Origin of the sequence: Desulfamplus magnetovallimortis (assembly GCF_900170035.1) — a bacterium.
GTDB lineage: Bacteria > Desulfobacterota > Desulfobacteria > Desulfobacterales > Desulfobacteraceae > Desulfamplus > Desulfamplus magnetovallimortis.
Map to the genome: position 1 here is coordinate 76329 of NZ_LT828545.1, position 107822 is coordinate 184150.

The following is a 107822-nucleotide window of genomic DNA, read 5'->3' on the forward strand; positions in this document are numbered from 1 at the left end:
CTTTTATATTGATTCTCTGAGCTGTTGTTTAATGACTGAAGCTTATGGTGAGGGGACACGACAATGGCATTCAGAAGGGAGTCACGCAAAAGTGTTGCCCGGATAGCAGATTCTGGAGTCAACCATTTCATGATGTCGTAGGCGTCAGCATGTTCCTGGCGGTTCAAATCAATGAAAAACTCTTTTTCCTCGTTCATTGAGTTCCTTTTCAATTTATTGTGGTAGATTGTGAAAATCAGGATGGACTCCATTATCAGTTTGATTGTTAATATGCAAGAAAATATGGCACATTGGATTCTTATTTGTGTGTTTTTGTCATAAATGAAGCGTTATGGTGACTATTTGAGACAATAAGATTTGCTCTTATGCTCATTAATATAAAATATTAATGAGCTTTGGTTAATAATGCCTGAATTTTTTCATAAATGTTATTCAGCTAATAATTATCCCTTGACAAGGGCATCCATATTAAATTACTTATTGTGCTGTCTTTATCATCTCACATTGATACAAATCTGCAAAAGATGGATGCCAATTTTGTTTATGCGTTTTTTGTAATCTGTTGCAATATCAATACTTAATTTTTGGGTAATGTGTTTGTATTTTAAATATTTTCAATAGATTATAAAATGATATTCCTTGAATTTCAGACTATACGAAGCACTTTCTGTCTGACGTTTCATTTATGATTAACTGCATCCTCTCCATTTAAGGCAGTCACGAGTAAAAACTTTTGATAAATATTGTTTTTTTGGATTGCCCGACAGGCTGTTACGGAATGCCGAATGGTCTTTATTTACCACAATATAATGATTAATAAAAAATCGTTGAGCGTATATATTGTGTTTATCCATAATCATTTTTGAGTTCCGTAACAGCCTGCCGAGATTTTCAATATTTATCAATTATGTTTCACTCAACTATAATATAATTTGCGAAAAAAAATATATATATTAACCCTACCACTTTTTCGGAGGTGTACCTATGCAGTTTAGAAAAGGCTTTGAAGCAGATGAGTTTGCCTGTCTGGTTCAGATTGAGCCGCCTAAGGGGACTGATGTTTCGTTAATGGTTAAACATGCCGTGAATGTCAAGGGGGTTGCCCACGGCTTCATTGTATCGGAAATGGGAAATGCTGTTATGCGTATGAGTTCGCTTGGAGCATCTCTTGTTCTCCGTGAAAATGGACTGGATGCGGTGCTTCAGGTCAGTTGTCGGGATAGAAACCGTCTGGCTCTTCAGGGTGATATTCTTGCAGCATCTGCCTGCGGAATTAATGCCGTGATGGTTGTGGCAGGCGAGGATCCAAGTTTTGGGGATCACCACACTGCAAAGGCTGTGCATGATGTCACCCTTGATGAGTTGCTCAAAGGCTTGGCTAAAATGGAAAGTGGCAAGGATATGGCCGGAATTGAACTGTCAGGTTCACCTGATTTTCTCAAGGGCACAACTCTTAATACATGTTTGCGCGGAGCTGACCGTGAAAATGAACTGGATAAGATGAAGAGGATGATTGATGCCGGTGTCTCTTTTTTCGTCACCCAGCCTCTATTTGAATTTTCTATGACCCAGCCTTTTCTTAAAACCGCAGAAAAAAACGGTGTTAAAATCATTCCCACTGTATTGCTTTTAAAATCTTTGGGTATGGCACGCTATATGTCCCGGAATGTGAATAGTGTTAATATGCCTTCTGCCATTGTTGACAAGATTGTGTCTGCATCTGATAAGGTACGGGAGTGCATGAAGATCGCCAGACAGTTGATTCTCGATGTGAAATCAGAAGGATATGGCGGGGTCAATGTATCAACCCTTGGATGGGAAGACAGACTTCCGGAAATTCTTGGAGTTATGGAAGGGTTGAAAGGTTAGAAATTTATCCGGATCAGGATTTAGGAGGAAGGATTTCAATGAGTGAAAGTACATCTTTAAATGATAAAACTGCCGGATCTGTTATGGTTTTAGGTGGTGGTATTGCCGGCATGCAATCCGCCATTGATCTTGCCAATTCCGGTTATTATGTCTATCTGGTTGAAAAGTCCTATGCCATTGGCGGCATGATGGCCCAACTTGACAAGACCTTTCCCACCAATGACTGTACCATGTGAGTCATCTCACCCAAACTGGTCGAGGTCGGCCGGCATCTTAACATTGAGCTTTTAACAAATACCGAACTTGTTGCACTTGACGGACAACAGGGAAACTTCACCGCAAGGATCAGGCAAAAACCACGATACGTTGATATTGCAAAATGTACAAGCTGCGGGGAGTGCGCCAAGGTTTGTCCTGTGGATTTCCCAAGTGAACACAATCAGGGTCTTGCAATGCGCAAGGCCATATTCAAGCAGTATGAGCAGGCTATTCCCGGAGCGTTTGGAATCTCCAAGCGAAGCACAGCACCATGCAAGGCTACCTGTCCTGCCCATGTCAGTATTCAGGGTTTTATCGCCCTGATGAATCAGGGAAAATACAGGGAAGCTTTGAAACTCTTCAAGGAAGAGCATCCCTTTCCAGGGGCATGCGGTCGTGTCTGTCATCATCCTTGTGAGGCTAAGTGTACCCGTGGGGATGTAGAGGAGCCTCTGGCAATCCAGCATCTTCACAGATTCCTTTCTGATACAGATTTTGCATCTGATGAACCTTATGTCCCTGAAATTGCTGAAAAACGGGATGAAAAGGTTGCCATTGTAGGTTCAGGCCCTGCAGGCTTGACTGCTGCATACTATATGGCACGTAAGGGTTACGGGGTGACAGTATTTGAGAAACTTCCGGTAAAAGGCGGAATGATGGCAGTTGGAATTCCGGAATATCGCCTTCCCCATGACGAACTTATGCGCGAAATTGAGGTTATTGAAAAACTTGGTGTCGAGATAAAAACCAACGTAGAATTTGGTAAAGATGTCACCCTTGATAGCCTTAAATCAGATGGTTACAGCACCCTTTTTATGGCAACAGGGCTACATGGAAGTCGTGGACTTGGCATTGAAGGCGAAAATCTTGACGGAATCCTTAAGGGTGTAAATTTCTTAAGGGAATCTGCCATAAACAATTGCGAAAAAAACAACAATAACTGCGAAGCCCTTTTGGGCAAGGTTGTTGTTATAGGCGGCGGTAACGTGGCTGTGGATGTTGCACTTACTGCCCGTCGTCTTGGTTCAAAGGATGTCACAATGGCATGCCTTGAGGACAGAATCGAGATGCCGGCCTGGGATTATGAGGTTGAAGAGGCCCTTGAAGAGAAGGTGACTATAAGAAACAGCCTTGGGCCTGCCCGTTTTATTGAGAAGGATGGAGCTGTATGCGGCGTTGAGTTTAAGCGCTGTACCGCAGTATTTGATGAGCAAGGGCGATTTAACCCCCAGTATGATGAAACAGATCTTACAACAATTGAAGCCGATTATGTCATTGTGGCCATAGGTCAGATGGCAGAGCTTGAATTTGCAAAGAGTCAGGATATATCTGTCACACCAAGGGGAGGACTTGAGGCTGACCCCGTAACCCTTCAGACCCCCATACCCTGGGTGTTTGCAGGTGGAGATGTGTTTTACGGCCCGAAATCCGTGGTGGATGCCATTGCCTGCGGCAAGGAGGCTGCTGAAAGTATGCATCGTTTTATACATGGAGAGGATCTTGCAGCAGACAGAGAAAAGAGCTTTGAGTTTGAAAAGCCTGATATTTCAAATGAGGCAAAAAGAGCCCGTGTCCATCCTGCCAAAGTGTGCGTTGAAGAGCGCGAGGGAAATTTCTGTGAAGTGACCTGCGGGCTTTCCGAAGAGGATATCCGCAGGGAATCAGACAGATGTCTCTCCTGCGGTATCTGCTCAGAGTGTTATCAATGTGTTGATGCCTGTCTTGCAGGTGCCATTGATCATTGTCAGCAGGTTGAATACAAGGAGCTGCCTGTGGGCTCTGTTATCATGGCGTCAGGAAGCCGTCCCTTTGATCCTTCCGGACTTGGAGATATCTATCTTTACAAGCGTTCGCCAAATGTTATGACAAGCCTTGAGTTTGAGAGGATTTTAAGTGCAGGCGGACCCACAATGGGACATCTTGAGCGACCGTCAGATGGCAAGGAGCCGGAGAAGATAGCATGGCTTCAGTGCATAGGCTCAAGGGATAGCAACAAATGCGGTAATGGCTACTGCTCATCTGTATGCTGCATGTATGCAGTAAAGGATGCCATGATCGCAAAGGAGCACTCCCACCACGAACTTGACTGCGTTATCTTTAACATGGATATGCGTACATTTGGCAAGGACTATGAAAAATATTATATAAGAGCCCGGGATGAGGAGAAAGTCCGGTTTGTGAAATCAAGGATTCATTCGGTTGATGAGGTTCGGGAAACCGGTAACCTTATGCTGACATACGTTGATGAGGCCGGAAATATCTGCAAAGAGGAGTTTGATATGGTTATCCTGTCCGTGGGATTGACCATAACTGAAGAGAATCGTCAGCTTGCTGCCACAATTGGTGTTGAGCTGGATAAGTATGGATTTGCAAAAACTTCGCCTTTCAACCCTCTTGAATCATCACGTCCCGGTGTCTTTGTTTCAGGTGTATTTCAGGGTCCCAAGGATATCCCATCCTCTGTTACCGAGGCAAGCGGTGCTGCCTGTGCAGCAGGAGTTCGCCTGATTGAGGCCAGAAACTCCTGTACAAAGAGTGTGGAGGTTGTGGAGGAGCGGGACATTTCAGATGAAGAGCCGAGAGTCGGCGTATTTGTCTGCAAGTGCGGTATCAATATTGCCGGAATCGTGGATGTTGATGCTGTCTCAAAGTATGCTGAAACCCTTCCGGATGTTGTCTATGTAGGAGAAAATCTTTTTACCTGCTCCCAGGATGCCCAGGATAATATGAAAAATATTATTGTTGAAAACCGCCTCAACAGGGTGGTTGTAGCCTCCTGTACCCCCAAAACCCATGAAGGCATTTTCATGGATACCCTGGAAAAGAGCGGTCTTAACAAGTACCTCTTTGAGATGGCCAATATCCGAAACCAGAACTCCTGGATGCATTTCCATGAGCCTGAAAAGGCAACAAAAAAGGCCAAGGATCTTGTGCGAATGGCAGTAGCAAGGGCAGCCACCCTTCATCCACTTCATGAAAAACGTATCTCTGTAACTGTAAGAGCACTTGTAATAGGTGGCGGTATAGCTGGTATGACAGCAGCAAAAGGCCTTGCAGATCAGGGTTTTGATGTTGTTCTGGTGGAGAAGGAGGCACGTCTTGGTGGCCTTGGAAATCAGCTTTACACCACAATTGAAGGGGCAAATATCCGCGAGTTTGTAAAAAAACTTGCAAGTGAAGTTGAAGCCCATGAAAAGATTCAGGTATTGAAACAGTCCCTGATTGTTGATTTTACAGGTTACAAAGGCAATTTCACCACAGAGGTTCTGGTTGGACCCGGTATGTATGAGCGCAAGATTGAGCATGGTGTCATGATCATTGCCACAGGTGCAAATGAGTACTCCCCTGAGGAGTATCTCTACAAGGAGAGCGACAGGGTTGTAACCCAGCTTGAACTTGGCCATCGACTGGAAGAGCAGGGTGCAGATGATCTTGAACAGGTAGTAATGATTCAATGCGTAGGCTCAAGAAATGAGAAAAATGTTAACTGTTCAAGGGTCTGCTGTCAGGGGGCTGTGAAAAATGCCCTTCACATCAAGGAGCTCAACCCTGATGCTGATGTCTTTATTCTTTACAGGGATATGAGAATGTACGCCATGCTGGAGGATTACTACACGGAAGCAAGAAACAAAGGTGTTCTTTTCTTTCGCTATGATCCTGAAGATCCGCCGGTTGTGGAGAAAAATGTGGAAAAGGCAGAAGATGGTTCACTAAAAGAGAGCCTGACAGTTACTTTTACAGATCATGTTATTGGCAGAAAACTTGCTGTGGATGCAGATCTTGTGACCTTGAGCGCTGGTGTTGAGGCAGCCGATACCGAGGAGCTTGCAACCATTCTCAAGACCAACAGGAACCAGGAAGGGTTCTTTATTGAGGCCCATGTTAAACTGCGACCTGTGGATGCAGCCACAGAAGGTATTTTTATTTGCGGTACTGCCCACGGTCCAAAGTTGATTACAGAGACCATTGCGCAGGCAATGGCAGCGGCATCAAGGGCAACAACCTTCCTCTCCCAGGATGAATTGACCCTGTCTGCTGTTACGGCTGAGGTAAATCCTGAAAATTGCGCTTCCTGTTTGATCTGTGTAAGATCCTGTCCATACGGGGTTCCAATAATCAATGAAGATGGCGTCAGTTATATAGATGCTGCCCTTTGTCATGGATGTGGAGTCTGTGCTTCGGAGTGTCCTGCAAAAACCATCAAACTCAACTGGTATGAAGATAATCAGTTGCTCAGCAAGGTTGAATCCCTGCTGGAGGGGGTAATTTAACATGTCAAAAGATTTTGAACCGGTCATTCTGGCCTTCTGCTGTAATTACTGAGGGTATTCTGCTGCGGACCTGGCAGGTTCCATGAGATTGAAATGCCCTGCAAACTTCAGAATCATCAGGTTGCCCTGCACCGGCAAGATTGATGTGATTCATATCCTCAGAGCCTTTGAAAAAGGGGCTGATGGCGTTTATGTGGTGGGATGCATGGAAGGAGATTGTCATTTCAAGACAGGCAATTTCCGTGCAAGAAAAAGGGTGGCACAGGCTGCCGCAATTCTTGATAAGATTGGTGTGGGAGGAGATCGAGTAAAAATGTATAATCTCTCTTCCGGAGAAGGCCCGCTTTTTGCTCAATACTCCATTGAGATGGACGAAAAGATAAGGGCACTTGGACCAAGTCCTATCAAGGTTGCCCTTCAGGCCAAAAAAGAGGCTGCGTAAAAATTTTTATGGAATAATTCCAATATCCAATATGAGGTTTATAGATGATAATAGCAGATAAAAAGCCCATTGAAGAGATTATCCAGGAAGTTAAGGATTACGACAGGCTTCTGGTTCTGGGATGTAATGAATGTGTCACTGTTTGCGAAGCCGGTGGAAAAAAGGAGGTAGAGGTTCTTGCATCTGCCTTAAGAATGCACTTCATCAAGGAGGGTAAAGAGAAAAAAATTGATGAGAGAACCCTGGAGCGTCAGTGTGACCATGAATATCTTGAAGAGATTCGTGATGTCATTGATCAGTATGATGCAGTTCTATCCCTTGCATGTGGTGTAGGGGTTCAGTTTACAGCGGAAAAATATCACTCAACCCCGCTGATTCCAGGTGTCAATACCTGTTTTCTCGGAGCAAATGAGCAGCGTGGCATGTGGACTGAGCGCTGTCAGGCCTGTGGAGCGTGTATTTTGGCCAGAACCGGTGGTATATGCCCCATTTCGAGATGTGCCAAGAGGGTCATGAATGGCCCCTGCGGCGGTTCAAGTGCGGGCAAATGCGAAATCAACAAAGATCTGGATTGTGCATGGCAGTTGATCATCGACAGGCTCAGGGATCTGGGCAGGCTTGATGATTATGAAATTGTAGCACCCATAAAGGACTGGTCAACCGAAAGATCCGGTGGCCCAAGAACAGTTGTCAGGGAGGATGTGCAGGTATGAATCTGAAAACTTCAAGCAAGCTGGAAAAGGTATTGAAATCGGGACATATCGCTGTTACCTCCGAGTGTGGTCCGCCAAGGGGAAGTGATCCAAAAGCTGTTACGGAAAAGGGCAAGCTGATAAAAGATCATGTGGACGTTGTCAATATAACAGACAACCAGACTGCCATGACCCGCATGTGCTCCCTTGCTGCCTGTATCCATCTCAAACAGATGGGTATAGAGCCTATGCTTCAGATGGTAACACGGGATAGAAACCGTATTGCCCTGCAAAGCGATATTCTGGGCGCGGCCTCCTTTGACATTCATAATATGCTCTGTCTTTCCGGTGACCACCAGAGTTTTGGAGACTGTGCCCAGGGCCAGAATGTCCATGACATTGACTCAATGCAGCTTCTGCAGACAGTCCGTCACATGAGAGATAATGGAAAGTTCCTTGGCGGAGATGACATAAAGCGGCCACCAGATATATTTGTGGGTGCTGCTGCCAATCCATTTGCAGATCCCTTTGAGGTCAGGGTTCCAAGGCTTGCCAAAAAAGTGGCTTGCGGAGCCGAGTTCATCCAGACCCAGTGTATCTATAACCTTGACAAGTTTGAGGAGTGGATGCGCAGGGTAAGGGAGAGGGGACTCCATGAAAAGGTTTTTATCCTTGCCGGCATGACACCCATGAAATCCGCAGGAATGGCACGTTACATGAAAAACCGTGTGCCTGGAATGGATGTGCCTGACGAGGTGATAAGCCGCATGGCAGGGGTTCCCAAGGAGAGGCAGCCACAGGAGGGAATTGATATTTGCGTGGAGGCCATTCAAAGGCTAAAAGAGGTGGAAGGAGTTGCAGGGTTCCATATCATGGCCATTGAATGGGAGGAGAAAGTTCCCGAGATAGTTGAAAGAAGCGGGCTTTATCCAAGGCCCCAGGTTTGATGAATATTTAAAAAATACCTTCGCCAAATTCAAAATACTTTGAAAAAATGGGCATCCTTCATTTACCAGTTGACACTTTTCGGATTAGCATCCCGGTTTTCAGAAGATTTCCCACAAAAAAGTGTCAACTACTTTTGGCGATGTATGAAGGATGCCAAAAAATGCATCTATTTCCGGCATCCTTCATTTGCCAGTTTACACTTTTTGGAGCCACATTCCCATTTTTAGGGAATTATCTCAAAAAAAGTGTCAACTACTTTTGATGGATTCTGAAGGATGCCCTATTTCCACGGTAAAACAGAATTGGCGAAGGTTACTACAGTTCATACACCCCCTACATCACGGGATAGTTGCTACTGCTGCAAATTCAGGCTCGTGGAGTGGCAGAAGGATATCGGCCATATCCCGGATTTGCAGCATTATATCATAGGCTTCGCAGGAATTGACAAGGGTTCCCGGTGGAATAACTTCCATCTCCATGGCTTTTATTTCCAGTGGGGGATAAAAGTTTTCCTTAATTACACAAAACCCTGTGATAATGGCTTTCCCTTCTTTTGTATTAATGATGACACTCATCCCACCATCGGTGTGAACAGGCGTGTGCATGCATGTGATTCCCGGAAGAATCTGGGTATCTTCACTGAGAACCTGTAATTGGCCGTTCTCCTCAACATCCTCAATATAATCTTCAAGGTAACGGAAATCCAGTGGATGGGGATCATGGATACGCTTCAATTCCTTTTCATGGACATAAATGACAGCATTGGTGCATTTATAGTCATTTTCGCAGTGGTCATTGTGAAGATGGGTGTGTATTATGATATCAATCCCTTCCGGAGTTAATCCCCAATTGGCAAGTCCTTCTTCAAAGGTATAAATTTTACCGCCAATGGCATCTTCCCGATCTTTGGACTGAATGGGACTCATTTCACCTGTGTCCACAAGTATGGTCTTGTCACCGCCTTCAATGTACCAGCAGTATATTGGAATGGTGTAACTCTCTCCCGCTCCGTGCTGGTAGGTCATCATGCTCTTGTCAAACACCTTGGTTCCCATCACAATTGGGTGTATTTTATAGTTATTCATCTGCATTCATCCTTCCATATCATTTTCAAGTGTTTTTTGCCACCAGTACTGGTATTGACGATTTCATGATGACACCGCTTGCTGTGCTGCCGATCATGATCTCTTCAAGGTTGCCATGTCCGTGGGTTCCCATGATGATCAAGTCAAACCCCTTGCTTGCAGCGGTTTTTACAATTTCATCAACCGGGTTACCGGCAATAACAATAATTCGCTCCTCGGAGAGCGGACAATGGGGCATGTCATTGAGTACCTGAAGTGAGGTCATTTTCATCCGCTCCCGAATGGTCTGTTTCGCAGAGTCAATATTTTTTTGGTTGAGCGCTTCTTTTTTCTTTTTATCGACATGGGTGGTAAGGTCAATGCCGGTTCCCGTTGAGTACTCTTCAAGTAGATCCGGAACGACATGCATGGCGTGGACTTCGGCATTGTACTTGTTCCCGATGTTGCAGGCATATTTAACTGCGTGGCGTGCTGTTTCTGAAAAATCAGTTGCAAAGAGAATTTTTTTAATATCCATAGTCATGGGAGAGAGGTTTTCTTTTAAATCTTCTTTTGCTGTTGCTTCGGTCTTTTTCGAGATAATTTCATCCCCTTCAACATCTGCTGGGCCAAAGATTTTGTCTGTGAATTTGACATACCAGGCAGCAGATTGCACCTGAATAATATAGGCGATGGCAACAACAAGGGCAGCACTTGCCCCCTCTTTGCCAAAGGCGTTGATGGCAATGGCCAGTGCAATGGAGAGATTTCTCATAACAGAGCCATACACCAAGGCAATGGCGTCGCCTCTGGATAAAAACAGTTTTCCGACAATGCTGCTTAAGGTGAAATTAAAGGCGTAAATAATAACAAGGGGTATGAGAATATATAAAAGCATCTGTGGAGAGGCTGCAATGCCCTTTGCCTTAAGTGCCATGGCAATAAACACAATTCCAATTACACCCAGGGTTGAAATGGGAGGAAATTTGGGGCCGACATTCTGTTTGAATCCCTTTAGACCATATTTTTTCACCAGACGCTGACGTGTAAAAAAGCCGGCTATCATTGGAACAAACACAATGATGACGATTTGCTGCACGACCTTGAAAAAATCAATTTCAATGGTTGCCCCCATGAGAAATTTCACATAAAAGGGGGTGGCAATGGAGCCTACTGTAAGCCCTATTACCGTCATTTTTACCGCTGCTTCAAGGTTTCCTTTGGCAAATCCTGTCCAGGAGATGGTCATACCGCTTGTGGGGACAAGGCCCGTTAAAAGAAGCCCTAATGCCATATAGGGGCTATCCTTGAAAAAGAGTAAGCCTATCCCGAATGCAAGAAAGGGAACAATTCCAAAGTTAATGATCTGGGTTAATACCTGAGCCTTTAAATCACCGCCTTCAAATACTTTTTTGATGTTAAGATTGACCATCATGGGATAGACCATAAGGAACGTAAAGGGGATGATGAGATTTTTCAAAAAGCCCGAATCCACAATCATTCCAAATATAAATCCGGCAACCATCATAACAGGGATGGCGATGATAAGGTTTTTTGTTATTTTACCAAGAAATGATGACATAACTTACTCCTTTCAGATCAATTTATATGAAAACTTTTGCAAGTGGCTGTTTTAAGACCGAATTTGTGATTACTCAAAGTCGAAATCTATGATCTTTTGATTTTTGTTAATACTGTCTGAATCACAGGATAACCAGGATAAGGCAGGATTATCTATCCTGAACATCCTATCCATTCAAAATCGACACCTATGATCTTATAAGCCTTGTCAACACTGTCTGAATCAGGATTCCCAAGATTAACAAGATAAGGCAAGATTATATATCCTGAGCATCCTATCCATCCTGGTTATCCTGGTTCAGACAACTGCAATAACTTCGGAAAAAGCAATAAGATGTCGATTTTGAGTATCCATCCTGGTTATCCTGATTCAGACAAATGCAATAACTGCTAAAAAAGAAATAAATTGCCAATTTTGATGCTTATAAGCCCTTTTTAACCTTTCCTTTGTAACTCTGACAGGTAAACGCAAAAAATATACCACTTTCCCCAAAACGCTTTGTATGGAGTTGAAAGTTATCAGGATTATGCTGGGAAGCCTCTAAATTGAAGGAAAGAATAATTAGAAATTACAAAATCATTCTTAGTGAAGGATGGTGTCAATGCGTTACCAGGTGGCAGGATTACGAGACATAGCGCACCATTAACGTTACCATGATTAGTTTTATGTGGACTTTGCGTTAATGTCTGTAATCTGGAGTGTATCAGGATGGCAGGATTTGCTGGAAAAATGGGTAGTGTCATAAAAGTGTTGATATCTTTTTGTGAAAGCCCTGCGGAATCAAGGTTTGTGAAGAGCTCATCAACATATTTGGGACACCACCGAAAAATGGACATCATTCATTTTTTTTGAGACACCATGTTCATTTATCGGGATTCTCCATCAAATAAGTGTAATTTACTTTAAACGTATATGAAGTATGTCATTATAATCAAGGATTTTTATGATCATATAAACTGTTGACAGTTTAACTGATATATTATATGGTGGCTATTATGAATATAGATGAATTAAAAAAATACAAAAATCGTAATGACATCAGAATGGATGAGCTTCTGAGCATCGCAAATTATTTTATTGATATGATTGTGCCGGATCAACCATCGGAAAGGGTTTCAAGAAAACTAACTGACCGGAATATCCGCTATTATATCCAACAGAAGCTTGTGGATCGTCCTGTGGGAAAAGATGGCCTTGCCGCACTTTATGGATACAGACACCTGCTGCAACTGATAGCAGTTAAACGGTTGCAGACATCCTATCTGCCTGTTAAAAAAATTGCAGAGCTGATTAAGGGTAAAACGGATGCTGAGTTATTGAATATTGCAGTGTCCTCAGAGTTTGTAAATAAAAACAGACCTGAAAATCCGGCACTCTCTTTTCTTGATTCCATAGCAACATCAAAAAATAGTGATCAGGAGCAGTTAAAAGAGAAGGTCAGCAGTTTTAGTGTATCGTCAAAGGATTTGCCTGAGAAAAAAGATGTTTTGAGTTGCCCCGGCAACCCTTTTCGGCCACGCACTTCATCATGGGATCGCTATGAACTTGAGGATGGAATTGAAATTCATATTCGCAGGGACAAGAAGAAAAAATTGATAAAAACAACATTTGCAAGAAGCCTGAATGACTTTCTGCAATCGCTTTGAGTATCTCTAATAAACCTCCATGTTTGCTGACGCATTACAACGAAATATGAAGGTCGTTATATATCAGTTTGTTATGGAGAATTTCTAATAACGCCCATGGCAAACCCATCTTGCCACAACGAAGCATGAAAGCCCTGAAAAAAACCTTAAAATACGGGGACTTTCTTATAAAAAGGAGAAACAAAACAATGGCTACACAAGATAAGCCTCTAATAGAAATAGTGCCTCTTAAAACAAAAGTTTTGGCCGGCAAATCATCAAAAATGGATTTTCTTGTTCGAATTACGGCACCTGAAGCAGAAATTGAAACAGATCGTCCGCCATTAAATATAGGTCTTGTGCTGGATAGATCAGGCTCAATGAGCGGAAAAAAAATTAAAAAGGCAAAGGATGCAGCCTGTTATTGCATGGAGCAGATGCTTGAAACCGATCTCTTCAGCCTCACTGTTTTTGATGATGAAGTAGATGTGGTTGTCCCATCTGTTCATCCGAAAAATCGATCCAGAATAAAAAATGCCATCAGCCAGATAAACGCTGGCAACACAACAGCTCTTCATGAAGGCTGGGTTAAGGGAGGCAAACAGGTTGCAGAGAGGATGAATCCGGCAATGCTCAACAGGGTAATCCTTATAACAGACGGCCTTGCAAATGTAGGCGAAGTCAACACCGATGTGATTGTAAGCCAGGCCAGAGGGCTGAGTGAACACGGTATTTCAACAACAACAATAGGTGTTGGCAATGATTTTAATGAAGATCTGCTTGTGCCAATGGCACAGGCTTCCGGCGGCAACAACTGGTTTGTTGAGTCGGCAAATGATTTCCAGAAGATCTTTGAAACTGAAATGGAGGGACTAGTTCGTGAGAGGTTCACCTCGGTTTTTTTAAGCATTACTCCTGTGGATGGTGTTGAAATTTTAGATGTTATGAATGATTTTGAAAAAGACTTTGAGGATAACTATATTTTGCCCAATCTTGTGAATGGGCAGCCTCTGGAGATTATCATCCGTACCCAACTTTCGGCAAGAGAGAATGGAATATGTGACGTGTTTAAAATGGAGCTTGCCTGGCAACAACTTGACCATGAAGGGCAGCAGCTCCTTACAGAAAAAGCTTTGATCGAATATGCAGATGAAAAAACGGCAGGGGACGCAAAGCCCAACTTTCAGGTTCAGAAAGTTACCAAATTGTTAGAGGTTGCCAGGGTAAAAAGAGAGGCAATAGAGTACATGGATCAGGGGGATTACTCTGCATCTTCAGAAGCTTTGGCCTTAATGGCACCTGTTATGCATGATATGGCTGAAGAGCATGATGATGAAGAGCTTGCAACAGAAGCAAGTCATCTTGAAGAGCTTTCCACAATGGTGAAGGAAGAAAATGATATACAGTATTCCAGAAAATCCATGAGATACTCCAGCATCAACATGCAAAGAGGTAAAAAGGTCAGGTAGCTTTGGGGCGTTAGGAAGAGTATCTGCTTTTTTTATTCTTTCCTGAAGATATCGACCTTTGTTTCCAGACACTTCCGTAAACTTAAGTCATTGACTCCGATTTCGTACCAACTGTCGGGCTTTTGGTAGAAATCAAGTCCACGGCCAATTTTTATGACCCAGCCGTTATCAATTCTGATCTCACGGTCATGCAACTGGGGATTGATCTCAATGTTAAGCTCGATGTCCATCTCAAGAAGACTCTGCTGGAGTTCTCCAAGTTTGTCCTGAAGTTCCACGAGGGGCGTAAATTCATCATAACTTGTGATAAGGTTGATCTTTCTGATGGTGGGGGATTTAATAACCGCTTCGCAGAACCTTACAAAATTATGAATCTGATGATTACTTCGGATATAAGGATCTTCTATGGTGATCTCTTTTCCATTTTCGAGGTAGGCAGAGATGATGGATTCATATGAATGTCCGGTGTCTCCATACAAAATGGACAGATGCTGTTCAACAGGTTCGGTTTTTTCTTCTGCTATCTTTTTTGTAATTTTTCCAGGGTTGTTTATTGTCGTCTTTTCAACTACTCCTTTGATTGAGCTTTCCGTTCCTTCTTCAATGGACTCTTCAACGACCTCTTCAACAACCCTTTCAACAAACCCTTCAACCGGGTTTTCTATTGTGCTTTTTTTGTTTTTCAGGCCATTTTTACTAAAAGCTTCCTGATCCACTGACTCCAGCTCACTTCTAACGGGGTTCTGGGTAGCCTGGGCTGATTTTGACTCGGGACAATAGACCACAACCTCGTTTCCATCCTCAGCAAAATAGGATAGATCTATTTTGGCAAATTCATCATCCGGTTTTCTTTTGTTCATCTGCTCTTTAATTCTGCGGCGATTTTCAATGGCATAGGCCACATAGGCTTCAAAATCCCTGTCTGAAGGTGAATCTTCAGGATGTAATATTTTTAAAAATGCACAAACTGTCTTTTTGATCCCCTTTTCATCACGTCCTTCAACGCTATTGCCCAGTTTGATACGGCAACTGACCTCTTCAAAGCGGTTTGAGTGCTTCAGTTGATAATGAAAGGCTTCGGCCAGATAATCCGTTATAAATCCATAATTACCGGTGAGGTAGGCACTGCTGGTTTTTGGCATCTCCCAGCCGGGAATATAACTTGCGAACCGATCCATCACGGCCAGATCAAATTGCGGGGGAAGGGGTTGAAAGAGATCATATTCAGAGGAGTTTACAATCTGCTTCACCGACTGGTCAATGTTGCCCACAAAGGCAAGGCTTGCATCGGCAATCACTTCAACACCCCGTGAAAAACGTCCATTGGCCATGAAATCCTTCATAATCTGAATGGTATCAGGATCTTTGATTTTGATTCCGCCAACTTCATCAAATGCAACGGTATCCCAGAAACCCACAAGTCCTATTTTTTTTCGGTTGTTGTTATAAAACAGGGTTGCCTTGGTTGCCTGGCCACCGCTGATCAATGTGGAATAGGGGGAAAACTCGCTGAAAAAATAGGATTTCCCGGTGCCCCGTGGGCCAAGTTCTATGAAGTTGTAATTGGCTTCAACCAGAGGTGCCAGTCTGTTAATAAAATGAAATTTCTGGCGGTGATTCAATTTACCGGGTTCAAGGCCCACAGATCGCAAAATGAGATCCAGCCATTCATCCCTTGAAAACGCTTTCCGGCCCTGGCCATATTTTTTAAAATCAAATCGACTGAGCTGGATGGGCCGTAAATCTTCAACGTAAAAGGCATATTTATCCTCTTCAATGTCGTTGTATGCCAGGGTCACTTCAGCCCAGATTCCTCCTTCAAGCAGGCGATCATTGTCTTTATAAAATTTTTGTCCAATGGCGATTCGCTGGGAATTAAAGTTCTCCAGGGATGCCCAATGCCTCTTTTCCTTTTCAACATACCGGACATGCACCTTGTCAATAAACCTGTGGCTTCCCTTTGTGGCCACCTTTGACTGTGCCGTGTTGGCTTCGTTTGGCCGTACATAATTGTCCTGAAGGGTTTCAAGGACTGCCTCCATTCCCTCCTGGATTTCATCGGGTTCATCACTTGCACAATAGCGGGCCAGTAGAAATTCAAGTACAAAGGTGGGAACATTGGTGCCTTTTTTGATGCGATGGAGCAGGTCTTTTCGTACCACTTTACCGTCAAAGAGTTCTGTTATTTTTTTATCCAAGTTGTCCATTGATTAAAACCTATCATCCCGGGTTCATTGCATTCAGATTACTTGTAATTATGCCACTTCTAATTTGAGGCTTTTTCCTAAAGCTTGAGCATAATTTACAAGGGTAGATAAACGAATATCCTCTGCATGATTTTCGATTCTTGAAATTGCAGATTTGCCGGTTTTTAACTTGTTTGCCACCTGTTCCTGGGTAAGCCCTGCTTCAAGCCGAGCTTCCTTGAGTAGAGCACCAATTTTAAACTGCTCATAACCCTTCTCATAGTTCTGAGCAAATTTCGGACTCTTGCTTTTTCTTTTTTCAATATATTTATCAAGGTCATCCATAATTATCTCCTGCTCAAATAGTCTTTCTTTCTTTTTTCCGCTAATTTTATCTCTTTTTGGGGAGTTTTCCGGGTTTTCTTTTGAAAGGAGTTTGTCAAAATGATCAATTCACGCTCGTGAATAAAACCAAGAAGACGAAAAATATTCTTTCCAACACTTACCCTTACTTCCCAGATATCATCTGTGTTGACCAGTTTTTTAAAGTATTTAGTTGAGATGTTTCGAGTCTCTCGTATTAACTTCAAAACCCAAGTAATTTTAGTAACTTGAGAATCAGAAAGAGAATCCAGGTGTTCTTCTACAGGGCATTTCCCTGTTACGGTCTTGTAAAATGATATCAATTTCATGGAGATAAAGTATACATATATGTGAACAGTGTCAAGAAACTTAAAAAGGAGCAATTGAAAGGAAACAATTATTCACACCATATAATCCGTCTCAAGGTTAATGCTGTTATACGCTGCCATGGTAACAGGATTCAATGCCTTGACTGTAAATTTACCCTCAAAATTCATCTGCATTTTCAAGGTCAGGCGAATCTGCTCACCCCTTTTGATGAACACGGTTCCTGTGGTTGGATTGACAACACCACCAGCCTTTGCCTCTCCCACCACATTGCCCTTTTTGTCATGGGCCTCCACCAGAATCTCAAGGTCAGAACCGGCCGAGAAGAGATCTCCTGCCACCATGATATCAATAACAGGAAAACGGACGCTGATCTTTTTTGCCCCATTCTTGTAGGAGATGACAACGGATTGGGGTTCATTATCAGCATCATTTTTATTTTCCCCGTTCAAAGAGAGGGTAAGCACCGGAACAATGGCTTCCTGCAATGATGCACCCCCATGAAAATAGATAAGCCCATCACGGTACGGAGCCATGCTTTTGGGGCCTGCAATACTTGAATAATCACCACGAATACCAAGCTTTTCTGCTGGAATCAAAAAATTATAGAAATCTTCAGACCCTTTACCCATCATGCAGCGATCATGGACATTGAGCCAGTCACCCTGGGGTTTACTGCAAACATCCCCTGCTTCGGAATAGGTGTTGAGGAAAAAACCATGATCTGTGGCAATCACCACATCCTGAAATCCCATTTTTTCCAGCTTATGAATGGCCACACGAATGCGTTTTAAGGTATCATGAATCAACCCAATGGTAGTTTCCGGATTGGATTCCATGTGGTTGTCAATATCCACACTGCGAAGCACCAGAAGCTCCACACTTTCAGGGATTGTTTTTTTGGAATTGATAAAATCAGCAAGCTTCATCTCATTGAACCGCTGGCCAAATCGTTTTTTGAACACCTCCATCCGCTTGCTCACGTTGGGTATCTCAACATCCTCAAACATGGGGATAATGCCCTTATCCCCTTTTTTAAGACTCAAAGCCGTGCCAGCACCAGGCAGAAGGCTTGCCATGCCAACAGGCGTGATGGTGGGAAATGCGGCACATGCAGCTTTAAGATCAACCTGGCCATTTTCTGAAAGCTGCTTTTCCAGCTCAACCCCAAGCTCGTACCGAAGGGCATCAATGAGCAGATAGGCAACCCGGTGTCCGCTGACCATTAATTTAGGGGCAATCAACTTGTCAAAAACATCCATGTTATGCAGCATGGCACCCGGGGGCCACCCCTCTTTTTCTAAGTGTCTGATAAAGATGGTCTGAACCTTGTCCACTAGACCACGGTATCGTAACCGTGCATGATCAATCACACCCGCCATTATGTCGGTGTTATCAATGTAATCGGAAACAGACTGCTCAAACTCACGCTGGAGGCGATCTGCTTCACGCAAGCCGGTTAAATAAAAATCAATTATAGCTCCCATATTTGCAGAGTGTCTGCCAAGTGCCCGCAGAAGATCATCGCAGGATGTAACAAGTTGAAGGGCAGAAGAGACAAGCCCCCATTGGGCCTGACTTTCACCCTTTCCCACCCATACGGTTTTGGAGTGCCTCTCAATTATCAGACGGGTTTTGTCCCTGTTGTTCTTGATGATTGAATCAATGCCCTGTTTTAAGAAAGTACGCTCTTCAAAGGGGAATGTGTCTCTGTCACCCAGATCCTTGATATCAGAGCAGAGCAAGGGCAGATCCAGAGCCTTTTCAATGGTCTCAGCCCTGTCAATATAGGTTGTCTGGGTGCGAAGATCGTTTCTGAGTCCATCGCACAGGTCAAAAACCAGTGACTTTGCCTCCTTGGGGGCACAGGGCACATCTGATAACCCTTGTGGTAAATCACCTGGAAAATCAAATGCAAATTCACTGAAGAGCAGAAACCGCCACAACTCGTCAGCAATGGCAGCCCATGATTTTATATCTGTTTTCAGTTTCAAGCCAAGGCAAACCATGACAAGGTCTGATGCTTCACTGAGCCATGATTTCTGTCTTTTCAGTTTTGCCATCTCGCCCCCATCAGGAGAGAGCAGAACCAACAAGATGTCCCGTGCAGATTCCTTATTTAGAAGTGCCCTGAGATTGGGCCATTTTTTTCCGCTGCCAACGGCATCAATTACAGCAAAACCCGGATTTGGATCATTATCAAATATTTTCCGAATCTCTGTGGCGTGGTCAGGTTTGGCTTTGATACAAAGATCCATATATCCGTCACCGTCACCTTCCGGAAATATGGTGCCGCAGGCCGTATAGATGGAGAAGGGGTCGTGCTGTCTCTCTTCATCTGTCATGGGTTTCTTTACGGGAATATAGACGACCATCCCCTTTACCTGGGGGTTATTTTCTCCAAGCTGTTTGAATGTGGAAAGTGCAGCTTCACGGCTCTCGATACTGCTTTGTGATGCGTCAACCACCTTTATATGCTCATCAGCAAGTTCCAGGCAGACATCCCGATATCTGCCATCGGGATCATAGACCGTCAGAACCCCTTTTTTCTGGAGACGTGGGAGCAGAGTCTGTGTTTGAATAAATTGTGCAATACTCATGGGTCAGGAGTCCTTTTGTTTTGCCTTTTTACGCCTTTTTTTCTTTGGCTTTTCAGGTGGTTCTTCATACAGATCTTCAAGATCATGGGCAATGGCAAGGGATTTGTCTGTTCTGCATTTTTCCGTTACCCGTTCCGGCCATATGCTGTAGGCAAGGTGTGCCCAGTCATAATCGCCTTTTTCCAGCTTTTCCCAGGTCTCCTTTAACTTTTTCTGCCAGGTTTTGTGCTGGAAGAGTTTCCATAATGGGGATGCTGTGATTTGTACGCCGTCGTTCAGGTTGGGTTTCCAGAACTTGGCGATGCGGAGGAGTTCGTCCCTGAAATCTTTCAGTTCCGCTTCCAGATCGGTGAACTTGGTCAACTCTTTTTCCTCGCTGGTGGTGCGGTCGGACTTACTACGAAGATCTTTCAGATCGTTAGATACATTTTTGAGATTGGGTTCTACAAAATCGTTGACGCAGGTGTAGAGAGTTTCACCAGAAATTTTCGGATAATAAACCCAAAGAGTATAACCTTCTGAAATCGTAGATAATGGCCAATAGATGGGAGCACTTCGACGGCTCTTGCTGTAGGTTTTCAGATGCTGACTAAAGCAGTCTCTTTGCAGCCAACGTTGTATGTCAGTCGAGACCTCTACTTTTACATGGGATAAGACTTTCTCAACAAGGTGAGCAAGATCGTTGGGATGGTTCACATCTTCCGGCAGAATTCCACAATGTTTTAAAAATGGGTCATCGTTTTCGGGAAGCATTCCCGGGCTGATGGATGGTAATGGATCAAAGGGTTCCGGTTCTGCCGGCATTGACCGTTCCCCGGTGGCAAGTCGAATATCAAAACGGCCAAAAATTACACCTAAGCTCCAACTCAAAATAGAGTCTATTTGATCCTTATCCAATGGAGCAACAGTCTCCCCGTCCCCATCTTCCAGGTCATTTTTCTCATGTTCATCTGTTTTCTGACCTTGCAAGGCGGCTAAACGGTCTTTTTCTGAAAAGCCATACAGATCAAAGGCAATCTCATCAATCTCTTTTTGAATAGCCGCCAACTTGCGTTCAATCTCTGAAGGAACAAAATGACTTTGTCGGGTCAGCAACGCTTCCGGCAAAAAAAAGGCATGGGAGGTTTCTTCCGTAGTATCCAAAGATCGCTTAACAGACCATGCACGACGTGCCAAGTCAGCAAGTTGTTTTTCCTGATCGGATGTTAAAATAGGAAGCGGTGTTTTCTTAATGACCCCAACTTCATATGAACGTGCCGCCGCATCGGCAGCAGCTAATTGAAGTGACACAAGTAATCCGAATGCTTTATTATTCATTAAACTCAGTAATGCTAACAAGGCATTGCTTGCGTTATCCTCTACAAATGCAGCCGGACCTTTATGACCAAAAATGCAATTTCGAGGCATAGCCCGTAAACCAAATCCACTCGTTGTACGCAATGGCCAAGTGAGTCCGGGTCGGAGGTATAAAGCAGTATTCTGAGGGCGCGAAAGTAATTTTCCCGATCTTTTATCGAATAAATTTCGAATTTCTTTTCCTTCATATTTCCAATTTACCGTCAAATACACATCCGAGTAAAATGGCGAATATGCTCCACCTTTGGCAAAATCTTTCCAGCCTTTTCCAGACTGCTCCCACCAGGTTCGCACAAATCGAAAATCCTCTGCGGTTGCAAGACCTTGACTGGCGGTTCGTTTTTCTGATTCAAATGCTGGAAATTTTTCAAACACAGCTCTTACGGAATCACTGACCCAATAGGCGAAGGGTGCTCCCGGAACCGCGAGGAAGGAATCCGATGCGACCTGGAAAACTCGGTTGCCATCCTTCCCATACCGGAAAGCATCACAGGAAGCGGGCAAGTTCTCCGCTTTGTCTTTGTTGGCGAGCAGGCGGAGAAATGAGGTTTTGACGGATGTTTTGACAGGGGGCTGGTCATCGGTTTTGGCCGCAGTTTTATCTGATTGTTTGACCAGCACATAGGCGGCAGCTTCCACCATGGCATCATCCATTACGCCATAGCCCAGATCGGCCATGACCTCTGGTTTGCCTGTCCCCAACACCACCTGTTCACGCCATTTTTGGAAACTGGAAAGAAAAAAGCAGGTGCGGGATGTAATCGCCCCAATACGTCCGCCGGAGCGGAGAAGAGCCAGGCCACGCTCAACAAAGATAGCGAGTAAATCATTTTTGCTGCACGGATATGCTTTGGAAAGGGGTTGCTTGCTGTTTGCCGCCAAAGCTCCGAAGGGCGGATTCATCAAGACCACATCAAATTTTTCATTACAAAGATCAATCAGTCGCAACCCCTGCAAGGCATCTTCTGCATACAAATGACCTTGATAAGAGGAAAGCCCTGCCGTTGAAAAAGTGCGGAGTGCCTTACGCAAACGCTTTTCTGCGGATTCCCATTGCTGAATATCTTCTTGTTTGAACAGGCCGCCATGTTCACCGAATATTTTTTTTATTAGGCGAGGAAGCTCGGTCTCCGCTTTTAAAATGATGCCTTGTTCTGGCATTCTGTCAAGAAGTGTCAATGTTTGATCAAACAGTTCTGCATCGAGATCATCCAGGTTATTTATAAATTGATCCCGCAATTCAGACTCCCTGGGAGGTGCAACTGCCGGAACCACATTCCCCTGACCAATGAGCGGTCGGTTTTGAGCTTTAACATCAGCGTCATGCCAGGCTCGCTGTGCACGCAGCCAAAGTGCCAATGAAGCGATCTGAGCGGCACGGGGATCAATGTCCACACCGTAAATATTGTGCTCAATAATGAGTTTTGGCACATCCAGCAGATAGTCATGGCGGTTGGCATAGGTTTTACAGAGTGGTTTTAGCCCTTGATCCGATGAAGTGGAAATGTTCAATGAACCTGCACCGTGCTCCTGTTCCCATTCCCATGCTTCGTGGTAAATGTCCAGAAACAAATCAAAGGCATATAAACCAAAGTGCATTGAGCCGCAGGCCGGGTCTAACAATCTTAATGTTCGCGGATCTCTTGGATTGCCTGAGCCTTCCAGATTTTCATCGTGTTTAACCATCAGATAGCGACAACGGTGTCTCAAAGATGTTTTATCACCAAGGGCATCCACCCATAGTCGCCCAAGGGTGTTGTCTGTCAAAAACTCCACCACATAACGAGGGGTAAAAAACTGATTCCTGACAGCAAGTTCCCTGCTGTTGCGGGGTGCCTGGGAAGCATCCCGCATCTTTTTTCGCTCTTCTTTGGAGTTGAAATATTGATAAATCCACCCGATGGTCTCATCTTCAGCCCAAAGCTTTTCAATATCTGGATGGTTTATAAGATCAAGCAGTTCCAGTAATTTGGACTCCTTGGGAAAGAGTCGCCCCTGTGGTGAAAACCTGTCAAACAGCACCTTTAAATCCAGGGAAAACTCATCAAAAATACTGAAGATATAATGCCTGTAAGCATCCCCTGACTCACCCAGAGCTGATCCCGCCATATAGGAGTAAAGCTGAAATCCCTGGGACTGATACCCCTTGCCAATGGATTCCATTAAAATACCACGGGCTTCAGCCATGCGGAGAGCTGCCATGCGGTTGAGGATTGTAAACGCCTGCTCACGGACAATTCGGGAGAGTACCTCTTTTTTTCCTGAACCTGGGGTTGTGGCAAGATAGTGCTCCATGGTTTCCCGCAGGATTCCTGCGGTTTCCCTTCCGGCATCGTCAAGGAAATTGAGATTGGAAAGCTTGGAAACCTCTCCTGTCTCCGGGTTCAAACCGAACTCATTTTGAAGCTGCCTTGTAAATTCGTCACTTAATAGAGTTCTTGCATCAGTTACAAAACGCTGGAGCCTGTTGCGGGTGGTCTGATCAAATGCCATATGATTTTAATCCTGAATGTTATTCTGTTTTGTTATCTTCAGAAATATTCCTGCATAATAATGTAGGGGAAACCGTTCACTTTGAATTTACATACTCTTGAAGAATATTATTAATTTCAGTTTGCCAACCTTTACCACGGGCCTTGAAAAAATCTACAATTTCACTATTCAGTCGAATAGTGAGCTGTTTTTTGGGATTGGTTTTTGGTATGCGTCCACGCTTTGGTAATGCATCCAATAGCTCTTTGGGTAAGACTTCGGATACCGGACGCATGTTCTTGAAATCTTCGGAAGTCAACTCCCTGACTTCACCGTCATTATCGATCAATGGTTGCCTGCTCATATCTTTTTACCTCCCGTGAATTGGCTTTCCTGAAGCTGATGACCCTGATTCCGCCATGAACAGGCGTAAAACAGAGAATGTGCAATCTCTTATGAAGATAGATTGTGGCGACAAACCGTGTCTCTGGGTAATCCTTTCGTACATCTTCAATAATCTGTGCTGTACTCCAATCCAGGTCTGCTGCCTGTTCAAAAGAGAGGTTGCGATTATCAATATTCCATTTGTTTTTGTCTGAATCATATTCAATCTTCATAAGTATATTTATTGTAGGGAGAACAAATCAGAGCGTCAAGGATAAACCAAATAGACAGGGTAGCCACAGGAAGCTGCCCCTAAATAGTGCTAATGCTGATTTCAATATCCTGATAACATGCTGCTTCCTCTTTAAGATCTTGGAAACTTTGTATCAGGTCATCCACTTGACTGGGTTCAGACAGTGTTGAAGGGATAGAAATGGTTCTGGACAGCTTTGTTCTCTCCTCACCCTCTTTTTTCTTTTTCCCCTTTTCCAGACGCCTTTTTTTACGCTCCCTGCCATCCTTTACAATCTTCTCTTTCAGCTCATTGATGTGTGAATTGATATCAAAATCCTGATGAATGAGCTGGTACAGCCCCTTTAGATCAGGCTCTACCTCTTTAATCAGATCATCCAGACCGGAAAGCACATTGTTCTGCTCCTCCTGGGTAAACTCAACCCATTGGGGTATCTGCAACAGAGCCTTTTCCGCATTTTTTATAATCTGCTTCTGGGCTTCCATCATCTCCTGGGCAGCCTTTTTTGCCTGGCTTTGCAGGGAGGTCAAAATGGTGTTCAGGTCGGCGGCATGTTTATAGAAATCATCCTTGTTTAAGTGATCTCCCAGTTTTGTCAACTCACTTTCCAACTCTTTTTTAAGTGCTCCAGGCACACCTGAATTGGGAAGTTTTTCAATATCTTTGCGGTGTTCCAGCAGCTCTTTCAAGGTTTTCTCAAGGCCGCTTTCAAGGGCTTTTTTAATCTCATCAGCCCTTCTCAGGTTTTCATACAAAAGAGAATCTTCTCCGCCAAGCCTCTGGGGTGCATCTGAACCATCGGTCAGAAGCACATCTGTGATCTCCTGGTTCATCTGAAGTATCTGGTCTCTTCCCGGAAGAGCATATGTGGCCATTTTCTCTGCAAGGGAGCCAAATTTGTGCTGAATTTCAGGAAACGATTTTGTTGTGGCTTTGCTGATAACATCTTCCAGGGGGATGATGTTGTCTCCTAAAAGGATTGTCAGCCTTTGAGCAGCACGGGCAAGGATCTCCATGGAGGGACGCTCATCACGGAGGGATACGCCAATGGGTTTAAAGGCGTTGTTTGTCTTCAGGGCATCAATTGCCTTTTGACCGTTGACAGTAACTTCATGCCCTGACACCTTTAGTTTTATCTCACCTGCCACAAGAAGAGATGCGATAAGATAGCGAAGTGTATCCTGTGACCAGCCAAATGGTGCCTCTGTAAAATGTTCCATGAGCCGTTTGCCATCCACAGTACCGTTTTTATCTATGTAATCCCGAATGCTTAAAAGTGCTTTATGATCGAATTTTATACTGGGGGTTCCCCCATTCATCTGAACAAGCCCCAATGGGTCAATCTTGTCTGTTATGGCGGACAGATTACCGATCTTGAGAAATTTTTCCGCCAGAGCGGTTTCTGCACGAACAGATGCCTCCTTGTTCCTGTCAAAGATTTGTGCCGCAACTTTTGCAAGATGTTTTTTGGCTGCCTCCAGAACATCCGGATTCAAGCTCTCAACTGCGGTTGACTGGCCCTTGAAGATAAAGGAGCCCTGGCTTAAACTCCGCTTGATAAGATGTTGCAGTTCACTGATTAACTTGTTGGATCTGTCCACCTGACTTGTGCAGTACTCTTTGACAGACTGATCTGGATCGTTTCTGTGACGACGGGCTATCTCCTGGCACTTGAAAATCTCCTTTACCTTGTTATCAATATCAGAGTGGGTTCGCCCCAGAAGGTAGATGATGTATTGGGAAGATCTATGCCTTGAGTCATCAATGAAGCGTGTTCTGACGGTGTCATAATCCGAAGGTTCCACAAATTCTACTATGGTTTGAATGGTATCCTTATCCCCTGTGATGGTTGATATCATAGACCCGCTTTGCACCTTTAATCCGGTTCTGACAGAGAGGGATTCGTTTAAACGGGTTGAGGGAAGGGGGCTGAAAGCTGATTTTAACGCCTCATTGAAAATTCGACGGGTATCTGCTGTACGCAGGGGTATCTGGGAGCGTTCCTGCTCAATATCATTGAGTTTTTCACTGAAAAAACAGAGGTTGTTGTCCTGTTCTCCAAAGGGTACAAGGGGATCGTTTATCAGCTCCTGCACTGCTTTTTCCACCTGATCCTTTTTAGAATCGGCATCCACAGACGGGTGCATTAAACTTGCCACATTTTGAACGGTAACAGGCAGGTTGCCAAGGATCTGGAGAACGGCAACGGCCTTTGCAATATCCTTATGCAGCTCTGAATCGGGAAACCGGATCAACACCTTTTCCACAGCCTGGTGAATATGTGAAAATGCCCTTTGAATGTCCTTTTCAAGGGTCTCATAGAGGGTAACCGTAGTGGCAAGCCACCCCACCTCTTGATCGACAACCGAGCGTCTGCCCTGGCTGCCCTCTAACAATATATCCTGAATCACCTTTATGGCGGAACGAAGGCCGATACCACCGGTTGATTTGGCCAAAGCTCCAAGAAGGTGGAGGAGAATATCAAAATGGGCAGGAAGAAAGGGGTAGAGGTTTATGAAGGTCTTTTTATCAAAATCAACACCATAATATTTTGCATCCTCAAGCTTTGTATTGTGGCGTAACGCCTGACCATGTTTATCAAAAATTGCCCCCAGTTCAGCCTCTCCGGTGGAGGATTTACCAAGAAGCCTTTTATAGCAGATCTCTTTAATGTCACTGGATTCAAGGTCGATCTGAATGGGAAACCTATCTTTGAGTTTATAGAGATCAGGAGAGTTCAAGGCAGCGTGGGCATTATCTTCTGTGAGTGTCTGCTGGGCAGTGCCGATGAACCACACCTTGCCGTCACCGATCTGCTTGAGATTTTTGGCAAGGCCATCCAGATTGAGGATAAGGTTTTTACGGGACCCCACATACTGCCCCACTTCATCCACAATAAAGATGATATACTGTTTATCCGAGGTTTCCCGGATAATATCGATCATCTCCTGGACACGCTCGTTTTCAAAGCGGATAATGGTGCTTGTCTCTGTTGAAAATGAGGTCTCATCCTTGAAAATATTGGGATACATCCGGTGGGCTATCTCCGGAATAATGCTGTCCACCACCAGTTCATCATTTTGATAGTCCCCCCACTCCACATCATACTCTTTTCTGACAATATCAAGGAACTCCTGATAGCGACCCTCTTTTTTTATTTTGCGTTCTAGGGTGGCAACCTTTAAGTTTCGGGAATAACCGGCCCACTGCAATACCTTGTAATAGAGGACAGTGGATACCTCTTCCATGGTTGCTCCGACAAGCTGCTCACTTGCAAGATCAAGGAGCAGCACAGATGCAGGGAACCGTTTGGTGATGGTGGAGAGCAGTGCCCGGCTTGCAGGCCTGTTCAGACGATCCTGCAGATGTTTCATAAAAGGGGTGCCATCCAGTTCAACGGCGTTATCAAAAGATAATCCCAGGTATTTTGTAAATGAACTTTTACCTGAACCGTAAAAACCTGAGACCCAGACACCAACTTCATTTTCTCCTCCCACATCCATACCCACCTGCATCTTTTCCAGCAGTTTTTCAAACTGCTCTTCAATGCTGTCTGTGACAACATATTCTGAAATTTCCGATTTCAGGCGATGTGACTGGGATGCACTGTAGGTGATCACCTTTTCAATGGTTCGGTGTATATCTTTGTTGGGATCAAATAAACTGTTTATGTTCATTCCAATAGATTCCTTTTAATATGTACACTCAAAGGCGACACCTTCATTTCTTTCCCAGCAGTTATTGAATTTGTCTGAATCAGGATAACCAGGATGAAAAAGATGTTCAGGATATATAATCCTGCCTTATCCTGTTAATCCTGGGTATCCTGATTCAGACAGTATTAACAATGCTCAAAAGTTCATAGGTGTCGATTTTTAATATGTATAGCTAACCACCCACATGAACAGAACGATAGTTTCCATCCTCTGGATAGAAGCCCAAAAATTTAAGTTGCGTCTTGCCCGTTCTCTTTCCAGGGTAGAGAAAGACCGTGGGAACCTGGAATTTACCCTGCAACTGCCCCTCAATGGAGCCGATTCTCATGTAGGGATGCAACGCCTCAAGATCGGTCACAAGCACAATGGCATTTTTTTTATCACTGACAGATTCAAGCAAATCTTCGAGTCTTTTCTGAAGCTCGCCTTTTCCAAGTGCATTGGCAAGGGACTGATTTGTTTTTTTCCATTCATGGGGGGCTTTTTTATCCCCTGCAATCCAGATTTTACGCAATCGGGCATTTTTGAAAATATCGGCAATGGTGTCGGAAATCGAGAAAAGATGGACATCCCACCCCTCATTGGAAAGTTTTGACTTCCATGCGGTGGTTTGCCGTTTCACCTCAAGCATTTTGTCCGGATCAAATATGAGATAAAAGATGGGTTCAAAGCTGGCATAACTAAGTTCTCTGCCACGGCGTATTCGTTCCATGAGTTCATTAAAATCTGCCTTGAGCGATGACATCCAGAACCTCCTCCATATGTTTAAATTTCCATCCTATTCGGGTGACATCCCCTGCTGACTGGATCATCAGGTAATTTTTCAGGGATAATCGTTTCAGTTCGCTTCGTACATCTTCGGGTTCAAGGCCAAAAATTCCCCAATCTTTATGGGAGATAGCAGCGTTGTCCCCCAGACCTGAAAAATGAAGATCATGAATGAGTATGGCGGCAACCTTTAATTCCAGATGAACAGGGAGAAGTTTTCGCTCGGATTTGCGGATTTTTTCCAGGAAACCGAAATCAGAACAACAACCGGTCAGATATGAGGAGACTTTTTTGATGGTACTCTCCGACCAGGTTTTCTTTGTCTTTCCCTCTTCAACTGCCCTTGCCACAAACTCTTTTGCATCGTCATTGGTGAGGGTCTCATAGCCGCTGGAGTATTGTACCCAATAGACCTGGCGTATAAAATCTGCAAGGATGGCGTTTGCCCTGCATGTATAAAGGCAGAGAAGCTGGTTGAACTCATTTGATGAGAACAAGCTCTGGTGGTGTTTCAATAGGGTTGCAGGAAGGGCATCATCTGCAAGGTATCGGGGGGCAAAGCACTCAAGCACAATATTCTTTAACCGCCTTGCTGAAACAGTGGCAAACTCACCTGAGTTCAAAGCGGCTTGAAATAGTGAAGAGGAATCCAGGGCGGAATCCCAGAGGTTTAATAAAATTTTTGTTTCATTTATTAAGCCCAGACCGGCACTTAGTTGTGTTGTGTAGTGTTTTCGTTCTTCTGTCACTTGTTGTCCTTACAATTTACTGTCCTTCAGAATCTATTGTCTTTCAGAATTTACTGGTATCTTTCATTTATCGGTTTACACTTTTTGAGGCTTATTCTTTTGTCTGAATCACGGATTAAACGGATTAAAAGATTACACTGATTGAAAAAAATCTGTGTAATTTGCGTAATCTGTGGCAATCCGTGATTCAGACAATTAAAGGAAAGTGTAAACTACTTTTAAGCTGATATGAAGGATGTCAATTTACTGTCCTAAAATATGGGATGACCTGAACCTTGTTTAAAAATGCACAGTGATATAGATTGGCTATATCGTGTAAGGAATCTTGGTCGGATTTTTGGCCGGATTCTTCCATGAAAAAATCATCAATGGTGCCCATAAGGACTGGCCCTTCCTTGATCTGTGAACATCCCTGGATCTGTGAAGAAGAGGCAATGAAATCAGACAGAGCATGTTCAGCACTCTCTTTATCAACAATTGCCTCCTTTATCTCTGAAACAAACGCCCCATCATGAAGCAGTTGAAACAACGACAGTTCAATATTTTCAGGCAGCCTGAACAGATGATAAACCTCACCCACACCGATATGCTCATCATGCACCCGTGCGGCAGCCTCTTTTACCCCCTGATATTGTGCAATAAATGAGGTTTTTCCAAAAACCGGATTTAAAAATGATGAGCTTGTGGGGCTGAAAAATGAACTTGACCACCAGTTTGCTTGACCCTTTTCCCCAAGATAACCTGTCAGGATTCTTAATGTTGCTATGGATTTTATTTTATTGGTACTCATCTATTGTCTCAACCTTGTGCATTGGAATTGTAATAATGATTGTAGTGAAAAAGCTTGTCCGTGAACTTAAATACTCAAAACCGGCCAATTATTTCTTTTTCAGCAGATATTGCATTTGTCTGAATCAGGATAAGCAGGATGGACAGGATGTTCAGGATATACAATCCTGATTTATCCTGTTAATCTTGGGTATCCTGATTCAGACATTATTGACAAAGCTCAAAAGATCATAGTTGTCGTGTTTGAGTAAACACTCGTGGCAGTAGAGACAAGGCATGCCTTGTCTCTACTACTTCCACCCCGGATATGAAAATTTGTATCCATTTTCACGGTAAATACTTCACACCATTATTAAATCGAACTTATAAGAACATAAGTTTGTTTAAAATGGTCATTATTGCCATAGCAGTAAATTATAATCAAGGATTTTTATGATCATATAAACTGTTGTCAGTTTGACTGGCATAATATATGGTGGGTATTATGAATATAGATGAATTAAAAAAATGCAAGAGTCGTAATGACATAAGAATGGATGAACTTTTGAGCATCGCAAATTTTTTTATTGATATGATTGTGCCGGAGCAAGCATCGGAAAGGGTTTCAAAAAAACTAAAGTGAAGGGAAAAAAATGATATGCTCTATTCCAGGAAAGCCATGAGATACGCCATCATCAAAAGCCCCCTCTTACAGAGTTTTGAGGGGGAGAATAGTTCAAAAAGGGTACTCTCAATAAAGGATTCACACGTTGTCTTGATCTACTGAATTATCACCGTATAAGGTTTTCAAACTCTTTTATACTTTTTGCACTGCCCATAACTACAACAGTGTCTCCACTTTTAAATTTTGTATTTGCTTCAGGATTAAATATCATTTTTCCTTCTTTATCCTGTATGGCAATAACAATCAAATTCATTTTCTGGCGGATTCCAGAGTCCACAAGGCTGACATTATCAAGTTTTGACCCCTGCCTGACATGAACTTCTTCAAACTGAAATTCGGTTGAATCATCATTGAATGCAGTTTCAAGGAATTTAATGACCGTTGGCCGTAAAATCGCATGGGCTATGCGCCGGGCACCGATATCATAGGGAGATATTACTTTGTTGGCGCCTGCTTCCTCCAGCATTTTTCTGGATGAATCCCTGGATGCACGGGCTACAATAAAAATATCAGGATTCAACTTCCTTGCCAACTGTACAAGCAGAACATTCTCTTCATCTTTTCCCACGCCTGCAATGATACCGGAAGCCTTTTTTATCCCTGCCCTGATCAACATATTGTCATCAGCCGCTTCTCCGATCAGGTAAAGAACGCCATCTTCATCAAGTTTATCTTCATGATTAGACTCTTTTTCTACGACCACAACGTCAATGTACTTCTGGACTAAATACTGTGTCAGCAACCGGCCGATTCTGCCATAGCCGCATACGATATAATGAGCATCAAGTTTTTTAATTTGATTGTCCAATTACAGCCTCCTGGTAAACGAAAAATAATGTCAAATTTCACCTGCTTTTTTTATTTCAATATTTGCAACTCATTTTTAAAAAAATCCTGGCTGGGTTTGTTCTTTAAAACATTTTTATTTTCAGGACCTTCCTTTATAGGATAAATTGTCTTTTACATGATTCCAGCCGGAATGCTTTTAAGCGGAAGGATAACAGTGAATGTAGTGCCTCTGTCAACCTCACTCTCAACATTTATATATCCTTTCATGGCATCCACAATGCCCTTTACGATGGGAAGTCCCAGACCTGTTCCGTTTATAAAGCGGGTTCTGTCGTTTTTCACTCTGTAGAAACGGTCAAATATTTTGTCCATGTATTTTGCATCAATACCAAATCCGTTATCCTTTACACTTACCCTTATGTTGTTTCCTGCCACATCTGATCTGACTTCAATGGTGCCGCCTTCCTGGGTATAGTTGATGGCGTTGGCGATAAGATTGCCGAACACGCTCTCAAGTGCCATGGGGTCTGCTGTAAGGGGAGGTATTGTTGTTTCTGGAGGGATAACAGTAAGTGTCTGGTTTTTGGCCTTTGCTCTGTCATTGAGAAAATCTCCAATGTTTTTGAGGAGTTCGTCAATCTGCACCTTTTCTGTCTTTTTTGCCTGGGTTCCAGCCTCAATGCGCGACAGATCCAGAAGATCTCCAATTGTGGAGATAAGTGTTCTTGTTTTTTCCCTTGCCCGTGAAAGCATGTACTGATCCTGTTCATCTGCCTTGTCAGCAATGCTGTCAATGACCATGTTGAGCTGTTCGTGTATTGTTGATAAAGGGGAGCGCAGCTCATGGGTCACCTTGGCCACAAATTCCGACTTGAGCTGGTCAAGGGCCTTCATGGTGGTGATATCCACAAAGTTTACAACAGCACCGATACATTCGTTTCTTTCGCCCATAACAGGGCTGCATCGTACCATAAGGCAATTTTTGTTCTCTGTTTCTATTTCGTGTGGGGGGATATCGCTGTAGTCAATGTAGCGGCCCCTTGAGAGGTCAATCACAAGATCGCACAGTTCCCTGTTTTCAATGAAATTGTCAATGGCAAGCCCTGGGCCTTTATCTTCTGAAATGCCTAAGTATTGATAACATGCCGGATTTATGAGCACAACTTTGCCCATGCTGTTGGTAACAATGACACCATTGGGAAGAGATTCAATGATTGTGCGGGTTCTGCTCTGTTCGTTGTGCAGATCTTCAAGGGTGCGTTTTTTCTCCCTTTGCAGCCTCTCTTTTTCAATTGTAAGCTCTATCTTTTCCCTTGCTCTGCTAACAGAGATCCTAAGTTGATCAGGCTGGTATGGTTTGGGAATAAAGTTGTAGGCTCCCCGTTGCATGGCTTCAATGGCTGTTTCAACTGTTGCATATCCCGTAATTACAATTACAAGTATTCCCCTTTCCATGGCCATTATTCTCTTCAGTACCTCCATGCCGTCCATACCGGGCATTTTCATATCCAGAAGAACAATGGCAATGGGTTCTTGTTGAAGTATTTCAAGCCCCTCCTCACCCCTTGGAGCAAGAAAGACCTCAAAGTCCATCTTGGAAAGAATTCTTTTGGCGCCTTCCCTGAGACTTGGTTCATCATCAATTACAAGAATTTTGCCGGGGTCCAGGTGCTCCATTTTTGATATCTCCTTATTTTTGCATTTTTGCAGATGTTATTCAGGTGGGGCTTCTGTGGTTTTAACAAAGACAACCCTTTGTAGTTTCCCTTTATCAATGATTTTCAGAAATTGGAATTTTTCTTACTCAATGGCCTTCAGAAACTCGGATGGTTCAACGTCAACCCTTGTCCACAAAAGCATTGTACGCCTTGCAGCATGGGCAAGTGGCCGAAGACCATCTATGAATGGAACCTTAAGCTCCTTTGCTTTTTTTTCCCAGATATTGTTTTTTCTCCCATAGTTTAGATCAAGGATGAGTTCGCAATCCTTGAATTTTTGTTCTTGGAGAAAACGGGTAAATTCGGGAGAGTCATCCGGCGATGATACAGGGGTTGTATTGATTACTATATTTGCAGAAGAAGGTGTTTGGGCGATGGAGTCAAGTGTGGTGGCTTTGCCTCCGATCTTATTGACGATATTTTCCACACGACGGGCTGTCCTGCCTGAAATTTCAATGGATTCTGAGCGAAGCCAGTTAAGAATAAAAACCACAGCTCTTGCTCCTCCTCCTGATCCAAAAATAAGGGCCTTTTTGTTGGTGACATCAAATCCCTGTTCCTCCAGAGTGTCCATGAAGCCTATGGCGTTGGTGTTGTATCCTTTTAATTCATTGCCGTTTCTTATAATGGTGTTGACAGCTCCAATTATGTTGGCACCTTCAGAAAGAATATTCATATAGGGTATTACTGAAGATTTGTGGGGTATTGTGATATTGGCTCCATCAAAATTCAATGTTCTTAAACTCTGCATGGCTTCTCCTATCTGGTCGGGAAAAACCTTGAGAGGGACATATGATGCAGTTATTCCAATACGCTTGAAAACAGCGGTAAACATTGCCGGGGACTTGGTACGGAAGGCTCTTTCATCACCTATAATACAGAAAATTTTCATGATGCCTTTCATTTCCAAAAAATGATAAGATGTTGAACAGGAAGTATGGTGTTAAATCAAAAGAACTTTTGACTGACAAGTATGTGGATAAAACAAAATAAAAATTGTGACTGACGAGTTGCTTGGGGATGTCATCAAGTTGCTGATGGTCGGGCAGTAATAATTGCGGTTAGTTATTACTATTTTGCCAGCTTATCTTTTTTTGCTGTCTGAATCAGGATAACCAGGATAAAAAAGATGTTCTGGATACTTAATCCTGCCTTATCCTGTTAATCCAGGGTATCAAGCGGGCCAGAACCATAAAAAGGATATCTGTTATTTTTCGCAGGAGATAAATCAGATCTCTTTTCTGGTTCTGGCTTTATCAGGTCAGGAATGGACATCCTTCGTATCAACTCAAAATTAGTTTACACTTTTCGAAAAATTCTGAACCATGATTAAAGGATTAACACGATTAAAAATCAAGCTAATCCTTTAATCATGAAAATCATGGTTCAAAAAAAGTGTAAACCGACAAATGAAAGATGCCCAGGAATGTCTCCGAAATAACTTTCTTAAACTCCCCCTATCCAGTCATGGATGGGCTGGGGGAGTGATGTAAATGGGCAAGTTATTAAGAAACGATTCCTTAGTTGCTTAGTTATGCCTGTCAGGGCATAGTCATTTTCTGTAATGCTGAAATAGAGTGTCAGGATACAAGAGCTTTGACGCTTTTGGTAATTTCTTCGGCAGATGCAGGTTTTGGCAGATAGTCATCAGCTTCCATGCTCATGCCGTCTGCATGTGAATATCTTGTTGACCCTACGTGGTCTGCAACTGCTGTGAGCATAACAATGGGGATGTCCTGGTATTTTTCATCATGTTTCAGCTCTGCGCATACCTCATATCCATCTTTTTCAGGCATCATAACATCAAGAACTATGGCATCCGGCGGGTTAGCCTTTACCTTTTCAATGGCCTCATTTCCATCATAAGCAACCTCAACCTCAAATCCTTCCTTTCTAAGGTTTGACTGGACAATTGAAGCAAAATCAGGTTCATCGTCAACAACAAGTATTCTTTTTTTATCGCTCATAATGTTTCTCCTAAAATCAGTTAATCTGGAAGAGCCAGGTTCTTTGCTCTTGTGTTTTTTTGAAATAACTAATGATGTGCCAAAAAATAGAATTTCATACTATATGGGGATGCTTTACCTGTCAATACAAAATAGATGTTCCTGAAGGCTGTTTTATCAATGTAGATTGTTTAAGTGAACTGTTAAAGCTCAGCTTTGAATTCAATTTTTCCTTCACCAAATGCAGGTTCAATTATTCTATGAACCCCGTGACCTGGATTTGATTCTTTAAAAACATGTATTAACTGATATTTCGATAAAATTTTAAGATCATTATTTAAACTCACTGGGCTTCTTTGCATATCTGATGCTAATTCAGAAAAAAAGACTTTTCTTTTTGATCTTAAGTATTGAACTATTTTTACTCTTTCAGGCTTCAATATCGCCATCAATTCCGCCGGTTCAACCCAGATAATATTTTTTTTTGTGACTTTTTTACCTTGATCTATTTCTTTTGCTGTCTCTTTGGCAGAAGAAAAGAAATCAGATATTGAGCCAGCTTTGAATTCAATACTCATTTTATAAACTCCTTGATTTCCTTTTCAAAACGTTCAAGCAGATTTTCATAGCACACAAAATCATACACTTCAGATATTTCACCAAAATAGTGCCTGTGATGAAAGCTATGGGTATTGTCGTATCCAATGACTCGACCATTGTCACCAGAGAAAATTTGATGGTTAATATATGCCATACTGTATTTTACAATTTCACTGTTTTCATTTTCCCATGCTTCAATTTTAATAAGTCCGCCACCTCTTTTGGGCTTTACAGGGAATTGTTCTGAAACAACTTTTTTGAATTTGACTCTTGCTCTTTTGTCATTCATGCAGAAATAATATCAGATTAATAATATATTGTAAATCTGATTGGTAAAGTACTCAAAGCCGACACCTATGATCTTTTGAGCCTTGTCAACATTGTCTGAATCAGGATGTCCAAGATTAACAAGATAAGGCAGGATTATTTATCCTGAGCATCCTTTTCATCCTGGTTATCCTGATTCAGACAAATTCAATAACTGCTCAAAAAGCAATAAGATGTCGATTTTGAGTAAAGTATAATAAGTTTGAAAAATGAGCTGTTTTTTTGGGCATCCTTCATTTGCCGGTTTACCCTTTTCCAATGGCAAAATAACCCAACGGTAGAGACGCAATGTATTGCGTCTCTACTCCAGACAAGAAGAGAAGAAGTGTAAAGTACTTTAATCTGATATGAAGGATGCCAATAAAAGGCTGATATGTATAGCTGTGATGTAACCGCTTATCAAACTCACTGTCATGCAGGAGTTGATTTGCATATCAGGAGCAAAAGCAGGTTTTTAGCTCTCTGTTTTCTGTTTGAGGGGAAGCTTTATTGAAAACATGGCACCTCCGTTTTCAAGGTTTTCAACAGAAATCTTACCGTTGTGGCTTTCCACTATTCCATATGCCATACTGAGTCCAAGCCCTGTGCCTTTGCCCTCTTCTTTGGTTGTAAAAAAAGGCTCAAAAATATTTCCAATAATGGGTTCAGGGATACCAGGGCCTGTGTCAGAGATTGTAATCAGAGCCATTTTATTATCCTGGTCAGGAGATGTTCGTAGTCTGAGTGTTCCTGCACCTTCCATGGCATCTGCCGCGTTAAGGATTATATTCATGAAGACATGATTGAGCTGCTGCACATCTGCCGGAATCTCAGGAAGGGATGTATCATACTCCTCTATAATTTTAATATTTTGAAAAATCGCCTGATTTTTAAGCAAAAACAGTGTTCTGCCAATTATTTTATTGATGTTCTGAAGTCGCACTTCGCGTTTTGTCTGGCGAGCAAACTCCAGAAGCTCTTTTACAATGGAGCTGCACCTTTCTGCATCTCTTTGAATTCTTAAAAGATCGCTTTTTACATCTTCGTTGACATCATGCTCTTCAAGTATAAGTTGTGTAAAAAGGGTAATGCCGCCTAATGGGTTGTTGAGCTGATGTGCAACCCCTGCGGCAAGCTTGCCAAGTGATGACATCTTTTCTGCCTGAAGAAGCTGGATCTGCATCTTTTCAAGCTCAGCTTCAAGTCGTTTTGCCTCTGTAAGGTCATGGAAAAAACCTATGCTTGCCACCTCTTTGCCATTCTCATATACAATGGATGCATTAAGGCTTATAGGTGTTGTGGAGCCGTCTTTTCTTATGGCCACCTGCTTGTGTGCCTTTACTACGCCCTTGCCGCCATATTCATTACTTCTCATCTTCTGCATGATTTTGTGGGCATCGCCAGGTGGATATAGATTTCTGATGTTGAGGTTTTCTATGGCATCCTGTTTTGAGTAACCTGATATTTTTGTGGCAGCTTTGTTGAAAATAATAATTTTGCCAGTCATGTCAGCGGCAATTACTCCGTCAGCAGCACTGTGTATGAGATTGCGGAGAAATGCATTGGATGTCGCCCTTTTTTCGTCATAGCGGAAAAGGGATGGCAGGTCAAAGTCAAGAACAACAATGGCATCCTCGTCCATGGTACTGTCAGTTGTCGGCATTGGGTAGGCATAAAGACATGAGGACTTTTCGCTGTTTTCCTCATCCTCTTCATCCTGTTCAATGAGTATCTGCTTAAGTGATGGCCTGCCAGTTTTTTTAACCTCTGTTGCAGGGCAGTTGATACAGGGAATTTCAAGGTTGAACAGGGCTTTATGGCATATCTCTCCTTCACTGCTGTTTCTGTTTAAAAAATAGCTTTTGTTGGGGTTGCAGTTGGATGCAAGTATTCTGTAATCCGGAGAAATGACAACGATCTGCCGCTTGATGGTTTCAATTGCTTTTAAAAGATAGTGATTCTCGACATCATTTCCGTAGATCATGTGCTTCTCCTTTTGGATCTGGCTTTTTCAGGTTCGCTTCGGTATAAAACAGGTTCGGTTTGGTATAAAACAGGTTCGGTTTGGTATAAAACAGGTTCGGTTTGGTATAAAATAGTTTCGGTTTGGTATAAAATTAGGTTCGGTTTGGTACTCAAAATCGGGATCTTATAGCATTTCTATCAGTTGTTGCATTTGTCTGAATCAGGATAGCCAGGATGAAAATGATGTTCAGGATAAATAATCCTGCCTTATCCTGTTAATCCTGGGTATCTTGATTCAGACACTATTGACAAGGTTCAAAAGATCATAGGTGTCGTTTTTGAGTTGGTATATAATAATGATGCTCTGTCCGCTGGTAAGACAGAGCGAGTTGTTTCGCAGGAGATGGCCGCTAACTAATTGTTATTTTGAGTGATTGTTCAGGAACGATGTTATGTAATGACCACAATGTAAAGTATCTATAGGGTATCTTTTCGGGTGTGTCAAGCAACTCTTGAATGAGTTATAAAAAACTATGGTCTATTCATTTGCTAAAAGGGTTTTTTTTCATGATATATCAATATACTTGACATTTGCTCGTTAATCTGGAAATGTGGCATATTTTGTTAGTATCATGGAAAATGAGATCAATTTGTTTGAAATTGGCTGTTTTTTTGATAAAGAATTTCATCCTTAATGAGTGATGATCAGAAGTTAAGAAATTATGATCAAGGGTTGAAAAGTAAATGATAATGAGTTTGCAGATCATTTAATGATTTTCAAATTATTAATTTCCAGATCATTTATTAATTTCAGATTACTGTTCATAGGGGATGAAATGATATTTTTTCTGTATAGCAGGAGGAATCATGATTGTTGCGGAGAGAAAGCCCTTTGATGAGATCAGGAGCATGGTGGCAGGATACAAAAAAGTTCTGACCGTTGGGTGTGGAACATGTGTTGCCGTCTGCCTGGCCGGAGGGTCAAAAGAGGTTGAAACATTGAATGCAGAGTTGAATCTGGCATTTAAGAAAGACGGGATTGAATTTGGAGCAGAAACCCTGGAACGTCAATGTGACATGGAGTTTCTGGCTGAACTGGATACAAGGGTGGATGAGTATGATGCTCTTCTGTCCATGGCATGTGGTGCCGGAATTCAGTTTCTTGCGGAGCGTTTCTCCCATAAACCTGTATTGCCTGCGGTAAATACATCCTTTATAGGAGTCAACTTAGATGTTGGATGGTATGAGGAAAAATGCAGGGCATGTGGCCAATGTGTTCTTGGAATGACAGGTGGAGTCTGCCCTGTTACCATGTGCGCCAAGAGCCTTTTTAACGGCCCATGTGGCGGAACCAACAAGACCAGTTGTGAAATTCATACCGATCAGCCATGTGCATGGTTTAAAATTTATGAAAGACTTGCTGCCCAGGGTCGCCTTGATCAAATAATTGAAATCTCACCTGCCAATGACTGGAGTAATCAAAAACCCAGAACGCTGATTCAGCCAGGGTATGAAGAACGCGTCAAGGCTATGAGATAATGAGTAACAGTTGATGAGCGGTATTTATTTTGACAGAGATTTTAGGAGAGATCAGTTATGAAATCAGGAAGCAGACTTGAACGTGTACTCAAGGCCGGACACTTTGCCTTTACAGGAGAAGTCGGCCCCCCGAGAGGAGCAAATGTTGAGCATCTTCGGGAAAAAATTTCTCATCTTAAAGGCATGGTTGATATGGCAAATATCACCGACAACCAGACAGCCATGGTCAGAATGTCAAGCTGGGCTGCATCGTTGATCTGCCTGCAGGAAGGTCTTGAGCCAAATTACCAGATGGTGTGCAGGGATAGAAACCGCCTTGCCATGCAGGCTGATATTTTAGGGGCATATACACACGGAATCCGTAATATGCTCTGTCTTTCAGGAGATCATCAGATGTTTGGTGATCATCCACAGTCAAAGGGTGTATTTGATCTTGACTCCATGCAGCTTATAATGATGGTTAAAAAGATGCGTGATGAGGGAAAATTTCTTGGTGGTGCAGATATTGATGTAAAGCCCGAGCTGTTCATCGGGGCTGCTGCAAACCCATTTGCAGAGCCATTTGAATGGCGTGTTCACCGTCTTGCCAAGAAAGTTGCAGCAGGAGCTGATTTTGTTCAGACCCAGTGCATCTACAACATGCCCAAAATGAGAGAGTGGGTTCGCCAGGCAAATGAAATGGGACTTACCGAAAAGGTCTATATTCTTGCAGGTGTTACTCCCATGAAGAGCATAGGTATGGCAAAGTACATGCAGAATAAGGTTCCCGGAATGGACGTACCTGATGATATTATCAAGCGCCTTCAGGGTGTGGATAAAAAGAAGGTTGCTGACGAAGGCATCAAGATAGCCTGTGAACAGATTGAAGAGTTCAAGGAGATGAAAGGTGTCGCAGGTGTGCATCTGATGGCCATTGAGTGGGAGCACAAGGTACCTGAAATTGCAGAGAGAGCAAAGGTGCTGCCCAGACCGGAAGTTTAGTCGGATGAGAATCTACAACTCTTGAGATATATAAGGAGTTTTTGACATTGAATAGTAAAACCCCAAAAGTGATGGTGGTGGGAGGTGGTATTGCCGGTCTCACCGCTGCCTGGGAGCTTTCACGGCAGAATATACCGGTGGAGCTGGTGGAGAAGAGCTGTTTTCTTGGCGGTCACAGCATTGGCTTTACCTGCAAGGCAACAGACTCATGCCGACAGTGTGGTGCATGCAGTGTTGAGGAGATGCTTAAAAATGTAGTTGAAGAGCCTCTTATAAATGTTCATCTGAGAACAGAAATCACTTCCTTAGAAAAGGGTGAAGGCTTTAAAGCAACTCTTGTAAAAAGTGATATAGGGCTTGAAGCAGGGCAGGTGGTCAGAGGTTTTTCACAATATAATAAGCCTCTCTATGTTGTTGCAGGAGACGCTGCGCAACTGCCTCCGGAAACCGAAGTTGCTGAAACAGGTAATCTTGACAGCCTTGGTACAGAAGGCGATATTGCTGTTGATGCAGTTATTGTTGCCACAGGATATACCCCGTTTGATCCCAATCTTAAATCGACATATGGATATGGCAAATGGCCGAATCTTATCACCGGTCTTGATCTTGAAAATATCATCAGGGACAGAGGTGCTCTTTTAAGGCCGTCTGACGGTTCTAAACCTTCAAAAGTTGCCTTTATTCAGTGTGTGGGTTCAAGGGATGAACGTCTTGGCAACCTCTGGTGCTCAGAGGTCTGCTGTCCCTATGCCATGCGAATGGCCGGAACCATTAAACATGATAACCCTGATGCTGATATTTCAATGTTCTACATTGATATCCAGAATACCGGAAAGGAGTTTCCTGTATTTTACGAGAAGATCAAAGAAGATATTCGGTTTGTCAGAACTATCCCCGTTGATATCTATCCCCTTGAAAATGATCGTCTTGAGCTTCGGCACATGGTTGAAGATGAGGGCAAACCTTCATCAGAAGAGTATGATCTTGTTGTCCTTTCAGTGGGAATTATGCCTGGAAAAGATACCACAGCCATTTCCGGAATAACAGGTATCCCCGTGAACAACGATGGCTTTCTGGACTCCCCGGCTTCTGATTCCGGCTGTTTTGTAGCAGGAACAGCAGGTGGCCCTGCAAGTATTGCCGCCACAATGGCTGATGCCGGAAAAACTGCCTTTGAGGCCATGAAGTATCTGGGGGTGATGAAATGATGACGGATAAAAGCAATATGGTGGATATTACACTCAACAAGGATGTGCTGGTGGTTGGTGCCGGCAGTGTTGGACTGGAAACTGCATCAAAGATTGCCTCCCAGGGTTACAAGGTCTCTGTGATTGGCCAGAAAACAGCATGTGCACGCCAGTCAGGCTGTACCGATGAGATGCTCAACTCCGGAACCGTCAACATCATGCAGGATGTTGTACTGGAGGATGTGGCAGGTGTTACAGGCGATTTCAGGGTAACCCTTGCCAAGGGCGAAGAGAAGATGAAAGCTGTGTTTGGTGCTGTGGTTGTAGCTCCAAATTACTCATATGCCTCTTTAAATGGCGCATATGGTCTTGCCTTGTCTGACAGGGTTATGAGTCAGAGTCAGTTTGAAGCCTTTATGGACAGTGATGGGCTGAAAAAGGTTGCTGCTGATTCAGGAAGTGATGCGGATGATGTTGAAAATGTTATTGTTGCCTTTTTGACAGGATTTGGTCAGGAAGGAGATCCCGTATCAACAGGCAGAGCACTTAAAAGCGCACTTGCGGTTCAGAAGACAAGCGGATGTAAAGCCTATATTTATACCGGCAATATAAAGGTTGGTGCAAAGGGTCTTGAGCGCATTTTTACTGAAGGCAGACATGCTGGAGTTGTATGCTTCAAACCTTCCGTGATGCCGGAAATAGAGCAGAACAGTGATTCAGTAAAGATTTCTATCACAGATCCTGTAGTGAGAAGCACTATTGAACTGGAACCAGATTATGTTGTAGTGGAAGAGGCCCTTGTTGTTGGGCAGGATAATCTTGATACTGCAACGCTGCTCAGAATCGACACTGATCTTGACGGTCTTCTGCCCAGCAACAATGTTCACAGGTTTCCTGTGCGCTCCAATCGTGACGGTATTTTTGTTGCATCCAATTCAGTGGATGCTGCTAATGTGGCGTTAAGAATCGCAGAGCTCATAGGCGATGGTATAAAAAATGTTTCTGCTGATCAGGCAAAGGTGGATGAAGAGCGCTGTGTAATTTGTCTTACCTGCTATCGCTCATGCCCGCATGGAGCAATTTTCTGGGAAAACGGCGCTGCTGCAATATCTCCTGCTGCATGTCAGGGTTGCGGTATATGTGCAAGTGAGTGTCCAATGGATGCCATTCAGCTTGGTGATTTCACGGATGAATCTTTGAGAAAAAGTGTCAAAGATGCTGTGGTTTCTGTGGAAGGCTCACCTTCAATTGTGGCTTTCTGCTGCAAAAATTCAGCACTTGAAGCAGGTGAAGCTGCCGCACGCTTTGGTCATAATATGCCGGCAGGCTTCAAAATGGTCAAGGTTCCATGTGCCGGAAAGGTTGATGTTGAGTTCATCATGAAGGCATTTGTGGAGGGAGCCGATGGTGTAATGGTGGCTGCGTGTCATGAAGGTAACTGCAAGGCTGAACGCGGTAACACCTATGCAAAATGGCGTGTGAACGAGATTCAAAAACGCCTTGAAAATATGGGGCTTGGCAAGGATTGCCTCTGTTTTACAACAATTGCATCCAATATGGCAGGCGAATTTGCGGCCAAGGTTAATGCATTTGCTGATAAACTTGCATAATAGTTAAAAAAGAAAATTCAGGGCTTTACGCTTTTTCATTACAACCATGTTGTTTTTTTGGAGGTGCTTTACTCCATAGAAAAGTGTAAAGTCCTTTTTTATATAACAACCATGGCAAACCCATCTTGCCACAACGAAGCATGAAAGCCCTGAAAAAAACCTTGAAATACGGGGACTTTCTTATAAAAAGCCTCCCATAATCAATTTAATTATCTGGAATACTAAATACTCAAAATCGACATCTTATTGCTTTTTCAGAAGTTATTGCAGTTGTCTGAACCAGGATAACCAGGATAACCAGGATGCTCAGGATAACCAGAATGCTCAGGATAGATAATCCTGACTTATCTTGGTCAATCTTGGGAATCCTGATTCAGACAGTGTTGACAAGGCTTACAAGATCATAGGTGTTGACAAGGCTTACAAGATTATAGGTGTGGACTTTGAGTATATAATGCTGCTTTATCCTGTGAATAATGGACATCCTGACTCAGACAATTCTTACCATATCCATCCAAAGGAAAAATAGATGCTAAAAAATCAAATGTTTCAATGCATCTCGAAGATGTTGATGCTGATTCTGGGAACTGCTGCATTGTTATTGGGCATTTCAACAGCTTTTGTTGAAGCTGCTGAATTTGCCGAATTTGCTGAAGCTGCTGAAAGTGCTAAAACTGCTGAAACTGCACAAAGCGTAGATGATACAAAAATTATAAAAGCTGCAACTCCTGGCGACTTCCCTCCGGAATACCTTGTTGACAAGGATGGAAAACCCTTTGGCTTTGCCATTGATGTGCTTGACGGGATTGCTGATATTGCCGGTCTCACAATCCAATATGTCGTAAAAGATGATTGGATGTCCGCCCACAATGCCATTAAAGCAGGCGAGGTTGATGTTATACCAAATGTCGGGATTACTGATGATCGTAAAGAGTATGCAGATTTTACATCACCTGTGGAGACTTTTTCCATCTCCATCTTTGTCAGAAGCGATAATAATGACATTGCGGAGTTGTATCATCTTGTTGGCCATAAGGTGATTGTCTTTCCAATGAATGCAGCTTACCCCATAATCAAAGAGATGCAAGGTGTTGAGCTGCTTCTGGCAAGGGATCGTCAAGACATTCTTTTCAGGCTGCTATCGGGTCAGGTAGATGCTGCTGTCTATCCTGAACCTCTTATATGGTTGGATGCCATCACTGCCGGGGTTGCTGATCATATCAAGGTTGTTGGTAAACCTGTGCTTGAAATAAAAAGAAGTATTGCCGTTGCCAAAAATAGGCCTGAGCTTTTTAAGCAACTGGAGAGAGCCACCCTTCAGTTTGTTGGCTCAGATGCCTATAAAAAAATATATTCAAAGTGGTACGGCAAAAAACCATCCATAGTGACATATACACAAATTATTGCAATAATTGGACTCTGCACAGGCTTTTTTATATTATTTTTTCTTTTTTACCGTTACAGGCTGATGCAGAAACTTAACCTGAAAATGGTTGAAACAGTAAAGCTGAAGACCGAGGAGATAAAGGATCAGGGGGAGTGGCACAGGCTTCTTTTTGTTGAATCAGCCGATCCCTATTTTATTATTGAAAATGGTATTTTTACAGACTGTAACGAAGCTGCCCTTTTTATACTCAAGGGAAAACGGGAAGATGTTGTTGGAAAGCATCCTGATGAATTTTCTCCTGAGTATCAGCCAGATGGTTCTCTTTCTGTTGAAGCTGCTGAAAAGCGAATCAGCCAGGCTTTTAATAAAGGAAAAGTACGGTTTGAGTGGCTGCACAACTGCCTTGACGGTACAGAGATCTGTGTTGATGTCTCTTTGTCAGTTATATCACATGTGCACCGTGAGGCTGTTTTATGCGTCTGGCGTGATATTACAGAAAAAAAGAAACTTGATAAACGTTTGCAAGAAGCATTGGCGTTCAATGATACCATTTTGCTTAAATCTCCTTTGCCAATGGGTGTTTACAGACAAGATGGACAGTGTGTACTTGTCAATGATGCCCTTGCGGCAATGGCAGGTAGCACTCGGGAAATGGCTCTTTCACAGAATTTTAACCAGATTGAATCCTGGAAAAAATCTGGATTGCTTGATGCATGCCTGACAGCTCTTAAAGAACACAGGCAGATCAGGCACGAAATACATACAATTTCAACTTTTGGCAAAGAAGTGTGGGCCACAGCCCTTATTCTTTCCACTGTTTTAAACGATATTCCCCACCTTGTCATTCAGCTCTTCGATCAGTCAGAGATTCAAAGGGCCAATCAAAAACTCAGACAGGTCAATCTGGAGCTTAAGGCAGCCAGAAATGCAGCAGAAGATGCAAGTCTTACCAAATCAAGGTTCATGGCCAATATGAGCCATGAGATAAGAACACCCATGAATGCTGTAATTGGACTCTCCCAGCTTCTTCTTGATACTGATTTGACTCCTTTACAGCAGGATTATATGGAGAAAATTCATGATTCATCAAAATCGTTACTTAGGATTATAAATGATATTATGGATTACTCCAAAATTGAGGCAGGGAAGTTCGGCCTTGAATCAATTGAATTTCAACTCTTTGATATTCTTGATAGTTCATCAACTCTTTTCTCCCATAGTGCCGAGATTAAAGATATTGAACTTGTATTTGATATAGAGCCGGATCTTCCGCCGGTTCTGGTGGGAGATTCACTCCGTTTCAGGCAGATTATAAATAATCTTCTGGGTAATGCAGTGAAGTTTACCCAAAAGGGAATTGTTTCCCTTGGAATGAAACGCATTGATAATAAAAGAGATTCTATCACCCTTGAGGTTTGCATAAGCGATACTGGCATAGGCATGACAAAAAGTCAGTTGGATCGTCTCTTTTCTCCATTTGAACAGGCGGATTCATCCACCACAAGAAAGTATGGCGGAACAGGTCTTGGACTTGTTATTTCAAAAAATCTGGTTGAGCTAATGGGGGGCAAAATCAATGTGGAAAGCACCCTTGATATCGGAAGTACTTTTACTTTTTCCCTGAAATTTGGATTGCCTGAATCTCAACTTACTTCTCATTTTGCCACTAATCTCCGGGGTATGAGGACACTTGTTATTGAGGACAATGAGTTTGCCATGCGGGTTCTTACTGCTATTTTGGAGCAGTGGGGTTTCTCTGTCAGAAGTGCTGCTACAGGGGAAGATGGCTTTGAGCTTGTTAAAGAGTCATTACAAACCGGCAACCACTTTGAGCTAATTATAGTTGACTGGAAACTTCCGGGAATTGACGGCATTGAAGTTGCTGACAAAATTCGTGAAGCTGAATCACTAAGTGACAATATAAGACCTTCCCTGATTATACTTGTGACTGGATACAGTTCTCAGCAGGCCCTTGAGGCTATTGGGGATGTCCGGATTGACACTTTGCTTGGCAAGCCTGTAATTCCATCGCAGCTTTTTGATACCATCGCAACTTTACAAGGGTTTGCCCCATCCTGCATGACAAAAACAGAGAACCATTTTATTGACAAGGTATCCAGTCAACTTCAAGCTGTACCTGGTGCAAGGGTGCTTCTTGTTGAGGATAATCCCACCAACAGGCAGGTTGCCCTGGGGCTGTTAATTAAGCTGGGACTGAATGTTGATCTGGCCGTAAATGGTCTTGAAGCTCTTCAGCGAATATCTGAAAAACGTTATGATGCAATTTTCATGGATCTGCAGATGCCGGAGATGGATGGTTTTCAGGCAACAAAAGCCATTCGGGCTTTGCCTGTTGACAATGATATTCCCATAATTGCAATGACTGCTGCTGCAATGCCGGAGGATAAAGCCGCTTGTCTTGCAGCCGGCATGAACGATTTTGTTCCAAAGCCCATTGATCTGGAACTGCTGGCCACAACCCTTAAAAAGTGGCTTTTGTCTGAAAAGAGCCTTCTTATTAAGAGCGGACAAGGTTTGATCTCCTCCTCCACATACTTACCCTCACAAGAGATTGAGAAGAGTCAGGGGGGTGAGGGAAATGGAGAGATTATTTCAGAGCAGCCTCTTAATGGAGATAAGCCCTTTAGTGGAGATAAGCCCTTTAGTGGAGACAATCCCTTTAATGGAGACAATCCCCTTAATGGAGACAAGCCCCTTAATCGAGACAATGCCCTTAATGGAGACAAGAGCCTTCCATTTGATCTGGATGGACTAAATCTTGCTGATGCTGCAATGCGAATGGGCAATGACTGGGGAACTCTGCGCAACGCTATATCAAGTTTCTCTGTCACTTTTTCCGGTATTGTAGAAAGCCTTGAAACTTGCTTGACTGAAGGAGACGTGGAAAAAGCCGCACAAATTATTCATTCCATCAAGGGTGTGGTAAAGCAGATAGGTGCTGACGCACTGTGGGAAATCTGCCTTGGTTTTGAGAAAAAACTCATAGATCCGGATCAGGATTTAACCGAGACAATGGAAGAATTGAAAAGAGAGATGGAAAAGGTGATGGATGCCATAGCTTCCATGCCTGCTGTGTCCGCAGTTACCTTATCTTCTTTATCAACTCCGGAGCGCTTATCAGAACTTGTAAAAATTTTGCAAACAGATATGGCAAACGCAATGTTTATCCAGCCTGAGATACTGGGTGAGTTTTGTACCTTAATGGCTGAAGCCGGATATGGTAAATTATCAGAAAAATTCAGGGATGCCATTGATCGGTTTGACTATGAAAGCGCATCTTTGATATTATTGGAAATCTCTACTCAAAACTGATACCTATGATCTTGTAAGCCTTGTCAACACCGTCTGAATCAGGATTCCCAAGATTAACAAAGATAAGGCAGGATTATCTATCCTGAGCATCCTATCCATCCTGGTTATCCTGATTCAGATAACTGCAATAGCTTCTGAAAAAGCAATAAGATGTCGATTTTGAGTTTGTACGTTTATATGAAAGTCTCAGTAAGTGGCTGTTTTTAAAACGACTTTCATCTCTTCGATTGTGGCGGCTATCCGCCATGTACGTTATATAGAGTTTTTTGCAATAAAACATACCGATGAAAGGATAGATTCTATGCAGCAGCTTCCACTTCACAGCTCAAGTGAAGTAATGGACAGGATTCTTGTTGTGGATGATACTCCCACCAATATAAAAGTGTTGGCAGGTGCTCTGGTCAGCAGATATCAGGTTCAGGTTGCCACAAGCGGTAAGGCAGCATTGAAAATCCTTTCCCAGGAACAAAAGCCCCATCTTGTTCTGCTTGACATCATGATGCCGGAGATGGATGGTTATGAAGTTTGCAAAAGGATGAAGTCAGACTCTGCCACACGGGATATCCCTGTTATATTTGTCAGTGCAAAGACTCAGGTGAGTGATCAGCAGTATGGATTTGATCTCGGGGCTGTTGATTACATAACAAAACCCTTTGAGATCCCACTGGTTCTGGCACGGATTAATGTACATCTTCGTCTGAAGCATAAATCTGATCAGCTTGAGAAGCTGGCCCTTGTGGATGCACTCACAGACATTCCCAACAGACGTGCGCTTGATGACTGCTTAGACAGGGAAATCAGAAGATCTGTGAGGAATGAAAGCCCCATGTCTATTCTGATGCTTGATATTGATCATTTTAAAAACTACAATGATCATTATGGACATGGTGCCGGTGATGTATGTTTGAGAAGTGTTGCCAAAAGCATTGAAAACTGCCTTCGACGCCCAGGCGATCTGGTTGGACGTTATGGAGGAGAGGAGTTTGTCGTGATTCTGCCGGATTGCGATGAGACATGCGCTGCTGCTGTTGCGGAAAAGATAAGAGATCACATTTCCCGACTTAACATTGCACATGCAAAATCATTGGTGTCAGATCATATAACAGTCAGTGTCGGCATAAAAACCACATTCTGTCAATCTCAGAATTCGTGTGATCAGGTACTTAATCAAGTTGATAATGCACTCTATAATGCCAAAAAAAGTGGCCGCAATTGTGTTATGGCAGCCACTTGATTTCCAGTTGTCAATGGCCGTTTATATGAAAGTCTCCGTAACAGCCTGTTTTAAAAACGACTTTCATCCCTTCGATTGTGGCGGTAATCCGCCATGTACGTTATTCATTATATCTGTTGAGGATTTCAAAAGTGAGAGTAGCTCCGATGCCGAAATTTTGCCTGCCGCCTCACTGCCCTCAAGCAGATTTTCTGCAAGTTCCCGCTTTTCATGGTGAAGTTTTACAATTTTTTCCTCTATGGAATCCTTAACCACAAGACGATACACCGTGACAGGCCGGGTTTGTCCAATGCGGTGGGCACGATCCGATGCTTGATCCTCAACCGCAGGGTTCCACCATGGATCCATGTGTATGACATAATCAGCAGCAGTGAGGTTAAGACCTGTTCCACCAGCCTTGAGACTTATCAGAAACAGATCTCCTTCTCCGCTCTGGAATGCCTTGATACGCTTTTCACGATCTTTTTTGGATGTCCCACCATCCAGGTATTGATAATTAATACCTTTTCCATCCAGATATTTACGAATAAGGGTAAGGTGCCCCACAAACTGACTGAATACCAGCACCTTATGATTGTTTTCCAGCAGTTCATCCACCACATCCCCGAAAACCCTGAGTTTTGAGCTCTCAATACCAGAGCCTGCCAGAACAAGTTCGGGGTTGCAGCAGAGCTGCCGCAGGCGTGTCAATTCCGCCAAAATCCGGAAGCGTTTACCAGCAGGATCATCTGCTGCATTCTCAATATTTTCAAGGGCTTTAATACGTTGGGCTTCATAAAGGATTGCCTCATCTTGGCTCATCTCAATTTTAAGGGTTATCTCTGTCTTTTCCGGAAGCTCTCTTAAAACATCTGATTTCAGACGGCGCAGTATAAATGGGCGTATCAGTTTCCTTAAACGACGGGAAGCACCCTTGTCACTATCCCTTTCAACAGGTATGGCGAAATTTTCCCTGAAACGCTGGATTCCCCCAAGAAGTCCGGGATTGAGAAAATTAAAAAGAGTCCATAGCTCCTCCAAATGGTTCTCCACAGGTGTTCCCGTGGTAATAATGCGGAAATCCCCTTTCAGATCCATGGCTGCCCTGGATCGTTTGGTATTTCTGTTTTTTATTGCCTGGGCTTCATCCAAAACCACTGTCTGCCAATGAACACCTGCAAGGTTTTCCCCCTCCACCTGGAGCAGCCCATAACTTGATATAACAAGATCAAAGGGTTGCAATCCTTCCAGAAAAGCCTTCCTGTCACCAGGGCCAAACAAAAGGGGATTGAGGGTCGGTGCAAATCTTGTACACTCATCCTGCCAGTTGGATATAACAGAGAGCGGTGCAACCACAAGGGAAGGCCCCTTAGCCCCATTGAGCAAAATAGCGGCCAGGGCCTGCAATGTTTTGCCAAGCCCCATATCATCAGCGAGGCATGCCCCCATTCCCCAATGGGAAAGCTGTGCCAGCCAATGAAAGCCTTCCACCTGATAATCCCTTAAAGTGGCACGCAAAGTACCTGGCACACTGGTTTTCACCACCTCCTTGAGTCTTTGGCAGTGATCTTTCCACGCTTTATCTGTTTTAATCTGCTCGATCTGATCGGTGAGTTCCCCAATTGCAGGGGCAGCAAGGGGAGTAAACTTAACTCCCTTGCCTGAAACCGTGGAGTATGCCTTCAGCTCCTCAAGGCGATCCATCAGGGATCTTGTCACGGCAAAAAAGGTACCATCATCAAGGGCTACAAAGCGGCCTATGGTTGAAGGCCCTTCAAGCAGGGATATCAACTGTTTGAAATCAAGGGAAGTTTCATCATCTATGGTAAGAGTTCCTGTGGCCTTGAACCAATCCCTCTCCTTTTTTATCCCCATATTTATATCATTAAATGAGACTTCCCTTTTTACCTTGATCTTTTCCCCCTGGGGCCAGGCAAGGATTATACGCTTTTCAGGAGAGTGCTCCTTTTCGTTATCATTCTCTTTTTTCTCATCCTTTTCTTTCTCACCCTTTTCTTTCTCGCCCTTTTCTTTATTGCCCCCTGTTCTGTCAGATTGTGTTTTGTTATCCTTTAAGTGCTTGATTTTATTCTTGATACCCGAACAATTTGTTTTTTCATCCATCTCTTCATTTTCACAAGATTTAAGTTCAAACAAAAGCTCCAAAGCATCCTCGGGATCTCCCACAAGCCACTCATCATCCAAAGGCTCAAGGTTTTTAAGGGTTGGGCAAGCATTTATAACCCACTGCATCTCCCTTAGCTCCAGATCAAGATCCCGTGTAGCCTGCACCTTTTTCCCCCTGATGTTGGCAAATACGTTGGAACCGCCCCGGCCAGGCTTGAAATGGGAACCTGCCACTGTAAATGGGCGAACCAGAAACTGAATTTTAATGCCTTCCTGCCAGGGCATGATATGGATATTGGGCCTTGGATCAGCTTCAATTTCTTCCAATGGTGCTCCGCCCTCCCTGGCTGTGATCTGGATATCCGAGTTTACGTTTATCAGGGAAGATAAGGATGCCATGGTTTTTGCTGCCAAATCCCTGGCTTTTTGTGGAAAGCTGGCTCCTTTTTTGCCAATCAGCTTGGCAATCTTATAATGGTCAGGTAAAAAATGAACCACTTTAAATCGGGAAGGTGTCTCTTTGACCACTTTTACAAGATCATCCTCATCATTGGGAACCGGCGTCATGGTGAGCCTCAGCTCCTCACTTTCATGGCAAAGGTTTATCTCAGGCTCACCCTTGACAAGCTCCACAGGGCTTTGAAGTTGATCTTCAAGAAAAATCAGGGGGTGTCCCACAAGCTCAGTCAATGCGTTATCATCATCAATACTGTAATCTATATTTTGATACCTGTAATACCCACTGGTATAAGAATATTCTGTAATTGTTCTGCACACCCTTTTATCCTGATCTGTCAATCCAGCCATTTTTTGATAATTTTTATACAGATTTTTCAGTGCAACGGGACGTCCCTTTGTCCATTGGCCTGATTTGGATAATGTCTGGAGTTTCGGGGTTATATGGGCAATTGAGTATTTTTCATTATAGCTTAGAAGCCATATCATTCTCTGTTTATGGATTTTATGGATAGCATCGATCTCTTTATTGGAAGAAGCTGCTTGAGTGCCTTCCACAACCTGGATAAGGGAATTTAGAAGTTTTTCCCATTTTGGAGGGGCATTTGAGATATCCGTAAGGGGAGTAGTTTTGCAGCTTTTATGCAGTTTCCCTGCATGAGCCCTGTTTTTTTTAACATCCTTTCCTACATCTGCCAAAACATTTGATGCTTCTGCCTCAATCCATAAAAAACCACATTCACCGGCTTTTTTTCGGATATTTTGCAGCTCTGAAATATTGTTTTTCAGCATTTTTTTATCATAACAGCCCATGGTCAAAAGATAAAAAAACTGAATTATTGCAGGCAAATCCTCAAAAAAATAATTAACTTCATGATCATCAAAAAAAGAGGGGAGCCCCATACGATCTAAAAACAGAGGATCCATGGCCTCGGCGATTTTATAGAATTTATATTGGTCATCATTTTTTATCATAATATCAATATATGACCGTGCTTCCTCATAATTTGATATTTCCCCGCTTTTAAAAAGTGCGAAAAGGAAAAAAACTCCTTCATATCCTTCAAAGAAAATTTTCCCTTTTTTACTGCGTTTTTTAAGAGCATCTAATGATTCTCTGAAAAGTTTTAACGCAGAATCTGTGTCTCCTTTAAGAAGTTCAGACCATGCAATTTGTGCAGTATATTGAGGGGTAACATCAATGGGAGATTTTGATTTTCTACTGGAGGGCAGGGTGGAAATAAAATCCTTAAAAATTTTAAATAATTTGGCGTGGTTTTTCAGATCACCGCAAAAGAGCAGATACTTTGTAATTCGGCATTGAACCTCCAGCCAGTCATCACTGTCAATATCTATTATTTCCCTGATATCCATGGAACCAGAAACTCTGTCGCAACTGTCAGAGGGATGAGAGACCTTAGAGTTTGAATCTACTTTGTCTTTATCCTTTACATTATTCTTTACATTATTCTTTACATTATTCTTTACTTTATCCTTTTTTTTATCTTTTGCTTTATTTTTGTTGCCTCCATCTTCGAGGTTGAATAAATATGACAGATAATAATCAATTAGAGGTTTAACCGGATAAAAACTCTTAGCAGCTTCCCCAAGAAGATATCCAAGCAGCTTCCATCTTACACCCGGAGCCATGCCATCAAACAGCTCCGGCCTGAAAGGATAATAGAACAACTGAATAAAGAGGTTTTCTTCATCAAATGCCATGGGTAAATGATATCTGGCTGCTTTGTAAATCTTGTCAAGATCAAGATCAAAGGCTTCTTGTCCATGAACACTCAAAAGTATCGTTTTGATAACTTCCTTCATTGATTTAAAATGAAAGGCTACATGTGTGGAGTAGCTTATGGGGTTCACTTTGACAACTGCAACAGCTATCTCTTTAAAACGCTTACCCATTACAAGTTCATGGATTAAATCTTTCCATATCATTTCAGAACAGGTAATGCCCGTGGATGTTTTAATGAGTAATTGATCATCTTCAAGAGACTTTAATATTGGCCGAATGGTAGCCATTGTAAATATGCGGCCCTCTTCATTTTTTATGTGTAAAATCTCCATACAGGATAGCAGCTTGTTAAGACGCATGTGGGATACTTCCACTGCAAGTATCCTGAGTATCGTTTTGTTAAGATCAGAAAGTAAATAGTATTGTTCCATCATTTCATTCATATTTTTCTCTTTTCGATTCATTGTAATCCCTATATATTATAAACTGTCATGGCAGACCCATCTGCCACAAACAACGAAGCATGAAAGTCCTTTAGAGCCTTAAAAGACGGGGACTTTCTTATAAACGTACATGGCGGATTACCGCCACAATCGAAGGGATGAAAGTCATTTTCAAAACAGGCTGTTACGGAGACTTTCATATAAAAACAATAAGGAATAACAATGCCACCAATGGAAACAAAATACAAGACCTACAAAAAAGCACTCTCCCAGGAATATACAGTTAAATACGATTTTGAAATGACCAACTACGAATATAAACTTTATTTTTCTGATCCCCATTATGGATATATTGACGATAACGACACATGGGATCTGCTTCAATTTAGATATATGCTCATATATTTACCGTGAAAATGACTATCACTTTTATGGTTGGGGGGGATTGATACACCATCATGACCGTTTACCGTGGAAATGGATATAATTTTCCATATTCAGGGGTGGCTGGATGGCAGCCATGACCGTTTACCTTGTAACTGTAACGTCAATACACAATCAGGCACAAAGCGATATGAATTTTAACAATAAGGAAAACGAAAAAGAGCTGCTGATCATTCAGCGTGACCTTGGAATTGCCCTCTCTTCAACTTCAGATTTTCATAAAGCGCTGAAAATATGTATTGATTCAGTGTTACGGATAGATGGTGTTGATTTTGCCGGAATTTATCTCAACGACTCTTCAGACGGGAGTTTCAAGCTTCACGCCCATTCTGATATTGACCCTGAATTTTTGAAGCTTGCATCATGTTATGAGTTTGATTCTCCCCAGGCAGCTCTGCTTTATAAAAAACAGTCAGTTTTTTCTACATATGAGAAGGTGTTGAATGACCTGAAACTTCCACGGAAGGAAATTAATCAGAAACTCTCCTTTGGGATACATGCCCTTGGCATGATTCCCATGCTCCATGAAGGAAAAATCACGGGATGCCTGAATGTAGCCTCCGGTTCTCTTGATTATTTTGAGGAATACATCTGTTATGCACTGGAGAGCATTGCATCCCAGATGGCTGGAGCACTTGCAAGAATTCAATCCATCAATGATCTGAAAATAAACCAGCAAAACTTTAAAACACTTTTTGATAACCTTGATGATTTTCTTTTTGTACTGGATGAGCAAGGCATGATTGTTGAGTTTAATCCGGTTGTTCCGGAGAGGCTTTGTTATACGGAAAAAGAGCTTTTACGCATGAGTGTTTTAGAGCTTCATCCGCCTGAAAGACGCCTTGAAGCACAGGAAATCATCACTGAAATGCTTGCAGGCAGATTGAGATACTGTCCTATTCCGCTTTTGAAAAAAAATGGAGAGCATATTCCGGTTGAAACAGCAGTTGCCCTTGGTCAATGGAATCGTAAAAAGGCTATTTTTGGTATTTCAAGGGACATCACAAGGCGTCTTGAAAGTGAAAAAGCCCGAAAAGTAAGTGAAAACCGTTTAAGGGTGGCAATTGATGCCATGGACGAAGGCTTTGCACTCTATGATTCTGAAGATCGCCTTGTTCTTTTCAATTCACAATACAAAGAGCTTCATTCTCCTTTCACGGAGATGATTATGACAGGTAAGAAATTTGAGGATATTATCCGCTATGGTGTCCGCAATGGTTACTATAAAGATGCCCTTGGAAAAGAGGAAGAGTGGATACAATGGCGAATCAAAAGACATCATGAGGGGGCAGGAAGTCTTCAGATAAAATCTGAAAATGATCGCTGGATAAAGATTTCGGAATGCCGGACAGAGGATGGCTGCACTGTTGGCTTTCTGGTTGATATTACTGAAATGAAACAGAAGGAATGTTTGATTGAGCAGGCGCTGGCGGAAAAAGAGACACTTTTACGGGAACTTCACCATCGTGTGAAAAACAACATGCAGGTGATTTCAAGTCTCTTGAAACTTCAGGCGTCAAAGCTGGAAAATCACTCCACCATGGTTGCCTTTGAAGAGGCTGAAAGCAGAATACACTCCATGGCTCTTGTGCATGAGACACTCTATCAGTCAGATAACTTTGCCGAGATATCTCTTCAGCTCTACTTTGAGAAGCTTAGCGGTTATATCATGCATATGTTTTCCGATATAATGGAGCTGACTGTTCATGTTGATGCCGAATCTGTGGTTTTGCCTTTGAAACAGAGTATCAACTGTGGATTGATTGCCACCGAACTTTTGACAAACAGTTTAAAACATGCCTTTCCTGAAAACGTTAAGATTCACGATGTTCAGCATTCAAGGTTTGTAAGGATTGAAGTCAAGGAGCGGGATAACTATTTACAGTTTTCAGTTGCAGACAACGGCAAGGGATTCCCAAAAGGGTTCAACTGGAAGGAGAGCCGGACATTGGGACTGCGCCTTGTCAGGGAGCTTGTTGAAAGGGAACTGAGAGGAACCCTTGAACTGGTTGAGACACAAGGAATCTGCTGGATAATCTCCTGGAACAGAAATATTGTTTTTCACTGAAATATAGATATTTTTACTGCTATTGTAACTAAAACGGTAGTGTTTTGATAAGTTGCTTCAATTGACTGAAGTCTGTCTCAAGTTGGGAGATCAGGGAGTTCAGTTTTGCAGAATCACCCATGCAGGCTGCAATCTCAATGTCATGGGCAGTTTGTTGAATGGCAACGGCGGCAACATTGCCAGCAGAACCCTTTATTTTGTGTGCCTGGAAAGCCATTTGGTCATAATCTCCTTTTTTTATTATCTCTTTTATATCTTTAATGCTTTCAGGCATTTTATTAATAAATAGATTCAGAATAATGGCAGCAATTTCCTTGTCATGCATCATACGATTATTAAGAGCATTAAGGTCAAAAACAGAAGATGTGTCAGATAGTCCTTTATAAATATGCTCCCGGGAAGTATCTGAGGGTTCATGAATCCCTTTTTTGGGGTATGCCTTTGGAGAGTAGGAGCTTGTTGATTCAGAGTCATGAAGAGACTCTTTGGGGTCACCTTCAGGAAGCCATTTTTTAAGCTCGTTTATTAGTGCTGTTTTGTCAATGGGCTTTGCAATATAGCCGTTCATGCCGGCATCAATGCATTTTTCCCGATCCCCTGTCATTGCATGGGCAGTCATTGCAATTATTGGAATATTTTGGGGTATAGTAGAATCAGAAGAGGAATTTCTTATTTGGCGTGTGGTTTCCATGCCATCTAACACCGGCATTTGTAAATCCATGAGTATAAGGGCATATGGCTTTTTTGGAAGTGCCTTTAGCACCTCATTGCCGTTGGATACAACATCGGCTTTAAGTCCGATTTTGCCAAGTATTCCCAGAGCAACCTCCTGGTTGATAATATTGTCTTCAGCCAGCAGAATGTTGAACTCCTGGCTGAAATAGAGCATGCCAGAAGATAATTTGCTCTTTTTTCTGGAATCTTGGCCATGTTGACCATGAGGAGAACCATTCTTATCATAAAGAGAACCATTCTTATAATGAACAGGTTGTTGTGACCCCCATGTTGTTTTGGATCTGTTTGTGTCGGCTGGCAATTGTGACGCATTAACTAACCGTGATTCATCATCTAACTGTGAAGCATCACTTAACTGTGAAGCATCACCTAACTGTGACGCATCATCTAACTTTTTAAGTGCAATTGTGAACCAGAACTCAGAACCTTTTCCTTCTTCGCTTTTCACTCCAATTTTGCCACCCATAATTTCAGCAAGTTGTCGGGATATGGCAAGACCTAAGCCGCTTCCTCCAAATTTTCGTGTGGTTGATGTATCTACCTGACTGAATTTTTTGAACAAAAGCCCCATTTTATCTTGTGGTATTCCTATGCCTGTGTCCTTGATTGAAAAATGCAGAATGATCTCTTTATTTTTTTCATTGAAAGCTGTTACCAGAATGGTGACCTTGCCCGATGGTGTAAATTTTATGGCATTGCCTGTAAGGTTGGTTAGAATCTGTCTTATTCTTGCCGGGTCTCCGTTAAGCAGGGCAGGAACTTCAGGCGATATTTTGCAAAACAGCTTAAGCCCCTTGTTTTCTGCCGGAACTGTCATTGCTGATGTAAATGATTCCAAAAGGGATTTTAGATTAAAATCAAGTAGTTCCAGTTCAAGTTTTCCTGCTTCAATTTTGGAGAAATCAAGGATATCGTTGAGAAGCAGAAGAAGGGCGTTGCTGCTTGAGCGAACAGTGTCTGCATAATGGCGCTGGGTTTCGTTGAGATTGGTCTCCAGAAGAAGCTCTGTCATACCTATTATGCCATTCATGGGTGTACGGATTTCGTGACTCATATTGGCCAGAAAATCACTTTTTGCCCTGTTTGCCTTTTCAGCTTCAATGGTCATGCGGTTGGCATAGTTAAGGGCGCTCTCAAGCTCCTTTTGTTTTTGCTTAAGATCCATGGTTGAGCGCCATGCCTTGATAATGGTGCGCACAAGAAGTAAAAATTCCGATACCACAAATGGTTTCCTGACCAGGTATAGGCCATTTTCCACCTGTTTTTCCATCTCTTCCACATCTGCATCAGAGTATGCTGTACAGATTACTATTCCGATATCAGGGTCAATTTCCCTGAGACGTGTGGCAGCCTCAAGGCCGTTCATGCCTGGCATGCGCATGTCAAGGATGCATACAGGAGCTTTATTGTGATGCCTGCATGCCAAAGCATAGTCATCAAGCATTGGCTGTGCATCACTGAAGGTGATACATGTAAAAGTGTTATCTGTGGATTGTGTTGATGTCCCCAGAATATCAAAATCATTGCCGGAAGGTGGCGAGAATATTTTTTTGTAATATTCCAGAATTCCTGGGTCGTCATCAACAACTAAAATGGTATTATCCTGCATTATCTCTACTTTCCTCAATCTCAGTAAATGGTGTTTCCTGCATTGCCTGAAAAATCTTTAGTTTTAACCAATGGTTTTATCCTGAATGGTCTGTAGTTCCCTCAATTTCAATACTCACTGTTGTACCAAGGTTAATTCCATCGCTTTTTATCTTTAAGCGGTTTTTGTTTGCAGAGAGAAATATTGAAAATGAGTGAAGTCCAAAACCGTTTCCATTGGCTTTTGTTGTAAAACCTGCATTTAGAACATTTGAAATGTTTTCAGGTGCAATGCCGCAGCCGTCATCCATGACAGAAATTGACACCTGGCCATTCAGTTCAGTAAGATTTACATTTACATTGCCGGAGTCGTTTATGGCCTCCACAGCATTTTTGATAATATTGTTAAGGCCGTTCAACATCTGAATTTTGTGGGTTTTGATAAAGACATTATGTGCAATTTGGGTTTCAAATTTAATGTCAGGATATTTTTCTTTAAATTCCAACACCATCTCTTCAAGCAGTTCAGAGATGTTGAAGCGGACAGATATTGGCGCCTGTCTTGAATCTTTAAAGGATTGCTGCTGATGGGAGATTGTCTGCTGAATTGTCTCCCTGATCCGGAAGATTTTTTGAATGCCTTCAGAGAGTTTTGGAACAGTCTTTTCCACCAGAACATTTTCAAATCGATCCAGAATGGCAGGGTCAGATTCTTCACGCAGCCGTTTGAAAACTTTTGGATACTGCTCAGTGCTTTTAACTATTTCATCAAGATCCATCAACGTGGAGTTCAGTGCTGTAACCGAATTTCCAACATTGTGCAGATATCCGCTGGCAGCTTCAAACATCCCCTGGGCATAGGCAAGTTCAGCCTCTTTTTCCTGCATTTTGATTTTTACCTGATGTTCAACAAGTTTTCGGTTTCTGTCTTCAAGCTCCATTGTCATTGCATTGAAATTGTCGGTGAGAAGATCAATTTCAGAGATACCGCTGTGGGTAAGAGCCGTTGGGCTGGACTCTTTTTCCATCTCATGGCCTATGTGTGATGTGGCATCAGCAAGGTTTATAATGGGTTTTGCAATGGTATTTGCCATAATACCGGCATTTTTTCTGAGTATAAAAAAGAAGACAAGGTAGAAGATAACCATAACAGCCACAACGCCGTAACCGATATATCTTGCAATATCGGCATTTTTTTTGGCAGAACTGTAAACTGTCTCCTGGTCAACCTGGATAAAAAGGCGCCATCCTGTCTCTGCAATCCTGGATTGAATAAGAAAAACCGGCATGGAACCTATGGTTACAGCATGGATGTTTTCTTGGGAAGAGAAAATTTCTCTGAAGGTTTCAGATATTGCGTTATCCTTACTTTTAAAGAGGTTGAAATCTTCAGGTTTCTGCTGCTCCTTTGATATTGCAGAGCTGTAAACATGGGATTTGAGTTCCTTCAATCCCAGAAGCTCCTCAACCCGAGGTTGCATGGCAAGGATCATTCCCTTGTCATCAGTGACAAATGCAGATGCCTCCCAGGGAAGATCCAGCTTAAGAACGTTTGTTATTATATCACTTGTGGTCACATCAAGCCCCACAACACCTTCAAGGGATTCATTGACATAGACAGGTGCCACACACGAAAGCATCCAGCCATTACCTGCTGGATCAAGATAAACGCCTGTCCATACAGGTTTTCTGTCAGGATTGTGCTCCCTGTCGGCAAGATAGTAAAAGTTGTAGTCCTCCATGTTGAGATCAGACGGGTACTGTTCATAAACCTTGTCAATAAATGGATAGAGCCTGTTCATGTCATCTGGAGTGTTTAAATATGCTGCTGCAACATTGGGGATATCTTTGACCATGTGTATGTAAAGAGGGTTTAAGGCAGCAGTTTTTATGGCTTTTTCAATCTGTTGTGGGGTAAGGTTATCTGCTCTGGTATAAAAGAGGCTGCTTCCTTCAGTAAGATTTGTCTGATATAGAGTATTGTTGGGTGCGGTTTCAAATCGGGGTTGCTCTCCCGGGACAAAATATAGTTCAGGGTGGGCAAGAAGCAGTGCATGTTCAGTTGCAAAATAGTTTGTCTCTGCTGCAATATTTTCAAAATTATCGCTTATCTGGCTTGCCTGCTGCCTTACAAGATGGGGCATTACCGTCTGTACCTCCTGTTCAAGGCTTTGCCTGGTTTTGTGGTTTGTATAAGAGTTAACCGCAAAATAGATGAAGAGCAGCATTATTTCTATTATCAAGATGGGGATAAGAGCGCTCTTTGAATAGTGATTCAGTATCAGTTTGTTGAGTTTGCTTTTTTGCATTTAGTTCACCATAAAAGATGTCAAAAAAGTGTTGAGGGTATTTTTATTGGTTGCAGACAGGTAGTTGATCAGGTTAGAATTAATAGCATTTGGAAAGGTTTGTTTCAAGTCATTATTCATTTTTAATGAAGCGATAAAACTGGACATATTGACATAAAAATGGTGTGTTTTTGAAATATTCAAGATTTGGAATATCTATGGAAACTTCCTTGCCAAAAAAGTATATGACCTTTATTATGAGCTGCGGGTAATTCCTCGTAAATTTGGCATGGTTTATTTGCCTGTTTACACTTTTCCAATGGCAAAATAACCCAACGGTAGAGAGGCAATGCATTGCGTATCTACTCCAGACAAGAAGTGTAAAGTACTTTACTGATACTCAAAGCCGACACCTATGATCTTTTGAGCCTTGTCAACATTGTCTGAATCAGGATGTCCAAGATTAACAAGATAAGGCAGGATTATTTATCCTGAACATCCTTTTCATCCAGGTTATCCTGATTCAGACAAATTCAATAACTGCTCAAAAAGCAATAAGGTGTCGATTTTGAGTAATCTGATATGAAGGATGCCAAAATTTTATGGAAAAGTGTAAACTGGCTGATGAAGTATATTTGATGTTTTGGAATTTATCTTTTTAAGGGTAACGTGCTCGAGTCCTTATTTTTAGTTTTGATAAAGTAAACGGGCATGATTGATTACGTATCAATCACCCCCAAATATAAAAATGATAGTTATTTTCACGGTAATCGCAAAAGGGAGAGTGTACAGGTATGTCTGACCATAGCGATATTTCTGGTATGACCGACCAGAAATACAGTGTTATTTTTCAGCCTCACAACAAAACAATTGAGGTTAATGCAGGTGAAAATCTTATCCGTGCAGCCATGGAGGCAGGAGTTCATATCAATGCATCCTGCGGTGGCGAGGGTGTGTGTGGTAAATGCAGGATTATTCTGGAAAAAGGAGAGCTTGAGGGGGGGACGGACAAGCTCTCAAACGAAGATAGGGAAAAGGGATATTATCTGGCCTGCCTTTCCAAGATAAGATCTGATGTTGTTGTGAGAGTTCCTGTGGAGTCCAATGTGGACTCTTCAGTTCTCAATATTGCAGCATCACCCCGCCATACAGCAAAGATAAAACAGGTCAGGCTTGATACACTGAAAGAGCAGGGAATGCTGATACCACCGGTGGAGAAAAAATATCTTGAACTGCCGGTTCCAACCACCCAGGATAACCTTGCCGATGTTACACGTCTGCTCAACTTTTTGAAGATTACCCATGATGAACATCGACTTGTTGTGGATTTGAATGTCATCCGTGAAATTCCGGATATCCTAAGAAAGGATGATTTTAAGGTTACTGCAACCATTGTGCGTCCGGTCAGGGAAGATGGTAAAAACCAGATTGTCAACCTTGAGCCTGGAGATACAACTGACCGTAATTTTGCCGTTGCCATGGATATCGGAACCACAACAATATATGGTGAAGTGCTTGATTTGAACAGCGGTGAGATTTTATCACAGTACGGTGATTTTAATGGCCAGATAAGTTATGGAGAGGATGTTATCTCAAGGATAATGTTTGCCGAAAAAGAGGGGGGGCTTCTCACCCTTCAAAAAAAGGTTGTGGAGACAATCAACAAGGTGCTGGAAAAGATTATCAAAAGGGCAAACATCAAAAAGGAAGAGATTACAACAATTACCCTGGCCGGCAACTCAACAATGACACAGCTTCTGCTTGCCATAAATCCTGGCTATATCCGTCGTGCTCCATATGTACCAGCATCAATTTTATATCCACCTTTTAGTGCATCAGAGATTGGCATTAATCTGGGGCATCATGCAATTGCTCTTTTGTATCCCGGGGTTTCAAGCTATGTTGGAGGAGATATTGTCGCAGGTGTAATGGGAAGCGGTATGTACCAGACAGAAAAACTTACCCTTTTTATGGATATTGGTACAAATGCAGAAATTGTCATTGGTAACAAGGACTGGATGGCCTGTACAGCCTGTTCAGCAGGACCTGCTTTTGAGGGGGGTGGTATTACATTTGGCATGAGAGCTGCCAAAGGTGCCATTGAAGATTTCTCAATTGATCCTGTAACCTATGAACCAATGATTGTGACAAAGGGAAGTGTCAGACCAAAGGGTATATGCGGGTCAGGGCTTATAACCATTGTTGCGGTGCTTTTTGAAAACGGTCTTATAAATAACAGGGGCAAGTTTAATCAAGACCTTAAAACCGACAGGATCAGGGAAAAGGAAGGTATCTGGGAGTATGTCCTTGTATGGAAAGATGCAACCCAGATAGACAGGGATATCACAATTACCGAACCTGATATTGATAACCTTATACGGGCAAAGGGTGCCATGTACAGCGGAGCCATGACCCTTCTTGAGGAGGTGGGTTTAAGTATCACCGATATTGAACAGATAATTCTGGCAGGAGGTTTTGGAAGTTATGTGGATCTGGCAAAGGCCATGACCATAGGACTTTTGCCTGAGACTCCCCCTGAAAAGGTGATTTATCTTGGTAATGGTTCGCTCCTTGGAGCCAAGATGAGCTCATTTACAAATCTTTTAAGGCGCAATGTGGGTGAGGTGGTTAAGATGATGACCAATTTTGAATTGTCCGAAACTCCATCATACATGGATCACTATGTGAGCGCTCTTTTTCTGCCCCATACCGAGATGAACTATTTTCCAAAACTCCAGGAGCGTATGAATGCAAGAAAGAGTGGATAATATTCTCGAATACATATTGAAATACTTACCTGTTTAGATGCCAGGAGCGTATGAATGTCAGGAAAAATCAATAATTCTCAATCTTATGTCAAATATATTGAAGTGCCTGTTCCGGTTCTTGGTAACAATATCGCAGATGTTGAGCGTCTTAAGGCACCCCTGTTAAAAGAATTAAAAGGTGTTGATAACATTTTTGTTCCCACAGGTCTTGCAGTTAATTTGCCTTCTAAGTTAAGGAAGTGGGGAAATCGCATAAAAGTGGTTCTTTTCAGGGATTCCAGGGGTTGGTTTGTTGTTGATCTTCTTGAGCCTGACCCTGATAAGCCTCTCTTTGGACTTGCTGTTGACCTTGGAACCACACGAATTGTTCTTCGTCTTGTCAATCTTGAAATTTCAACAAACATAAGCTCCGCATCATGCCATGAGACAGCCTTTGACAATCCCCAGGTTAAAGTTGCCCCGGATGTTCTTGCAAGGATACACCATGCAGGAACAGAGAAAGGAAGGTCTGAACTTCAGGATCTTGTCATTGAAGGATTGAGTAATAATATCAATATTTTATGTCGGAAACAGGGGGTAGAGCCAAAGCAGGTTGTACTTTTGACAGTGGCCGGCAACAGTGCCATGACTCATCTTTTTCTGGGAATAGAGTCGTCCTTTTTAATAAGGGAACCATATATCCCGGCTGTTAATGCACCTGAGCCTGTTACTGCTTCAGAGCTTGGCATCGGAATAAATCCCCGAGGCATGGTTTACATGTTTCCCAATATTGGTTCCTATTTTGGAGGTGATCTGATATCAGGAATCCTTTTTGCGGGGCTTAACAAAAAGGAGAACCCATGCATAATGGTGGATGTTGGAACAAATGCCGAGGTTGTTGTTGGCAACAGGGATTGGTTAATTGCATGTGCCGGAGCTGCAGGCCCTGCTCTTGAGGGAGGCGTGAGCGATATGGGAATGACCGCAAAGCCTGGGGTCATTGATACGGTAAAAATTGATCGTGAAACAGGTAAGGTGGATATTCACACCATTGATGAAAAGTCTCCCATAGGTATATGCGGCTCCGGTATGATTGATCTTGCAGCCCAGCTTTTCCTTTCCGGAATGGTTGATATCCGTGGCAAGTTTGTCCCTTCTGTATGTGGCAGCAGATACATTGAAGTTGGTGGAGAGGGAGAAAACAGAGGGGCATTTTGTCTTGTGAAAGCTTCTGAGTCCGGCACAGGCAAAGATATTCTTCTCACACAGATTGACATGAACTCTCTTACAAGCTCAAAGGCCGCAATGTATTCAATCCTTCAGGTTATTGTTGAGAAGACAGCGGGGCTTGAATTTTCGGAGCTTGCAAAATTTTATGTTGCAGGAACATTTGGCTCCTTTATTAAGCCGGTGTCAGCCATATCAATTGGAATGTTGCCTGATATACCCCTTGATAGATTTGAAGTTTTGGGCAACTCATCCCTTGAAGGTGCTTCACGGCTTCTTATGGACCCTAATGCATTTGATGAGATAGAAAAAATTAGGCACGGAATAACCTACATTGAGCTAAATGTAAATCAGGAGTTCATGAATATTTTCAGTGGCTCCAAGTTCTATCCCCATACTGATATAAGCCGTTTTCCTTCTGTTATTTCAAAATGTTAATCCAGGTCAATATTTGTAGATTTTTTATAAGAAAGTCCCCGTCTTTTAAGGATCTATAGGAATTTCATGCTTAGTTGTGGCAGATGGAGCTGCCATGGCCGTTATATGAAAGTCTCAGTAAGTGGCTGTTTTTAAGACGACTTTCATCTCTTCGATTGTGGCGGTCATCAGCCATGTACGTTATCCGAAAAACATCTTGTGTCTGGACGGGTATGGCAAGGGTGCCTTGGTTGTTGACATCATGATAAATTGTCTGATATAGCTCTGATTATGAAAAGGATTCCTATCCCTCCCTTAGATGGTGGCAAACTATGGATACATTAAAACCATTCACCAATGAACCAGCTTTTTTAGGCCGTAGTTACGAGATGGATTTTCTTCAGTCATGGATAGTGGAGAAACCCAAAAATATTCTTTTTCTATATGGTCCAAAATCCAGTGGCAAAACCACCCTTCTTTACAAATTTATTGAACAGAATCTCAATAACATAAAGTATGATATAAAACATTTTAATCTGCGTAGATTATTACTGATTAACTATGAGAGTTTTCTGAGAGCATTCTTTGAGCTTAAAACCAGTGAACAGGTTAAGGAGCAGCGGCAGTACGATCTGAAGGTTTTCAAGCTCAGTGTTGAAACCATAAAAGGATTGGAATTAAAGGATATAGATCCCTTTATTGTAATGGCAAGGGAACTACAAAAACAGGTTAAAAAAGCTAAACGTCCGATCATTATCATTGATGAGCTTCAAGCCCTTGACGAGATATATTTCAACGGAGATCGTGAACTTTTAAAGGAGATGTTCAATTTTTTTGTGGCCATGACAAAGGAGTCTCATCTTTGTCATGTCATAATTGCAAGTTCTGACGGTTATTTTATTGATCGTATCTACAATGACAGTCGCCTTAAAAAGACAAGCGAGTTTCTTGAGGTGGATTACCTTGGTTTTGACGATGTAATGGAGTGGCTGGCTAACCTTGAAAAATACAGTAAAATTGATGAGTTTGTGCTTACAGATTTCCAGAAGCAGGTAATGTGGGATTTTTTTGGAGGTTCTTGCTGGGAGATATCCAATTTTTTAGGTCATCTTCTCATGAAGGTGGAAAATGCCAGGGTATCTGATAAGGATTTTCATGATATTCTTGAGGTCAAAAGAATTGCCTGTCGCTCCATGTTTGCAGAATATGCCACAATTATTCCGAAAAAAAGGGCATTGTTAAAGGAGATTGCAAAGGTTCTTGAGCATAAAAGGGTCTTTACTCCTGATGATATTGTTGCCCTTGTTGAACAGGAGATCTGGCAGCCTGACGATATGATTGACGAGCTAAATCGACTTGTTCAACGTAATTATTTAAGCTATGCACCTCCAAGGGCTGAGTATGCACTTCAGGGCAGGAGCATGGAGATCGGCATTTGTGCTTATGTTGAGATGATCAGTTCTCGGCAAATATGATCTGCTGGAAAAATGATGCTTGTCACCTGAAATTTTACCTTATAGTGTTATGTCGTATCAGCCATAGTGACAGCGTCTGCAACCGTTCCTTATTACGTTGTGTCATATCAGTCATCGTAGATACCATTGCTTCTATCGTGATGCATCCATTTCACCTTCAGTTCTTTGTACAGCAGTATATTTTATGGTCAATGTCTTTGCCTTTTCAGGTATTTTAATCGATGACGGAAAAACGACTATTCCTGTCTGAAGTGTTGAACTTGCAGGTTCTGTTATGGATTCAAGGGGAACCTTTTCTGTATAAAGCGTTGTCAGATTTTCTATACCAGGACTTACACCTGTTACATCTATAAATGCAGGGTCTGGTACTGCACTTTCAATTATAATATTCTCAGCAAGTTTGCCTGACCAGTCAATCTGTACAGGAACCTTTCTGTAGGCAACTCCTCCCATTACAAGCTCGACCTCTCCTGGCTCTGCTTTTTTAAGGTTAACCCCAGGGGGTAGAACAATGCTATCATTGGATATCTTGAAAGTATTTGAGCCAACAGTTGCCCCGCCAAGTTTTAAAAGCACCTTTATGTTTTCAGGCTTCAATGATTTGAGAAGAGGCATGGAGCCACTGAGATGAAGCTCCACGGTGCTGGTTGATGCTTTTATTATGTCAAATCCCTGTTTAATGTCAGTGTACTCAACAGGAACATTGATGGTTTTTAAAGTCTCTTTGCCCCTTGAAAGACCAAACCATAGGCCGGTGATCATGGATAGACAAACAATTCCTGCAATACCAAATTCAATAATCTCCTTCCAGTATTCAATTCCGCGTTTTTTTATCTCTCCTGTGTGATTTGTAAGGATTTCTTGTAATGCCTCTATACTTTTGACATCTTCAAGTCCGGATTTACTGGCAACTGTGACATGGCCTCTCTCCTCTGAAACAGCAATCACAAGGGCATCTGAAACCTCGCACATGCCTGCTGCTGCCCTGTGGCGTGTGCCGTATTTGGACGGCATATCCTCTTTTTTTGACAGAGGAAGAATAACAGAAACTTCGGTCACTTTGTTGCCTTTAATGATTATGGCTCCGTCATGTACAGGATTTTTGTCCCAGAAAATAGTCATTAGCATCTGTTCTGTGATTTTCCCGCCCCACTCTATACCTTTCTGGATATATTCATCAATGTGCTGTTTTCCAGGGAAAACCATAAGAGCGCCAATTCTTTTCGCTGCAAGTTCAAATGTTGAACGTGCAATAATTTCAATGGGTGTAGAAGTCTTTCTTGATGGAAAGCCCCAGAAAAACGAGAGTGGATTTTTTGACTGGAAGATCGATGCAATATCATCTCTGAACACAATGATCAATATGATGGCAGCGGCTGCAATTATTCCCTGTATTGCCCATGTTGTGACCACAAGCCCCATGTAGAGGGCCATGGTCCTCATAATCCACAACAGGGCTGCTGCAGGAACAATTCGAATGAGCCGTGAACCTTTCAGAAGTACATAGAGCCTGAAAATAATATAAGTGTTAAGAAATATATCAATAAAGTCCTGCCATCGCATGGTACTGAGAAAATTTAAAATATTATCCATAATAGCTCGTGAGTTGTAACTTTAGGAATGAGTCCAGAATAAATTACCCTGATTTCCACTCTCAAGTGTGTGAGATTGGCTGGGGGGATGAAGTAAATTGTCAAGTTATTTCAAATTTGTTACTTAGTAATGTGGTTTAATTAACTTACCCAAACTCCCACTCTCCAGTCTGTGAGAGGGGTTTGGAGGGTGAGGTGAATGGGCAAGTTTATATGAAAGTCTCAGTAATTGGCTGTTTTTAAAACGACTTTCATCTTTTCGATTGTGGCTATCATCAGCCAGGTACGTTATATAAAAGTCCCCGCAAATATCTGTTTTTATAAAGACTTTCAACACTTCGATTGTGACGGTGAACCGCCATGTTGGTTATTAAAAATCAATTCTTTAGAGTTCCCATATGTTGTTTTGTGGGTGACAAGTTCGCAGATTTTCAATCTGAAACGCTGAATCTGAGGGTTTTTAGTATTTTATCATTGTCATCAGTGATCTCAACCCGCCATGGTCCTTTGTCAGCCACTCTAAGTTGCATGGTGCTGAATGTTGACCATTGAGGTGATTTGATGTGAAATCTATTTGTGGCAACAAAGCGATCTTTATGAAACCATTTGTGATATATAAATGTATTTTCTGAAATCTCTTCAAAAGCTGTGTAGCAGTGAATTTTGCCAAACGAGATGGGAAAGACCACCGCAGTATTGGCTGGTTCAAAGTCCTTTATATATTCACACATTACAGCTTTGGTGAGTTTAAGTTTTATGTCTGTGGCATTTTTACCGTTAGTTTCTTCTTCCGCATAAAGATTTGATGTCGCGGAGAAAAATAATAAAATCAACAGGAATATGGTAGCATATAAGATATAATCTCTTTTTATCAATAAGCTATTTAAGGAATGAGTCTTAAACAATTTGCCCATTTCAAAACATCCAGCAATTGTAGGCCGTATTCTTGAGAATTCTAATTGAACATCTTTTTTCATGCTCATTCCTAAAAGCCGTTTGGAATGGGTAGTTAGGAAAATTGGAGGTTGCTGACAGCCATGATTTTTTAGATATTTCAGTTGCATGTTGTTCCTGAAGAAAACTTGAATTTGTATTTTAAGTTTGTTAAATTGTCTGAAAGAGGTTAATAATATTCAATGTTTTGATTCTATATTGGTGACAACTTTTTTCAAGGAAAATCTTGCAGGCTTTCAATAAATTTACAGGCAGTAGTTTTTCTCGTCTATAATAACTCATAAAAGAAAGGACTTACAGTGCTGAAAAATATTAATATCTTCAAGAAGCTGACAGGTGGTTTTCTTGTGGTTTCATTTTTGACTCTCTTTGTTGCAGGTATCGGTATTTATGGCTTATATGATATGAAAAACAATCTTCAAAAAATTGTAGAGACAGCTCCACTCATTGATGCTGCAATGGAGATGAAGATTGCTGTGGCAAGGGATATGCAAATGATAATGGAGATACTCTCCCCTGAATCCCAGGATGAGTTTAAAGAAGTCTGGAATAAACACATTGAATTTGCTGATAATTTCAAGATTTTTGCAGATGCCATATTAAATGGTGCTGAAACAGAAGAGGGCACAATTTATGCTTCGGATGATCCAGAACTGAGGGAAGTTGTATCCCGCGCATTGCAGAGTCACGAGAAGGATTTTTTAACATCCATAAAGAATATATATGACATGGTAAAGGTAAAGTTTACCGGCAAGGAGTATTCTGAAGAAATCCTTCAGCAGCTTGATAGCAAGGCTGACAGTAAAGGCGAAGAGCTTATATTGATGATTGGCCAGATTGAAGATATGGCGAGAAGCAAAATAGAAGCAGCAGAGGATATTGCATATACATCTGTTGAATATAAAATAAAGGTGCTTTTTGTTCTTACTTTGGTTGCCTTTGTCTTTTCAGTGGGACTGGGAGTTTTGTTTGCAAGAGCCATTACAAAACCTGTTGCTCTGGCAACAAGTTTTGCTGACAGTATGGCAAAAGGAGATCTTACAAGGCAGATTGATTTGGAGCAGAAAGATGAGGTAGGGCAGATGGTGGCCTCAATGAATGCAATGTCAGGTAATCTGCGGAAAATGTTTCAGGATATTGTTGCAGGTATGGAGATTTTATATAGCTCTTCATCTGAGTTAAGTTCAATATCCAGCCAGATGGCATCCAGTTCAAAGCAAAGCTCTGAAAGGGCAGTTTCGGTGGCTGCTGCATCAGAGGAGATGAGTTCCAACATGGAAAGTGTTGCCGCAGCATCAGAACAGACAGCAACCAATGTACAGATGATTGTTGCAGCAGTTGAACAGATGTCCTCCACCATTTCCGAGATTGCATCCAGAACTGCCGAAGGCAGCACCGTAACAGGTGAAGCTGTTGAACAGGCACAGTCAATATCAAGAAAGGTTGATGAGCTTGGTCAGGCAGCAGTGGATGTGGGCAAGGTTACAGAGACAATTGCTGAAATATCAGAGCAGACAAATCTTCTTGCCCTTAATGCCACCATTGAGGCTGCCCGTGCCGGAGAGGCCGGTAAGGGATTTGCTGTTGTGGCAAGTGAGATAAAAGCCCTTGCAAGGCAGACAGCAGACGCAACACAGGAGATCAATGATCGTATTCATGGAATTCAGGAGAGTACAAAGGCAACTGTCTCTGAGATTGTAAAAATTATTTCTGTTATCAGCAATGTAAATGAAATTGTCACCACAATTGCAAGTGCTGTGGAAGAACAGACAGTAACCACACAGGAGATCACTGGAAATCTTTCCCAGGCATCGGCAGGCATAGAAGAGGTGAATAGCAATGTAAGCCAGACTTCGATGGTATCAGGGGAGATAGCAAGGGATATCGGTACAGTGAGTCAGGCATCACAGGATATGACCCGTGGTAGTAATCAGGTTCTCAAAAGTTCAGGTGAACTTGCAAAAATTGCAGAAGAGATAAAGGAGATGCTTGCAAGGTTTAAAGTGTAAGTTATTGGCGTTTGTTATCCTAAAAATGGTCGGATTCTCGGCATCCTTCATATCAGCTTAAAAGTAGTTTACACTTTTCTTTAATTATCTGAATCACGGATTGCCACAGATTACTCTGATTACACAGATTTTTTCAATCAGTGTAATCTTTTAATCCGTTTAATCCGTGATTCAGACAAAAGAATAAGCCTCAAAAACTGTAAACCGATAAATGAAGGATGCCGGATTCTCCTGAAGATTTTTGAAACATTATCAGGAGAATCCCGCTTTACTATAAAATGAGATTTATGATTTCAGTTATATCCAATATACTTACTGTACCATCCTGATTTATATCTGCAATTTCAATAAGTTCAGGATCACCTGTGCCATTGAGAACAATATCCACACACAGCATAACATCCAGTATATCAACAACCTCGTCTCCATTGAGATCTCCCTCAATATTGCCCTGGGAGGATGAATCTGTTTCATCAGCACCAATATCTGTGCCTGATCCGGCAGGTCTGGACTCTCCATCAATATCATCAGTTACTTCAGAAAGATTTATTCCCTGATCAATTACATAATTATTGATATCCGGCAGATCTGTCAGATGCAGATCTCCTGACTCCACATCCATGAACCATGAATATGGTGCGTCAGTCACATTGTTTTCCAGTGAAGCGCTTCCCCCGTCCCTCTGCTTTATAATACCGCTTGTCAGATTATTAATGATGGATACGCCGGTGGTCCCGCTGAATCGGTATTCGATTGAGTTTGGATAGCTATCCGAATAAACGGTATTGTTGTATATTATGGTACCGCTTGCGGTTTCAAGGCCGATTCCAACATCCCTTGTGGTATATACCATATTGTTGATAATTCTGCCTCCGGTGTGCCCGCTGCTTCCGAGACCAAAGCCTATTCCCCGGTCACAATCAACAATTACATTTTTTTCCACAACTGTACCTTCAGAATTTGTCCAGAAATGGATGGCATGTTCAGATAGGCTGCTTTCCGGACTTACAATGTGTTTGAAAGTGTTATTTCTGACAATCCACTCTTTTCCAAAGTGGACATCAATTCCGCCAATATAATACCTTGGGCCTATTCCTGCTGTATATTCAAAAAGGCAATCTTCCACAATACCGTTTTCAGAGGGGCTTGCAACCTGTGAGCTGTAGGGCACTTTCAAAATTTGCTCTCCAGCATCCCTTAAAATACAGTTTTTCACATGGAGATTATCCACATCGGGGTTAGTCTGGATACAGTGGTTTCTTACATTTTCAATTGTCAAATCAGCTATGGTGACGTTGTTTGCATCTATCCAGAAACCATGATGGCCATTGGCGTACATACCCATCCCTTTAATAATTACAGATTCTCTGTTGCCGGAATTGCTTCTGATGGTGATGTTATCTGTTCGTATCTGGATGGCCCAGGTACCTGAAATCTGGTATGTTCCATCTTCAAGAAGTATGGTATCCCCTGAAGAAGCACTCTCGACAGCAGATATCAGCTCATCAAAGGTTTGGACTGTAATGGTATTAACACTTATAGTTCTGCTTCCCTGTGTTGCCCCAGTTTGGGCATGGAGGGTTGTCAATTCAGTTGACATTAGTGTTGCTGAAATTCCAGTGAGAAAGATAAGTCCAATGTAGTAAAGTGCTAATGTTGATTTTAATAGCCCGTTTGGGGAATTTTTTTTATTCATCTCATTTTTCTCCTTAATTTTTTCAAAATGTTTTTTATGCTCAAAATAGATATCTTATTGTTTTTTAAGCAATTATTATATTTGTCTGAATCAGGATAACCAGGATAAAAATGATTTTCAGGATGGATAATCCTGCCTTATCCTTTTAATCCCGGGTATCCTTATTCAGACAGTATTGAAAAGCCTTAAAAGATCATAGATTTTTCCTTTGAGAATTATTGCATGACTTTATTCGTAAGGGCTTTGGGATTGAAAAGATAAGTTCAGAAGGGAAATAAAGCAAAAAATGTTCCATGGCAGCAGATAGAAAAATTATACTATATTTGCTCAAAATCGACACCTTATTGTTTTTTCAGCGATTATTGGATTTGTCTGAATCAGGATAACCAGGATGAAAAGGATGTACAGGATAGATAATCCTGCCTTATCTTGTTAATCTTGGGCATCCTGATTCAGATACTATTAACAAGGCTTAAAATGTTATATGTGTCGATTTTGAGTATTTATAGTATAAGGCCATTTAAAAATGATAGCCATTTTTATGGTAAAAGACAGTTTTTTGTGGTTGTTTGACAATATCGTTGACAAATATGTTAACCAGATTGTCGAATGTCGAAATGTTCGGATTTTTTTCTGTCTTCTTGATTGTGTTCCAGAAGTACTTGACACTTTTTGGAGAGAGGTTTCCCAACAGTAGATATGCTTTAAATGAACGTTAAAATCTGCAAATGCAGAATTGCAAAATATCCGCTATTGCTGTGGCCGTTTTTTTGCAGTATCAATTCATATCTATGGATATCGTTGGCAAATGCTACAAAATAGAGTGGATATAAGGGGGAATGGTCTTATGGACAAAATGGAAAAATTAATAACCGAGAGAAAATGTGGGAAGTTTTTTTATAACGGCCATGGCAAACCCATCTTGCCACAACGAAGCATGAAAGCCCTGAAAAAAACCTTGAAATACGGGGACTTTCTTATAAAATCAAAAAAGATTGTTGCTGGTTGCAAAGCTGTTATATTTTTTATGTGTGTACTTATGGTGATAAGTATATCTTTCAGTGTGTCAGCTCTGGAAACTCCACGTATAAAATGGCAGAATGGAGGGTGTTTTTCCTCTTGGTGTGAGACAGGTTGGTACTCTTCACCAGCAGTGGCGGATCTGGATGAAGATGGAAAACAAGAGGTAATAGGAGCTTCTTATTCTATATTTGTATTAAATGGTGAGGACGGCTCTCTTAAATATCGCGTGGATCCGGAGGGTGGGCGTGTCTGGCCAGGGGTTGTAGTGGCTGATATTGATGGCGATGGCCATAAGGAGTTTGCCACAGCTCATGGCAGTGGATATCTTCATCTCTTTAATCATGATGGAACGCTTCGCTGGACAGTGAACCCCATCTCCAGGGAATTAAGAGGGCTTTCAGCATGTGACCTTGATGGGGACGGCAGTATGGAGCTTGTTGTTACAGGTGCGGTTTCAAGCAAGGTAAATACCTGGGTGTATGAGCATGACGGAAGCCTTCGTAATGGTTGGCCGCAATTGGCTGATGAGAGCGGTTATGCCTATGGTGTTTTTAATGATAATGCCGCAGTGGGTGATCTGGATGGGGATGGAAGTGTGGAGATTATTGTTCCTTCTGATGTGCATTACATATGTGCTTATGACTCATGGGGCACTCCCTTGCCAACAAACGAGATATATGGAGATAAGGCATGGGGCAAAGTTGGAGTGTGGGAAAGTCTTGAAGTTGAGCTTAGGGGATGGGGAGAGTGCGGAGGAGAGCGCAAAGAGCGTTATAGAACCAATTTTGCACATGGAGCTGCTTTGATGTGTGATTTTGATAAGGATGGTGTCCGTGAAATCGTGGCTACAGGTAATGTCTATGATTGTGCCATTGGTCATCCACCTGGACAGTATAATGGGATTTATATCTTTAATAGTGATCGATCTCGATTTAAATGGAATGGCCTCAACTGGGAAGATGCTCCGGTGGATACCGGAAGCCCTTTGACGGAAGATTACAATATCATTGAAAATAACCAGCCCAACCCCATAGTTGCGGATCTTGACGGAGATGGTATTGAAGAAATTCTTTACTCTTCCTATGATGGAAAAGTTCATGCATTCTGGTTAGATAAAACAGAGCATGGGGAGTGGCCTTTTTCGGTTCATGACTCATCAGAAGGCTATATGCGGTTTGCATCCGAGCCTGTTGCATCTGATCTTGATGGTGACGGCAGTTGTGAAGTGCTTTTTACCTCCTGGGTGGAGAAGGGATCGGGGAGAACCGGTGATCTTTTTGTGTTAAATTCCGAAGGCAAGCTGCTACACAGGGTGCCCCTTCCAGAAGCGTATGGAAGCCCTGATTGGAACGGGGGGCTTGCTGCTCCTACTCTTGCAGATATAGATGGAGATCCGGATCTTGAAATTATTGTTAATACTGCCCATTCAGGTTTTGTGGCCTATGATCTGCCCGGAACCTCCAATGCCGTTGTACACTGGGGAACAGGCAGGGGTAATATGCAAAGAACAGGAATTGCCCCCACATTGACGCCTACTCCTCCAGAACCTGTATCTCCACAAACACTTAAGATTGAACTCAATTGAAAAGGTGGGTGGTGTCCCAAATATGTTGATGAGCTCTTCACAAACCTTGATTCAGCAGGGCTTTCACAAAAAGATATCAACACTTTTATGACACTACCAAAAGGTGTACCTTCATGATCTTTTCTACATTTTGACGTTGCTGTTCAAATTCATGGGGAGTTTCTGGTATGGGTAAATGTATGGGAGCACCAAAATTCAATGTAACCCTTGAAAATGGTTTTGGCAGCATAAAGCGATCCCATGAATTAAAAAACCATGCATTGTCTGAGGATGTGTAAAATGGCACTATTATGGCATTGCTCTCCATTGCCATTTTGATAAGCCCAGGTTTTACTATGCCCAAGGGGCCTTGTGGGCCATCTGTTATATGGGCACCAAATCCATGGGTGTTCAGATGTTTTATCATTTCATCCATTGCCTCTTTTCCCCCAACTGAAGAGGAGCCTCTTGCCGTGTGCCAGCCTGATCGTTTTGCTACTGCTGCGATCAGTTCCCCATCTCTGCTTCTGCTTATCATTAATGCGGGATTAAGGGGGGTATATCGCTTGAAATAGCTTATAGCTGCAAAGAATTGCTGATGCCATGTACAGAGTACTATTGTCTCTCCTTTTTTCAGGAGATTCTGCCACTCTTTTTCATGCTTTACGGTTAAACGAAATGTAAGTGCGTACAGCTTTATAAAATAGTAAAGAATAGCTGTGAATGGCCATTTATATACAAGCCATTTTAATTTTTTGAACATGTTTTTTCCTTTATATCTTTCCTGTTTCACTCTTTTCCAGAGCCTTCTGTTGCAGAAGGATTTCTCTGGCTGTTGACCCATTCGATTTTACTCATAAGTCCCCTTATGATTCTTACATCCCTGTCCATAAGTGCTGCTCTTCCAAAGATTCTTCTGAAAGTTCTCATAAGATGATCAGGGTTCTGGGGATCAAGAAACTCAATATCATTGAGGGCCTTTTGCATATGGGAATACATCTGTTCAATTGAATCAATGGTGGCAGGGGGCTTTGGGTCAACCGGAGATGAAATCTTGTTTCGCATTGTTCTTGAGATTTCATAGAGAAATATTGTAAGTGCATGGGATATGTTCATGGAGGGAAAGGCATCATCTGTGGGAATGGTGACAAAGTGCTGACAAAGTGCTAGTTCATCAGTATCAAGCCCATTGTCTTCCCTGCCAAGTACTAAAGCGCATCTGATGGAATCATCCATATCTGAAACTTTTTCTGCTGCGCTGTCAGGAGTGAAAAAGTTTTTTCTGTATCTGCCAAATCTGCGGGTTGTGCCAAAGGCCACATGGCAATCTTTAATTGCCTGTGGAAGGTTTTCAAAAATCCTGGCTTCCGAAAGCATATGCTGCGCACTCAATGCCATCTTTCGTGCTTCCCTTGATTGGTAGCCCCTGCATGGATTTACAATGCGAAGATCATGGAAGCCAAAATTCATCATTGCTCTGCATACAGAGCCGATATTAAGAGGTCCCTGTGGTTCAACAAGGATCACGGTGAGGTTATCTTTTTTCATGGGTTTTTGTGTTTGGGCTTTAATTCTTCTGTATCAAGAGTTAATGTGACAGGGCCGCTGTTTGTTAGAGTTACATCCATCATTGCCCCGAATACTCCGGTTTCAGTGTGAATGCCCTTTTCACGGGTAAGTTGTACAAAATACTCATACAATCTCTCTGCTGTTTCAGGATATGCAGCATTTACAAATGACGGACGTCTTCCCTTGTGGCAATCTCCAAAAAGGGTAAACTGTGATATCACTAGAAGCTCCCCTTGCACATCAAGCAGGGAACGGTTGAGCTTTCCGTTCTCATCCTCAAAAATTCTTAGATTGATAATTTTTTCTGCAAGAAAGGAAGCTTGTGATTCAGTATCATGATGGCCGACTCCAAGCAAAATTACAAGGCCATTGTCAATGGTTCCGGTAATTTTGTCAGCAACAGAGACACTTGCTTTGGTTACCCTTTGCAGGACTGCTTTCATCAGATGGATTCTCCTTTTTTGTTAGAAAATGTTGCATCCTTCATAATCCATCAAAAGTAGTTGGCAGTTTTTTGAGATAATTCCCGAAAAATGGGAATGTGGCTCCAGAAAGTGTAAACTGGCAAATGAAGGATGCCGAAAACGTGTAAAGAGCTGTGTCATTAAAACGGTTAAAATCCATGTTTCAGAAGGATTTCTGCATAAGTGCCATTATCTTTTATTTGCTTAAGTCCCTTGTTAAACTCTTTAAGATATGTTTCGGCATTTTCCCCATCTTTTGGAAAAGCAACGTATAGTGGATTGGATGAAAGGACACCTGGTACAATCTCGATGTTATCCCTTATTTCAGGCCGGTTTGTGTTAACCCAGAAAAGTAGGCGTTTTTTTGATGCTGCAATAAGGTCAAGCCTTCCTTCAAGAAGCTTTTTGATATTAAGCTCAAGTTTTCTTACAGACTCCTTTTGTAAAAAATCAGCACTGTCAAATTCCGATGAATAGGCATAGCCGTGTTCAATGCCAATTTTGTAAGGCTTTAAGTCTTCAATTGTATTCCATACAATGTTTTTGCCTTTAACAGCAAATAGTACTATTTCGCTTTCACTTACAGGCTCTGAATATAGGAGCCATTCTGCTCTCTCTTCACTATGATATATGCCAAGAATTGCATTAAAATAGAGATTTTTGGCTTCATACATTGCCCTTTTCCAGGGAACAAAGCTGATTGAAATTTCATGGCCTGTCTCTTTATATGCAGTTCTGACAATATCTGAAAAATATCCTTCATCTTTAAGGTTTGGGCCATAGTAAGGTTCCCACTCTAAGGTAACAAAGCTTATTTTGGGGTTTTCAGCATTTACAGTTATCGCTCCAATGAGAAAAGTTATAAAAATGAAAATTGTAAAAAACATTGAGTTGATATAGTGAATTTTTGGATGACTCATAGTTTTTGACATATTTCTGTCTCCATTTTAATAATGTGTAAAAATAAATTATGAACACCAGGTTATCTATAAAGACGAGGCTTCGGCCATTTCATGTTGAATCCAGCATTTTGCAGAATGCGGATTCCTTTTGCCATGTTAAGACCTATATCACTGACAGAATGGGAATCATCGCCTGGAACAACATTGATACGAAATTCCTTTGCCTTTTCAAGTATTTGGGCAGATATATATGGTTCCTCTGCCCCTTTTTTAAGTGCCCTGAGATTGAAGTCCATAATAAGATTCTTTTCCCTTATTATTTTGAGGTTTCTTACAATCCGTTGCCAGACATCAGGGGCTTTTATGGTCTCTTTATAATTGCTGTCAAAAATTCTGATAAGGTCGAAATGTCCCACAACAGCAGGGGATAAGGTCTCAATCATTTCGTATTGTATGTCAAAATAGCGGCAGTAAAGGGCGTGAATTCCACCGGCTCTCTTGACAGCTTCTTGATAGCTGTCAGGTGAATAATCAATGCAATGATCATCCACATGATGAACTGATCCCACAATATAATCAGGCTTATAGTTATTTATGGCATTTAAAACCAGCTTTTTGAATCCTCTGTAAGTTTCTGTCTCAAAAGCTGTATAAATTTTGATCTTGTCCTGATATTTTTGTTGAAGAACTCTGCATTTTGACATGTACTTTTTAAAATTTTCTTTTAGAAATTTTTGATCAAGTCCGGATTCAATTTCGTCTGTATATCGCAATTCATTGGAGGGCGGATATATGTGCTCTGTGATTCCTACCCATTTGAATCCAAGTTCAATGTAGCGTAAAATCATTGATTCCAGTGTGTCCTGTGCGTGGTTGCAGAATTCTCTGCTGTGACCACCATGTACGGATACCATCTGATATAAATTTGTCTCTTCAGTCATATTCAAAGTATTACCGTGAAAAAAATCCCCCACTTTTTTTTATGGTCGGGGGTGGCCAACTCGGCCATGGAGGTTTAGAGATAAGGGTACGTATTCAGTGTGTTACAAGGATTTTTTATTTATTCCCATAGAGTAAAACAGGTAGCACGACACTTGCCTAAAATCAAGAATTTAAAAAAACGGAATATAGTAACTATAGCTTTCCAGAAAAATATTTTATTTTTTGGTCAAGAAAATTAATCCAGATAACAGATAGTTAGACATTTCCATTATCAATTTTATTATATGGAATACTATACTCAAAATAGAAGTAATGTCACTTCACACTATATTTAAAAAGCAAAATTTCTTGACTATATCCTTATGTAAAGAGTAGTGTTTTCAATGACGACACACTCTACCCCTGTCTGGTATTTCTGAGTTTTGATGAGACTATCAAATGTTATGACTTGAACATTTTTACTTTTCGGATGTAATCTTATGGACTTTATAAATCAGAATCTCCTGATTGTCGATGATAACCCGGAAATCCTTGATTCCCTTTCTGAACTTCTTGAGGATGAGGGATTTGAGCTCCGTGCAGCAAAATCCGGAGAAGATGCCATTGACATTCTTTCTGAATTTAATCCCGCAGTTATTCTTTCCGACATGAATATGCCTGGCATGAGCGGACTTGAGCTTCTTAAAGAAGTTCGAAAATCCAACCATGTTGTTCAGTTTGTGGTTTTAACAGGTTATGCAACTGTCAGAAATGTTGCTGAAAGTATGGCAGATAACGGCGCTTTTGCATATCTTCAAAAACCTATAATGGATTTTGAAATTCTTTTCAGTACATTGCGTCAGGCCATGCAAAAGTATCAATTGCTCCAAGAAAATAAGTTGTGGGAGGAGCGCCTGAAAAAGGCAAACGCCACATTTGAAGCAATTTTTGAAAATATGGATGCTGTTGTCTATGTTGCAGATATGCAGACATATGAACTGATTTATGCAAATACAAAATTCAAGAGGCTTTTTGGATTTGATGGAGAGCCGGATTCATACAGGAAAAAATTGTGCTGGCAGGTTCTTCAGAAAGCCAATAAAGGGCCTTGTGATTTTTGCACCAATCTAAAGCTTGTGGATAGTCAGGGGAAGCCATTCCAGCCATACACCTGGGAGTTTTACAATCCTGTTCTAAAACGACATTTCAGTATCAAAGATCAGGCCATATACTGGCACGACGGCCGTCTGGTAAGACTTGAAATTGCAATGGATATGACAAAATACCGCAAAATTTCCAGGGAGATGCAGAAAGCAAAAAGATTCAAGGCAATCGGCGTTCTTGCAGGAGGGATTGCCCATGATCTCAATAATACCCTTGCTGCCATTCTTGGAAATCTAAACCTTGCTCAACTCATTGTTGCAAATTCTGAAGCTGATGAATACTTTGATGCTGCCGAAGCGGGCATAATGCAGGCAAAAGAGCTTTCCGGTAAACTTCTTGGCCTTGCAAGGGGGGAAGAACCTGTTAAAAAAAGGGTTGACATGAAAAAACTTGCAGAAGCCTTTATCAGTAATAAAGAGTGCAAAACCCCCATTAGACTTGATGTTGCTGATCCTTTGCTTGATTACCCTGTTGATGGCGATGCTGAACAGATCAAGACTGTTTTGTATAATCTAACAGTCAATGCAACTGAAGCCATGGATTTTAAAGGGGAAGTCCGGATCTCAATTCATCGCCATTTCAGCTCAACCCACCATTGCGAATATGTTGTTACTGGTGTTCATGATACCGGAAGGGGAATCACCGCATCAGATGTGGAGAAAGTGTTTGATCCTTATTACACAACAAAATTTCCAGGTGCGGATAAGGGAACTGGTCTTGGGCTCTCCATTGCCTACTCCATTGTAAGAAAACATGACGGCTTTATTGATATTGATTCAGTGGAAGGGAAGGGTACCAGGGTTGATGTCTATATTCCTGTGGCAGGAAATGTTTGTGACGATAAAGAGCTTTAGGGAGCAATATAGCTTTTGGTGACGGGATTCTGTCTCATTCTCTACTTTATTTTTAAAGCCTCTGGATAATATAAAGAAAGGTTGGTACCCTGCTCAGGGTTTTAAGACGGTTAAACTCAAATAGTACTTCCCTTGATGGTTTGTTTATTCGAAGGGGTGAGAGATAAACCGTGCCTTTGGTTTTTGTTCGTGCAATTTTTTCTCTGACAAGATTTAAAAAAGCTGGATAATGTCCGTCAGGAAGATTTTCATCCATTATGAAATTGGCGGTTATCTCAATATTGGGGTATGTTGCGTTAATGTGCTGAATATAAAGAAATGTCTCTTCAACCTGTTTTGATGTAATTGGTTTACCGAGAAAATCAAGGGTCTCCTGGTCTGATGATTCAAGGCCGATGTTGATGTATGTGCAGAAAGGAAGCCTGTTCAAATCATCAAGTAAAGCTTTGGCATCATTCACAGTGCCCTCCCTTTCCATCAATGAATCAACGCTGCCAAACATGAAAAGCGAGCTTCCCTTCATGAAGGCGTCTTTGAATCCAAATGCTTCATGGGCTGTTGCCGCAGCAGAAAGAATGGTCTCTTTCCCAGCATTCAGTGCATCGTGATCCCCCAGGAAAATGCTGTTATAATTTACAATATCCTTTCCATATAGTTTTTTAAGAATCTCTATCTTCTCTTTTATTTTTTCTTTGCTTTTTATAGAAAAGGGTTTATCTGTTTTTATTCGGCAGAATCTGCATTTATAAAGGCAGCCTTCTGATATGGTGAGAGGTATAATATCATAGTCAACATGGCGGGCATCCGGCGGCATAACTGTAATTCTGCCATCTGAAACTTCAAAAAGGTTTTGAGCTTTATTTTCAAGCCTTTCGGGAGTGTTTAGAAGTGCCTTTTCAAGAAATCTGATGAATATTTCTCTTTTTTCAGATTCATTTGTTGTTTTTGAAGTATCCTTTTTCACAGAAATCATCACATCTTTTATGATTTCATGCCAGGACGAGACAATTCTTGCAACAGAAGCCTCTTTGAATGGTTTACCTCCTATCAGGGAGTTTGTGGGATATTGCAGATTGGGCAGATAGTACTCCCCTGTTGCTTCAAAGACTCCGGTGTATCCTCCGGTTGAATAGTATATCCAGTCGTTTCCCATGCTCCTTTTTAGCCATTCAGAAGGCTGGATCCACTTTTTATCCTTTCCCTTTGCCCTTACAATCTCGTTATTAAGGTTGAACTGAAGTACAGCATCCTTTGTCTCAATTTCTGAATAGATGCCATACTTCAGGGGAAAACTTATCTTTGTATATTCACTTGCACCCCTTTTATTAAGTGTTATCCGGAAGTCTGGGGTGCTAAGTGACAGTGTTGGAAAAAAGTTGTCTGACAGCGATTGTTTCATTTGTCCGTGTCTATTTTGCGTATTGTACTCTCAGTACCTTTTTATCAAGTTTTCCAACACCTGTTTTGGCAATGGAGTCCACAGAGATGACTCGGTCAGGAACGCCGTATTTTGGGATATTGCCTTTTTCGTACTCTTCCATGAAAACTTTTTTCAGCTCATCCTCAAGATCTTTTTCTTTAAACTCATCTTTTAATACAACAAGAACAATGGGTCGCTCTCCCCATTTTTCATCAGGTACTCCAATGGCGGCAGATTCACTCACAGCCGGGTGCTGGCTTATTATATCTTCAAGGGTGAGGGAAGATATCCATTCTCCACCAGTCTTGATGACATCTTTAAGCCGGTCTGTGATCTTTAGGTAACCTTCTGCATCAATACTTCCCACATCACCTGTATGGAGCCAGCCGTCAAACCATAACTCTTCACTCTTTTCCTGGTTGTGAAGATAGCCTTGGGTAAGCCAGGGGCTTCTTGCAACAACCTCACCTGTCTGAACACCATCATGGGCAACAGGATTACCAAGGGGATCAATGATTTCAATATCCACCATTGGGATAGGCAGGCCGGTTTTGCACCGGATGTCTATCTGTTTTTCTTCATCCCATTCATACATGTGTGGTTTAAGATGGGCAACTGTCAGAAGAGGACATGTTTCAGACATTCCATAGGCAGAATAAAGATTTATTTTTGCATTTGTAGCAGCTTTGCAAAGCCCCCTTGGCAGGGCAGAGCCGCCTATTACAACCTTCCAGTTGGATAGATCCACCTTGTTTATTACAGGGGAGTTGACAAGCATGTGGATGATTGTGGGAACGCAGTGGGAAAATGTGACTTTCTCTCCCATGACAAGTTTCAGGATCATTTCAGGTTCATAACGTCCAGGGTAGATCTGTTTGTTCCCGAGCATTGTAAAAAGATATGGCATACCCCATGCATGGACATGGAACATCGGTGTTAATGGCATATAGACATCGGCAGACGTCATTACAGCCTGGGAATCAAAAGCACAAAGCCCTGTCATAAGTCCATATGTATGAAGCACAAGCTGCCTGTGACTGAAATATACTCCCTTGGGATTGCCTGTTGTTCCTGATGTGTAGAATGTTGTTGCCCGTGCATTTTCATCAAAATCCGGAAAATCAAAGGAGTCAGATGCATCCTTGAGCAGTTCTTCATAGATTCCGTCAAATTGTATAGCAGTTTCAGGATTCTGGTCAGTCTCTTTTATAAGGATGATCTTTTTGACGGTTTCAATCTTATCTTTTATTGGTTCAAGAAGGGGCAAAAGTTCGGAATTGACAAGAATCACATCATCTTCGGCATGGTTTATGGTGTAAAGGATCTGCTCCGGAGAGAGTCGGATGTGAACTGTGTGAAGGATTGCACCCATCATGGGGACAGCAAAATAGCACTCTAAGTAACGATGGCTGTCAAAATCCATAACTGCTACTGTATCACCCTCTTTTACTCCAAGGCCTGCCAGGGCATTGGCAAGTTTGGCCACCCTAATGTGAAAATCACGGTAGGTATAACGCATCTGATCACGGTAGATTATCTCCTGATCCGGGGATCTGATCAGGGAATTTTTCAGAAGGTTTTTGATCAGTAAAGGGTAGGTGTAGGCAGATTCACATTTTTCAATAAGTTTGACTCCCATAATTTTTGTCTCCCTGTTTGAGTTAAAGTTTTGATTGTTCTCTTCTGATCTTTGTTGTGTTAATTAAAAAAGTTCAGAAAATACCTTCTTGTTAATATGTTGCCGGAAGCTGGATTTTTGCTTGTAAGTATAAGCACGAAATATTAAATATCATTCCCTTTTCAGTAACAGGGATAGATTTAAAATTTGTCCCCACAGCATGCAAATGGACAAGTTATTTAATATTTGTGCCTAAATGATAAAATCGTTTTGGACCTCTCCGCCGAGAATATGGCTTGCAAAAACCTGGTGGGTTTTCTTTACATCCATTTTCTGATATAAAGTGGATGCACCACCTTTGATGTCAACAGTCATATTTGGTTCGGTTTCACATTTTCCGAGACACTCACCGGCCAGTACCTTTATATCTGATCTGTCTGCTTCGGCTTTAGCTTCAAGCAGTGCTTTCATAACCTCCCTTGCACCTGCATCAATGCCGCATTGTCCCATGTGGACAGTGACTGTGACAGATGCGTCACCGCTTCGCAGTGCAACTGTGTGGGATGCCTTTTCCCTGATTTTTTTAAGATCCTCTATTGTAATTTTTGCCATTTTGTTCACCTGTTAATGATAAGAGTGTTTGTTTTTTGTTGTTGCTGGCTGATTTGTCAGTAAAAGGGTTGTCAAATTTAATGTTTGCTATAAAATCGCTTTTTAATTGCGTCGTGTCAAGTTTGAATAGAGATTCAGAACATTTTTCATTTATCAGTGTACATTTTTGTGGAGTGGATTGTAGAGTGGAATTTCGACAAATGTGAAGGTTGTCACGTTCAGTGTAAAGCGGAAGGTTGAGAGTTTCGAAATTATTAATACAACAGCATTGAGTGTAAGGGTGGCAGAAGAATACTCATCTCTTAGTTTCTTGACAATAAAGCAGGGCATATCCTATATTACTTTTGGATTGTGTCCAATAGGGCAGTCGGGATTTAATATTTTGAGATAAGATAAACGGGCATGTTTACGTATCAATCATCCCCAAATATAAAAATAATAGTCATTTTTCATAATCAGGGGGGGCGCCGTAGAGACAAGGCATGCCTTGTCTCTACTTCCATGATGGCTTAGTAATAGGGTTTAATTAACTTCCCCAAACTCTCCCTCGCAAGTCTGTGAGAGGGGGGCTTGGCGGGTGATGTGAATGGGCAAGTTTATATGAAAGTCTCAGTAATTGGTTGTTTTTAAAACGACTTTCATCTTTTCGATTGTGGCTATCATCAGCCATGTACGTTATTAAAAATCAATTCCTTAATGGTTAAAACTTCTAATAACTGATATCAATAAGTGATATGAATGATACCAACAAATGATATAAAAAAACGGGAGAGTATATTTTATGATTTTACAAGGTAAACTGTATGCAGAAACTCCAATTTATCAGGGTAATGCCAAAAAGACCATGTTTACTCGTGATGGTGACGGTAAATACAAGTTGGTTTCCCTGGCTGGTGAAATTGAAGGCACCGCACAGGCTCTGATGGATGCATTTACAGGCCAGTCCCGTAATGGAAAGAATATAGGACTTCTCGAGAGATTGTGGAAACGTCTTTACGGGGAAGATATGCCAAGGGGACTTGTCAGGAATGTTGAGTGTAAGCTTCGGGAAGAGTGCTATCCCCGTGATAAATTTTTTGATATGCGAATGGGAATCAAGCTGGATGAGGACAGGTGGGCTGCAGAATCCAATGCCAATTACAAGATGGAGGCAATTTTCAAAAACTCTGTATTCAATTTTTCCATGACCCTCAATGACTCAACACTTAAAAGAGATAACACCACGGAAAAGCTCTATTTTCTCCTTCAGGAGATTATGGAGAGCCGCTTCTGGTTTGGTGCAGGCAAAAGCAAGGGCCTTGGAAGAGTAAGGCTTGAGGCTAATCTCCCATTTGAACCCAAAAGTGTTCCAGTGCTTCACAAGGATGCAAATCATCTTAGAATTGATTTCTCCTTTGACTCCAGCAATCCGGTTCTTGTTGGATGGAATTGGGGAAAAGTGGATCCACACACACCGTCATTTCTATCCATGGACGCAGGTCTTTTACTTGAAAACATGACAGATATTCCTTCCGTAATCAGGGAACGGTTGAAAATGTCCATTGGTGGTTCCATTCTGAATCCGGATGAATGGAAAAGCAAGTTCTCCGAGTATTTTCCAAGGAGTGTTGCCATATGGCTAAAAGAGGAGTCCGAGGCCGAGATTGATGCCTGGATGCTGCCTTCGGCTTCCCTGAAGAAGATGTCAAAAGGAAAGTACGCCATCAATAAAAAACTTGCGGCACAGCTTACCCCTTTAGTGGATAAACCTTTTCCATCCAAGGAAGAAGCAGAAGAGACCTTTACAGAGATTGCCGGCAAGACAGCAGCCAACATGACCAAAAGAATTCTTAAGGAGCTTGTGCAGGAGAGGCAGCTTCAACAGAGTTTAAACCAAAAGGCGTGGCTTTTGATTGCAGAGAACTTTGGTTTTGACGACAAGCTTGAGTCAAAGGTTTCAGACGCTATTCGTGATGAAGCAGCATTGACAAAGATTATTGCCCCGGCATGCAAAAATATTGAAAATCGACTTTTTCAGCAGGTGGATCAGCAACTTAAACTTCTTCAGAGTGACAGTTGGGTGGATGTTGAAATCCAGAGCCGTGAAGAACACCTGAAAATTAAAAACATGCTTTTAGATGGCAAGATTGGGGAATCCCAGTGGTCAAATCCACAGATGCCACCGGAAGGGATAAAGCTTTCATCATGGAAGGATTTTTTAAGGGATCACAGCAGGGTTGCATATCGTCATATGTTAAATTCCACGAACCTAAGAAAAAGTATCACCAATGATGAAAACCAGATAGATTTTCTCAAGGCTCACAGAGATAAGACCAGGCTTGAGCTTGCAAAGCCGGAGCATATTGACTTCCGGTCAGGTGGCCCTTCCGGTCGCCATATATCAAAGGAGTATGGAAAACCCTATGACACCGTTTTTATGCGTATGCTTTCATGGGCACCATCTCAAAAGGAACAGGGCTCATGGGAGATTTATATACCAGGGGGTACAATAAAAGGGGCATTTCGTAAACGAGCTTCCCAAATGCTTAAGACGTTGTGGGGAGAGACCAAAAAAACAGCCTTTATTCTTGATGATCTCTTTGGTGTTCAGGGCAAAAGGGGAATGGTCTTTTTTTCTGATGCCTATCTTGTGGATCCGGATGATTCCGGTAACTGGTGTTCCATGGATGGTGTAAGAATGGATCCTGCCACTGGCCAGCCTGTGGAGACATCAAAGGCTGATTATCTTTTTGCCTATGGCGATAAGCTGAAATTCAAATTCCAGATTGATATTCAGGATATTAACACAAAAAATATGCCCGCAGTTTCTGTCTTGTTTCACCTTATTAACGATTTTAGGTTGGGTGATATTCCCCTTGGAGGCGAAAAAACAAGCGGCTTTGGCTGGGTAGAGGCAAATATTGCAAGGCTTCAATGGCTTGCTCCTGGTAGTAACGGGATTCATCAGAAACTTTTTAACAATCAACCATTGACATCATCGGGACTCTGGCAGGTACTTGACAAACGCGGTGATGAGGCCGGAAAATTAATTACTAACATAGATCCGATATTGCCTGATTCTCAATACACCAACAATATCCCCCATGCTCCCGGAGCAGGTTTTGTTTCCCACAGGGCATTTGGCGGATACTGCGGTCAACTCACTGTTGAGGCAAAGCTTCTGACACCCATGAATATAAAGGAGAGTGGAGAACCTTCCTTTAGTGTGGAAGTCGCTGGTGAACGTCTAAATGGTCATGATTTTTATTCCATTTCACCCCCGGAAGCGGGCCAAAGGAGTGCTAATGCAAAGATGACATATGCGCTTCCTGGACGCAGCGTCAAAGGCATGGTTCGTCATATATATACAATTGCCAGCAACTCCCATGCTGAGAGTATGGATATCTCTCGCCTTAATCCTGTTGACAGTCTTTTTGGATGGGTGGGAAATGGCCCCAATCAGGCGCTTATGGGACGCCTGGTCTTCGATTTTGCCAAGTTTGAAGAACCTGAACTTGGATGGTTTAAAGTGCCATATCCCTATGGTGAATGGCGTTATGCTGATTCAGGATGGCAAAAAAAAGCCGGCGGCCATGCTGCAATGCATCTTGTGGCTGACAAGTGGCGAATCTTTTCCCATGCTCCCCTTGCGCCGGTTGTGCAACAGATGGAAACCTTTGCTCCTGACGAGGTTAATGCAAGGTATTTCAGGGCAATGCTTCCAGGCAACAAGGCCCGTTTTACAATTCGTTTCTGGAATCTTGAAGAATCAGAGTTTCACCGTCTCCTTTGGTCCCTTGAGCTGGAGCCTGGTTTGGCTCACAAGATGGGTAATACACGTTATCTGGGTTTTGGAAGCCTGAGATTTTCCATTCTTCCCGAAAGTTATCTTATTGATTGGACAAAACGGTATGCTGACAACTCCATGAGCAATTGGCGTATTCCCCTTGACATTGATATGAAGGCGGCCATCAAAAGCGTTCAAAATTACTCTGCACTTAAAAAGGCTTTAAATGCTGAACACATTTGACTGGATACGCCGTAGCAGAAGTGGTGCCGAACTCATGGCAACCCTGAATTATTTCAGAAAATGTAAACCGGATCTCTTTCCAGAGGAGAAATCTCTGGCGAATGCAGTTACGCTTTTTGATGTGCCATGTAGTCGTTGCTGGATTTATCCTTGTGAGGATCCTGACGGAGAAGCTTATTGCAGAATATGTAAGAAGATAGTTACTGCTTCAAGGAAAATGGGACACAGGTCAAGGCATTCTGTAGTTGTATGGGGATATGTGAATCAGATCCCCAAAAATTTGGAGTCAGGAAAAGGTTTCTACTCTTCTGATATAGTTGGGGCATATGTTCATGATGACTCCCACTTTATGCTGGTTCTTGATCGTTATAAAATAAAGCCGTGGCTACAGGAGCTGCTACTTTATCATGGTGCTGATTTAAAGGGGCTGCTCCAGATATTTCCCACAACGGGAAAGAGTGCAAAGGCTGAAATGAGTGATATAATCAATAGAGCCATCCACCAGGATTCAAGGTATCCCATGGATACTCTGAGAGTCCGTTTTTTTTCAAGACCTTATCAGGTCTTTTCTCCACGTGAAAGAGATAATGCAGGAATATTGACATTTAGTGTCATGGAGTTTCTTGAATTGCTGCAGATGGCTTTTATTTTTCGTTCGCTGCTTCGTCCTGAGGATCAAGACCTTTTGAGGGAGTTAATCAATCTTGACAACATCACAGACGGACGTTTTCAATGGAGCCGTTTTGCGGCAACCCTTAAGCCGGAAGCAAGGGATATGCTTAACTCCTGGAATATTCGCACGTGGTCTGAAAATCAGATTATCCTGTTATATGAGCTACTTGATTATGTTGAATATGTCTTTTGATCTGATTCGTTATCTTTTTGTACTTGAAGTAAACTCCACCCTTGTATGGCTTCCAAAGTGGCCTGCAATGGAGTTGTCCCTGCTTCTGGGTGAGGTTATTGCCGACGCTCTGCCCATTGTGGATGCTCGGGCATGGAAGAAGAGTCTTTCAGCCTGGCACTCATACTGCTCTGATGTTGCCAGGAAGAAAGCATCTGTCAAGTTTGTAAACAGGAATCCATGGCCAATTGATGCTGTTATTTTCTGGTATCCTGCCAAAAGATCCTACGGTAAGGGCGAACGCATTCTTTTTGAACTTAAGCTTCTTGGCCGTTCCGCAGATCATGAACTGTTTGTTGAGGTAATTCTTCCGGCAATGGAGCAGATTGCAATGAATCCTTATATCGGTACAAAATATAAAAATTCTCTATGGGGACATTTTGATATAAGTTCTGTTTACTCTGCCCGTGGCTCTTCATGGAAGCCGATTCTGAAAAACGGGAAACTGGATTTAAGGCGAAAGATCATTTCTTCCCAATGGTCAAACGGCCTGAAGTTTGGACCAGATTCATTTAATTCCCTGGACAGGATAAGATGGCTTTCTCCTTTTCTTGTTGCGCCTGCCAGCAACAAAGCAGGTAGAACCGGCAACAGAAAATCCATGCCTGTTCCCCCGTTATCCAGCATTCTGGAGGCTATAGCTGAAAGAGTTTGTTATGTAACTCTTGGGAAATATTCAACGGCCATGGATTTTTTGAACAGCATTGAAAAAGATGAACTTGCCTCCTGGAGAGAGGCCATGAAATATGCAGATAGTAATTCTATCTGTCGTCATAATATTAAAAAATCATCGCAGCTTTTTTCAGGTTTGAGAATGGGTTCCCAGACATTTAAAACACCTGTTCATGAAACATTGATACCTTTTTTGTCGCTTGGTTCCATTCTTCATATAGGAGAATATACCCATTTTGGATGCGGTACCTATACTATGGTATGATTATTGTGCTTATTCAAGTATTTTCATTATTAAGGGATTAACCTGATTTTTAAATCATGTTAACCCTTAAATCCTTTAATCAGGGGTCAATATCTATCTTGGAAAAACAAACAGATTAAACGGTCATGGCCGGCATTAAGCCCCCCCCGAATATTAAAATTTGTATCTATTTCCACGGTAAAGCAGCTAAGGAGAATTAAGTATGCAAAGTCCTCCGGTTATAGGGATTCTTCCAGTAGAAGAGATGGTTGCCTATGAGGAGTTCACAGATCGTGTGGAAATACTTCGTGCGCTTGATGGTTGGGTAAAAAATATTCAACGTATGGCATCACCAAGTACTGCCATAATTGCTCCCAGAAGAATGGGCAAAACAGTACTGCTGGATCGACTTGTCAATACAGTCTTCTTCAAGTCTGAATATAAAGTCGCCCCCTTTTATTTTCGCATGAAACGGGAAGAGACCACTCTGAAAAATTTTTTACTTGAATATGCCACAACCTTTTTCAGGCAGTATATAGCTTATTGCCTTCAAGACCCCATTCTCTATGCTGATCAGAGAGTAAAAATAGAACAATTATTAGAATATAAATCTGAGAATAATGCTGTAGTTATGGCAAAAGAGTATATTAAAGGTTTTTTGAATAGATTCAATGATACAAGTTATGATGATATAAGAAATCAATGGGATGGTTTCATTAAGGTGCCTGAACAGTTAGCATCGTATTCTGGCACAAGGGTTGCTGTTATAATTGATGAATTTCAGGACATGAAATTTTATATTCATAATGTAGATGAAGAGTCATTGAAACAGATAAGGGAAGAGAGGGTAAAAAAGCCTTATCTTGAGGGAACCGACCTGACAGCCACCTATGATCGTCAATCACAAAGCCGAAAAGCCCCCATGCTGGTATCAGGTTCTGCCGTTACACTGGTATTCAGGACAGTAATGGGTGGTCCCCTTGGCGGCAGATTTGATTTTTCGTATCTTAAACCATTGTCTGTCCCAGATGGAGCAGCCCTTTTGAGGCAACTTCTTGAGATTTATCTGCCTGACACTGAAATAGGTTCAGAGAATGCATTGTATGCAAGTACTCAAGTTGGCGGCCATCCCTATTATCTCTACTGCCTTGCGATGTCAAAGTGTTCAAATAAATCATATGATAGTAGAGAGAATATTGATCGTATTATTCGATATGAAATAGAGCAGGGGAAAATCTATGGTTTTTGGCAGACCCATTTTGAGGATAATCGCAGAATAATCAACGGAGATTCTGAAGCAGATGAGCCAATAGGGCGAAAGATAATTTATTACTTCACCAGGTACAACAACAAACCTGTTGAGATAAAAGAGATTGCAGATAAGCTGAAAGTTTCAAAAAAGAGGGTTGAAGCGAAGATAGAAAAGCTCTACCAGGCGGATCTTGTGTATAGAAGTGCAGCAAGGTTTTACACTTTTAATGATATATGTCTGATGCGTTTTATAAAATTTGTGTATGAAAAGGATATAGAAGATGTAGAGGAGATAGATCTGAGTCAGCAGAACCTTTTTAATACACTAAAGGGAAAGTTCCTTGAGATGGTTGTCCAGGTGACCATGATGAAGTTTAATAGTGGTTCAATGGGTGGAGAATTTTTTGGTAAAAAAGGCGAAATTGAAATGCCGCTGTTTCAGTATGTTGATACCAAAACAGTAAAAGGGTCAAAAACGCCTCAATATCAGATAGATGTCTATGGAAGGGTTAAAGGTAAAGAGAGGGTCTGGATCTGTGAGTGTAAATACACAAAGAAAAAAATGGGTATGTCCCAGGTTAAAAAGATTGAGGAAGCAGGGGAAGTCTTGAGGATTCAATCTATGGAAGAGGGTGTTTCGGTTCCGGAAGTGACCATATGGCTTGTCTCCACCGGAGGATTCACAGATGAAGTAATGGAATATGTAAAGGATCGTGATGATATTCTCCATTCAGATCATGAAGGAATTAATGGGATTTTCAGATTTTATGGAGGAAATTATTCCATTCCGATATTCAATGAATCATAGAATTTATATGAAAGTCTCCGTAACAGCCTGTTTTGAAAATGACTTTCATCCCTTCGATTGTGGCGGTAATCCGCCATGTACGTTATTAGCATCCCCCATATCACATCAACGTATTTTACCTTTTTTTGAGAAAGAATCCTTAAAATAAAGGATGATCCTCTGGAGAGTTTAAAACTGTAATGGTAAATTAAGCATGCCGAATTATTACCTTTATCTTTTCTCCACAGGACTCTACTGCCATGATCTGGCTGATTTTGTTGCAAAAAATAATTTTATTTTGAAACGTACAATGTCAAACAGGTATTTAGCAGATAAAGGTAATATAATGCCGGCGGCGATATAGACTATGCGATGGTAGAGACTTGCATATTTGATAACTGGAAATGAAGCAAGTTCATGGAGGGGGAGATGGTAAAAGTAAATCAGAAGAAGAGATACAGGTTTGAATGCCAGAAAATGGAGAGCCAGTATTGCCATGGTATTTTTTCCTGCATACTCTATGAATCTTGACAATTTTATGTTTCTTATCACGGGAGCTTTCTTTGCAATGTATATATTTAAATATGTTCCTGCCAAGCCGCAAATTAAAAGAAAAGGCGGATTAATATAACTTCTGTTAACTATAACAGGGTAGCCATATTTTGTGCATAGCATAAGTGTAAAGAGAGATGACAAAGCCATATATATATTGATGGGTATTCTGTTTTCATATTTTCGATAGATGTACCCTGAATAGAAAAAAAGTACAAAAACAAGAGAGATATCAAAAAAAGATTGCAAGGTGACTTTTATAAATCCCAGGTAGTTGCCATATAAAAACAGTGAAATAACAATGAAAAATCTTATGGATTCTATTGGTTGGGAAGATTTGTTAAAAGTATTGACTGTAGGGTTATTTAAAGTATTGTCTATCGGGTTATTTAAAGTATTGTCTATCGGGTTGTTTAAAGTATTGTCTGTCGGGTTGTTTAAAGTATTTTCTATCGAGTTCTTTGGAACTTTCTTTATTGATTTGTTAAATTGTGCAATTTTTTTCAGGATTGAACTTACAAGGCAGAAAAGAATTGCTGCCAGAAATATGGCGCAGACATACCACATTGCCCCTGCCATTTGAAGATTGGGCTGAAGTCTCATAATCTGGTAGAGATAAGCTCCAAATCTCTCCCATGGAATAAACTGTGTCTCTTTATAGATGTGTAAATTTACAAAAACATTATTGAGACAGAGAAATATTGAACAGTATGTAATAAGAGGGATATAGAGGGATATTATACGTTTTTTTATGAAAAGGAGGGGATTATCTGAATATTTATCATTATAGAAGTAACCGGATATGAAGACAAACATCTGCAAAAAAAATGATATTGCAAAAACATTTATCTTCATAATCCCAAAGCCTGTATGCCAGATCAACAGGTATATTATTCCCAGCACCTTCATGTAGTGCATGTAATAGGTGTCTCCATTATAAGGTGTCACGGAGTTGCTATCTTTTGGGCCAGCATCTTGTGCAATCATTTTTTGCTTTCTCTCAAAGAGCTTAGAAAAAGTCCAGTGCCTCCGAAGGAGAGTATAATAATTACAATTAGATCAAAGGCTGTCATGCTTCTGAAACCGATTCTCAATGTTGAGATCACTCCAAAAATAAGGGAAGCAAGTGAACCCAGGGCCACAGCCCATCCAATATAATTTTTGGAGTTGTAAAATATCATTCCGATGCCCAGAATAAATGGGATGAGAATCATTCCACTTGTTATGCTGAAAGAACTCCCCATTACACCAAATCTGTATATGCCAAGTCCAAGGTGAAATCCTGATCTTACTGTTATGGCATTAAGCAGCATGTAAAAACCTGCACACATCATTATAAATCCAAGAAAAAATCGTCCTGCCCCGCCTGTTGTGCCACCTGCACCCATTTTAAATCTCCTTTTTGTTGATTTTTTTATATGAAAGTCTCGGTAAAAGCCTGTTTTTAAAACGACTTTCATCTCTTCGATTGTGGCGGTCATCAGCCATGTACGTTATATCATACGATAGCTGTAAAAAATAACATATCACACTATTCAAGTAAAAATATTTCTGTTGACTTTTTTAATCATTTTTATCCTGTATGCATAACTTTTGATATATTATGTGTCTTTTAAGATAACATTAAGTCGTTTTTGTTTACTTTTTTCATCACAGCACAGATTTTTTTTGTTGAATTTTGTCAACTTGTTGTGCAGTAAAAATATTGCGGTGTTTTTAGAGATCTCTTGATGTGTGCAATAAAAAAGTTGCATGTGCATTTTTTTTATTGCGCTTGATAGATTGGAATTTATGTCAGGGCATTACCTGACAATGCTGTATAAATGAAAATAATTTTCTATAAAATCAAATGGTTAATTTTCTTTAGATGTGATTTTCATAACAGTGGCATGTACCTTGCTGATATGGAAATACTTAAAACGAATTTTTAAAAGGATAATCATAATTTAAAATAATCATAACTTAAAAAATGAAAAACGACACTGGAAAGGCAAAGGGAAGAGACAATGACAGAAAAAGTTGCTTACAGTATCTGCGGCATGTGTACGGTAAGATGCCCCATTAAAGTGAGTGTTAAAGATGGACAGATAGCCTTTATTGAGGGTAACCCTCACTTTCCTTCAATGAAAGGGGCTGTCTGCCCGAGAGGTGCTGCCGGAAAGGCTCTGATTAACGATGATGAACGTCCCCAGACACCCCTCATTCGTACCGGAGAAAGAGGTGAGGGAAAGTGGCGAAAGGCAACCTGGGATGAAGCCCTTGACTATGTGGCAGATGGTCTGAATCGCATCAGTGAAGAATATGGAGCCAGAGCCATAGCCCTGACAGACAGGGGAGGCCCGTTTAGAGATTTCCATCGTGCATTTTTAAGAGGCATCGGTACACCAAACTATTGCAATCACGACTCTTCATGCGCCAGAAATGTACAGCACTCTGCCCTTTCATTAACAAACATGGGTCGAAAGGCTGTTGAGTATGATCTGAAGAATGCCCGTCATGTTGTGTTGCAGTTGAGAAATATCTTTGAGGCCATAAATGTACAGGAGGTCAATGATCTTACCGATGCCCTTGAAGCAGGTTGTAAATTGACAGTTATAGATATAAGAGCCAATGTCTCTGCAACCAAGGCAAGCCGTTACATGCAGATCCGTCCGGGAACCGATTATGCCTTTAATCTTGCCGTAATAAACAGGTTGCTGAAAAGAAAACTCTATAATGCAGAATTTGTACGTCATTACATAGACAATCTTGGTGCACTTGAAGAGTTTGTAAGGCCATATACACCGGAGTGGGCTGAAAAGGAGACAGGTATTCCTGCAACTGATCTTATGGCGTTTGTGGATGAGCTTGCAGCAGCACAACCTTCCGTGATCTGGCATCCTGGCTGGATGACCGCACGCTACAAAGACTCCTTCTATGTCTCCCGCACCATCTATATCATCAATGCTCTTCTTGGCTCCTATGGTGCCAAAGGAGGCCTTCCCTTTGTAAGCAAACCCGGTGATGTCGGGCGCAAGGGCCTTAAAAGTTTCATGGATATCTATCCAAAACCCAAAGAGAAAAGAGCTGATGGCGTGGGATGGAAATATCCCCAGTTTGAGGATGGTCCGGGCCTTGCCCATCTTCTCTATAAGGCAATGGAGACTTCTGATCCATACCCTGTAAAAGGTTACATCGCATATCGACATGACCCTCTTATGGCTTTTCCTGATCCTGATCATATGAAAAAGATATGGGATAAGCTTGATCTTCTTGTCTCTGTAACCTTTAGCTGGTCTGATACTGCATGGTATTCAGATGTTGTTCTGCCACTTTCTCCCTATCTTGAAAGGGAGAGTATTATTGCCACCAAAAATTCTTTGAAACCCTATTTCTTTGTGCGTCAGCGTTCTGTTGAGCCAAGGTATGACTCGCGTGCTGACTGGGAAATTATTAGCGGCCTTGCAAAGAGAATGGGATTACCTGAGCTTGTCTTTGATTCTGTTGAGGAACTCTGGAATTTTCAGCTTGAAGGAACCGGAATGGCCATTGAGGATTTCAGGGATTCAGGCATTGTCTCCATTGCAGATGAGCCAATATACAAGAAGTTCGGGGAGTTCAAGTTCAAGACAGAGAGCGGCAAGATGGAGATAATTTCTAAAAAACTTGAATCATGCAATCTACCTTCACTGAAACCATATGAGTCGCCCATGTCTCCGCCTGAAGGCCAGTTTCGTCTCACCTTTGGAAGATGCGCTGTGCATACACAGGGGCATACAGTAAATAACCCAATGTTGTTTGAGCAGATGCCTGAAAATACCCTCTGGATTAACCGTAAGGCTGCTGAAAAATTGAAAATAAGTGATGGAGAATATGTTGAAGTCGGTCAGAATGGTCATCGTGAGACCATCAAGACAAAGCTGACAGATGCCATTCATCCGGAGGCTGTATTTGTGATTCATGGCTTTGGCCATAAACTGCCGGTGGAGAGTCGGGCATTTGGCAAGGGCCTTGCTGACAACCGTTTCATGCTTAGGGGTATGGATGTATGGGATCCTGCAGGTGGTGCTGTGGCCTGTCAGGAGCATTTTGTCTCTGTCTCAAAAATCGGTTGATTAAACTTGATAACGGACATGAGAGATTCATTTGTCAAAACGAAGTGTGAAAATGATGATATATCAGTATCTTATGAAGGATTTCTTGTAATCGTGCATGATTACGTATCTATCACTGCCCAAATGTAAAAATGATAGTCATTTTCATGGTAAACGATCATGGCGGCATTCAGCCACCCCCGAATATGGAAATTTGTATCCATTTCCACGGTAAAAGAATAACACAAAATCAGCAGCTTTGCTGTTGTCTTAAAATCATTCCGGAGGCTCTTGGATGAGTAAATATTACCTGTTTCAGGATGTCAAGAAATGCATTGGATGCAGTACCTGTGAAATTCAGTGCAAAAATAATAAAGAACTGCCGCCTGGCCCCCGTCTTTGTCAGATTATTCAGGTGGGACCAAAGTTTATTGGAGAAGTGCCCAGGGCATCATTTATTTTTATGTCCTGTTTCCATTGCGAAAATCCCTGGTGCGTTGCAGCATGCCCCACTGGTGCCATGCAGCAGAGAAGCAGAGATGGCATAGTCTTTGTGGACAAGGATTTGTGTGTGGGATGCAAAACCTGCATTTCCGCATGCCCCTGGGGTGCTCCCCAGTGGAACCAAAACACAGGCAAGGTGGAAAAGTGCGATTACTGCAAGGATCGCCTTGATCAGGGGCTTGAGCCTGCATGTGTCTCCACCTGCACCACCAATTGCCTGAAGTTTGGAAGAGTGGAAGATATGACCCAGATAAGAAGGGAGCGACATGCAAAATATATAGCTTCCCTTGAAAATTCAGCGTTTTAATCTCCTTGTTACCCATACATGCAAGATCGTGTCTGCATGCAGGCAGCAGTGGAATACAACAAATTTTAAGGAGGTGACATGGCTGAAATTTGCCCTGTCCATGGAACTATTCTCTATCTTTCGGAGCAGATAGATTCCGGGAATATCAAAGAGCCCAGAATAAGACGTATATCAGAGCATATTCTCAAGTTGCTTGAGGAGATTTCCAACGGTCACGCAGGCAGCGATCATCTTTTTGCCATTGATGCCCTTGTGGAAGAGTATTTCGAAAATTCAGGAAAAAATGGAGCAACTTCCCCCATTGCATCTGAATCTGATCTCCCTTCTTCAAGAGGCTTTGGAGTGTCTGGTGTTCAGCTTGGAGAGTATCTTAAATCTGTGCTTTTAAAGGAGAGAGAAATCTTTCAAAGCCATCTTGAGACCGGAAACTGCGCATCAATGGACTGTATCCGCCTTGCGCCATCTCCATGTCAGATGGCGTGTCCCGCTGGAATCGATGTTCCCACCTATTTAAGTCTTATCGCAGATGGCAGGGATGATGAGGCCATAGAGGTTATAAGAAGAGATAATCCTCTGCCATGGGTATGCGGTCTTGTCTGCACCCGTCCCTGTGAGATGATGTGTGTTCGTGGACGCATTGATACACCTGTATCTATAAAGTTTCTAAAGGCATTTGCAGCCGAAAGGGCAATGTCCCACGGAAAGTATGTCAATCCACCGTGTAAGCCCCTAAATGGTAAAAAGGTTTGTGTTGTTGGTGCAGGGCCTGCTGGGTTGTCTGCTTCCTATTATCTTGCCCTTATGGGATATCAGGTGAGGGTTCTTGAGGCTCTTCCGGTGCCTGGCGGTATGCTCATGGTGGGTATTCCAAGGTATCGTCTCCCAAGGGAGGTAATTGACAGGGAAGTTGCCATGATAGAGTCCCTTGGTGTTGAGTTTTGTTTTAATACCCGATTTGGCAAAGATATAACTCTTGATTCTCTTAAAAAAGAGGGGTTTGAAGCTTTTTTCATAGCAATTGGAGCGCATAAGGCATACACGCTTGGCCTTGAAGGAGAAGAGAGGTATTTCGGCAGGGGTGTTTATGATGCTGTCTCATTTTTAAGAAGGGTTGCACTTGGAGACAGAAAGGTTCCGGGCCGAAAAGTTGTGGTAATCGGTGGTGGAAATGTGGCCATTGATGCTGCCCGTACATCTTTGAGGCTTGGAGCTGAGTCGGTAACCATTGCATATCGAAGAACGAGATCTGAAATGCCGGCAGATATTGAAGAGGTTGAACATGCAGAAGAAGAGGGCGTCGAGTTCTCATTTTTGACCATTCCAACCGAGATTTGTGGCGATGAACCGTTAGAGAATGGGGAAGGTAAACTTCAAGATAAAGTCTCTTCTGTCGGTGAGTATGGGGCAAATGGAACCAGAAGTGGAAATTCTGGCGCTAATGAAAACCTTGCAGGTAAGGTAACCGGCCTTGCATGTGTTCGCGGAGAGCTTGTTAAAAAAGAGGGAAGCGACCGGATGTATCCTGTCCCTGTTGAGGGCAGTGATTATATCATGGATGTGGACGCAGTTATCAGTGCCATTGGTCAATATGTTGATGTAGATGAGATAAAGGATTTTTCAGGCGTCAAATGGACCCGTCGCGGAACCATTGAGGTGAGGCATGCATGCATGGAGACAGGCGAACCAGGTGTCTTTGCAGCCGGTGATGCTGTTACAGGCCCGGCAACGGTTATTGAGGCCATAGGTGGCGGCAAGCGTGCGGCAGAGGCAATTGATCGCTACTTTAACAATATGCCCCAGCCAAGGATTCCCAGCGTGCCGACAAGGTATAGAAGGGAGATTCCAATTGAGATGCCGGCAAGCACCAGAATGGTTTTGAAGCGCCCGGAAATGCCAATGCTCAATATTGATCGCCGTCGTGTCACGTTTCAGCAGGCAGAACTTGGTTATACCGAAAACATGGTAAGGGAAGAGGCAAGGCGATGTCTTCGCTGTGACATATGCCGAAGGTGTGGAAAGTGTGTGGATGTCTGCCGTGACAAGATGGGAATCGGGGCACTGCATTTTGGATATATGGATTTTGACCATCCAGGAGAGAGCGATTTCAGAAAGACTGCTGAAACCTGCATCACCTGCGGCGCATGTGCGGCCAACTGTCCTAACGGGGCAATTGTCATTGAAGAGAGAAATGACGAACGTCTTCTAAAATTGTGTGGAACCATATTGAACCGGCAGAAACTGCTTTATTGTGACAACTGCAATGCAGTTCTTGGCCCTGCCAAGTATCTTGATTATGTGGAAAGCAAAACTGCGGGTGTAGCAGGTAAGGTTGGGCAGGGCAGGCGCCTTTGCAGCAGTTGTGCAAGGGAGCAGACTGCCGGTTTCAATGTGGATTCTCCAGGAAATGGAAAAGGAAAAAAGCTTCCTGCAAGTTTTGTGTAATCAGAAATAAGTCTGAAATAACTACCCCAGACTCCTGCACTGTCAATACTTAATTTAGGGTTATCTGCAACGCTTAATTTTAGGGCTATCTGCAACGTAGAGACAAGGCATGCCTTGTCTCTACAATTAACCTAACCCCAATTTTTAGCTTTGGCAATGCACTCCCCTCTTTATCGTGAAAATGGATATATATTTTCATATTTGGGGGGATTGCATCGCAGTCATGTCCGTTTATAGTCATGGTATATTACAAACTGAAGACGGATAGAGTTATTTTTAAATATCTTTATGGAACAAGGAGGGAATGCCATGCAGTTTCGCAGAGGTCAGAAGATAGAGGTATTCCGGAAATCGGAAGATGAGGCATGGGAGTCCTATATGGACGATTTTATAGGTATCCACGGTATGGTCACTGATCCGGATACAGCTATCAACGATCCTGATGCATTGATTGAGGTAAGTCTCCAGGGCATGGGAACCCACCGTCTTCCCCAGGATTGTCTAAAAACAATTGAATGATGAACTTCAGACAGTCTCTAAAAATTGGACTCGGTACGCTGGATATGCAAAAAAAGGAACATTTGTTTTATGAATTGGCATTTTATTTATGATGTGTTGAATTAAATGGCACTTGGAAAGGTGATAAAGATGATTTTAATGAGGTGGCTGTAATGCTTGTAAAAGATTTGCTTCTGAATGAGAAACAGCAGGTACATTCTCTGGATTGCTGTCAGACAGTGGCTGATGCCCTTAAGATTATGTCGGCATATCATGTATCAGGTTTATTGGTCATGGATGGTAAGAGCATTGCCGGAATATTTACAGAGAGGGATCTGCTTCGATGCCATGTGATATTTCCAGATACCCCTGTAAAGGAGATTGCGCTTGAAAAGGTTATGTCCAGCCGCCTTGTTGTTGCAGAGCCTGAGGATGAGATAAAGGATGCAATGGCAATGATGATAAAGGCTGGAATTCGCCATCTGCCGGTGGTTTCAGGTGGAGAGATCCGTGGAATTCTCTCCATTGAGGAGCTTGTGAAATCCCATGTAGGTGCTCTCACCCAGGAACTTCATTACCTGCAGGATTATGTTTCAGATCTTCAGGATGCAGTTAATGATTGATGAACACTTCAAAAATTGGAGTTCAGTGTTCAAAAATCGGAGTTCAGTATTTTTTTAGCTATAACATGGGGAAATTATCCGGGAGCTTTAATGATGGCCAGAGATATAAACATGGTTGAGATAACAGTAGATGATACAACCATCATGGCAAAAGAGGGGCAAAGTGTTCTGCAGGTTGCAAGGGAACATGGGATCAGGATTCCGCATCTCTGTTTTCATCCGGCATTGAAACCTTCGGGGTCATGCAAGTTGTGTGGAGTTGAGGTTGCTTCCCGCTCAGGCAAGTCAGTTATTATGCTTTCATGTATTTTGAAGGTTAAGCAGGGGCTTGTAATCCAGACAGCAACAGAAGCAGTACAGCAGGCTAGAGTAAAGGCATTTAATAAACTGCTTCAGATGGCTCCGGACTCCTTTCGCATACGTCAGATTGCAGCAGATTTCAATGTAGATGTTATTCCACCGGCAGATGGCTGTATCAGATGTCGGCTCTGTATAAGGGTCTGCAATGATGTTATTGGTGCCAGGGCATTGAAGATGGAGACTGTCGGAGAAAAACGTTTTGTAATGCCCCAGCCTGGCAGATGCCTTGGTTGCGGTACTTGTGCAAATTTGTGCCCAACCCGCCTCATACATGTGGAAGATAAAGATGGTGTAAGAACAGTATCCATCAGGGGAGAGACCATTGGTAAATTGCCTTTGGTCAGATGTGAAGGGTGCGGTCAGATGTATGTTACTTCGGATTTTCTTGATCATGTGGCATCTGCAACTTCTGACCATCCCCATGTAAAGGTTGAACACAGGTTTTGCAAAACATGCGTAAAGCTGCTTTCTGACAAGACAAAAACAGCAAACGTAAAAACAAGGTAATCAAAAGAGTGTACCCTTTTTGAAATACTCTCATTTTTATACTTGGGGGCGATTGATACGCAATCATGCCCGTTTAATTAGTTTTTAATTTTTTTGTCACTATTAACCATAAAACCTTAAATATTTTTAGGAAAAGGAGTGAAATGATGATTAATCAATCCAAATTTTATCTTGCAACTGCCTTGATGATTCTGCTCTCTTTTGTCACAATGGCACTGGCTCAGACAGGAGCTGAACTTACAACTCCGGATATGCCGGAAAAGATGAAAACAGCAATTGAAAAGAGTCTTGAAGATGAGGCATTTGCGGCAAAAACCCAGGCTACCATAAAACCTGGAGAGCCAACCGGATTTCTCGGGATTCCCGGGGCACCCAACCCAAGTCTTTTACTTGGTTTTCTGTGGGCGATCTGGGTTGGCTGGATCTTTTCAACTGTCGGAGCATTTGGAGGCATCATGGCCGGTGTGGGGCACATCACCATCTTTGGTCTTGCTGATTATGCCAAATCCTTTGGAAAGGGCAATCCTGTAAACAATCTTATTACAGACTCCATTCGAGTATCTAACCAGTGGCTTGTGGGATTGAGTGGTGTTATCACTTCCTTTAACTACTATCGTATGGGGCGTCTTGTGGCTCCCCTTGGTATCTGTCTTGCCATAGGTGGTGTGGGAGGCTCATGGCTCGTTCCGGAATTGACTGCCGGAAAGGTCTCCCTTAAGGACTACATCGGCTATTTTGGTCTTATTGTTTTTGTGCTTGGATTTTTCCTTGTATATGAAATGACACCAAAGGGTGCTGCCGGAAAAAAACAGGCAAAAGCTGCTGCACAGGCATTTGAAAAGGCAGCAAGGGAAAAGACAGATACTTCTGATCAGGGCGTAAAGATTGTTGAAGGCTCCTGGACATTCATGTGGATTGCCCTTGTAACAGTTGTGGCATCAGCTCTCTGGATCAACCTTATACCTGTGGCAAGATGGGTTGCCTATATTCTGGTCATTGTGGGATGGGCCTTGACATTCATGATCGGCACAATCCGGTTTACATTCTTTGGACAGGAGTTCAGCTTCAAGGCGTATGTGCCCATGCTTGGCGGTATCACCATAGCAGCTCTTGCATCCTTCCTTGGTGTGGGCGGAGGCTTTCTTTATGTACCGTTCCTTACATCTGTGGCAGGACTTCCCATGTTTCTGGTTGCCGGAACATCTGCTCTTTGCGTACTTGTGGGCATGATAGTCTCCATATTCTCTTACATGGTTGGTAAGGGCGTTGTCATCTCCTGGGCATTTATAGGTGCTGAGCTTGTAGGTATTTTCATCGGTTCCATGATCGGCCCAAGAACATCAAAATATATCCCTGAAAAAGTACTGAAGATAATATTTATCGTCCTTGCCTTTTATGTTGGTATTCGTTACACTTCCAAGGGCTTTCTGGGATACAGCCTCTTGCCGCCATTCTAATTGGCAGCAAGATATTAAAACTTTAATTGCCTAATTTGGCATGCTTCATTTCCCAGTTTACACTTTCCTGAGAGAAAGCTCTGAGTGGTGGGAATCTCTCACAACAAAGTGTAAAGTTCTGTTGGGTTCATATGAAGGATGCCCCTAATTTAACGGCAAAATCATCCCTCCCTCTCCAGTCATGGAGAGGGGGGTGAGTCAGTGGGCAACTTTTTTTAAGTCTGATTTCTTAATTGGAGCAATTATGGATTCTGCACATCTCATTTTAAAGACCATTGATCCGGTGTTAATTTTTCCTTACCGATTTTTTGACAATCCCATGACAGGCTGGTTTTTTGGAACATTTTGCCTTGCTGTATGGTCTGTTGTTATTGGGGAGTTGACAATGATGGTTGCCGGAAGGATTAACCGCAAGGCTGTTTCCGAGAACCTTGAGGAGACAATCTATTACCATGAGCAATCCATGAAAGCCAAGCAGGCCGGAGATGAAACAGCATGGCACGGCATCAACAAACTTGCCAACGAAGCCTATGGAAAATCTTTTTTCCTTTTGATGGCAATGGGAATGGCTGCCCTTTGGCCTGCTTTTTTTGCTGCGGCATGGCTGGATTCAAGGTTTGGGGAGTTGCGCTTTGTTTTACCAGGTTGGGCTGGTGGCCTTGACTTGAGTTTTCTTGCTCCTTTTATTCTCTTTTATATATTTCTGCGAATTGGGTTGGGACATGTCAAAAAGAGCTGGGTTTCAACGCAGAAGTTATCTGAAAATTTTGATGGGTAGTGATTTGCTAAGATGCACAGTGGGCTTGATATTTTGCTGCCTCTTCTGCTGTCTCTTTTTTTTGCCTGTCCCTGCTTTTGCCACACAGATGCACAGCTCATCTGAAGGTGTTCTCGTTCATCAGCTCGGCCATCTGTTTTTTCTCTTCTCAATGGTTATACTCTATTTCACCATTCAGGGAAAGCAACTCCACGATGAAAAAGGTTGGAGATATATTCAGTTTTCTGCTCTTTTCTTTGTGTTGTGGAATCTTGATGCCCTTACTGTTCATTTCCTTGACAACCAGACCCATATTGTGATTCCCCATATTCGTTCAATCTGGGAGATAGAATTTGATCTGTCCAAAAGCTCATCCCAGCTTGCCATGTTTTACTATTTTTTGAGGCTTGACCACCTTTTATGCCTACCAGGAATGATTTTTCTGTGGCGGGGGCTTGCTCTTTTGTTGAAGCAAAATGAACAAGAACCATTATCTCCGGTTGATAGTAACGATCACTTACCTTCTAAACTGCCATTGCCGGTTGGGGTTTCGGCAACCTTAGATCATGAAAACGGAATGTTTTTTCAAGATAAAGATCCCCAAAAAACCGAAAATTTGAGGAGCTGAAACATGACAGCATCCTATTTCCCGATACTTGCCGTGGATGTGGTCGGCTCCCTTGGCATGATTCTTTTTGCTGTTCTCTCCCTTGGAAATGCCAAAAGTCTTAAAGCTAAAGAACCGGATAATGTTATTTTTTTATATCTTGTGTGGTTGTGTTCAGGATTGACAATCTTTGCACTTTCACGATCTTTTGGGCATATTTTCCGGCAGATCCTTATACTGACAGGCTATTCAGGGATGTGGGCATCCATAAGTCCCTACAGCGGCACCATAAATACGGTCTCTTTCATGATTGTGGGTTCAATAACGCTTTTTTTCAACCAGAACTGGAAGATTAACATGAAAATTCTATCCAGTGAAAAAGCGTTGAAAGATACACATCTAAAACTTATCCAGCTCAATCAGACCCTTGAACAAAAAGTGGTGGAACGCACTGAAATGCTTACCACATCCGAGCATAAGTGCCGCCGGATATTTCAGCAGTCCTTAGATACTATTCTTGTAACTGACAGCAGATGGAAAATTTTGCAGATAAATCCTGCCGGCGAAAAAATGACAGGCTATCAGCGTGATGTAATGCTTGTAAACAACTGCACCATGGATCGCCTTTTTGCATCAAAGGATGAGTGGAGCCGTATCCGTGGCCTTATTGAGCAGCATGAATATATCCTTAATGAAGAGACCTATTTTTTGCGCTCCAACGGGCTATCTGTCTATGTAATAATTACAGGCGGTGTTGATTATGGTGCATTTGGATGTGAAAAAACATTTCATTTTATCATAAAGAACATCAATGAAAAAAAAGAGATGGAGCAGCAGATAGCCCAGGCTGACAAGCTTGCCGCCCTTGGAGAGCTTTCAGCAGGCGTTGCACATGAGATCAACAATCCGCTTGGAGTGATTCTGGGTTATACCCAGCTTATGCTCAAGGATAAAAGGGTGGAAAAAGAGTGCCCCCATATCCATGATGATCTCAAGGTGATAGAACGCCATGTCAAAAACTGCAAGACAGTTGTGTCGGATATGCTCGCCTTCTCTCGCAAGGGTTCTGTCACCCAGGGCAGAATTAACATGAACCAGGTTGTGGATGATGTTGCCAAATTTTTGCGAAATCATTCCGATTTCAGGAAAATTGATGTAAAACTTACTCTTTCCTCTGAGCCTCCGCTTGTGGTTATGGGAAATGAGCAGGAGTTTCGTCAAGTGCTCATAAATCTTATGATCAATGCCTGCCATGCAGTGGATAAAGATGGGCAGATTGAGATGACAAGCTCCCTGAATGATAAATCTGAGGTCGAAGTTGGTGTCAGGGATAATGGACGAGGAATCAGTCGGGATAATCTTGCAAGAATCTTTGATCCTTTTTTTACCACAAAACCTGTGGGGCAGGGCACAGGCCTTGGGCTCTCTGTTAGCTATGGAATTATCAAGAAACATGGTGGTAGAATTGAGGTCGAGAGCCTTGAAAATGAGGGATCTCTTTTCAGGGTGGTGTTGCCTCTGTTTGCCGGAAATTAGAGGATACCATATTTACTCAAAATCGACACCTATGATCTTGTAAGCCTTGTCAACACTGTCTGAATCAGGATTCCCAAGATTAACAGGATAAGGCAGGATTATCTATCCTGAGCATCCTATCCATCCTGGTTATCCTGGTTCAGACAACTGCAATAACTTCTAAAAAAGCAATAAGATGTCGATTTTGAGTA

74 protein-coding genes are annotated in these 107822 nt (G+C 42.1%); 37 read left to right on the forward strand and 37 right to left on the reverse strand.

The window, feature by feature from the left end:
• Positions 1-197 (reverse strand): hypothetical protein (locus MTBBW1_RS28350; protein ID WP_186441237.1); only part of this gene is annotated, 197 nt, incomplete at its 3' end.
• Positions 198-984: 787 nt separating this feature from the next.
• On the opposite strand from MTBBW1_RS28350, the gene MTBBW1_RS12090 reads away from it, so the two are divergent.
• The 5 genes from MTBBW1_RS12090 to MTBBW1_RS12110 are packed head-to-tail and all read left to right on the forward strand — an operon-like array spanning position 985 to position 8479.
• Positions 985-1869, forward strand: coding sequence for a methylenetetrahydrofolate reductase (locus tag MTBBW1_RS12090; protein ID WP_080803972.1), 885 nt, complete (start codon positions 985-987; stop codon positions 1867-1869).
• A 38-nt stretch (positions 1870-1907) separates the two neighbouring features.
• Complete coding sequence (locus MTBBW1_RS12095) at positions 1908-6398, forward strand: FAD-dependent oxidoreductase (protein WP_080804184.1); 4491 nt, start codon at positions 1908-1910, stop codon at positions 6396-6398.
• 1 nt (position 6399) lies between these two features.
• A complete protein-coding gene (locus MTBBW1_RS12100; RefSeq protein WP_281255639.1) occupies positions 6400-6840 on the forward strand; it encodes a hydrogenase iron-sulfur subunit in 441 nt (146 codons plus the stop codon).
• A 44-nt stretch (positions 6841-6884) separates the two neighbouring features.
• Positions 6885-7553, forward strand: a complete 669-nt coding sequence (locus MTBBW1_RS12105) for a methylenetetrahydrofolate reductase C-terminal domain-containing protein (protein WP_080803976.1) — start codon at positions 6885-6887, stop codon at positions 7551-7553.
• Positions 7550-8479 carry a methylenetetrahydrofolate reductase gene (locus MTBBW1_RS12110; protein ID WP_080803978.1) on the forward strand — a complete coding sequence of 310 codons (930 nt, stop codon included), beginning with the start codon at positions 7550-7552 and terminating at the stop codon, positions 8477-8479. The genes MTBBW1_RS12105 and MTBBW1_RS12110 overlap by 4 nt, the downstream gene beginning before the upstream one ends.
• 339 nt (positions 8480-8818) lie before the next feature.
• Here MTBBW1_RS12110 and MTBBW1_RS12115 read toward each other — a convergent pair whose 3' ends face one another.
• The gene (locus tag MTBBW1_RS12115) at positions 8819-9565 is read right to left on the reverse strand and encodes an N-acyl homoserine lactonase family protein (RefSeq protein WP_080804185.1); all 747 of its coding nucleotides are present in this window, start codon (positions 9563-9565) and stop codon (positions 8819-8821) included.
• Between the two features lie 25 nt (positions 9566-9590).
• Positions 9591-11126, reverse strand: a complete 1536-nt coding sequence (locus tag MTBBW1_RS12120; RefSeq protein WP_080803979.1) for a universal stress protein — start codon at positions 11124-11126, stop codon at positions 9591-9593.
• 995 nt (positions 11127-12121) lie between these two features.
• Here MTBBW1_RS12120 and MTBBW1_RS12125 point away from each other — a divergent pair.
• Both MTBBW1_RS12125 and MTBBW1_RS12130 read left to right on the forward strand, forming a co-directional pair.
• Positions 12122-12772 (forward strand): MerR family transcriptional regulator, encoded by a 651-nt coding sequence (locus MTBBW1_RS12125; protein ID WP_080803981.1) that lies wholly within the window; start codon positions 12122-12124, stop codon positions 12770-12772.
• A 188-nt stretch (positions 12773-12960) separates the two neighbouring features.
• Positions 12961-14220: a vWA domain-containing protein gene (locus MTBBW1_RS12130; RefSeq protein WP_186441239.1), complete on the forward strand. Its 1260-nt coding sequence runs from the start codon at positions 12961-12963 to the stop codon at positions 14218-14220.
• Positions 14221-14252: 32 nt separating this feature from the next.
• On the opposite strand, the gene brxL is transcribed toward MTBBW1_RS12130, so the two are convergent.
• The 11 genes from brxL to MTBBW1_RS12190 form a co-directional block, all read right to left on the reverse strand.
• The gene (gene brxL / locus MTBBW1_RS12135) at positions 14253-16427 is read right to left on the reverse strand and encodes a BREX system Lon protease-like protein BrxL (RefSeq protein ID WP_080803985.1); all 2175 of its coding nucleotides are present in this window, start codon (positions 16425-16427) and stop codon (positions 14253-14255) included.
• A 48-nt stretch (positions 16428-16475) separates the two neighbouring features.
• Positions 16476-16751: a helix-turn-helix domain-containing protein gene (locus MTBBW1_RS12140; protein WP_080803987.1), complete on the reverse strand. Its 276-nt coding sequence runs from the start codon at positions 16749-16751 to the stop codon at positions 16476-16478.
• A 2-nt stretch (positions 16752-16753) separates the two neighbouring features.
• Positions 16754-17098: a type II toxin-antitoxin system RelE/ParE family toxin gene (locus MTBBW1_RS12145; RefSeq protein WP_080804186.1), complete on the reverse strand. Its 345-nt coding sequence runs from the start codon at positions 17096-17098 to the stop codon at positions 16754-16756.
• Positions 17099-17170: 72 nt separating this feature from the next.
• Positions 17171-19696 (reverse strand): PglZ domain-containing protein, encoded by a 2526-nt coding sequence (locus tag MTBBW1_RS12150; RefSeq protein WP_080803989.1) that lies wholly within the window; start codon positions 19694-19696, stop codon positions 17171-17173.
• Positions 19697-19699: 3 nt separating this feature from the next.
• On the reverse strand, positions 19700-23545 hold the full coding sequence (gene pglX, locus MTBBW1_RS27800) for a BREX-1 system adenine-specific DNA-methyltransferase PglX (protein ID WP_139786756.1): 3846 nt from the start codon (positions 23543-23545) through the stop codon (positions 19700-19702).
• Between the two features lie 76 nt (positions 23546-23621).
• A complete protein-coding gene (locus MTBBW1_RS12165; protein WP_080803991.1) occupies positions 23622-23888 on the reverse strand; it encodes a BrnA antitoxin family protein in 267 nt (88 codons plus the stop codon).
• Positions 23863-24141 (reverse strand): BrnT family toxin, encoded by a 279-nt coding sequence (locus tag MTBBW1_RS12170; RefSeq protein WP_080803993.1) that lies wholly within the window; start codon positions 24139-24141, stop codon positions 23863-23865. Before MTBBW1_RS12170 ends, MTBBW1_RS12165 begins: the two co-directional genes overlap by 26 nt.
• A 79-nt stretch (positions 24142-24220) precedes the next feature.
• On the reverse strand, positions 24221-27838 hold the full coding sequence (gene brxC / locus MTBBW1_RS12175) for a BREX system P-loop protein BrxC (RefSeq protein ID WP_080803995.1): 3618 nt from the start codon (positions 27836-27838) through the stop codon (positions 24221-24223).
• Positions 27839-28049: 211 nt separating this feature from the next.
• Positions 28050-28622, reverse strand: coding sequence for a BREX protein BrxB domain-containing protein (locus MTBBW1_RS12180; RefSeq protein WP_080803997.1), 573 nt, complete (start codon positions 28620-28622; stop codon positions 28050-28052).
• Positions 28597-29394, reverse strand: coding sequence for a DUF1819 family protein (locus MTBBW1_RS12185; RefSeq protein ID WP_080803999.1), 798 nt, complete (start codon positions 29392-29394; stop codon positions 28597-28599). The genes MTBBW1_RS12180 and MTBBW1_RS12185 overlap by 26 nt, the downstream gene beginning before the upstream one ends.
• A 238-nt stretch (positions 29395-29632) precedes the next feature.
• Positions 29633-30184, reverse strand: coding sequence for a BrxE family protein (locus MTBBW1_RS12190; RefSeq protein ID WP_080804001.1), 552 nt, complete (start codon positions 30182-30184; stop codon positions 29633-29635).
• A 483-nt stretch (positions 30185-30667) separates the two neighbouring features.
• Between MTBBW1_RS12190 and MTBBW1_RS28355 the strand changes: the two genes are divergently transcribed.
• Positions 30668-30805, forward strand: coding sequence for a hypothetical protein (locus MTBBW1_RS28355; protein WP_186441240.1), 138 nt, complete (start codon positions 30668-30670; stop codon positions 30803-30805).
• A gap of 148 nt (positions 30806-30953) precedes the next feature.
• Here the strand turns inward: MTBBW1_RS28355 and MTBBW1_RS12195 are convergent, their stop codons facing one another.
• The 7 genes from MTBBW1_RS12195 to MTBBW1_RS12225 all read right to left on the reverse strand — a co-directional run bounded on the left by MTBBW1_RS12195 (position 30954) and on the right by MTBBW1_RS12225 (position 38190).
• Complete coding sequence (locus MTBBW1_RS12195) at positions 30954-31655, reverse strand: potassium channel family protein (RefSeq protein WP_080804003.1); 702 nt, start codon at positions 31653-31655, stop codon at positions 30954-30956.
• 152 nt (positions 31656-31807) lie between these two features.
• Positions 31808-33313, reverse strand: a complete 1506-nt coding sequence (locus MTBBW1_RS12200; RefSeq protein ID WP_080804005.1) for a sensor histidine kinase — start codon at positions 33311-33313, stop codon at positions 31808-31810.
• A 123-nt stretch (positions 33314-33436) separates the two neighbouring features.
• Positions 33437-34246 carry a shikimate dehydrogenase family protein gene (locus MTBBW1_RS12205; RefSeq protein ID WP_186441241.1) on the reverse strand — a complete coding sequence of 270 codons (810 nt, stop codon included), beginning with the start codon at positions 34244-34246 and terminating at the stop codon, positions 33437-33439.
• Positions 34247-34934: 688 nt separating this feature from the next.
• Positions 34935-35321, reverse strand: a complete 387-nt coding sequence (locus tag MTBBW1_RS12210) for a response regulator transcription factor (RefSeq protein ID WP_080804009.1) — start codon at positions 35319-35321, stop codon at positions 34935-34937.
• Between the two features lie 182 nt (positions 35322-35503).
• Entirely contained in the window at positions 35504-35878 is a 375-nt protein-coding gene (locus MTBBW1_RS12215) for an HVO_A0114 family putative DNA-binding protein (protein ID WP_080804012.1), read from the reverse strand.
• Positions 35875-36189, reverse strand: coding sequence for a toxin-antitoxin system TumE family protein (locus tag MTBBW1_RS12220; protein ID WP_080804014.1), 315 nt, complete (start codon positions 36187-36189; stop codon positions 35875-35877). Before MTBBW1_RS12220 ends, MTBBW1_RS12215 begins: the two co-directional genes overlap by 4 nt.
• 492 nt (positions 36190-36681) lie before the next feature.
• A complete protein-coding gene (locus MTBBW1_RS12225) occupies positions 36682-38190 on the reverse strand; it encodes a two-component system sensor histidine kinase NtrB (protein ID WP_080804016.1) in 1509 nt (502 codons plus the stop codon).
• Positions 38191-39038: 848 nt separating this feature from the next.
• On the opposite strand from MTBBW1_RS12225, the gene MTBBW1_RS12230 reads away from it, so the two are divergent.
• The 7 genes from MTBBW1_RS12230 (at position 39039) to MTBBW1_RS12260 (ending at position 49442) form a co-directional block, all read left to right on the forward strand.
• Positions 39039-39710 carry a methylenetetrahydrofolate reductase C-terminal domain-containing protein gene (locus MTBBW1_RS12230; protein WP_080804018.1) on the forward strand — a complete coding sequence of 224 codons (672 nt, stop codon included), beginning with the start codon at positions 39039-39041 and terminating at the stop codon, positions 39708-39710.
• Positions 39711-39767: 57 nt separating this feature from the next.
• On the forward strand, positions 39768-40691 hold the full coding sequence (locus MTBBW1_RS12235) for a methylenetetrahydrofolate reductase (protein ID WP_080804021.1): 924 nt from the start codon (positions 39768-39770) through the stop codon (positions 40689-40691).
• A 47-nt stretch (positions 40692-40738) separates the two neighbouring features.
• Positions 40739-41899, forward strand: coding sequence for an FAD-dependent oxidoreductase (locus MTBBW1_RS12240; protein WP_080804023.1), 1161 nt, complete (start codon positions 40739-40741; stop codon positions 41897-41899).
• A complete protein-coding gene (locus tag MTBBW1_RS12245; protein WP_080804025.1) occupies positions 41896-43488 on the forward strand; it encodes a hydrogenase iron-sulfur subunit in 1593 nt (530 codons plus the stop codon). The genes MTBBW1_RS12240 and MTBBW1_RS12245 overlap by 4 nt, the downstream gene beginning before the upstream one ends.
• A 349-nt stretch (positions 43489-43837) precedes the next feature.
• Positions 43838-44017 carry a hypothetical protein gene (locus MTBBW1_RS12250; RefSeq protein WP_080804028.1) on the forward strand — a complete coding sequence of 60 codons (180 nt, stop codon included), beginning with the start codon at positions 43838-43840 and terminating at the stop codon, positions 44015-44017.
• Positions 44018-48208, forward strand: coding sequence for a response regulator (locus tag MTBBW1_RS12255; RefSeq protein ID WP_080804030.1), 4191 nt, complete (start codon positions 44018-44020; stop codon positions 48206-48208).
• Positions 48209-48509: 301 nt separating this feature from the next.
• The gene (locus tag MTBBW1_RS12260; protein ID WP_080804032.1) at positions 48510-49442 is read left to right on the forward strand and encodes a diguanylate cyclase domain-containing protein; all 933 of its coding nucleotides are present in this window, start codon (positions 48510-48512) and stop codon (positions 49440-49442) included.
• Positions 49443-49505: 63 nt separating this feature from the next.
• On the opposite strand, the gene MTBBW1_RS12265 is transcribed toward MTBBW1_RS12260, so the two are convergent.
• Positions 49506-54191, reverse strand: a complete 4686-nt coding sequence (locus tag MTBBW1_RS12265) for a DEAD/DEAH box helicase (RefSeq protein WP_245809361.1) — start codon at positions 54189-54191, stop codon at positions 49506-49508.
• Between the two features lie 222 nt (positions 54192-54413).
• Here MTBBW1_RS12265 and MTBBW1_RS12270 point away from each other — a divergent pair, with 222 nt between their 5' ends.
• Entirely contained in the window at positions 54414-54605 is a 192-nt protein-coding gene (locus tag MTBBW1_RS12270) for a hypothetical protein (protein ID WP_080804034.1), read from the forward strand.
• Positions 54606-54702: 97 nt separating this feature from the next.
• Positions 54703-56703: a histidine kinase dimerization/phosphoacceptor domain -containing protein gene (locus MTBBW1_RS12275; RefSeq protein ID WP_080804036.1), complete on the forward strand. Its 2001-nt coding sequence runs from the start codon at positions 54703-54705 to the stop codon at positions 56701-56703.
• Positions 56704-56731: 28 nt separating this feature from the next.
• Here MTBBW1_RS12275 and MTBBW1_RS12280 read toward each other — a convergent pair whose 3' ends face one another.
• Both MTBBW1_RS12280 and MTBBW1_RS12285 read right to left on the reverse strand, forming a co-directional pair.
• On the reverse strand, positions 56732-59047 hold the full coding sequence (locus MTBBW1_RS12280; protein ID WP_080804038.1) for a response regulator: 2316 nt from the start codon (positions 59045-59047) through the stop codon (positions 56732-56734).
• A gap of 76 nt (positions 59048-59123) precedes the next feature.
• A complete protein-coding gene (locus MTBBW1_RS12285; RefSeq protein ID WP_080804041.1) occupies positions 59124-61334 on the reverse strand; it encodes a PDC sensor domain-containing protein in 2211 nt (736 codons plus the stop codon).
• 773 nt (positions 61335-62107) lie between these two features.
• Here MTBBW1_RS12285 and MTBBW1_RS12295 point away from each other — a divergent pair.
• The 3 genes from MTBBW1_RS12295 to MTBBW1_RS12305 all read left to right on the forward strand — a co-directional run bounded on the left by MTBBW1_RS12295 (position 62108) and on the right by MTBBW1_RS12305 (position 67179).
• Positions 62108-64081: an ASKHA domain-containing protein gene (locus MTBBW1_RS12295; protein ID WP_245809362.1), complete on the forward strand. Its 1974-nt coding sequence runs from the start codon at positions 62108-62110 to the stop codon at positions 64079-64081.
• A 54-nt stretch (positions 64082-64135) separates the two neighbouring features.
• Positions 64136-65725, forward strand: a complete 1590-nt coding sequence (locus tag MTBBW1_RS12300) for an ASKHA domain-containing protein (protein ID WP_080804046.1) — start codon at positions 64136-64138, stop codon at positions 65723-65725.
• 311 nt (positions 65726-66036) lie between these two features.
• Positions 66037-67179 (forward strand): ATP-binding protein, encoded by a 1143-nt coding sequence (locus MTBBW1_RS12305; protein ID WP_080804048.1) that lies wholly within the window; start codon positions 66037-66039, stop codon positions 67177-67179.
• Between the two features lie 132 nt (positions 67180-67311).
• On the opposite strand, the gene MTBBW1_RS12310 is transcribed toward MTBBW1_RS12305, so the two are convergent.
• Complete coding sequence (locus tag MTBBW1_RS12310) at positions 67312-68772, reverse strand: diadenylate cyclase (RefSeq protein WP_080804050.1); 1461 nt, start codon at positions 68770-68772, stop codon at positions 67312-67314.
• A gap of 430 nt (positions 68773-69202) precedes the next feature.
• On the reverse strand, positions 69203-69748 hold the full coding sequence (locus tag MTBBW1_RS29535) for a DUF2914 domain-containing protein (protein ID WP_245809363.1): 546 nt from the start codon (positions 69746-69748) through the stop codon (positions 69203-69205).
• Positions 69749-70024: 276 nt separating this feature from the next.
• On the opposite strand from MTBBW1_RS29535, the gene MTBBW1_RS12320 reads away from it, so the two are divergent.
• Positions 70025-71734 (forward strand): HAMP domain-containing methyl-accepting chemotaxis protein, encoded by a 1710-nt coding sequence (locus tag MTBBW1_RS12320; RefSeq protein ID WP_080804051.1) that lies wholly within the window; start codon positions 70025-70027, stop codon positions 71732-71734.
• Between the two features lie 271 nt (positions 71735-72005).
• On the opposite strand, the gene MTBBW1_RS12325 is transcribed toward MTBBW1_RS12320, so the two are convergent.
• Positions 72006-73430, reverse strand: coding sequence for a dockerin type I domain-containing protein (locus tag MTBBW1_RS12325; protein ID WP_080804053.1), 1425 nt, complete (start codon positions 73428-73430; stop codon positions 72006-72008).
• A gap of 808 nt (positions 73431-74238) precedes the next feature.
• Here MTBBW1_RS12325 and MTBBW1_RS12330 point away from each other — a divergent pair.
• On the forward strand, positions 74239-76038 hold the full coding sequence (locus tag MTBBW1_RS12330; RefSeq protein WP_222424055.1) for an FG-GAP repeat domain-containing protein: 1800 nt from the start codon (positions 74239-74241) through the stop codon (positions 76036-76038).
• An 85-nt stretch (positions 76039-76123) separates the two neighbouring features.
• On the opposite strand, the gene MTBBW1_RS12335 is transcribed toward MTBBW1_RS12330, so the two are convergent.
• The 5 genes from MTBBW1_RS12335 to MTBBW1_RS12355 form a co-directional block, all read right to left on the reverse strand.
• Positions 76124-76780: a lysophospholipid acyltransferase family protein gene (locus tag MTBBW1_RS12335; protein ID WP_080804192.1), complete on the reverse strand. Its 657-nt coding sequence runs from the start codon at positions 76778-76780 to the stop codon at positions 76124-76126.
• A gap of 26 nt (positions 76781-76806) precedes the next feature.
• Positions 76807-77565, reverse strand: coding sequence for an RNA methyltransferase (locus MTBBW1_RS12340; protein ID WP_080804055.1), 759 nt, complete (start codon positions 77563-77565; stop codon positions 76807-76809).
• Positions 77562-78029: a D-aminoacyl-tRNA deacylase gene (dtd, locus tag MTBBW1_RS12345; protein ID WP_080804057.1), complete on the reverse strand. Its 468-nt coding sequence runs from the start codon at positions 78027-78029 to the stop codon at positions 77562-77564. The genes MTBBW1_RS12340 and dtd overlap by 4 nt, the downstream gene beginning before the upstream one ends.
• A 170-nt stretch (positions 78030-78199) precedes the next feature.
• Complete coding sequence (locus tag MTBBW1_RS12350) at positions 78200-78982, reverse strand: substrate-binding periplasmic protein (protein WP_080804059.1); 783 nt, start codon at positions 78980-78982, stop codon at positions 78200-78202.
• Between the two features lie 50 nt (positions 78983-79032).
• Complete coding sequence (locus tag MTBBW1_RS12355) at positions 79033-79893, reverse strand: histidinol-phosphatase HisJ (RefSeq protein WP_080804061.1); 861 nt, start codon at positions 79891-79893, stop codon at positions 79033-79035.
• A gap of 480 nt (positions 79894-80373) precedes the next feature.
• On the opposite strand from MTBBW1_RS12355, the gene MTBBW1_RS12360 reads away from it, so the two are divergent.
• Positions 80374-81891, forward strand: a complete 1518-nt coding sequence (locus tag MTBBW1_RS12360; protein WP_080804064.1) for a hybrid sensor histidine kinase/response regulator — start codon at positions 80374-80376, stop codon at positions 81889-81891.
• A 52-nt stretch (positions 81892-81943) separates the two neighbouring features.
• On the opposite strand, the gene MTBBW1_RS12365 is transcribed toward MTBBW1_RS12360, so the two are convergent.
• From MTBBW1_RS12365 to MTBBW1_RS12375, 3 genes are all read right to left on the reverse strand, one after another.
• Entirely contained in the window at positions 81944-83290 is a 1347-nt protein-coding gene (locus tag MTBBW1_RS12365) for a radical SAM protein (protein ID WP_080804066.1), read from the reverse strand.
• Positions 83291-83300: 10 nt separating this feature from the next.
• Positions 83301-84950, reverse strand: coding sequence for a fatty acid--CoA ligase (locus tag MTBBW1_RS12370; RefSeq protein WP_080804068.1), 1650 nt, complete (start codon positions 84948-84950; stop codon positions 83301-83303).
• A 231-nt stretch (positions 84951-85181) separates the two neighbouring features.
• Complete coding sequence (locus tag MTBBW1_RS12375) at positions 85182-85541, reverse strand: (2Fe-2S) ferredoxin domain-containing protein (protein ID WP_080804070.1); 360 nt, start codon at positions 85539-85541, stop codon at positions 85182-85184.
• Between the two features lie 781 nt (positions 85542-86322).
• Between MTBBW1_RS12375 and cas7-11i the strand changes: the two genes are divergently transcribed.
• The 4 genes from cas7-11i to MTBBW1_RS12395 all read left to right on the forward strand — a co-directional run bounded on the left by cas7-11i (position 86323) and on the right by MTBBW1_RS12395 (position 93429).
• Entirely contained in the window at positions 86323-89550 is a 3228-nt protein-coding gene (gene cas7-11i, locus MTBBW1_RS12380; protein WP_080804072.1) for a type III-I CRISPR-associated gRAMP effector Cas7-11i, read from the forward strand.
• Positions 89534-90415, forward strand: a complete 882-nt coding sequence (cas10i, locus tag MTBBW1_RS12385) for a type III-I CRISPR-associated protein Cas10i (protein ID WP_080804074.1) — start codon at positions 89534-89536, stop codon at positions 90413-90415. The genes cas7-11i and cas10i overlap by 17 nt, the downstream gene beginning before the upstream one ends.
• Entirely contained in the window at positions 90396-91391 is a 996-nt protein-coding gene (cas6, locus tag MTBBW1_RS12390) for a type III-I CRISPR precrRNA processing endoribonuclease Cas6 (RefSeq protein ID WP_080804076.1), read from the forward strand. The genes cas10i and cas6 overlap by 20 nt, the downstream gene beginning before the upstream one ends.
• A 202-nt stretch (positions 91392-91593) precedes the next feature.
• Positions 91594-93429, forward strand: coding sequence for an ATP-binding protein (locus MTBBW1_RS12395; RefSeq protein ID WP_080804078.1), 1836 nt, complete (start codon positions 91594-91596; stop codon positions 93427-93429).
• Between the two features lie 231 nt (positions 93430-93660).
• Here the strand turns inward: MTBBW1_RS12395 and MTBBW1_RS12400 are convergent, their stop codons facing one another.
• Positions 93661-94947, reverse strand: a complete 1287-nt coding sequence (locus MTBBW1_RS12400; RefSeq protein WP_080804080.1) for an acyltransferase family protein — start codon at positions 94945-94947, stop codon at positions 93661-93663.
• Entirely contained in the window at positions 94944-95348 is a 405-nt protein-coding gene (locus MTBBW1_RS12405) for a hypothetical protein (protein ID WP_080804082.1), read from the reverse strand. Before MTBBW1_RS12405 ends, MTBBW1_RS12400 begins: the two co-directional genes overlap by 4 nt.
• 618 nt (positions 95349-95966) lie before the next feature.
• Between MTBBW1_RS12405 and MTBBW1_RS12410 the strand changes: the two genes are divergently transcribed.
• The 10 genes from MTBBW1_RS12410 to MTBBW1_RS12455 all read left to right on the forward strand — a co-directional run bounded on the left by MTBBW1_RS12410 (position 95967) and on the right by MTBBW1_RS12455 (position 107631).
• On the forward strand, positions 95967-98054 hold the full coding sequence (locus MTBBW1_RS12410; RefSeq protein WP_080804084.1) for a molybdopterin-dependent oxidoreductase: 2088 nt from the start codon (positions 95967-95969) through the stop codon (positions 98052-98054).
• A gap of 274 nt (positions 98055-98328) precedes the next feature.
• Entirely contained in the window at positions 98329-98844 is a 516-nt protein-coding gene (locus MTBBW1_RS12415) for a 4Fe-4S dicluster domain-containing protein (RefSeq protein ID WP_080804086.1), read from the forward strand.
• Between the two features lie 78 nt (positions 98845-98922).
• Entirely contained in the window at positions 98923-101286 is a 2364-nt protein-coding gene (locus MTBBW1_RS29540) for an FAD-dependent oxidoreductase (protein WP_080804088.1), read from the forward strand.
• A gap of 309 nt (positions 101287-101595) precedes the next feature.
• A complete protein-coding gene (locus MTBBW1_RS12425; protein WP_080804091.1) occupies positions 101596-101805 on the forward strand; it encodes a hypothetical protein in 210 nt (69 codons plus the stop codon).
• A 152-nt stretch (positions 101806-101957) separates the two neighbouring features.
• Complete coding sequence (locus tag MTBBW1_RS12430; protein ID WP_080804093.1) at positions 101958-102407, forward strand: CBS domain-containing protein; 450 nt, start codon at positions 101958-101960, stop codon at positions 102405-102407.
• A 90-nt stretch (positions 102408-102497) separates the two neighbouring features.
• Positions 102498-103274, forward strand: coding sequence for a 2Fe-2S iron-sulfur cluster-binding protein (locus MTBBW1_RS12435; RefSeq protein WP_245809364.1), 777 nt, complete (start codon positions 102498-102500; stop codon positions 103272-103274).
• A gap of 143 nt (positions 103275-103417) precedes the next feature.
• Positions 103418-104731: a sulfite exporter TauE/SafE family protein gene (locus MTBBW1_RS12440; protein WP_245809365.1), complete on the forward strand. Its 1314-nt coding sequence runs from the start codon at positions 103418-103420 to the stop codon at positions 104729-104731.
• 244 nt (positions 104732-104975) lie between these two features.
• Entirely contained in the window at positions 104976-105509 is a 534-nt protein-coding gene (locus MTBBW1_RS12445) for a hypothetical protein (protein ID WP_139786757.1), read from the forward strand.
• A gap of 19 nt (positions 105510-105528) precedes the next feature.
• Entirely contained in the window at positions 105529-106116 is a 588-nt protein-coding gene (locus tag MTBBW1_RS12450; RefSeq protein ID WP_186441242.1) for a hypothetical protein, read from the forward strand.
• 3 nt (positions 106117-106119) lie between these two features.
• The gene (locus tag MTBBW1_RS12455) at positions 106120-107631 is read left to right on the forward strand and encodes a PAS domain-containing sensor histidine kinase (protein ID WP_080804097.1); all 1512 of its coding nucleotides are present in this window, start codon (positions 106120-106122) and stop codon (positions 107629-107631) included.
• The last annotated feature ends 191 nt before the right edge of the window (positions 107632-107822 follow it).

Excerpts from the sequence above, each read along its gene's own strand:
- MTBBW1_RS12090 (WP_080803972.1), top strand. The coding sequence starts at position 985 with ATGCAGTTTAGAAAAGGCTTTGAAGCAGATGAGTTTGCCTGTCTGGTT.
- MTBBW1_RS12105 (WP_080803976.1), top strand. The coding sequence starts at position 6,885 with ATGATAATAGCAGATAAAAAGCCCATTGAAGAGATTATCCAGGAAGTT.
- MTBBW1_RS12110 (WP_080803978.1), top strand. The coding sequence starts at position 7,550 with ATGAATCTGAAAACTTCAAGCAAGCTGGAAAAGGTATTGAAATCGGGA.
- MTBBW1_RS12115 (WP_080804185.1), bottom strand. The coding sequence starts at position 9,565 with ATGAATAACTATAAAATACACCCAATTGTGATGGGAACCAAGGTGTTT.
- MTBBW1_RS12120 (WP_080803979.1), bottom strand. The coding sequence starts at position 11,126 with ATGTCATCATTTCTTGGTAAAATAACAAAAAACCTTATCATCGCCATC.
- MTBBW1_RS12125 (WP_080803981.1), top strand. The coding sequence starts at position 12,122 with ATGAATATAGATGAATTAAAAAAATACAAAAATCGTAATGACATCAGA.
- MTBBW1_RS12130 (WP_186441239.1), top strand. The coding sequence starts at position 12,961 with ATGGCTACACAAGATAAGCCTCTAATAGAAATAGTGCCTCTTAAAACA.
- brxL (WP_080803985.1), bottom strand. The coding sequence starts at position 16,427 with ATGGACAACTTGGATAAAAAAATAACAGAACTCTTTGACGGTAAAGTG.
- MTBBW1_RS12140 (WP_080803987.1), bottom strand. The coding sequence starts at position 16,751 with ATGGATGACCTTGATAAATATATTGAAAAAAGAAAAAGCAAGAGTCCG.
- MTBBW1_RS12145 (WP_080804186.1), bottom strand. The coding sequence starts at position 17,098 with ATGAAATTGATATCATTTTACAAGACCGTAACAGGGAAATGCCCTGTA.
- MTBBW1_RS12150 (WP_080803989.1), bottom strand. The coding sequence starts at position 19,696 with ATGAGTATTGCACAATTTATTCAAACACAGACTCTGCTCCCACGTCTC.
- pglX (WP_139786756.1), bottom strand. The coding sequence starts at position 23,545 with ATGGCATTTGATCAGACCACCCGCAACAGGCTCCAGCGTTTTGTAACT.
- MTBBW1_RS12165 (WP_080803991.1), bottom strand. The coding sequence starts at position 23,888 with ATGAGCAGGCAACCATTGATCGATAATGACGGTGAAGTCAGGGAGTTG.
- MTBBW1_RS12170 (WP_080803993.1), bottom strand. The coding sequence starts at position 24,141 with ATGAAGATTGAATATGATTCAGACAAAAACAAATGGAATATTGATAAT.
- brxC (WP_080803995.1), bottom strand. The coding sequence starts at position 27,838 with ATGAACATAAACAGTTTATTTGATCCCAACAAAGATATACACCGAACC.
- MTBBW1_RS12180 (WP_080803997.1), bottom strand. The coding sequence starts at position 28,622 with ATGTCATCGCTCAAGGCAGATTTTAATGAACTCATGGAACGAATACGC.
- MTBBW1_RS12190 (WP_080804001.1), bottom strand. The coding sequence starts at position 30,184 with ATGAGTACCAATAAAATAAAATCCATAGCAACATTAAGAATCCTGACA.
- MTBBW1_RS28355 (WP_186441240.1), top strand. The coding sequence starts at position 30,668 with ATGAATATAGATGAATTAAAAAAATGCAAGAGTCGTAATGACATAAGA.
- MTBBW1_RS12200 (WP_080804005.1), bottom strand. The coding sequence starts at position 33,313 with ATGGAGCACCTGGACCCCGGCAAAATTCTTGTAATTGATGATGAACCA.
- MTBBW1_RS12205 (WP_186441241.1), bottom strand. The coding sequence starts at position 34,246 with ATGAAAATTTTCTGTATTATAGGTGATGAAAGAGCCTTCCGTACCAAG.
- MTBBW1_RS12210 (WP_080804009.1), bottom strand. The coding sequence starts at position 35,321 with ATGAGCGATAAAAAAAGAATACTTGTTGTTGACGATGAACCTGATTTT.
- MTBBW1_RS12215 (WP_080804012.1), bottom strand. The coding sequence starts at position 35,878 with ATGAGTATTGAATTCAAAGCTGGCTCAATATCTGATTTCTTTTCTTCT.
- MTBBW1_RS12220 (WP_080804014.1), bottom strand. The coding sequence starts at position 36,189 with ATGAATGACAAAAGAGCAAGAGTCAAATTCAAAAAAGTTGTTTCAGAA.
- MTBBW1_RS12225 (WP_080804016.1), bottom strand. The coding sequence starts at position 38,190 with ATGATCTACGGAAATGATGTCGAGAATCACTATCTTTTAAAAGCAATT.
- MTBBW1_RS12230 (WP_080804018.1), top strand. The coding sequence starts at position 39,039 with ATGATTGTTGCGGAGAGAAAGCCCTTTGATGAGATCAGGAGCATGGTG.
- MTBBW1_RS12235 (WP_080804021.1), top strand. The coding sequence starts at position 39,768 with ATGAAATCAGGAAGCAGACTTGAACGTGTACTCAAGGCCGGACACTTT.
- MTBBW1_RS12245 (WP_080804025.1), top strand. The coding sequence starts at position 41,896 with ATGATGACGGATAAAAGCAATATGGTGGATATTACACTCAACAAGGAT.
- MTBBW1_RS12255 (WP_080804030.1), top strand. The coding sequence starts at position 44,018 with ATGCTAAAAAATCAAATGTTTCAATGCATCTCGAAGATGTTGATGCTG.
- MTBBW1_RS12260 (WP_080804032.1), top strand. The coding sequence starts at position 48,510 with ATGCAGCAGCTTCCACTTCACAGCTCAAGTGAAGTAATGGACAGGATT.
- MTBBW1_RS12265 (WP_245809361.1), bottom strand. The coding sequence starts at position 54,191 with ATGAATGAAATGATGGAACAATACTATTTACTTTCTGATCTTAACAAA.
- MTBBW1_RS12270 (WP_080804034.1), top strand. The coding sequence starts at position 54,414 with ATGCCACCAATGGAAACAAAATACAAGACCTACAAAAAAGCACTCTCC.
- MTBBW1_RS12275 (WP_080804036.1), top strand. The coding sequence starts at position 54,703 with ATGGCAGCCATGACCGTTTACCTTGTAACTGTAACGTCAATACACAAT.
- MTBBW1_RS12280 (WP_080804038.1), bottom strand. The coding sequence starts at position 59,047 with ATGCAGGATAATACCATTTTAGTTGTTGATGACGACCCAGGAATTCTG.
- MTBBW1_RS12285 (WP_080804041.1), bottom strand. The coding sequence starts at position 61,334 with ATGCAAAAAAGCAAACTCAACAAACTGATACTGAATCACTATTCAAAG.
- MTBBW1_RS12295 (WP_245809362.1), top strand. The coding sequence starts at position 62,108 with ATGTCTGACCATAGCGATATTTCTGGTATGACCGACCAGAAATACAGT.
- MTBBW1_RS12300 (WP_080804046.1), top strand. The coding sequence starts at position 64,136 with ATGTCAGGAAAAATCAATAATTCTCAATCTTATGTCAAATATATTGAA.
- MTBBW1_RS12305 (WP_080804048.1), top strand. The coding sequence starts at position 66,037 with ATGGATACATTAAAACCATTCACCAATGAACCAGCTTTTTTAGGCCGT.
- MTBBW1_RS12310 (WP_080804050.1), bottom strand. The coding sequence starts at position 68,772 with ATGGATAATATTTTAAATTTTCTCAGTACCATGCGATGGCAGGACTTT.
- MTBBW1_RS29535 (WP_245809363.1), bottom strand. The coding sequence starts at position 69,748 with ATGAAAAAAGATGTTCAATTAGAATTCTCAAGAATACGGCCTACAATT.
- MTBBW1_RS12325 (WP_080804053.1), bottom strand. The coding sequence starts at position 73,430 with ATGAATAAAAAAAATTCCCCAAACGGGCTATTAAAATCAACATTAGCA.
- MTBBW1_RS12330 (WP_222424055.1), top strand. The coding sequence starts at position 74,239 with ATGCTACAAAATAGAGTGGATATAAGGGGGAATGGTCTTATGGACAAA.
- MTBBW1_RS12335 (WP_080804192.1), bottom strand. The coding sequence starts at position 76,780 with ATGTTCAAAAAATTAAAATGGCTTGTATATAAATGGCCATTCACAGCT.
- MTBBW1_RS12340 (WP_080804055.1), bottom strand. The coding sequence starts at position 77,565 with ATGAAAAAAGATAACCTCACCGTGATCCTTGTTGAACCACAGGGACCT.
- dtd (WP_080804057.1), bottom strand. The coding sequence starts at position 78,029 with ATGAAAGCAGTCCTGCAAAGGGTAACCAAAGCAAGTGTCTCTGTTGCT.
- MTBBW1_RS12350 (WP_080804059.1), bottom strand. The coding sequence starts at position 78,982 with ATGTCAAAAACTATGAGTCATCCAAAAATTCACTATATCAACTCAATG.
- MTBBW1_RS12355 (WP_080804061.1), bottom strand. The coding sequence starts at position 79,893 with ATGACTGAAGAGACAAATTTATATCAGATGGTATCCGTACATGGTGGT.
- MTBBW1_RS12360 (WP_080804064.1), top strand. The coding sequence starts at position 80,374 with ATGGACTTTATAAATCAGAATCTCCTGATTGTCGATGATAACCCGGAA.
- MTBBW1_RS12365 (WP_080804066.1), bottom strand. The coding sequence starts at position 83,290 with ATGAAACAATCGCTGTCAGACAACTTTTTTCCAACACTGTCACTTAGC.
- MTBBW1_RS12370 (WP_080804068.1), bottom strand. The coding sequence starts at position 84,950 with ATGGGAGTCAAACTTATTGAAAAATGTGAATCTGCCTACACCTACCCT.
- MTBBW1_RS12375 (WP_080804070.1), bottom strand. The coding sequence starts at position 85,541 with ATGGCAAAAATTACAATAGAGGATCTTAAAAAAATCAGGGAAAAGGCA.
- cas7-11i (WP_080804072.1), top strand. The coding sequence starts at position 86,323 with ATGATTTTACAAGGTAAACTGTATGCAGAAACTCCAATTTATCAGGGT.
- cas10i (WP_080804074.1), top strand. The coding sequence starts at position 89,534 with ATGCTGAACACATTTGACTGGATACGCCGTAGCAGAAGTGGTGCCGAA.
- cas6 (WP_080804076.1), top strand. The coding sequence starts at position 90,396 with ATGTTGAATATGTCTTTTGATCTGATTCGTTATCTTTTTGTACTTGAA.
- MTBBW1_RS12395 (WP_080804078.1), top strand. The coding sequence starts at position 91,594 with ATGCAAAGTCCTCCGGTTATAGGGATTCTTCCAGTAGAAGAGATGGTT.
- MTBBW1_RS12400 (WP_080804080.1), bottom strand. The coding sequence starts at position 94,947 with ATGATTGCACAAGATGCTGGCCCAAAAGATAGCAACTCCGTGACACCT.
- MTBBW1_RS12405 (WP_080804082.1), bottom strand. The coding sequence starts at position 95,348 with ATGGGTGCAGGTGGCACAACAGGCGGGGCAGGACGATTTTTTCTTGGA.
- MTBBW1_RS12410 (WP_080804084.1), top strand. The coding sequence starts at position 95,967 with ATGACAGAAAAAGTTGCTTACAGTATCTGCGGCATGTGTACGGTAAGA.
- MTBBW1_RS12415 (WP_080804086.1), top strand. The coding sequence starts at position 98,329 with ATGAGTAAATATTACCTGTTTCAGGATGTCAAGAAATGCATTGGATGC.
- MTBBW1_RS29540 (WP_080804088.1), top strand. The coding sequence starts at position 98,923 with ATGGCTGAAATTTGCCCTGTCCATGGAACTATTCTCTATCTTTCGGAG.
- MTBBW1_RS12425 (WP_080804091.1), top strand. The coding sequence starts at position 101,596 with ATGCAGTTTCGCAGAGGTCAGAAGATAGAGGTATTCCGGAAATCGGAA.
- MTBBW1_RS12430 (WP_080804093.1), top strand. The coding sequence starts at position 101,958 with ATGCTTGTAAAAGATTTGCTTCTGAATGAGAAACAGCAGGTACATTCT.
- MTBBW1_RS12435 (WP_245809364.1), top strand. The coding sequence starts at position 102,498 with ATGATGGCCAGAGATATAAACATGGTTGAGATAACAGTAGATGATACA.
- MTBBW1_RS12440 (WP_245809365.1), top strand. The coding sequence starts at position 103,418 with ATGATGATTAATCAATCCAAATTTTATCTTGCAACTGCCTTGATGATT.
- MTBBW1_RS12445 (WP_139786757.1), top strand. The coding sequence starts at position 104,976 with ATGGATTCTGCACATCTCATTTTAAAGACCATTGATCCGGTGTTAATT.
- MTBBW1_RS12455 (WP_080804097.1), top strand. The coding sequence starts at position 106,120 with ATGACAGCATCCTATTTCCCGATACTTGCCGTGGATGTGGTCGGCTCC.